Origin of the sequence: Salmonella sp. SSDFZ69, from assembly GCF_004010755.1 — a bacterium.
In the GTDB taxonomy this organism is placed as follows: Bacteria; Pseudomonadota; Gammaproteobacteria; order Enterobacterales; family Enterobacteriaceae; genus Salmonella; species Salmonella enterica.
The window spans coordinates 57,012-172,354 of sequence record NZ_CP034832.1 but is presented as its reverse complement, the minus strand read 5'-3'; the positions used below and the strand labels follow the sequence as shown (position 1 = coordinate 172,354).

109 protein-coding genes and 17 pseudogenes (3 of these 126 running past the window's edge) are annotated in these 115,343 nt (G+C 49.0%); 65 read left to right on the top strand and 61 right to left on the bottom strand.

The features are described from left to right. From rsp to trhU (EOS98_RS24130), 4 genes and pseudogenes are all read left to right on the top strand, one after another. Positions 1-3,074 (top strand): annotated as a pseudogene (rsp, locus tag EOS98_RS24145) (IncHI-type conjugal transfer protein RSP); it begins 1,225 nt to the left of the window's first position. Between the two features lie 277 nt (positions 3,075-3,351). Next, positions 3,352-3,864, top strand: coding sequence for an IncHI-type conjugal transfer protein TrhF (trhF, locus tag EOS98_RS24140; RefSeq protein ID WP_001286759.1), 513 nt, complete (start codon positions 3,352-3,354; stop codon positions 3,862-3,864). Then, a complete protein-coding gene (locus EOS98_RS24135) occupies positions 3,851-5,362 on the top strand; it encodes a TrbC family F-type conjugative pilus assembly protein (RefSeq protein WP_001256133.1) in 1,512 nt (503 codons plus the stop codon). Before trhF ends, EOS98_RS24135 begins: the two co-directional genes overlap by 14 nt. Positions 5,363-5,506: 144 nt before the next feature. Then, positions 5,507-6,292: pseudogene (gene trhU / locus EOS98_RS24130) on the top strand (IncHI-type conjugal transfer protein TrhU); the annotation flags it as partial. 42 nt (positions 6,293-6,334) lie between these two features. On the opposite strand, the gene EOS98_RS24125 reads toward trhU (EOS98_RS24130), so the two are convergent. Then, entirely contained in the window at positions 6,335-7,039 is a 705-nt protein-coding gene (locus tag EOS98_RS24125; RefSeq protein ID WP_001067858.1) for an IS6-like element IS26 family transposase, read from the bottom strand. Positions 7,040-7,104: 65 nt separating this feature from the next. Here EOS98_RS24125 and EOS98_RS24120 point away from each other — a divergent pair. The 10 genes and pseudogenes from EOS98_RS24120 to EOS98_RS24075 form a co-directional block, all read left to right on the top strand. Next, a pseudogene (locus EOS98_RS24120) lies at positions 7,105-7,797 on the top strand (VWA domain-containing protein); the annotation flags it as partial. A gap of 71 nt (positions 7,798-7,868) precedes the next feature. Further along, positions 7,869-8,090, top strand: coding sequence for a hypothetical protein (locus EOS98_RS24115; RefSeq protein ID WP_042634307.1), 222 nt, complete (start codon positions 7,869-7,871; stop codon positions 8,088-8,090). A 113-nt stretch (positions 8,091-8,203) separates the two neighbouring features. Beyond that, positions 8,204-9,436, top strand: a complete 1,233-nt coding sequence (locus tag EOS98_RS24110; protein ID WP_000220381.1) for a toprim domain-containing protein — start codon at positions 8,204-8,206, stop codon at positions 9,434-9,436. A gap of 269 nt (positions 9,437-9,705) precedes the next feature. Beyond that, entirely contained in the window at positions 9,706-10,227 is a 522-nt protein-coding gene (locus EOS98_RS24105) for a hypothetical protein (RefSeq protein ID WP_001010933.1), read from the top strand. A gap of 78 nt (positions 10,228-10,305) precedes the next feature. Next, positions 10,306-11,184, top strand: coding sequence for a hypothetical protein (locus EOS98_RS24100; RefSeq protein ID WP_000762004.1), 879 nt, complete (start codon positions 10,306-10,308; stop codon positions 11,182-11,184). A gap of 70 nt (positions 11,185-11,254) precedes the next feature. Further along, on the top strand, positions 11,255-12,190 hold the full coding sequence (locus tag EOS98_RS24095) for a hypothetical protein (RefSeq protein ID WP_000691118.1): 936 nt from the start codon (positions 11,255-11,257) through the stop codon (positions 12,188-12,190). A 68-nt stretch (positions 12,191-12,258) separates the two neighbouring features. Further along, a complete protein-coding gene (locus EOS98_RS24090; protein WP_000991699.1) occupies positions 12,259-13,179 on the top strand; it encodes a hypothetical protein in 921 nt (306 codons plus the stop codon). A 66-nt stretch (positions 13,180-13,245) separates the two neighbouring features. After that, the gene (locus EOS98_RS24995) at positions 13,246-14,781 is read left to right on the top strand and encodes a DNA replication terminus site-binding protein (RefSeq protein WP_225872856.1); all 1,536 of its coding nucleotides are present in this window, start codon (positions 13,246-13,248) and stop codon (positions 14,779-14,781) included. Between the two features lie 9 nt (positions 14,782-14,790). Beyond that, entirely contained in the window at positions 14,791-15,696 is a 906-nt protein-coding gene (locus EOS98_RS24080; protein ID WP_001198594.1) for a hypothetical protein, read from the top strand. After that, positions 15,632-15,976, top strand: a complete 345-nt coding sequence (locus EOS98_RS24075; protein WP_001805195.1) for a hypothetical protein — start codon at positions 15,632-15,634, stop codon at positions 15,974-15,976. The genes EOS98_RS24080 and EOS98_RS24075 overlap by 65 nt, the downstream gene beginning before the upstream one ends. Positions 15,977-15,997: 21 nt before the next feature. Here EOS98_RS24075 and EOS98_RS24070 read toward each other — a convergent pair whose 3' ends face one another. Then, complete coding sequence (locus EOS98_RS24070) at positions 15,998-17,173, bottom strand: tyrosine-type recombinase/integrase (RefSeq protein WP_000795947.1); 1,176 nt, start codon at positions 17,171-17,173, stop codon at positions 15,998-16,000. A gap of 170 nt (positions 17,174-17,343) precedes the next feature. On the opposite strand from EOS98_RS24070, the gene EOS98_RS24065 reads away from it, so the two are divergent. Further along, positions 17,344-17,556: an Hha/YmoA family nucleoid-associated regulatory protein gene (locus EOS98_RS24065; RefSeq protein WP_001285422.1), complete on the top strand. Its 213-nt coding sequence runs from the start codon at positions 17,344-17,346 to the stop codon at positions 17,554-17,556. A gap of 360 nt (positions 17,557-17,916) precedes the next feature. Beyond that, positions 17,917-18,999 carry a hypothetical protein gene (locus tag EOS98_RS24060; protein ID WP_001232449.1) on the top strand — a complete coding sequence of 361 codons (1,083 nt, stop codon included), beginning with the start codon at positions 17,917-17,919 and terminating at the stop codon, positions 18,997-18,999. 166 nt (positions 19,000-19,165) lie between these two features. On the opposite strand, the gene EOS98_RS24055 is transcribed toward EOS98_RS24060, so the two are convergent. From EOS98_RS24055 to EOS98_RS23995, 13 genes are all read right to left on the bottom strand, one after another. Further along, a complete protein-coding gene (locus tag EOS98_RS24055; RefSeq protein ID WP_001284313.1) occupies positions 19,166-20,665 on the bottom strand; it encodes a helix-hairpin-helix domain-containing protein in 1,500 nt (499 codons plus the stop codon). A 25-nt stretch (positions 20,666-20,690) separates the two neighbouring features. After that, positions 20,691-22,328: a PP2C family serine/threonine-protein phosphatase gene (locus EOS98_RS24050; RefSeq protein WP_000081622.1), complete on the bottom strand. Its 1,638-nt coding sequence runs from the start codon at positions 22,326-22,328 to the stop codon at positions 20,691-20,693. Next, on the bottom strand, positions 22,328-23,368 hold the full coding sequence (locus EOS98_RS24045) for a TerY-C metal binding domain-containing protein (RefSeq protein ID WP_001253653.1): 1,041 nt from the start codon (positions 23,366-23,368) through the stop codon (positions 22,328-22,330). The genes EOS98_RS24050 and EOS98_RS24045 overlap by 1 nt, the downstream gene beginning before the upstream one ends. Before the next feature lie 85 nt (positions 23,369-23,453). Then, complete coding sequence (locus EOS98_RS24040; RefSeq protein ID WP_001253658.1) at positions 23,454-24,092, bottom strand: vWA domain-containing protein; 639 nt, start codon at positions 24,090-24,092, stop codon at positions 23,454-23,456. Then, positions 24,092-24,733: a TerD family protein gene (locus EOS98_RS24035; protein ID WP_000116681.1), complete on the bottom strand. Its 642-nt coding sequence runs from the start codon at positions 24,731-24,733 to the stop codon at positions 24,092-24,094. The genes EOS98_RS24040 and EOS98_RS24035 overlap by 1 nt, the downstream gene beginning before the upstream one ends. Before the next feature lie 22 nt (positions 24,734-24,755). Continuing rightward, a complete protein-coding gene (locus tag EOS98_RS24030) occupies positions 24,756-25,394 on the bottom strand; it encodes a vWA domain-containing protein (protein ID WP_001388628.1) in 639 nt (212 codons plus the stop codon). Between the two features lie 462 nt (positions 25,395-25,856). After that, positions 25,857-26,324, bottom strand: coding sequence for a tellurium resistance protein TerW (gene terW / locus EOS98_RS24025; protein WP_001176767.1), 468 nt, complete (start codon positions 26,322-26,324; stop codon positions 25,857-25,859). Between the two features lie 17 nt (positions 26,325-26,341). Next, positions 26,342-27,550 (bottom strand): DUF4236 domain-containing protein, encoded by a 1,209-nt coding sequence (locus EOS98_RS24020; RefSeq protein WP_000506887.1) that lies wholly within the window; start codon positions 27,548-27,550, stop codon positions 26,342-26,344. A 10-nt stretch (positions 27,551-27,560) separates the two neighbouring features. Beyond that, positions 27,561-28,517, bottom strand: a complete 957-nt coding sequence (locus EOS98_RS24015; RefSeq protein ID WP_000797366.1) for an HpcH/HpaI aldolase/citrate lyase family protein — start codon at positions 28,515-28,517, stop codon at positions 27,561-27,563. Beyond that, complete coding sequence (locus EOS98_RS24010) at positions 28,517-29,596, bottom strand: cysteine protease StiP family protein (protein WP_042634304.1); 1,080 nt, start codon at positions 29,594-29,596, stop codon at positions 28,517-28,519. The genes EOS98_RS24015 and EOS98_RS24010 overlap by 1 nt, the downstream gene beginning before the upstream one ends. A gap of 1 nt (position 29,597) precedes the next feature. Next, a complete protein-coding gene (locus EOS98_RS24005) occupies positions 29,598-30,371 on the bottom strand; it encodes a hypothetical protein (protein WP_001040059.1) in 774 nt (257 codons plus the stop codon). Beyond that, positions 30,364-31,506 carry a phosphoribosyltransferase domain-containing protein gene (locus EOS98_RS24000; RefSeq protein WP_001285478.1) on the bottom strand — a complete coding sequence of 381 codons (1,143 nt, stop codon included), beginning with the start codon at positions 31,504-31,506 and terminating at the stop codon, positions 30,364-30,366. The genes EOS98_RS24005 and EOS98_RS24000 overlap by 8 nt, the downstream gene beginning before the upstream one ends. A gap of 9 nt (positions 31,507-31,515) precedes the next feature. Next, complete coding sequence (locus EOS98_RS23995; protein WP_001035162.1) at positions 31,516-32,574, bottom strand: ATP-grasp domain-containing protein; 1,059 nt, start codon at positions 32,572-32,574, stop codon at positions 31,516-31,518. A 323-nt stretch (positions 32,575-32,897) separates the two neighbouring features. Between EOS98_RS23995 and EOS98_RS23990 the strand changes: the two genes are divergently transcribed. From EOS98_RS23990 to EOS98_RS25030, 8 genes are all read left to right on the top strand, one after another. After that, entirely contained in the window at positions 32,898-33,479 is a 582-nt protein-coding gene (locus EOS98_RS23990) for a TerD family protein (RefSeq protein WP_042634303.1), read from the top strand. Further along, complete coding sequence (locus tag EOS98_RS23985) at positions 33,479-34,636, top strand: TerD family protein (protein ID WP_001054787.1); 1,158 nt, start codon at positions 33,479-33,481, stop codon at positions 34,634-34,636. The genes EOS98_RS23990 and EOS98_RS23985 overlap by 1 nt, the downstream gene beginning before the upstream one ends. 22 nt (positions 34,637-34,658) lie before the next feature. Continuing rightward, positions 34,659-35,114 carry a tellurite resistance TerB family protein gene (locus EOS98_RS23980; RefSeq protein WP_000007448.1) on the top strand — a complete coding sequence of 152 codons (456 nt, stop codon included), beginning with the start codon at positions 34,659-34,661 and terminating at the stop codon, positions 35,112-35,114. 22 nt (positions 35,115-35,136) lie between these two features. Beyond that, positions 35,137-36,177: a tellurium resistance membrane protein TerC gene (terC, locus tag EOS98_RS23975; protein ID WP_000255079.1), complete on the top strand. Its 1,041-nt coding sequence runs from the start codon at positions 35,137-35,139 to the stop codon at positions 36,175-36,177. Positions 36,178-36,225: 48 nt separating this feature from the next. Then, complete coding sequence (terD, locus tag EOS98_RS23970) at positions 36,226-36,804, top strand: tellurium resistance membrane protein TerD (RefSeq protein WP_000116677.1); 579 nt, start codon at positions 36,226-36,228, stop codon at positions 36,802-36,804. 67 nt (positions 36,805-36,871) lie between these two features. Further along, positions 36,872-37,447: a TerD family protein gene (locus EOS98_RS23965; protein WP_000301242.1), complete on the top strand. Its 576-nt coding sequence runs from the start codon at positions 36,872-36,874 to the stop codon at positions 37,445-37,447. A gap of 428 nt (positions 37,448-37,875) precedes the next feature. Further along, complete coding sequence (locus EOS98_RS23955) at positions 37,876-39,117, top strand: vWA domain-containing protein (RefSeq protein ID WP_001053338.1); 1,242 nt, start codon at positions 37,876-37,878, stop codon at positions 39,115-39,117. A 90-nt stretch (positions 39,118-39,207) separates the two neighbouring features. Beyond that, on the top strand, positions 39,208-39,339 hold the full coding sequence (locus tag EOS98_RS25030; RefSeq protein WP_000374059.1) for a hypothetical protein: 132 nt from the start codon (positions 39,208-39,210) through the stop codon (positions 39,337-39,339). 340 nt (positions 39,340-39,679) lie between these two features. On the opposite strand, the gene EOS98_RS23950 is transcribed toward EOS98_RS25030, so the two are convergent. From EOS98_RS23950 to EOS98_RS23940, 3 genes are all read right to left on the bottom strand, one after another. Next, complete coding sequence (locus EOS98_RS23950) at positions 39,680-39,961, bottom strand: hypothetical protein (RefSeq protein WP_000077926.1); 282 nt, start codon at positions 39,959-39,961, stop codon at positions 39,680-39,682. 49 nt (positions 39,962-40,010) lie between these two features. Next, positions 40,011-40,202, bottom strand: a complete 192-nt coding sequence (locus EOS98_RS23945; RefSeq protein ID WP_000398480.1) for a hypothetical protein — start codon at positions 40,200-40,202, stop codon at positions 40,011-40,013. Positions 40,203-40,293: 91 nt separating this feature from the next. After that, the gene (locus EOS98_RS23940; RefSeq protein WP_001151575.1) at positions 40,294-40,635 is read right to left on the bottom strand and encodes a hypothetical protein; all 342 of its coding nucleotides are present in this window, start codon (positions 40,633-40,635) and stop codon (positions 40,294-40,296) included. A gap of 372 nt (positions 40,636-41,007) precedes the next feature. On the opposite strand from EOS98_RS23940, the gene EOS98_RS23935 reads away from it, so the two are divergent. From EOS98_RS23935 to EOS98_RS23880, 10 genes and pseudogenes are all read left to right on the top strand, one after another. Next, complete coding sequence (locus EOS98_RS23935; protein ID WP_000341066.1) at positions 41,008-41,400, top strand: hypothetical protein; 393 nt, start codon at positions 41,008-41,010, stop codon at positions 41,398-41,400. Positions 41,401-42,003: 603 nt separating this feature from the next. Further along, the gene (locus EOS98_RS23925; RefSeq protein WP_024136327.1) at positions 42,004-42,297 is read left to right on the top strand and encodes a helix-turn-helix transcriptional regulator; all 294 of its coding nucleotides are present in this window, start codon (positions 42,004-42,006) and stop codon (positions 42,295-42,297) included. 4 nt (positions 42,298-42,301) lie between these two features. Beyond that, the gene (locus EOS98_RS23920) at positions 42,302-43,627 is read left to right on the top strand and encodes a type II toxin-antitoxin system HipA family toxin (protein ID WP_000088046.1); all 1,326 of its coding nucleotides are present in this window, start codon (positions 42,302-42,304) and stop codon (positions 43,625-43,627) included. Positions 43,628-43,687: 60 nt separating this feature from the next. Continuing rightward, the gene (locus tag EOS98_RS23915) at positions 43,688-43,894 is read left to right on the top strand and encodes a hypothetical protein (RefSeq protein WP_000134171.1); all 207 of its coding nucleotides are present in this window, start codon (positions 43,688-43,690) and stop codon (positions 43,892-43,894) included. A gap of 101 nt (positions 43,895-43,995) precedes the next feature. After that, on the top strand, positions 43,996-44,406 hold the full coding sequence (locus tag EOS98_RS23910; RefSeq protein ID WP_000985911.1) for a hypothetical protein: 411 nt from the start codon (positions 43,996-43,998) through the stop codon (positions 44,404-44,406). Between the two features lie 12 nt (positions 44,407-44,418). Further along, positions 44,419-45,234 (top strand): HNH endonuclease signature motif containing protein, encoded by an 816-nt coding sequence (locus EOS98_RS23905; RefSeq protein WP_053276223.1) that lies wholly within the window; start codon positions 44,419-44,421, stop codon positions 45,232-45,234. A 253-nt stretch (positions 45,235-45,487) separates the two neighbouring features. Further along, the gene (locus EOS98_RS24675) at positions 45,488-45,664 is read left to right on the top strand and encodes a hypothetical protein (RefSeq protein ID WP_164848126.1); all 177 of its coding nucleotides are present in this window, start codon (positions 45,488-45,490) and stop codon (positions 45,662-45,664) included. Positions 45,665-45,700: 36 nt separating this feature from the next. After that, positions 45,701-46,405 (top strand): IS6-like element IS26 family transposase, encoded by a 705-nt coding sequence (locus tag EOS98_RS23900; protein ID WP_001067855.1) that lies wholly within the window; start codon positions 45,701-45,703, stop codon positions 46,403-46,405. Positions 46,406-46,458: 53 nt separating this feature from the next. Continuing rightward, positions 46,459-46,686: pseudogene (locus EOS98_RS23890) on the top strand (IS1 family transposase); the annotation flags it as partial. A 145-nt stretch (positions 46,687-46,831) separates the two neighbouring features. Next, positions 46,832-47,089 carry a hypothetical protein gene (locus tag EOS98_RS23880; protein ID WP_105278499.1) on the top strand — a complete coding sequence of 86 codons (258 nt, stop codon included), beginning with the start codon at positions 46,832-46,834 and terminating at the stop codon, positions 47,087-47,089. Positions 47,090-47,125: 36 nt separating this feature from the next. Here the strand turns inward: EOS98_RS23880 and EOS98_RS23875 are convergent, their stop codons facing one another. After that, positions 47,126-48,094 (bottom strand): IS5 family transposase, encoded by a 969-nt coding sequence (locus tag EOS98_RS23875; RefSeq protein ID WP_077783444.1) that lies wholly within the window; start codon positions 48,092-48,094, stop codon positions 47,126-47,128. A gap of 16 nt (positions 48,095-48,110) precedes the next feature. Between EOS98_RS23875 and EOS98_RS23865 the strand changes: the two are divergent. Next, positions 48,111-48,404 (top strand): annotated as a pseudogene (locus EOS98_RS23865) (peptidoglycan DD-metalloendopeptidase family protein); the annotation flags it as partial. Positions 48,405-48,437: 33 nt separating this feature from the next. Here the strand turns inward: EOS98_RS23865 and EOS98_RS23860 are convergent. The 3 genes and pseudogenes from EOS98_RS23860 to EOS98_RS23850 all read right to left on the bottom strand — a co-directional run bounded on the left by EOS98_RS23860 (position 48,438) and on the right by EOS98_RS23850 (position 52,012). Beyond that, positions 48,438-48,635, bottom strand: a complete 198-nt coding sequence (locus tag EOS98_RS23860; protein WP_000843497.1) for a DUF2933 domain-containing protein — start codon at positions 48,633-48,635, stop codon at positions 48,438-48,440. 40 nt (positions 48,636-48,675) lie between these two features. After that, positions 48,676-51,140: pseudogene (gene silP, locus EOS98_RS23855) on the bottom strand (Ag(+)-translocating P-type ATPase SilP). 167 nt (positions 51,141-51,307) lie between these two features. Beyond that, positions 51,308-52,012, bottom strand: coding sequence for an IS6-like element IS26 family transposase (locus EOS98_RS23850; RefSeq protein WP_001067855.1), 705 nt, complete (start codon positions 52,010-52,012; stop codon positions 51,308-51,310). Positions 52,013-52,084: 72 nt separating this feature from the next. On the opposite strand from EOS98_RS23850, the pseudogene EOS98_RS23845 reads away from it, so the two are divergent. Next, positions 52,085-52,303 (top strand): annotated as a pseudogene (locus EOS98_RS23845) (IS1 family transposase); the annotation flags it as partial. 209 nt (positions 52,304-52,512) lie between these two features. Here the strand turns inward: EOS98_RS23845 and EOS98_RS23840 are convergent. Beyond that, positions 52,513-52,887 (bottom strand): annotated as a pseudogene (locus EOS98_RS23840) (recombinase family protein); the annotation flags it as partial. 63 nt (positions 52,888-52,950) lie between these two features. Here EOS98_RS23840 and EOS98_RS23835 point away from each other — a divergent pair. After that, on the top strand, positions 52,951-53,655 hold the full coding sequence (locus EOS98_RS23835) for an IS6-like element IS26 family transposase (RefSeq protein ID WP_001067858.1): 705 nt from the start codon (positions 52,951-52,953) through the stop codon (positions 53,653-53,655). Here the strand turns inward: EOS98_RS23835 and EOS98_RS23830 are convergent. From EOS98_RS23830 to trhI, 8 genes are all read right to left on the bottom strand, one after another. Continuing rightward, positions 53,546-55,033 (bottom strand): hypothetical protein, encoded by a 1,488-nt coding sequence (locus EOS98_RS23830; protein WP_225872855.1) that lies wholly within the window; start codon positions 55,031-55,033, stop codon positions 53,546-53,548. The genes EOS98_RS23835 and EOS98_RS23830 overlap by 110 nt on opposite strands. Positions 55,034-55,110: 77 nt before the next feature. Then, positions 55,111-56,238 (bottom strand): DUF3150 domain-containing protein, encoded by a 1,128-nt coding sequence (locus EOS98_RS23825; protein WP_000174395.1) that lies wholly within the window; start codon positions 56,236-56,238, stop codon positions 55,111-55,113. Positions 56,239-56,301: 63 nt separating this feature from the next. Then, the gene (locus EOS98_RS24670) at positions 56,302-56,475 is read right to left on the bottom strand and encodes a hypothetical protein (RefSeq protein ID WP_001176647.1); all 174 of its coding nucleotides are present in this window, start codon (positions 56,473-56,475) and stop codon (positions 56,302-56,304) included. A gap of 131 nt (positions 56,476-56,606) precedes the next feature. Then, a complete protein-coding gene (locus tag EOS98_RS23820; protein WP_000063335.1) occupies positions 56,607-57,665 on the bottom strand; it encodes an ATP-binding protein in 1,059 nt (352 codons plus the stop codon). A gap of 57 nt (positions 57,666-57,722) precedes the next feature. Continuing rightward, positions 57,723-58,700 (bottom strand): hypothetical protein, encoded by a 978-nt coding sequence (locus tag EOS98_RS23815; protein WP_042634278.1) that lies wholly within the window; start codon positions 58,698-58,700, stop codon positions 57,723-57,725. 60 nt (positions 58,701-58,760) lie between these two features. Then, positions 58,761-59,138 carry a hypothetical protein gene (locus tag EOS98_RS23810; protein ID WP_000120822.1) on the bottom strand — a complete coding sequence of 126 codons (378 nt, stop codon included), beginning with the start codon at positions 59,136-59,138 and terminating at the stop codon, positions 58,761-58,763. Positions 59,139-59,195: 57 nt separating this feature from the next. Continuing rightward, positions 59,196-60,068 (bottom strand): hypothetical protein, encoded by an 873-nt coding sequence (locus EOS98_RS23805; RefSeq protein ID WP_000041927.1) that lies wholly within the window; start codon positions 60,066-60,068, stop codon positions 59,196-59,198. A 394-nt stretch (positions 60,069-60,462) separates the two neighbouring features. Next, a complete protein-coding gene (trhI, locus tag EOS98_RS23800; RefSeq protein ID WP_042634277.1) occupies positions 60,463-62,247 on the bottom strand; it encodes an IncHI-type conjugal transfer helicase TrhI in 1,785 nt (594 codons plus the stop codon). 179 nt (positions 62,248-62,426) lie between these two features. Between trhI and EOS98_RS23795 the strand changes: the two genes are divergently transcribed. After that, a complete protein-coding gene (locus EOS98_RS23795) occupies positions 62,427-63,299 on the top strand; it encodes a hypothetical protein (protein ID WP_000771832.1) in 873 nt (290 codons plus the stop codon). A 28-nt stretch (positions 63,300-63,327) separates the two neighbouring features. On the opposite strand, the gene trhN is transcribed toward EOS98_RS23795, so the two are convergent. Then, positions 63,328-66,516 carry an IncHI-type conjugal transfer protein TrhN gene (gene trhN, locus EOS98_RS23790; protein WP_000776705.1) on the bottom strand — a complete coding sequence of 1,063 codons (3,189 nt, stop codon included), beginning with the start codon at positions 66,514-66,516 and terminating at the stop codon, positions 63,328-63,330. 18 nt (positions 66,517-66,534) lie between these two features. Then, positions 66,535-66,822 (bottom strand): annotated as a pseudogene (trhU, locus tag EOS98_RS23785) (IncHI-type conjugal transfer protein TrhU); the annotation flags it as partial. 63 nt (positions 66,823-66,885) lie between these two features. Between trhU (EOS98_RS23785) and EOS98_RS23780 the strand changes: the two are divergent. From EOS98_RS23780 to EOS98_RS23765, 3 genes are all read left to right on the top strand, one after another. Next, positions 66,886-67,590 carry an IS6-like element IS26 family transposase gene (locus EOS98_RS23780; protein ID WP_001067858.1) on the top strand — a complete coding sequence of 235 codons (705 nt, stop codon included), beginning with the start codon at positions 66,886-66,888 and terminating at the stop codon, positions 67,588-67,590. 616 nt (positions 67,591-68,206) lie between these two features. Further along, positions 68,207-69,025: a DUF4942 domain-containing protein gene (locus EOS98_RS23770; RefSeq protein ID WP_000193209.1), complete on the top strand. Its 819-nt coding sequence runs from the start codon at positions 68,207-68,209 to the stop codon at positions 69,023-69,025. Beyond that, positions 69,022-70,227, top strand: a complete 1,206-nt coding sequence (locus EOS98_RS23765) for a hypothetical protein (protein ID WP_001572381.1) — start codon at positions 69,022-69,024, stop codon at positions 70,225-70,227. The genes EOS98_RS23770 and EOS98_RS23765 overlap by 4 nt, the downstream gene beginning before the upstream one ends. A 279-nt stretch (positions 70,228-70,506) precedes the next feature. Here EOS98_RS23765 and EOS98_RS23755 read toward each other — a convergent pair whose 3' ends face one another. The 3 genes from EOS98_RS23755 to EOS98_RS23750 are packed head-to-tail and all read right to left on the bottom strand — an operon-like array spanning position 70,507 to position 73,504. Continuing rightward, on the bottom strand, positions 70,507-71,826 hold the full coding sequence (locus EOS98_RS23755; RefSeq protein WP_000078514.1) for a DUF1173 family protein: 1,320 nt from the start codon (positions 71,824-71,826) through the stop codon (positions 70,507-70,509). Positions 71,827-71,848: 22 nt separating this feature from the next. Then, positions 71,849-72,016: a hypothetical protein gene (locus EOS98_RS24665; RefSeq protein WP_000220758.1), complete on the bottom strand. Its 168-nt coding sequence runs from the start codon at positions 72,014-72,016 to the stop codon at positions 71,849-71,851. 60 nt (positions 72,017-72,076) lie between these two features. Continuing rightward, the gene (locus EOS98_RS23750) at positions 72,077-73,504 is read right to left on the bottom strand and encodes a DNA cytosine methyltransferase (RefSeq protein ID WP_000833382.1); all 1,428 of its coding nucleotides are present in this window, start codon (positions 73,502-73,504) and stop codon (positions 72,077-72,079) included. 214 nt (positions 73,505-73,718) lie between these two features. Between EOS98_RS23750 and EOS98_RS23745 the strand changes: the two genes are divergently transcribed. From EOS98_RS23745 to EOS98_RS23710, 6 genes are all read left to right on the top strand, one after another. After that, a complete protein-coding gene (locus EOS98_RS23745; protein WP_001572389.1) occupies positions 73,719-74,234 on the top strand; it encodes a thermonuclease family protein in 516 nt (171 codons plus the stop codon). A 2-nt stretch (positions 74,235-74,236) separates the two neighbouring features. Beyond that, on the top strand, positions 74,237-75,133 hold the full coding sequence (locus EOS98_RS23740; RefSeq protein ID WP_000975182.1) for a hypothetical protein: 897 nt from the start codon (positions 74,237-74,239) through the stop codon (positions 75,131-75,133). A gap of 47 nt (positions 75,134-75,180) precedes the next feature. Then, a complete protein-coding gene (locus EOS98_RS24990; RefSeq protein WP_001572392.1) occupies positions 75,181-75,588 on the top strand; it encodes a hypothetical protein in 408 nt (135 codons plus the stop codon). Between the two features lie 694 nt (positions 75,589-76,282). Then, positions 76,283-76,480 (top strand): hypothetical protein, encoded by a 198-nt coding sequence (locus EOS98_RS23720; protein ID WP_000710701.1) that lies wholly within the window; start codon positions 76,283-76,285, stop codon positions 76,478-76,480. A gap of 336 nt (positions 76,481-76,816) precedes the next feature. After that, a complete protein-coding gene (locus tag EOS98_RS23715) occupies positions 76,817-77,278 on the top strand; it encodes a hypothetical protein (protein ID WP_000185304.1) in 462 nt (153 codons plus the stop codon). Positions 77,279-77,307: 29 nt separating this feature from the next. Next, positions 77,308-77,715 (top strand): hypothetical protein, encoded by a 408-nt coding sequence (locus tag EOS98_RS23710; RefSeq protein WP_000074418.1) that lies wholly within the window; start codon positions 77,308-77,310, stop codon positions 77,713-77,715. A gap of 50 nt (positions 77,716-77,765) precedes the next feature. Here EOS98_RS23710 and EOS98_RS24985 read toward each other — a convergent pair whose 3' ends face one another. From EOS98_RS24985 to EOS98_RS23695, 3 genes and pseudogenes are all read right to left on the bottom strand, one after another. Next, positions 77,766-78,293 (bottom strand): hypothetical protein, encoded by a 528-nt coding sequence (locus EOS98_RS24985; protein WP_001027750.1) that lies wholly within the window; start codon positions 78,291-78,293, stop codon positions 77,766-77,768. 166 nt (positions 78,294-78,459) lie between these two features. Next, positions 78,460-78,846, bottom strand: a complete 387-nt coding sequence (locus EOS98_RS23700) for a hypothetical protein (protein WP_181728339.1) — start codon at positions 78,844-78,846, stop codon at positions 78,460-78,462. A gap of 73 nt (positions 78,847-78,919) precedes the next feature. Continuing rightward, positions 78,920-80,671 (bottom strand): annotated as a pseudogene (locus tag EOS98_RS23695) (Tn3-like element TnAs1 family transposase); the annotation flags it as partial. A gap of 3 nt (positions 80,672-80,674) precedes the next feature. Between EOS98_RS23695 and EOS98_RS23690 the strand changes: the two are divergent. Then, positions 80,675-81,067 carry a cysteine hydrolase family protein gene (locus tag EOS98_RS23690; protein WP_001351729.1) on the top strand — a complete coding sequence of 131 codons (393 nt, stop codon included), beginning with the start codon at positions 80,675-80,677 and terminating at the stop codon, positions 81,065-81,067. 137 nt (positions 81,068-81,204) lie between these two features. Then, complete coding sequence (locus tag EOS98_RS23685; protein WP_000058717.1) at positions 81,205-82,089, top strand: DMT family transporter; 885 nt, start codon at positions 81,205-81,207, stop codon at positions 82,087-82,089. 31 nt (positions 82,090-82,120) lie between these two features. Here EOS98_RS23685 and tet(A) read toward each other — a convergent pair whose 3' ends face one another. Continuing rightward, positions 82,121-83,320 (bottom strand): tetracycline efflux MFS transporter Tet(A), encoded by a 1,200-nt coding sequence (tet(A), locus tag EOS98_RS23680; protein WP_000804064.1) that lies wholly within the window; start codon positions 83,318-83,320, stop codon positions 82,121-82,123. Between the two features lie 105 nt (positions 83,321-83,425). Here tet(A) and tetR(A) point away from each other — a divergent pair, with 105 nt between their 5' ends. Then, positions 83,426-84,061 (top strand): tetracycline resistance transcriptional repressor TetR(A), encoded by a 636-nt coding sequence (tetR(A), locus tag EOS98_RS23675; RefSeq protein ID WP_039045916.1) that lies wholly within the window; start codon positions 83,426-83,428, stop codon positions 84,059-84,061. A gap of 31 nt (positions 84,062-84,092) precedes the next feature. Here tetR(A) and EOS98_RS23670 read toward each other — a convergent pair whose 3' ends face one another. Next, a complete protein-coding gene (locus EOS98_RS23670; protein ID WP_000844627.1) occupies positions 84,093-84,335 on the bottom strand; it encodes a transposase in 243 nt (80 codons plus the stop codon). A gap of 86 nt (positions 84,336-84,421) precedes the next feature. On the opposite strand from EOS98_RS23670, the gene EOS98_RS23665 reads away from it, so the two are divergent. The 5 genes and pseudogenes from EOS98_RS23665 to EOS98_RS23645 all read left to right on the top strand — a co-directional run. Continuing rightward, positions 84,422-85,126 carry an IS6-like element IS26 family transposase gene (locus EOS98_RS23665; RefSeq protein ID WP_001067855.1) on the top strand — a complete coding sequence of 235 codons (705 nt, stop codon included), beginning with the start codon at positions 84,422-84,424 and terminating at the stop codon, positions 85,124-85,126. A gap of 106 nt (positions 85,127-85,232) precedes the next feature. Next, positions 85,233-85,823: a plasmid pRiA4b ORF-3 family protein gene (locus tag EOS98_RS23660; RefSeq protein ID WP_012477564.1), complete on the top strand. Its 591-nt coding sequence runs from the start codon at positions 85,233-85,235 to the stop codon at positions 85,821-85,823. A 136-nt stretch (positions 85,824-85,959) separates the two neighbouring features. Then, positions 85,960-86,532 (top strand): recombinase family protein, encoded by a 573-nt coding sequence (locus EOS98_RS23655; protein ID WP_001493762.1) that lies wholly within the window; start codon positions 85,960-85,962, stop codon positions 86,530-86,532. 36 nt (positions 86,533-86,568) lie between these two features. Further along, positions 86,569-87,960 (top strand): ISKra4-like element ISKpn19 family transposase, encoded by a 1,392-nt coding sequence (locus EOS98_RS23650; protein WP_001493761.1) that lies wholly within the window; start codon positions 86,569-86,571, stop codon positions 87,958-87,960. Between the two features lie 32 nt (positions 87,961-87,992). After that, positions 87,993-88,421: pseudogene (locus EOS98_RS23645) on the top strand (recombinase family protein); the annotation flags it as partial. A 318-nt stretch (positions 88,422-88,739) separates the two neighbouring features. Here the strand turns inward: EOS98_RS23645 and EOS98_RS23640 are convergent. Further along, on the bottom strand, positions 88,740-89,396 hold the full coding sequence (locus EOS98_RS23640) for a quinolone resistance pentapeptide repeat protein QnrS1 (RefSeq protein ID WP_001516695.1): 657 nt from the start codon (positions 89,394-89,396) through the stop codon (positions 88,740-88,742). Positions 89,397-89,790: 394 nt separating this feature from the next. On the opposite strand from EOS98_RS23640, the pseudogene EOS98_RS23635 reads away from it, so the two are divergent. Then, a pseudogene (locus tag EOS98_RS23635) lies at positions 89,791-90,806 on the top strand (IS3 family transposase); the annotation flags it as partial. Between the two features lie 75 nt (positions 90,807-90,881). On the opposite strand, the pseudogene EOS98_RS23630 reads toward EOS98_RS23635, so the two are convergent. Continuing rightward, positions 90,882-92,132: pseudogene (locus tag EOS98_RS23630) on the bottom strand (Tn3-like element Tn3 family transposase); the annotation flags it as partial. Positions 92,133-92,214: 82 nt separating this feature from the next. Here EOS98_RS23630 and EOS98_RS23625 point away from each other — a divergent pair. Further along, positions 92,215-92,918: pseudogene (locus EOS98_RS23625) on the top strand (IS6-like element IS26 family transposase). A gap of 193 nt (positions 92,919-93,111) precedes the next feature. Next, the gene (gene bleO, locus EOS98_RS23615) at positions 93,112-93,498 is read left to right on the top strand and encodes a bleomycin binding protein (RefSeq protein WP_063102497.1); all 387 of its coding nucleotides are present in this window, start codon (positions 93,112-93,114) and stop codon (positions 93,496-93,498) included. A 319-nt stretch (positions 93,499-93,817) separates the two neighbouring features. On the opposite strand, the gene EOS98_RS23610 is transcribed toward bleO, so the two are convergent. Then, positions 93,818-94,210, bottom strand: coding sequence for a pyridoxamine 5'-phosphate oxidase family protein (locus tag EOS98_RS23610; RefSeq protein ID WP_064055682.1), 393 nt, complete (start codon positions 94,208-94,210; stop codon positions 93,818-93,820). 334 nt (positions 94,211-94,544) lie between these two features. Continuing rightward, on the bottom strand, positions 94,545-95,249 hold the full coding sequence (locus tag EOS98_RS23605; protein ID WP_001067858.1) for an IS6-like element IS26 family transposase: 705 nt from the start codon (positions 95,247-95,249) through the stop codon (positions 94,545-94,547). A gap of 319 nt (positions 95,250-95,568) precedes the next feature. On the opposite strand from EOS98_RS23605, the gene oqxA reads away from it, so the two are divergent. Together oqxA and oqxB are read left to right on the top strand one after the other, a co-directional pair. Next, entirely contained in the window at positions 95,569-96,744 is a 1,176-nt protein-coding gene (oqxA, locus tag EOS98_RS23600; protein ID WP_002914189.1) for a multidrug efflux RND transporter periplasmic adaptor subunit OqxA, read from the top strand. Positions 96,745-96,767: 23 nt separating this feature from the next. Further along, on the top strand, positions 96,768-99,920 hold the full coding sequence (gene oqxB / locus EOS98_RS23595; RefSeq protein ID WP_000347934.1) for a multidrug efflux RND transporter permease subunit OqxB: 3,153 nt from the start codon (positions 96,768-96,770) through the stop codon (positions 99,918-99,920). 69 nt (positions 99,921-99,989) lie between these two features. On the opposite strand, the gene EOS98_RS23590 is transcribed toward oqxB, so the two are convergent. The 4 genes and pseudogenes from EOS98_RS23590 to aac(3)-IIe all read right to left on the bottom strand — a co-directional run bounded on the left by EOS98_RS23590 (position 99,990) and on the right by aac(3)-IIe (position 102,423). Next, positions 99,990-100,469 (bottom strand): RrF2 family transcriptional regulator, encoded by a 480-nt coding sequence (locus tag EOS98_RS23590; RefSeq protein ID WP_000888203.1) that lies wholly within the window; start codon positions 100,467-100,469, stop codon positions 99,990-99,992. A 101-nt stretch (positions 100,470-100,570) separates the two neighbouring features. After that, positions 100,571-101,275: an IS6-like element IS26 family transposase gene (locus EOS98_RS23580; protein WP_001067858.1), complete on the bottom strand. Its 705-nt coding sequence runs from the start codon at positions 101,273-101,275 to the stop codon at positions 100,571-100,573. Positions 101,276-101,295: 20 nt separating this feature from the next. Then, positions 101,296-101,550: pseudogene (locus EOS98_RS23575) on the bottom strand (hypothetical protein); the annotation flags it as partial. A gap of 12 nt (positions 101,551-101,562) precedes the next feature. Then, positions 101,563-102,423 (bottom strand): aminoglycoside N-acetyltransferase AAC(3)-IIe, encoded by an 861-nt coding sequence (aac(3)-IIe, locus tag EOS98_RS23570; RefSeq protein ID WP_000557452.1) that lies wholly within the window; start codon positions 102,421-102,423, stop codon positions 101,563-101,565. Positions 102,424-102,529: 106 nt separating this feature from the next. On the opposite strand from aac(3)-IIe, the gene EOS98_RS23565 reads away from it, so the two are divergent. The 4 genes from EOS98_RS23565 (at position 102,530) to mphR(A) (ending at position 106,080) form a co-directional block, all read left to right on the top strand. Beyond that, entirely contained in the window at positions 102,530-103,234 is a 705-nt protein-coding gene (locus tag EOS98_RS23565) for an IS6-like element IS26 family transposase (protein ID WP_001067855.1), read from the top strand. 121 nt (positions 103,235-103,355) lie between these two features. Beyond that, positions 103,356-104,261 carry an Mph(A) family macrolide 2'-phosphotransferase gene (locus EOS98_RS23555; protein ID WP_000219391.1) on the top strand — a complete coding sequence of 302 codons (906 nt, stop codon included), beginning with the start codon at positions 103,356-103,358 and terminating at the stop codon, positions 104,259-104,261. Then, on the top strand, positions 104,258-105,496 hold the full coding sequence (gene mrx(A) / locus EOS98_RS23550) for a macrolide resistance MFS transporter Mrx(A) (protein ID WP_064986949.1): 1,239 nt from the start codon (positions 104,258-104,260) through the stop codon (positions 105,494-105,496). Before EOS98_RS23555 ends, mrx(A) begins: the two co-directional genes overlap by 4 nt. Continuing rightward, on the top strand, positions 105,496-106,080 hold the full coding sequence (gene mphR(A) / locus EOS98_RS23545) for a macrolide-binding transcriptional repressor MphR(A) (RefSeq protein ID WP_001137892.1): 585 nt from the start codon (positions 105,496-105,498) through the stop codon (positions 106,078-106,080). Before mrx(A) ends, mphR(A) begins: the two co-directional genes overlap by 1 nt. Before the next feature lie 492 nt (positions 106,081-106,572). On the opposite strand, the gene EOS98_RS23530 is transcribed toward mphR(A), so the two are convergent. From EOS98_RS23530 to dfrA17, 9 genes and pseudogenes are all read right to left on the bottom strand, one after another. Beyond that, positions 106,573-107,337 (bottom strand): IS6-like element IS6100 family transposase, encoded by a 765-nt coding sequence (locus EOS98_RS23530; protein ID WP_001389365.1) that lies wholly within the window; start codon positions 107,335-107,337, stop codon positions 106,573-106,575. 117 nt (positions 107,338-107,454) lie between these two features. Further along, positions 107,455-107,520 (bottom strand): annotated as a pseudogene (locus EOS98_RS24660) (EAL domain-containing protein); the annotation flags it as partial. Positions 107,521-107,563: 43 nt separating this feature from the next. Continuing rightward, positions 107,564-107,869, bottom strand: a complete 306-nt coding sequence (locus tag EOS98_RS23520) for a PadR family transcriptional regulator (protein WP_000130000.1) — start codon at positions 107,867-107,869, stop codon at positions 107,564-107,566. 10 nt (positions 107,870-107,879) lie between these two features. Next, positions 107,880-109,085: a chromate efflux transporter gene (gene chrA, locus EOS98_RS23515; RefSeq protein WP_000184001.1), complete on the bottom strand. Its 1,206-nt coding sequence runs from the start codon at positions 109,083-109,085 to the stop codon at positions 107,880-107,882. Between the two features lie 155 nt (positions 109,086-109,240). Continuing rightward, a complete protein-coding gene (locus EOS98_RS23510; protein WP_000376616.1) occupies positions 109,241-109,444 on the bottom strand; it encodes a hypothetical protein in 204 nt (67 codons plus the stop codon). A 127-nt stretch (positions 109,445-109,571) separates the two neighbouring features. Next, positions 109,572-110,411 carry a sulfonamide-resistant dihydropteroate synthase Sul1 gene (sul1, locus tag EOS98_RS23500; RefSeq protein WP_000259031.1) on the bottom strand — a complete coding sequence of 280 codons (840 nt, stop codon included), beginning with the start codon at positions 110,409-110,411 and terminating at the stop codon, positions 109,572-109,574. Next, positions 110,405-110,752 carry a quaternary ammonium compound efflux SMR transporter QacE delta 1 gene (locus EOS98_RS23495; RefSeq protein WP_000679427.1) on the bottom strand — a complete coding sequence of 116 codons (348 nt, stop codon included), beginning with the start codon at positions 110,750-110,752 and terminating at the stop codon, positions 110,405-110,407. The genes sul1 and EOS98_RS23495 overlap by 7 nt, the downstream gene beginning before the upstream one ends. A gap of 205 nt (positions 110,753-110,957) precedes the next feature. After that, positions 110,958-111,746, bottom strand: coding sequence for an ANT(3'')-Ia family aminoglycoside nucleotidyltransferase AadA5 (locus EOS98_RS23490; protein WP_000503573.1), 789 nt, complete (start codon positions 111,744-111,746; stop codon positions 110,958-110,960). Between the two features lie 130 nt (positions 111,747-111,876). Continuing rightward, positions 111,877-112,350: a trimethoprim-resistant dihydrofolate reductase DfrA17 gene (gene dfrA17 / locus EOS98_RS23485; RefSeq protein ID WP_001389366.1), complete on the bottom strand. Its 474-nt coding sequence runs from the start codon at positions 112,348-112,350 to the stop codon at positions 111,877-111,879. A gap of 157 nt (positions 112,351-112,507) precedes the next feature. On the opposite strand from dfrA17, the gene intI1 reads away from it, so the two are divergent. Further along, on the top strand, positions 112,508-113,521 hold the full coding sequence (gene intI1, locus EOS98_RS23480; protein ID WP_000845048.1) for a class 1 integron integrase IntI1: 1,014 nt from the start codon (positions 112,508-112,510) through the stop codon (positions 113,519-113,521). Between the two features lie 258 nt (positions 113,522-113,779). On the opposite strand, the gene EOS98_RS23470 is transcribed toward intI1, so the two are convergent. After that, the gene (locus EOS98_RS23470; RefSeq protein WP_001067858.1) at positions 113,780-114,484 is read right to left on the bottom strand and encodes an IS6-like element IS26 family transposase; all 705 of its coding nucleotides are present in this window, start codon (positions 114,482-114,484) and stop codon (positions 113,780-113,782) included. Positions 114,485-114,546: 62 nt separating this feature from the next. Beyond that, a pseudogene (gene trhH / locus EOS98_RS23465) lies at positions 114,547-115,343 on the bottom strand (IncHI-type conjugal transfer protein TrhH); its annotated part runs 4 nt beyond the window's last position; the annotation flags it as partial. Continuing rightward, positions 115,337-115,343: the final stretch of a thioredoxin family protein gene (locus EOS98_RS23460; protein ID WP_000196728.1), read on the bottom strand. The gene runs 1,040 nt beyond the window's last position; the window shows 7 of its 1,047 coding nt (coding positions 1,041-1,047); the start codon falls outside the window, past its right edge; it ends in the stop codon at positions 115,337-115,339. The gene EOS98_RS23460 and the pseudogene trhH, both read right to left, overlap by 11 nt.

The window sequence follows — 115,343 nt, the reverse complement described above, 5'->3', positions numbered from 1 at the left end:
TAACTAAACGAGCACCCGTATACTTCCTGAACGAGATTATCGTTGCAGCTTTCCAGGGGCAGGCTGGGGTTGCTGACATAAAATCAGTAACAATAGACAACAAAGTAGTTTCGTTAACACCTACAAATTATAGAGGTATTTACTACCTGCCGGTTGGAGACGATTTAGCAGTTAATTCGGATCACGAGATTACTGTGGTGGCTGAAAACCTTTATGGAAAAAACGTTAATTTCAGTACCGTTTTCACTTATCAACCTACTGGATTCACTCTCAAGAATCTGGAAAAAAACGTAACTCTTTACTCGCGTGTACGTCAGTATACGGACCTGCTTAGTCAAACAGCTGGTGATAAATGCACTCTGTTTACCACAGAGGAAAATGCGAATGCTTACCTCGCCTGGTATGGGGAAAAATCAGATGTTACAGCATGCTACCCTCAGTGGAACAATGTCCCTGATGGGTTGGAGTTCTATTTTAAAGGACGTACCCCGGGTCTAACTGGATTCTTTAATAAAACAGGTGAGAATCTGCTCGACTATCAAGTCTATATGATTAACGGGAAGGGCTCTAAAGCGGTATCCGCAAGGAATCGCCGTACTCTGACCACACAATTACCATACAACCCGATCATCTCTTACAAAAAGAATAAAGTCATAGCTGGCATCAATCCGAACACTGCTCTGGCTTATACGACCGGGGGGGAGGCCGCTCGAATATTAGCGAAGGTGGTACCAGCTGACGTTACGATGATCGTCTCTCAAAACGGCTCTGAGGCTGTCAAAACGTCATTTAAAAATCGTTCCTCAAACAACGATGCAACGACCTTTGTACAAAGGGTTAAGGTTGCTGCTGCACCATTGTGGACAAAGAACGTCTTTGACATAGCTGTAGAATACTCAAAGGATCCAGAATTAAGAACTACAGACACACTCAACGTATATACGGTGCCTGATTTCAATATTCGAGCATCGATGGAAGTGGATGACAGAAAAACAGCCACATCTCTTGAAGTGCCCTTAAAGGTAACAGTGGGGCGTTATAACAACTCCACACGTAAAAGTGCATTTGACCGTAAAACAATGGGAGAATGGGACGTCACGATATACTCGCAAAAAAGTGTATACGGCAAAGATCCAGAAACAGGCCGTTATAAAACTACATACGAAAGAACTGCGCTGACTGAAGCATTGCCGGTCAATGATGCGGGCATTGTCGAAACCAAGATTAAAATTGAAAATATGGATCTGGGTAATATGCGTCTGGTTGGTGTGGCTAAGGTCAGATCGCCATTCTCTGATTTTGAAATGAAACGTGAGACCAGTGCTGTAGGCATTCGAATCTATAAAGGTGAGGAACTGGAGGGTAACCTGTCGAAAAGCCTTATTATCGGAAGGATCCCACTTAGTACTCTGGTAAGCTTCAAATCTGCCAGTACTGCTAACTCTGACGCACTTGCCCCCACCGAATGGCAGCAGTCCTCTGATAATGGTCAAACCTGGAATATGCTTTCCGACATGACCGGAAAGAGAAGTGTAAGTATCAAAAAGACAGAAGTAGGAAAGTGGCTTTATAGGGCAAAAATGACCAATAAATTCACATCTAAGGTTTCCTACACAGATGCCTTAACGGTAGTTACCTACAAGCAGCCTAAGCTCAGTATAGATGTGACAGACATTCTTCAGGGCTCAGATGTACCTGTAACCCTGCTTGATAACGATGAGCCTATACCAGCAGGCACCGCTGAGGTTCTCTGGTCAGAGGATAAAGTCAACTGGGTGCAGGGAGATACAACTTACACTGTGGCTTCAGCTGATACCCTACCGTCTACGATTTATGCCCGGATGCGTTACCTTGATTCCGATGAACTGGCAGAGGAGTCTTCATGGAAGGAAACGTCTGCTCGGTTGGCAGCCGCAAAACCCAAGCGCCTTTCTGTCTCGGTAACGGGGGTTTCTAAGGTAGAGGTTGGTCAAAAAGTTACTTTGGAAGGTAAGTTCACGAACCCTAACAGTAAGTACCAGAATGGTAATAACGTAGTTGAAGAATGGAAAACACCGGATGGCCAGACATTTAAAGGCTCTACACTGTCTGTTACCCTTACTGAGCAAATGTTGGATAAACAGGGATATGCTGCTTTTGAATACAGTGCATGGTTAGCGGACAATAAGGAGAATACGGTTTCTACCCGTAGAGTTTCTGTCAAATCGTGGGTTTATAAATTCCCCGAAATGAAAATAAGCTCCAAACTTAAATACGACATGGCACCGACCACCCTACGCGTTGCGTTGAGCGGTATTAAGGATGGAGACTATCCTGGTGTTACTTATTCCCGAGAATGGATTTACGACAAAGAGAATCTGGTAATCACTAAAGATGAAGGTGACACCAAAGAATTTACAATTGAAAATCCTGGCAAATATACATTGATGGTTGTTTTCAAAGATAACCGCAACAATGAACAGCGTATCGAAAATACCTTTGTTGTCGATGAACAAACGCCAATGAACGTTGAGATGACACCCAAGTTCTCTAACAAATATATGAGAGCTCCACTCGATGTAACCTTAAGGTCAAACATCAAGCTATCTCATTCGGCGGACTCGATAGATACGGTCACATACAAGGTGAACGGTGAGGTAATACCCAGCGGCAAAAATTATTGGGCTCAACTGATTTCGGGTTTAAAAGAAAAGAAATACGAGATCACAATTGATGTTGTTAGTAAACTTGGACAGAGAGGTTCAGCATCTGTTGAGTTTGATGTCGTTAAAAACGCAGTGCCTAATTGTACATTGAGCTACACGGAAACCAACCTAAGCTGGAGCTTTACCAATAAATGTGATGATACTGATGGAAAAATGGTTAGATATGAATGGTTCATCAACGGCGAATTAAGGAACGTTTTCGGTAGTACGGCTACACTTTCTAAAAACCTTAACCGTGGTAAGCAGGACATAAAAGTAATTGCTTATGATGATAGTGGAGACTTTGCAACGCAGCACGTGACAGTTTTCGGACCGGCTGAAGAGGCAAGTAAGTCTGAAAACACTGTATCAATACCAAGCAGTGAGTAATAAATTTTTAAATATAAAGCCGGGACATTTTGTCCCGGCTTTTTTATGCCCAACAATTGGACCTTTGAAAAATTAATACCGGAAAGTAACTTTGCTACAAAGGTATCTTTCATGGCCGCTAACAAGGCTGCGTCTACATGCTGAGAAATTAACATCCTTATAGGTTAATATTAGGTTAGTTTGCAGACTTCCGAGCGTTGAAAAACATGGATAATAGTTACTTGGATAGAGGTGTATCTACTTAGTAAAAATATTCTTCAGTGCTAGTGAGAAAAATATGAGCGACTACATACCTAAAAAGAGAGGGCTGCTTATACTGGATTGGTATGTCCCCATTAATATTTTATTGCTGATTCTCGTTATGTGTGTCTTTTTCACCCGTTATACATTTGGATACGGTTTATTGAATGGGTGCCTGCCTGCTGATTTTTATATGATTGATCATTCGGATAAAACTATTAAAACTGGTGAACTCATAGCTTTCAACATGCCGAAATCGGTTCGTTTTATCCCAGAAAATGAACGAGTCATAAAAATTGTTGCCGGTGTGGGCGGTGACAAACTCAAAGTAACAATGGATGGGGTTTATAACGGGGACAAATTTTTTGAAGCTAATGCACGTCGTATTTCAAAGAAATACAGTATTCCGTCCATTTTGATTGAAAAAGAATTGATAATTCCTGAAGGCGAAGTTTTCCTAATTGGGCAAACCGATCACTCATGGGATTCCCGTTTTTGGGGAACAGTAAAGCTGAATTCAGTAATTGGGAAAACATATGCGATCTTTTAATGTAAATAAAAAATATTTACCAATACTTCCTGGACTTGCGTTATGTGCAGTTTTAAGTAATACAAATGCAAGCACTGAGTATCAACATGATGCTGACCTAATCGCTCAGCAAGCAAAAGGGCTTGGCGCTCAGGCTAAAGGTGCACAGCAGCCAGATGGGGCTCTTAGCCTTGATGCTACGCTAAATTCACCAGATGTGCAGAAGTACATTGCGCAAGCTGAAGCACTCAAAAAAAACCAGGACCTGAGCAGGCAAACAAACCGTGGTTACGTGCCCGGTATGAATGCGGATAGTGTTCAAGCAGTTATAGACCATACCCAGGCTATAAGGGCCCAAAGTAATAACTCTGATGCTGTCAACGATATAATTAGAAGACGTGATGAAATTCAGGAAAACGCCAGCCTTAATGAAGCGGCTCTGAAAGCTGTGGAAAATAAGCCGGAAGTCATGCGAGGACAATCTAAAAATATCGAAAAATTGTTTGGTTCCTCGGGCATCACAGCTGCTGACTTCGAAAGAAAAATGGATAGCACACGTGAAGAAGCACTATCAACTGAAAATGGTATAACGATCTTTGCTTCATTTAGCTTACCGGATTATGTACTGGAAGACCTTTTACGTACGGCCTCAGAGCATAAAGCTCGTGTAGTTTTCAATGGTCTAAAGAAAGGAACTACTCGGCTACCAGAGACACAGGCAGCAATAAACCAAATGATTGTCAAAGGAAAATTTGAATCTCCTTTGATTACAATTGATCCTGATAGCTTCAGTCAGTATCAAGTAACTCAAGTACCGACAATTATTTCTCGGGAGCAAGCTCGTTTTGCAAAAATGGTAGGGTCCTTCAACGTTGAGTTTTTTCAGCGAGAACTTGCTAAAAAACCCGATCAGGACATTTTTCCTGTTGCTGGTACGATTTATCCCGTTGAAGAAAAGAGCATCATTAAAGAACTGGAAGAACGCGCACAAAAATATGACTGGGAAGGTGCAAAAAAAAGGGCCGTTGCGGACACCTGGAAAAATCAATGGATGGTCGATCTCCCTCCTGCCCAGGAACACAAAGAATTTTTAATTGACCCTACAGTGAGGGTCACTCAGGACGTAAAAGATAAGCAGGGCCGTGTAATAGCTTCCGCCGGTGAGTTGATTAATCCACTTTCGAGATTTCCTCAAAACCTGACGATGATAATTTTCGATCCACTCAATCCGGGCCAGCTGGTATGGGCTGAGCAGCAGTATCGACAACGTCTGGGTAGTGGAAAAGTAATGCCAATGTTTACCCGTATCCAAAAAGATAATGGATGGGATCACCTAAATGATTTACGTGAAAAATTTAACGGTAAGGTGTTTAAAGTAAACGAACAGATTATCTCACGCTTTCAGATTAAAAATACACCTGCGCTTATAACTACTGACCAAGATAAATTCCGGATCACCCTGTTTAGCGAGGCAGAAGTCCGTGGAATCGGAGCCCCAAATCTTTCAGAGGAAAAATAATATGAAACTCGGATTTATTATAGGCGCTCTCTTTGCAACATGGCTGACGCTAAATTATCCGGACCAGATGAGAAGTTATTTTACCAAAGCCGTCGACTATATCGAAAGTGTTGCAACATTTATTACATCCAAGTGAGCATGATGGTGAAAAAATTCAAAAAGTTACTTTTAGAGTTCATTGTAGCAGTTATGCTTTCGCTTTCTATACCTGGTATGGCTATGGCAGCAGATGCTGGAGTCCCTGGGGCTATGTGTCAGTCAGCTGGAGTGTGGCAGGGCTTGATTAAGAATATCTGTTGGAGCTGCATTTTTCCCATGAGGATAATGGGCATAGGGGCTGCTCCAGAAGGCGCTGCACCTTCACGTCCGGGTTGCTACTGCACAGATCAGAACGGCGTACCGGAAATAGGTTGGCAATTGAGCTTCTTTCAGCCGGTGAAGATTGTAGAAGTTGTAAAGAGCCCCTGGTGCAGCCCCTTTCTTGAAGGCACGATGCTTCAAAAATCGCAGTTTGATATTGGTAAAAGCAACACTAATCAGCCAATGACAGCAACTGAAGCCGGATTTTACGATGTTCATCTTTGGGAGTTCCCAATCATGACAATGCTCAAATTACTGATTATTGGCGAGTGCACTGCTGAACCCTATATAGATGCCAGCCTGACCTATATAAGCGAAGTGGACCCTATGTGGGAAAGTGATCTGCTTACACTCGTCCTGAATCCCGAGGCAGTAGTTTTTGCAAACCCAATTGCCTCAATGGTGTGCGCTGCTGACTGTGTAGCAGTAACAGCAGGAAAGGATAATCTCGCTGCATACTTTTGTGCCGGATGCGATGGCAACCTTTACCCATTAACCGGCCACATTTACGCAAATGATGACGCTGTAAGGACGAGTTCACTGATTACCCAGCGTCTTCTGGCACTGTTGCAAAGTTAGCGATGAGGCAGCCTTTTGTCTTATTCAAAGGCCTTACATTTCAAAAACTCTGCTTACCAGGCGCATTTCGCCCAGGGGATCACCATAATAAAATGCTGAGGCCTGGCCTTTGCGTAGTGCACGCATCACCTCAATACCTTTGATGGTGGCGTAAGCCGTCTTCATGGATTTAAATCCCAGCGTGGCGTTGATTATCCGTTTCAGTTTGCCATGATCGCATTCAATCACGTTGTTCCGGTACTTAATCTGTCGGTGTTCAACGTCAGACGGGCACCGGCCTTCGCGTTTGAGCAGAGCAAGCGCGCGACCATAGGCGGGCGCTTTATCCGTGTTGATGAATCGTGGGATCTGCCACTTCTTCACGTTGTTGAGGATTTTACCCAGAAACCGGTATGCAGCTTTGCTGTTACGACGGGAGGAGAGATAAAAATCGACAGTGCGGCCCCGGCTGTCGACGGCCCGGTACAGATACGCCCAGCGGCCATTGACCTTCACGTAGGTTTCATCCATGTGCCACGGGCAAAGATCGGAAGGGTTACGCCAGTACCAGCGCAGCCGTTTTTCCATTTCAGGCGCATAACGCTGAACCCAGCGGTAAATCGTGGAGTGATCGACATTCACTCCGCGTTCAGCCAGCATCTCCTGCAGCTCACGGTAACTGATGCCGTATTTGCAGTACCAGCGTACGGCCCACAGAATGATGTCACGCTGAAAATGCCGGCCTTTGAATGGGTTCATGTGCAGCTCCATCAGCAAAAGGGGATGATAAGTTTATCACCACCGACTATTTGCAACAGTGCCCTTTGTCTCTGAGTCATTCAATCGGTAGCGACTTGTCTGTTTTACAGCAGGTTAAAATGCGTGGCCGAAACAAAACTCATGAGCGTGGAATTACCTTCGATGGAAATCGATTAATTCTGTCACCAATGGGAGTTCGTGATGTCTTCAGAGCTCAAAGCGAATCTAAAAATAGAGGGCATGTTGGCCTCGTATTAGTTCGTGATATTTCAGCGTCAATGGCTAATGATGAAAGATATATTCATGCCATTAAGTCAGATCTTGCTTTATCGATGGCCGCTGAAAGTTTGTCAAAAATGCATGTCTCCAATATAGTCTTTCCCTTCAAGGAAAGTGAATTTGAGATTATCAAAACGTTTGATCAAAGCGTTGAGGAATCTCTATCGAAATTCACTCTTGGATGTAAGGGTTATTATACCCCTACGGGATCGGCTTTAATGGCAGCTGTTGATCTGTTACTTGACAGCCAATTCGATAGGAAAATAATTTTTCTTATAACTGATGGTTATCCGAATAAATCGGAATTTACTATCGGCGAAGTTATGGAAAAGGCTAAATGTAATGGAATAGAAATCGTTGGTGTTGGTATTAAGACTGATGAAATAATTGGTTTTGAAACGGACACTTTCGTAACAGTTGATGATACTTCTTTATTGTCTATTGAAGTCAGTAAGCTAGTTCATCAAATACTTTCTTAATAAACTCTACCCAATCGGGGCAAAAGGCCCCGGTGGGTCTTTTTGCTCCATGAAGGAATAAGGAGCAAAATATGACTCAGATAAAAACTTACCGTGTAGAACATGAAAAAGTCGGTGCGATGCATAAAGTCCGTATTTTCGGACGTGTTGGTGAAGTTATAAGCAATGATAGCCCTCAGGAAAGAATCTTCCGCGAAGTCACTATAGCGGAGGGTAATAGCCAGCAGGCTGCGTTACTTGTAGATAACTACATACAGTGTCTTGAGAATAATGGCTTCACGACTGAAGCATAAATGTTGAGGGCCCCCGGGCCCTCTTTCTTAAATTCTGCGTTGTGGGTTTCTCCCTGTCTTCTGCACCGCAGAAGGCATTGAGAAACTCACAATGCCAGATAAGAGAGATCATCATGACTTATGCATCCCCGGCTCTTCGTCGTAATCCACAGGAAGTATCTGAACACTTTATTAAACTCGTTCATGCTCGAATTGCTGAAGTGTCTGGCTGGAAGTATATATTCGAAAGAATACCTGCTTTCAAAGACGCTTGTGCAAAAGCCCCGAGCCAGGTTCCTTGCCCGTTTACTGGCGCAGGGAAATCGAAGTTTCGTTTCCGACAAAAAGACCTTTATACCGGATGTGCGATCCATAATGACTTTCCGGTAAATGAGTTTTGCGACGGAATTGATGTTCTGGCGAAATATTATGAATTAAGTAAAACGCAGACTTGCAAAAAGATTCTCTCAGATTTTTTCGGGATGGATCTGCATGCTCCGTTAACTGACGCCGACATTGAAAATGAACGACGCTATAAATCAGCAGTTCGTGCCACAGAAACTCTTGACCGAGAGGAAGTGGCAAAGCGAATGCGAAAACTTGATGTGATGTATCACTATACCGGTGAAATCAAGCCTAATACTCCTGTTGCTTTGTACCTCCGTAATCGTGGGATCTCCCGCTTACTGAGTCACTTACCAAAGGATTTAGGCTTTAATAACCGGATCTACTATTGGGATAAAGATAAGCAGAAATCGATTATCTATCCGGGAATGATTGCGATCTATCGTGACACCCGAGGTCGGCCTCTGACTATTCATAGAACATACGTAGACAAAAATGGTGATAAGGCACCTGTAGAAAATCCAAAGCTGATGATGAAGCCTCCTGCCGATATGACAGGTGGCTCAATTCAGTTGTTTGACCCTCACTATGATTCAGGTAGTTCGACCTGGACACTGGGAGTGGCTGAAGGGATCGAGAACGCGCTTTCTGTTGTAGAAGCGACTTCAACACCATGCTGGGCAGCCAGCTCCGCATGGTGCCTTGAAAACGTTACTGTTCCTGATTTTTTACTGCCTCCGCCGGATGTAAAATCTATAAACTTTTATATCTGGGCGGATAAGGATATTGCTAACTCACAAGGCACTCGTGCCGGTATTGAAGCTGCTCAGCGACTTCAAAGCCGCATGGTTGAGTTTTTGGCTAAACGATATCCCGCATCAAAGCTGACAATTGAAGTCTTCGAACCAGCACAAGATATTCCTGATGGGAAAAAGGGTATCGACTGGAACGATGTTCTCCAGTTAACAGGGCAGGATGGATTCCCGATTCACTGGGCTCCTGAATGTCTTAATCAGCTGTAACAACGATAACTCCCCCGCTTTTTGCGGGGGGGTTATCTTATCAATATTATATTTTAAAATTGTATTGATAAGATAACCGCTTTCCTTCGTGATAATTACCTGCCTTTAAGGTCTTTTCACGGCTGAGATGCTTGCTCAGTTAAATAAATGTGCGGTACTACTGGCTATGGTCGGTTGTATGACATGGTTATTCCATAAACTATTAAAACCCATAACGGGAGTATTACCGTTATGGTGATGCTCGTCGTTTTACATCGGAGAGCATTTTAATGAATTTTCAAATTAACGAAGTTTTTAATAAATTTGCTGCTGTTATAAAATCGCGCATCGTCAATGAACCATCGTCATGCTATTTGCTGCATGATAATGAGATAGATATAACGATTTTGAAACATAGCATATTAGAAAATGACAGAAACCTGTTGTACGTAGTTCGTCCTTCAGGAACGTGTTTGTTGCGTTGTGACAAATATTTCTATCCGAAATATTATCTTCGTTGCCGTGGAGATTATAAGTCATTCATATATGTCCATCTTGATCTACATAGTGGTGAAGCTAAAGAAATCACATGGGAGCAAGCAGACGATATGCTGTCTAGTCCAGGAAAACCCCCATTAAAAGGGAATCTTGGACGATTTGAGTATATAAAAGTTGTGGTTGAGGACCTTCGTATTCGAGGTTACGCTGATTATCTTCCTGCGTATAATCTTGATGACCTTCGCCGTTTTGCCTTACAGGACGACCGCCCATCCCTTGTCAGATACATTGACAATGTCATGGCAACGGTCTGATTGATTGCTAATTGATTTACATATTTTCCCTGATGGCCAACCTGCATCAGGGAGGCCTCAATAACGAATGGAGGCTGTATGAAGTTAGCTACGGACCTGGTAAAAGCTATTTTGATTAGAAATGGCGTTGAACCAGTAAATATAAGCGAATCATCTAAGTTATCTTTGAAACAACCACTGACAGAACTTAAATTCAGTTTATATTTGCGAACTGAGCATTTATCTCACTTCCTACCCGGTTATGTTTATTCTATAAAAGAATGTCCACTGTCATATGACATCGGGATCGAAATTCAGAAAATCTTCGAAAGTTTACATTTGTTAAACGAAGAATTTGAATCCCTCGGTTTTGTTTCTGTATGGATAGAAATGCATCAAAGCATTTTTGAACAAAGTCGGTTTAAGAAAAGTAACTTTACTTTTCGGGAGGAAGAGGTCGAGCTTGCTAAAGGGCTTGTTTGTTCTCACAATTCACAAATAAGTAATGCGGCTTATTTCTGGCTTCAGCACTTTGAGGAGTTTATGATTTATGTTCGTAATAAGCTTATCGACCTCTTTCGAGAGGCCTATGACCTGATCCTTGGAATGCAGCAAGTATTTTTCATTCGGGAAAAGGAAGAGCTGTTGAAAACTATAAGTTATGGCGATGAGCTGTATGAGGTGAAATTCATGGCGGCTGAGCTTTACTCTATCGAACAGAACTTAAAGTGTTCTGAATCGATAAGTACAAAATCTCAAGCTTCGGCATATATTAACCGCATCCGTGAGTTTGTGCGTTCGGGGTGGAGGCAGGGCTATATAGTCTGCCATCATAAGCGAAGTAATCAAATTTCATCATTGTCATTACCGATGTACTTGAAAGATACGTCAGGCCGAAGTGCTCGAAAGCGAGTAAAACGTCTTATATCTTCTACAGTTTGTGGTAGAAATAAAGATTTAGGTCTTACAGATTTTTAATTAAATTATACCCATGTGGGGATCACACCCCATATGGGAGTGATCCCTTTTTTTATTGAGAGAGGATCACATGAAAATTATCGAAAAAATCATTAATGCCTTTTTGGTTGTTCAACATAAAAAAATACAGGTTAAAAACATTACATTTTTAGACAATGGGCAGGGCATGTTCTCTGGTATGTCTTTTGATGCTGATGTTTCACTGGAGTTTATGTATGAATCAGCAAAAGCATATAGTTCTTGTTTCTGTGATATTCCCTTTCCAGGTTTTGAAGATGCAAATCTGGAGGAAATTACGAAATTTCAATTAGATGCTTTGAAGCAAAGAAAGAATCATTCTTTCTTTGTTAACCATTTGAGGTTTCCTATAGTTTTAAGGGAAGGGTGCAAAATCGAAAGAGGAGAAGTCTATTCAATTTCGAATTGCACTTATAATAAAGAAAGATTGCAGTATCTTTTTTCTCAGGATATTTACGGTAAGTTGTATAATTCCTTAGAGAAAGAATTAAGCTCGTTTTTCTCATTTATCAATGTTGAGGTGCACGAGTTGTTAAAAGATGCTGTATGCTTTGCATTAAAAATCCTGAATAAGATATCTTTGGATACACCTGAAAGACTTATTAAAGCTTTTAATTATCGTGACTGGTATTGTAGTTACGATGTTGAGCTTTTTAGGAAAGGCTTACCTGGTCATATTCTGGAAGAGCTCATTGCTCCAGATATCTTACTTTCAGACCTTAACGGTTGTAGAAAAATACTTAGAAATGCAAAACGATTTCTAAATGGACATACACAAACCAATTGTGTTTATATTAAATATGAATGGTGGTTGGGGCCTGTTGATACCTCACACTCAGCTAAGTTGATGTCTGACAAAGAAATTAATAACCGAAGTGACTTGAAGAATTTTTCAAAGGTCTTTTTCAAAGAGTGTTTAAGTTCTGGTAAGTCGGAATATGAAAACCATCTTAGTGAAAAAGAACATGCGCTTCGCTATAATTATTAATTAAAATTATTTTCTCCCATAGGGATTTCTCCCTATGGGAGAAATCCCTCTATTAAGAGGGTATTGAAATGAATGCTATACAAAAGTTAGTTGAATCTATTCTTGTTAAAATGGGTTTTGTTGGCGCTGTAGTGGAAAATATATATTTGGATTCAAAACCATTTCGGCATATTCGATTTGTGGCTGATATTCCAGTAATATCTTTTCTACCTCATTTGGTGAAATATCTTAAGGGTGCAGACCATCTTTACAGTGGTAACGATGATTTGCATCCTCTTTTCATTTATTTTTCCGAAGCGGCTACATTAAAAGCAGGTCCTGTAAATCTCGCGAACTTTCGTTTTGAAGTTTCTATAGCTTCAACTCATTTACGACTGGTCTCAGAGCAGCCTGATTTGCTTTTCAAAGGATTTAACCGGGATAATCTAGAATACGTTTATTACCGCTCAGATTTGGCCTCTAAGGATCTTATACTAGGCCTTGTTGAACACGGTTCTCCTTTCATAAAACATCTACATGGACTTATACAAAAGCGAATTTTAAACGAGTTCTCTCTGATTTTTTCTGTTCTTGAAAAGATTTTAGAAAGCGCGAAGCCACAAATTCTTGCTTGCTTCCATAGTGTTGATTATGAAATGAACGTAAAAATAATAGCCGAAGCTATACCTGAAACTGTATCTAATCAGATAGTCACATCTGATTATATAGTTAATTCTATATCAGATGCGGACAAGTTTATAAATCATGTTCGTCGCTATTTAGCAGGCAGGGTAATGAAGAGGCGGATATACGCTGAATTAGATGTTTGTGAAGAAACATCAAGTATTTCACTAGTGAACTTAGGATGCTTTACGTCTCCTCTGCTCGTTACGGAATATCAAATGTTTAAGCCACACTCTTCAGGGTTATATCGAAAAGCTATAAACAACTCCTTAAAACAGTTCAAACCAGAAATGCATGTACCTTCTGAAGAACTCTTTTATAATTAATCTAACCCATCCGGGAACCTGCTTCCCGGTGGGAAGCACTTCCTTTTTAGTCATGAGGTAGTGTAAATGTTTAAAGAATCTGACCACGTGGAATTTGTTAGTGCCTTTCTTTATCAAAATTTAGGCCTTAATGTTTCCGCTGACGATATAACCGTTCAATTATCTGATACTTCGTTCGACAAAGTAACCTTTGATTACGATGTAGATATCGATAATTTAAATTGTATGTTGGATCTCTACATATCTGAGCTAATAAAGCACAACGCATCTTACTCCGATTCTATTCTTTTGAAACAAAAAATAATTTATTTTCTTGGAGTATTTAAGAATTTCGGATTTTTTACGTTTGATATTCGCGGATATAGTAATACTTTAAGCCCAGTTAAAGTTATTGATATTGTTTCAATGATTATTAATGACTGTGAAGAGTTATCTAAAGCTAATTCTTCTACTGATGCTATAAGAAATCTTTATCTCGATAAAATGAAGGTGGATGGGAAAGTGTTAGTTGCGAAATTTGCACTTAAACAGTTTTTTCATTCCGACTTTGGTGACTTTATCTCATTTGTCGAGAAAAGAATTACAGATTGTCTTAATGAAACTTTAAGGATTATCAAAGCTATGAGCCTGGAGAAACGTATGAGTTATGACGATTTGCCCTATTTTCGTGACCAGATTCTGGAACGTATCGACTCGCTTAAGTGTTTTCTTTCGAACACCCCCCCGCTGATGGCAAACCTGATGACTGTCTCCACCGTATCTCGAACAGAAGAGCGACTGAAGCAGGTTAAACCCATCAGGGTTAGTGTTAAAGACGATGCTTCGGTTGAGGAAATTATTCAGGCACTTACTGACATCTGTGTGGATGACATAGAGTCATTAAGTCATGATTCCACCAAAGTGACCACTAAATACCCGGGTCTTATCATTGTCCCAGAAAGAGCAGATCTTCTCGAAAGCTTGATCACATCTATAAATGAAGCAAAAAATGATTTTGCTGCGGCAATGAGGCGTATCGATAATAAAAAGAATGTCCGTTTTGATAAAGTGCACAAGAAGCTCCCGGGCCTTGTCGCTATGCACTCAACAAGAAATGTCCTTTTCATCAAGTCCCAGCTTAAAAAAGTTACTTTTTCATGGCGGCTAAACCGAAACCAGGAAGTTAAAACAGCAGAGCAACTTGTGAGTTTGTTGGAGCGCAGGAGAGCCTCAGAAGTAAAAAATGTAGCAACTACCAATTTGAATGTCGTGTCTAATATCGATAAGGCTTTACACCGTCTTGAATTTCACCCACTGAAGCAGGGCGAATCTTATCGCCTTTGTCGAACTAACTCTTTCCCTGTTCCGATTGCTCACATTTTTGCATTTAGGCCTGAAGGGCAGGAACGAAACGGGAATAAATATGCTGAGACTGATTATTCAGTAGTAAAAGCATCCTTGCCCATTTTCGCAGCAGGCAACATACCTCAATTAAAAACGCTCTCTGACTGGGCTCCTGAAAACAGCCAGGGCCCGTCCAACCAACGGAAGCTGAGCCTGAAATATACAGAACTCGTGCCGGGGGCTGAGCTGGGCATTTTCATTGTCAGCCCCGAAAATTAAGGAACAACAATGCAATGGATTTCCACAGCCAGCCAGAAAATCGATGAGCGTCTCTATCGTGTCTGCGTCTGGGTAAAAAAATATCACGCTGATGCGATTAACCGCGTTGTGCTTACCGTTGATCTAAGTAAAGCCCGACATGACCCTGACGAGGACCAGGTAAGAGCAGAGCTGCTGTGCGGCCATTATTTTTTGCTTCGTAAGGAAAACGCTTCGAACTCTGCGCCTGACGATCAAAAGTTTGCTTTCCTGCCTGACGGGCGCAATCTGTGTTGGCAGACCGCAACCCCGGTGCTTCAGCATCTCCTGCTCAATAAAAACGTTCCTGAGTCGCTGAGGTTGCTTACGGACTACATACATATGCGTCTGGCCAGGCTGACAATGGTACCAATGTCCGGAACCATCATGAACGAGGCTCTGCTGGACAGCATCAGCTGGGTTAAGGTGGATTTGACCTACTTCTGGCAGTACGAACAGCTCAGCTCTCATCTGGGACCCATCCAGATAACCCACAAGGCACTAGTACGCTTCGGGCATCTGGCAAAGAATGATGAAAACTCCAGTGCCATAAGAATCCTGCGTCAGCGTCTGTCTTCAGAATTCTTACAAGAATTTCAGATGGCTGAGGATGAGCTAAAGCGCAAACAGTCGTTGATGGGCACCATGGACGTGAAAATGCTGTTTCATGCTCATTACCCCAGCCAGAAGATGCTGGTGGCTCGATATAAAAATGGTTGGGTAATGGTGGATTGTTTTCTGTTTCATCATACCAAACCTAAGAAAAAAGCAAAAAACAAAACTACTGTGGCTAAGCCTCAACTTAAAGAGACTAAAAGAGAAGGGAGTGAAAATGGAACTGGGCATTATGGTGTGCATCGTGTTGTTACTCTCCGTGGCGGCGGCGTGGATCAGTAATAAGACAGTTGATTTGCTCGAAAGATTCTATTTCAAGCGTCCGCTGAGCATGGAGTACGCGGCATGGCTACGTGTAATGTGTGCGGGCTTGTTATTGGTTTTTATTCAGGTTGCTCCACAATTTACACTTCTGTATACCCTTAAACTTGTCACGCTTATTAATCTTGGAATCCAGACAATGAAATTAAATGGCGTGTACAAATATAAAAGAACGGGAATTTTGCCTCCGGGAGGGGCACTCTCTAATCTCACCAGACTTAACCCGTTCAAGAAAAAATAAAGTTATGCGCCCGTGAGGGCGCTATTCATCAAAGGCATTTCGCATAAGCTTGATCATTGCTTTTTTACCAGCTTCAATATTACGAATGTAGCGCATAACCATTTCTTCATTCGACCAGTTCCCCATTTCCATAATCTGTGGTAGCGAGTAACCTTCAATATTTAGCTGTATCGCTCCGCCTACACGAACGCTGTGCCCTGTCCAGTAACGAGTTTTAGTCTCATTTGGATAAAGCTCATTCCACATCTCTTTAAATGCTCGTAAAAGGGAATTTTTGCTGAGCATACCGGCATCGTCCACAGTGTCTTCTTCATCTTCATCGTTCAGAAGACTTTGCTTAGCACGATAGGGTAGGTTATGCCTTTTAAGAAGTTCAGATAGCTCATTCCCCTTACTCCGAAGCTTCCAGCCGGGTGGCATATAGCCTGTATCATGGAAATTTACGGCCTGGAAAAGGAATTCATCCGGATGACTGTGCTGATCCATTTTCACGAGGTTCATCAATCTCAAGAGGCAGTTAGTTAACTGACGTGTCAGCCGGTAGGTAAGAAGTGTACTAATGTTCGTTTTTGTACGGTATACCGTCAGGTTAAATTCACCGGTCATACTATCCAGAGACAGATCTTTCAGACGTATACGTCGAATTTCGGATGAACGGAGCAGTGTTTCAAAGCCTGTCCAGATCAGGCACAGGTCACGAAGTTTACGAACTGAGTTTGTAGTACTGCGTAACTTTATCAGAGCCTTGAGATCGCCAATAAGAAAGGGAGTTGCCTGTTTAGTCGTCTTTCGCTTCCGGGCTTCCGATTGTTTTAAGGCTTCCAGCATGTACCATGCTTCAGACGTAATAATCCCGGGCAGGTTAAGCCCTTTTTTATGGATACTATTTAAGGCCTGAAGACAGCTGTTTATGCTGCTTCGTGACAATTTGCCTTCAAGATGCCCCATAAACGCAAGCAGAGCGTCCTCAGACACGGGGAGCGAACTTACTGGCCAGTCTGTATGCAACCGGGCATTCGCCAGATACCATTCGTTCCATACTCGTAGCCAGTGCAGATAGGTTTTAGCAGTGTTGTATCTCAGATGGGAAAAGTAACGGATCAAGCGTGAAAGCTGTTTATCATGGTTGCCGAACGTTTCCAGCTGCTGATGCAATTCGCTTTCCGAAAACTGTCTGATCACTGATTGATTCTTCATCCTGCTCACCGGGATACACTGGTTTTAATTACAGGTCATTTTAGCACTCATGTACCTGGTTATGAACAGGGTGGAAACAACGAAAAAGGTTGTGAAATCGTTAGGCTTAAGTGAAAAATGATATTAAGATTATCCCTGGCCAGTTGAGGCCTGTCTAAAGAAGGTTGATTATGTCTGACACAAAGCAGTCTTATTTAATGAAATTCCGTAAGTGTAGTTCGTTCGAAACGCTCGAAAAAGTATTTGAAAGGTTATGTGAAAAAAACTCGGGTGTCGCCTCTCTTGAAATTTCTGGTGCTTATGATCATCGTAAAGCCGAACTGACAATGAAAAAGTTATATGACAAAGTTCCTGCGAGTGTGTGGACCTTTGTTCGCGAGTAATTATTAATATTGGCACAACAAAAAGACTGTGCCTAGATTTGAAAATAGTTTATGCCCCTTTCGGGGCTAAAGGCATTGTAATAGCCTGTCTTTTAAAGTTGTTTATTAAGTTCGGAGAAAAACTTTAATCATAAGCCAAGCCCACTGCTAAATACATCCGATATTCTCCTTCATTTTATTAGAAGTGATAAAAGTTACTTTACCTAAACTTCTCTCTCAATATTTGTAAGGCTCTCATTTGATTTTTGTCAAACATTAATCTGGAAGACGGAAAAATCATTTCTTTTAATACGTTTTACAGAAATCCTCCTCCGTTATTTCGGATATAGTTTGAATCATTATCAAAAACGGGGTGCAGCCATGCGTAAGAGTTATACATTTGGTATTCCATTTGGACTCCAGCGAGAATCAGGACTCTTTTTAGATATTACAGAGGTCAGCCGGGGTATTGACTGTAACTGCATCTGCCCCGCTTGCAAAACTGATCTGTTAGCAAAGCAGGGGGAGGTCAAGCTTTGGCATTTCTCACACAGTACAGCTGTAGCCGGTGACTGTGATGGTCTGATGGAAGCCATCCGGGGAAAGATTATTGAAGTCATCAACGAGCACCAGGTTCTTGGTTTCCCAAATCTTCTCGCTGGCGACGATGGTGGGCCGGTTTCACTGAATGAGGTTAGTGGAAGCGGCAGTATGTTCGGAGGCACAGCTGATCTGTTCGTAAAGGTTAATGATTTATGTGTGGCCGTCTTTCTGGACAGGGATCGCAGCATTTCAGAGAAGTTAACCTTTGACCATCTTCATCCTTCCGAAAGAGTTGCCGCATTGCGTATCGATCTTCCTGATATTGAATATGAAATCAGTCAGGTGCAGCTCGGGCGACGTAAAACAACATACAGTGAGTGCATTGAAAGCCTGATCATTGATGAGACCAGTTCCCGGGAATGGCTATATCATCCATTAATGCATGAACTTGAATCTGAACCTCTTCAGGAGTATCGGGGACGGGAGCCTTCAGAGGAAGGGCCTCTTCTTCAGCGCCTTGCTGACTGTAAGATGAAATTGCCTGATATCCTTCCGGGCAGTCATAACGCGCTAGTCAGGTTACAGCAGGATACGATTGTATGTCTGTGTCGGTTAACGGTTCGGGCTTATGACATCGCTCAGACCGATGAATTTCCTTTGTTCCTTCGCTATTTCAGGTTGCACTGCCTGGAAAACAGCGAACATGTCAGTTACGAAAGACTGATCTGCTGGCAGGAAATGATTTCAAAAACCCAGGAAGGCCAGTCCTTGACACAAAACGAACTTGAATATCTTCATGAGATTGTCCGCATCGCCTTTTACAATCACCGGCTTAACAATGTCAGTATTTCAGATGTTAAAAACCATGACACTGGAAAGAAGAGCGGCAGGGTAGAGTCACAAAATTATTCACTTTTATAAATAACTTGGGCTTTGCGCATTAAACCCTTGCCGCAGGCGGTGTACCGCATATCCGGCACAGACAGTCAGTTTTTTCTGGCAGCTTAAATTTGACACTGCTTAATATAGTGATTCATTAAACAGGTTCAGTATGCTGCCAGAACGTTTTAGTCGTAATGGGCGTCCGTTAGTTTTCAACTAACTGAACGACGACCAGCCTGCCGCCTTCCTCCTTTGACAGAACAAACTGAGCGTTATTCGTCAGTTCAATTTTTTCCCCAATGGCAATCTGTCGTTTATCCGGTAATGACATAAGCCCATTTATGCCTTCATTTACTAACCACCACTGATCGTTATGGAAAACAAAATACCCAACTCGTTTCCTTTGTGCATCGGTTGTGCGCTCATTTGGCGCAATGAGGCGATTCACATGCCACGCATAGATTGACTGCCCGCTCCACACCATCAACCGGTGGTCGTCAGGACGATAACTGCCTTCCTTTCGGGATGAATATAAATTTAGAACCGGTAATTTACCCTTGTATGGCGTACCGCAGTAGGGACAAACCGGCTTTGTCTTACCTGAGAAAACGTACCATTTCTGTTCACACGCCTTGTTCTGGCAGGGCTGTATCAGATCGACTGTTTTAACCAGGGCACTTTCCCACTCATCGGCGGTCGGGCGTTTATTGGCATCGTGTAAGCCATCAATAAAGGCGCGTTCAAACAAAGGCGTCAAATAAGGGCCCATGATGGTGTAAGGAATTTTCTCCGGGTCAGCCCAGGGCAGTGAAAAGGAGGATAGCTGACTGACTTTGACTGCATTGCTTTTGTCTGTCGGATGTTCAATGAAGAGTGCCTTCTCACCCATAGATAAGGTCTCATCACGTACTTCATCCGACATGTCATGTATTTTTCCGCCACGTAGCGGATGACGGAAGAACAGATACATGTAGATAAGCACCGACAGCGCATGACGGTCAGTAGAAATGCTTGGCAATACGCGGTTCGGATCCTCTTTGGAAAGATGGCTGGTTTTCACCACTTCCGGAGCGATAAAATCCGGGGTGCCCACGACGTCGGGAGGATACTTTCCAGGGACAACCAGGCCGTCTACGTCAATGATGCAGGCATGTCCCATTTCTGGATCGATAAGCACGTTTTTATAGCTTAGATCGCTGTGACAGAGACCTGCCGCATGCATCCTTCTGACGGCTCTTGTTAGCAGCAGACAGACCTTGAGATAGGTAAGCGTATTGCCTCGTTCACGTGGGTCGAGAAATTTATTCTGGTTGCTGGCGCTGGCAAACCATTTGCCTTCCTTTTCACGGCCTTTTATGCCAAGAAAATCATCGTTTTTAGAGCCGTATTTAAAGAAAAAGTAGCTTTTGTAGGTTGGAACCACGATGCCGATTTTATCCCCATGCTCAACAACGTGGGTCGGCCAGCAAAACAGGTCCTTCCAGTATTCACCTCCGGACTGGCCAAAAATGTTTTGCCTGTAGCGTCCGGTGATCATATCAATCCGATCCCGGGCCTGCTCGTTCTGCGGTTTATGATAAAAAGCGACGACGTATGATTTATCAGGCGAGAAGTAAACATCCTTCATCGAGCCCGAACCAATTACCTCGTCAACATACTGGACTGTTTCGCCGTCCTTTGTTTTGCACGTAACAATATTTGCCATATTGATCACCGAAGAAGCGTATCCCTTACCACAACACCGCAATAGTGCGGTCATCGTGGTTCCCTGTGGAGAAAAAGTTAAGCCAGTCGCCTAACCTCTCAGGCGCAATACTGGCGTCTGTAAGGACAGGGATGAGCTCATCAAGGAGACGGGTCCATTTTTCGTCACTGCGAAGCCCGTTATCTGTCTCAAACAGAGGGTCTGATACGCCATCTGTCATGAGGATCAAGTGAGATACATCATTCCATTTACCCACGCTGATGCGGCCGCTAAACGAGGGGTCTGCGATAATGCTCTGGTCAAGAAAGCGGGTTTGTCCTGCGTATTCTCCGCTATCGGGATTTCCCAGTATCCTGACTTTACCGGAAGGGCTGTATGCACCTATCGCACCATCACCAAGCCAGAATGCAGCCGCAAACAGCTCGTTATCAGTTCGTAGCGCTACAGTTGCCAGTAGGGTTGTTGAATAGGATTTCACAGGTTGTTCTGCACAAATGGCTTCGTTCTGGATACTGTTGACCGCGAGCGTAGCTGCCTGTTTAAAATGATGAAGCATGGCGTTTATGGTTGCCTGCTGATCGCTCCCTTCCCACGCCGTGATGTGCTGCTTTAGATGGACGCCTTTCAAACCACTGAGCTGATTGAAAAGGTAATCGCCAGCCGTTTGGACTGCAATCCGGGAGCCTTCCCGGGAATTTACCGCACTACCGGCCCCGTCTGCGACCAGCATGACAGACCATCCTGTTTCCTGGCAGTGGTTGATATAGAAGTCGTCATCTCTGAAGCTCCCGGCATGCTCATGAGATCGTCCCCGGCGACTGGCGGCAGCAATACGTATGTCACCCCTGACCAGGCCAGCAGCGTCCAGATGGGACTTAGGGTAGGAAGCGTCTGCTGGTGGCTCTACCACCTTCCACAGGCTTCTCGGATCGGGATTGACTATAAAAAGCTGTTTTGTTTCGCATTCGTCGTGCGAAGCGCATGACCAGAGTACTGAAAGCTCTATATCGCCGCTTTCGGTGGGTGTACCTGTCAGCAACTTATGCTCTTTGTCAAAGGTCAGGCCAATGTTCCTGGGAAAGACAACGTCCCTGACAGTAGCCTGCTGGCCCTCATCCAGAACTATAGCAACCGGCGAAGAGAAACGTTCGCCTGCGCGGGCGTTGGGAATAACTATTTTAGCTCTCGGGGGAACGGCAGGTGGCACAGCTAATCCGGCCCGCTGCTGGCCTGTCGGTATCTGCCCGGGTTTTAATACCAGGGAAGACAGGTTTTCGTCTTCCCTCTGTGCTGGTTTATCAAATTCGTAATAAGGCATCAGCTTCCAGAACGGAGGATGAGGTTCATTTTCTGGCAGGGGTTGCAGTAATGGTGTATCGGTAGCGTCAATGCCCGGGTTATCAGCATCACTTACGACCGTTTGTTGCTGATCGGAAAGGCTGGATGCTGACGAGGGGGCGATCTCTGCGTCGTTATAACCTTCGCTAACCCGCGCAGATAAACCCTGTGCAAGGCTCTCAATCCGCTCTTTAAGCCGCATAATCTCTTCAGTAAGGGAAGGGTCGTGCGATAGAAGAAAAAGCCGCTCACCTTCTACAGGGTGGCCCAGCTCAGACAGCACTAAGCGGATAATCTTCTCTTCAAGTAAAACATTTTGCGACATCAACCTCTCCCTCTGTTTACGTCGAAGTTAGTGTTTCCGCCATCATTGCTGAATGACAGACCTGTTTCACACCACGGGCAGATCACGTCATCCGGGCCGTCAATGCACAGCAATTTTCCGCATGAGCACAGGGCAAACGCACTGGCATTACCGCAGTGAGGGCAACCCGGTACGCCATGCAGTTCGCTGGTGTTTACCTGCAAACCGGTAGCGGTGGCATCTGACCATGCAAAATAGTCTTCATCGATGGGATAGCATCCGGCAATATTAAAGCTGTTCAGGTTCAGGCTGAAATCGAGCCCGGAAATCCTTGCTGGTGGCCGTTCATACTTCATCAGATACGGACGACGGGTCTTGCTGCAACGGCCGGTAAGCGTAACGCAGTTTTCGTCGTACGCTTTTACTGGCTCGTCCTTGGCCAGCCGGACTATGTATTCAGTCTGGCTGAGCTCAGGTTGTTTGTCGTCTCCGACGCTGCGGCTGTGCGCCGTAACCGAGGCTGTGATCCATTTGATGAAGCGGGTAAAGTCCCCTTCCTGAGACTCGGTGAACAGCATGACATTCTCTGTCAGTTGCCGCAGGGTATTCAGGTCCGCTGACGGCCCCAGGCCAACGGCAATGAGATTCACTTTACTCGCGTAGTGATCCTTCCAGCGCTTCACTTCTGCGGTTGTGTCGTCAGTCGGACGTCCGTCGGTAAGGAGATACACGACGGGTTTCCAGTCGCCTTTAGCCTCATGAGTGGTTTTTCTGACCTGGGTATCAATTTGTACGGTCAGCTCACGCAATGCGGCCCCAAGGCTCGTACCGCCGCCAACGGGAAGGCGGGGAGGGTAGAACGAGGCAATTTCGTGAAGAGGTACAATCGTACGGGCTACACCGGCAAATGCGATTACCGAAACCCAGGCTGTTTCAAGTGCGTGTGGATCCTTTCTTAAATCTCCGATGATCATTTGCAGACCATCAGTCATTTTTTTCAGGTTTTCACCAATCATGGACTCTGAACAGTCCAGGACAAAAAACACGGGAAGGCGTCTCATAATTTTCCTCGTACGGCTGGTACGGCCAGCAGAAAACGTTGCTGTACAGAAAGGTGCTGCCCGGAAAGCAGCACCTTTCTGTCTGTCAGAGCACCAGCTGGATTTCTGGTGGAGGAGGGGGAAGGGTATCAGTTCCGTTATTGATCCCCGCGCTTGTGCTGCCGGAAGACACGCTGGCCGATACCCATTTAAAGAAACCTGCAAACGCGGTTGAATCTAGCGTCTCCAAAGACACAACCTTATCGGTGAGCTGTTTTAAGTGCTCATGGCCTGCTTTAGGACCAACGGCGCAGGCAATGATGGATCCGAATCCCCGGCCGCGAATCGCTTTTACCGCTTCACCGTACGCCAGGGCATCAGAAGGGGTTCCATCAGTCATCAGGAATACCAGAGGACGCCAGTCTCCTTTTGTATCACCATCTGAGCGACGTACATCCCGTTCAACACACTGCATCAGACATTCAAGGGCAGCACCGGTGAACGTCCCGCCTGCGCTTGGCACAACGATGTCAGAAAACTGGAAGTCTTCCAGCGGCGTGAGAGGAATGAACTCACGCGCCTCATTGTCATAGGTGATAATGGAGATATGAACGCTTTCGAGGGCGTAGGGATCCTGGCGAAGAGCGCTAAGCATCGCCTGAATTCCAACGTTAACGGAATGGATGGACTCACCGCGCATCGAGCCGGATGTGTCGATAACAAGGTAAACAGGCAGGCGGCGCATCACATGTAATTCCTCAGGTGCGAGACAAACGAATCTGATTCTGAAGGCTCACCAATTGCCCTGAGTTTCCAGCCTGTAGCCTCGCGTATCAGCTCGGCAAAAACCATGGAGCGCTGGCTGGCGAAGGCGGGTCCGCCAGAAAGATCGAATCGTGCCATTTCAATATTACGGGCATCTACTGCCCGGATGAAGGCATTCTGAACTTTACCAAAGTGCTGCTGGAGCTTTTCACCATTGTAGATCTGAACGATGAACACAATTTTCTCGTACTGAGCGTCAAGGGAATTCAGGCGCACAATAATTTGCTCATCGTCACCATCACCGGCTCCGGTTCGGTTATCGCCCGTCAGCCAGATATTTCCTGACTTATGGCGAAGGCTGTTGAAAAAGATGATATCGCCATTCACAAGCGTTGGTTTACCATTTTCCACATTGCCGAGATCGGTCACCTTTCCGGCTGAATTACACAGGAAAGCGATCACATCAAGGTCGTATTCTTCTTCTTTTTTACCAAAGATCCCGCCGAGGAAACCTTTCTTTTCCTCATTAATATCCCAACCCAGGCCGATAGTAACGGACGAGAGATCGTATTCATTTTTTTTCAGGCTTACGCCCTGGCCTTTGCTCAGACTGACAGACATGACATCCCCTTAATTAATAAAATTATAAGACCACGTTTACTTCTGGCGGCGGCGGTGGCAGGTCTTCAAGACCGATCACTTCTTTTTTGCTGGACTCCACTTTCTGACTGCCTACCGAAATGCTCGCACTGACCCATTTAAAGAAAGCTTTAATCGTCGAACTGTCAGCTGTATCGAGCTGAACCACGATTTCAGTGATTTCTTTGAGGACGCTGGTATCGGCATCATGCCCGGCTGCACATGCCACAACAACGCCGGTTCTGGCCGCTTTAAAGTCATTCAGGCCTTTACGCCAGTCATCATTCGGACTTCCATCCGTCATCAGGAATACAAGGGGACGCCAGTCACCTTTAGTGTCAGCCGTCGTTTTCTGTACTTCTTTGGCAATGGAGCTGGCCGTCAGGGTAAGCGCTTCGCCAAGAGAGGTGGTGCCGCTGGCTGTTAGTGCTGGCATCTGGAAACTCAGGAGGTCTGTCAGGGGGACTGCCTGTCGGGCTGAAGAATCAAAGGTGATCACTGACACGTAAGCCGTTTCGAGTGCATACGGATCCTGTTTCAGCGTGGTAAGCAGCGTCTGAACGCCATTCTTAACCGCTTCGATAGGCTCTCCGTGCATAGAGCCGGACGTGTCGAGTAGCAGATATACGGGTAAGCGTCTCAAATGTAATTCCTTCTTAAGAGATCGGAAGAGGAGAGTAGTTTCAGGAAGAGGCCAGAGTTTGTAGATTTGATAAAACGGCACGACATCTGTCGGGTGGAGATTAAATACTCAGAAGCGGCATTAAAGAAATAAGTTAACCACCATTGAATTACCGACATGTGAATGGCCTCTTATCAGAGAAAAAAATTCAGACCGTACTGGAATATAAATTTCTGAAAAAAACTCCGGCAAAAATAAACTTTCTTATGTATGAAAATCATCATACATCACAGATCTGCATGAATGGAGTGTAAATCGCCCAAAGATTGATGTGTAGCACAAGAGGATGTCAAGACACCAGGTTTTGTAGGCAGAAAGGCGCTGCTGACATTGCGGGAGGAGAATAGATCAAAACTCCGTCACGCAGATACAGAGGTGAAATATGACAAAACCGGGGTTTTCACCCCGGTCTGAGATTTAGCGTCAGGACTTTTTAGCGCTGTATTCTTTTATCAGTTCATCAACGGAGTGCAGAGCCAGCTTCTCTACCGCTTCACTTCGGGTCGAGCCACTCAGCGCAGCCAGACGGTCAATTTTTCTTAAAATCCGCATGCGTAGCGATAATGACACGGCTGTTTTTTTATCCTTATCGAGTACGACCTTCCCTGTGGACTCACCGGTTTTCAGTTCAGCATTCTGTGCGAGCGCTTCATTCATCCGGCGAAGGGTCTTTTTATCCAGCTGGCCCGGATTAACGAGATGGTAGGAATGACCTGCCTTGCTGTATTTGATCTCCGCAGAATATGACTCGCGTAGCTCTTTGAGTGCCCGGGTTAATGTCGGCTCTGAGCATTCCAGACTGGTTATAATGTCGGCAGCGGAAACGGGCTTGCCGGTGCCCAGTAAGTTGGCAAGCTTAAAAATCCGGGCCTGTCTGGTATTTAATTGCATCGTAAGATTTAGCCTGCTTAAAGGGTTAGTGGTTCAATAGGCTGAAAAATGAAGGTACTGCTCATCTTTCGAATAACCGGGTGATCGCCTAACGCTTCAACCGGATCAATGTGTTCTAAGCCTGCAAAATTTACTGACGACATCTGGCTGCGACTGCATTTGCAGGACAGGATATACTCATCCTCCAGATAGCCGGTCCGCTTACTGACCCGTTGCGTAAAGCCTGACACAATCACGTTGTCGAACGGTAGCGTATGTAAAACGATACCGACCAGGCGGAACAAGCAGCCATGGACGTGGCGGGCATAGTTTTCGCGTACGGCTTTTTGCGTCATGGCTTTTTCCGTCAGCTCCGTGCCCCGGGCATTAACGCCGTAAATCTTATCAGGGAAATCTTCAATCTCAGCTAAATCAACATCCAGCAGGACTGCTGATAGCTCCGGCTTTACTTCAAATGCAACAAGCGTTTCACGCGGCCATTCAGTTTCTGCCAGCACACCCGCCAGGTATGATTCGAAAAACGCGGCGTCTGTCCGGAACTGCTGCCGGGCATCTGCCTGAGCCGTGGCGAGCCGTTTTTCATGTTCTTCAGCCTCAAACTTCCAGTTTGCATACTGTTCGGCCCAGGCCGTCCGTTGTTGCTGGTACCGGTGCTGTCGAAGGGTATTCTCACGCTCCACATCAATCAGCTCCTGCTGCCACCGGCGAAGATTTTCGGCGTGGCGCTCAGCTTTAGCTGATTCCGATTCAAACCATTTACCCAGAAAACTAATGCCTTCGCTCTCGGCAGGCTTTTCCGGCAATGCAAGATAGTCTGGCTTTTCTGGACGCACCGGTGCCGGAACCTGAAAAGGCGACGTTCTGTTATGCAGGTATACTGCTTCCAGCTCTGCCCAGCTGATGCCTGTTTTAGGATCCGGCGTCAGCTCGTGAATATTACGGATTGCGGTCACCGCTGACATGAGATCAGCGGCTTCCTCCTCAAGCGCCTGTCTGAGCCCCGGGTCGGTAGCCGTCCGGTTCCCACCTCCGGAACGCGCGGCCCGATCAAGCCGGGTACGGTAACTCAGCCCGGTACCGGGCAAGCCCAGATTGGCATAGGTCCCCCGGCTTCCAAAAGAAACGGAAGCACCTCTCGGCCCGACACTCAGGCTCGGTGCACCGTTACTCAGGTTGAGGCGAACACCAGGAATAATGTTGATCGACTTTCTGAATCTGAACCCCATTATGATTTCCTTAATGATGCTGGGTCACGGTAAGTAATCTGATTCCATCAGCGCTTTGCTCGTTCTGTAACCCATAAAAACGAGCTCTGTCCAGAATGCCAGCCGCCCAGCGGCGATGTGTGGCGGGTTCACACATTGCTCCCTGCGACTTAAACACGGCCTGGGTAGAGTTCAGGATCCGCAGAGCGTCAGAATGCTCACCCTGAGTGACCATCAGCGCGTTTTGAATGACCTCTATCTGACCCGGGTGAATGGCCGTTTTCCCAACAAGCCCATGTGCCATATCAAGAGCCAGCTCTCTGGCCATTACGGCATGATCGTCAATATGCTCACATACGGGCGCGGTCAGGGCAAAATCACGCGGGCCGAAGACCGAAACGAGCATTTTGATGACGTAGCCCATCGGGCTGTCATACAGCGTCAGGTCCCGGGGACGGCGAAGCGACACAACGTTCATAAGATCGTTGCCGCCGATTCGAAGCGCAATAATGCGGTCGTGGCAGGGATGTTCCACCAGACGGGTGGCCAGCTCCCGCATCTGAACCACGTCAAAGACGTCTTCTGTTTCCAGCGTTGGCATCATGCACAGGTGAGTCCCGCCCATGATATCCCACCATTCAGCTAACGAACTGAGGGTAAATTTCGGCAACACAAACCCGTCGACAGCGGAAAGATCATAATGCGCTTTTAACCATCTGCCCATTTCGGCATGCCGGGGGCGAATGAACACCAGAGGCCAGTCATTTTTACCCAGGCTATGCATGCTGTTACTGAGCTCGTGCAGCAGGTGCTCCAGATTTTTGAGGGCGACGGGGATGTCTGCTTCACTGACAGCATCCTCCAGGCAAATCACCAGAGAGCGCAAACCCGGGATTTTCCCGTGCAGGACGGCATCAGCAATATCTTCCCGTGTTGCAGGCATGTATAGCGTGGCTCCCAGATTCCAGGGAGAAAGACGATTTTTCATCAAAGTACCTTCTTGATAATGGTTACAGCCCGATACTGGCCGAGGGTTCCCCCCATTTCTGTAACAACTATTCCCTTTTCACGAGCAAGCCCTACAAGCAAGGCAACGTCCGAGTCGTCAATAGAACGCACAAATACATGGTCCGGTACCCGACGTAATACAGCCCGGGTTGCTTCAGCAATACCGGGTTTTATACGATTGACGCTGTCCACTTTAAATTCATCGGCCAGGAACGCGATAACGTCGCGACTTGTCTGCCATAAGACCCGGGCTGACTCCGTATTCCAGCTCAGGGGAGCGAGGGATGACGGGGTTAACTTCTTACGGAAATGAGCGACGGTATCGACAAGCATCCGGCTGCATTCGAATTCACTGAGATGCTCGCAAACCATGCACCCGTGTAATCCTTCAGAGGACCACACTGACCGGGAGATCAGGCCTGACACCGGCGCACCCATGATGCCAAAAGGAATGAGCCAGTCATCATCACTGGCTGCAAGCCAGGAGCAGCCACAGGGATCGGCCAGGACAACCAGTCGCGGCTGCTCAGGATAGCCCGGGCGATCTTTCAGTGCGCGTACAAGCTCTCCGGTAATTGCGCCTTTACCTGTCCATCCGTCAACAAAGACAATACCGCTGGTACCATGCCGCTCTTCAATGACGTCGAGGGCTGCACCGTCAATTCCACGATCCCGGATAATGCTGATACCGTAATGCCATGAGGTTTTCCCCATGTCACGCAGGGCCTGGTGCAGCATAACGCCGAGCGGCACGCCAGCCCTGACAAGACTGGCCAGTACAATGGGCTCATCACCAAAGCGTTTGGCCAGAGCAATAGCGAGCTGTGTGACTTCTTTTGCAAGTCTCTCTGCGCCCCGATCCAGCGCCCGGTGAAACAAATCAAGATGCCATTGTGTTGGCGCTGGCTCCTGACTGAGCATGTCCGAATAATGTTTCTTCCCTGACTGAATCAGCTCTTCTTTTTGCTCAACCGGCGTCATCTCAATGACAACCGGCTTTAGCAGAAATTCCACGTCACCGGGCTGGTATGAGCCGGTAAATGTGTCATGTGGCTGCATTTTAATTTTCTCCAAAAATTCGCTGTGAAATGGCATCTGCAAACTGACTCTGACGCGGGATGCCAAACCAGCTGCACAGTTTCATAAAACGATGATCGCTCAGGCTGTCGCCCAGGCCAATTACGGGGAAGACTCCGCGTTCAGCCCGAAGTTTTTCAAGCAGCCATCTGACTGCCAGCCCTTTCTCAACCGGGGTGGGAAGCCAGGCCACGTTATTACTGTTGCGGTGGATGTAGAAGCCCTCGGTCGGAAACACCGTTTCTATCTCATCTGCAATGGCATTAAGCTCGTCAAGGCGGGTGCTGTCGCGGTGCTTCATCACCATATAAACCGCCGTTTCACCGTATTCGAAGTTCAGCCTTGCCCAGGCATTGATCCCTTTTGCGTCCATCATTTCAGTGATCAGACGCTGCATCGATGTCAGCTTTTCCTGGTAGGGAGCCAGCTGGCCAAGCATATGGGCCTTCCACTCCTCGTCGGGTTTGCCTTCAGGCGTGAGAATGACGGCCCCGTGCGTGGTGATTGCCCAGGAGTGGAAAGGGATCCGGACGCGGCTGATTTCTTCAGTTCCCCGGGCGGTAACAGGTATGAGTTCAGCCTGCTCCAGGAGCCAGTCCACCAACATGGACTGTTCTTCCGTCATAAAGCTTCGTGGATTCAGGGTGCGATCAACGGCACCGGTACGGAATGGCTCCAGGGCCAGCTCGTCCACCATTTTACGACGGGTCTGAAAGAGCGTGTCGTCAAGGTCGCTCAGAACAACGGGTTTATTCATAGGTAACAATCTCCACGACGGGCGCAACCTCAGCCAGGGCTTTAAGAAGCTGCGTGTCAATACTTTCTGCGGGTGTCTCAGTACACACAAGAATACGGTCAAACTGCTGGTGGGCGACGTTATAGACAAAATTGGGGATGCCCAGCCCGTAGTTATCCGTAAAGGAAATGGCGGACTCAATGGCATAACCAACGGCGATAGGGGAGCGGGTGGTCGAACCATAAAGTGCCTGTGCTCCGGCAGCTTCGAGCCGTTCAGCAAGCAGGAACGGCTCCCAGACGAATTCCCCGGTCCCGAGAACCAGAATACGTTCCCCCTTGCGGACGGAGACCTCATGGCCGAGATCGGCCGCAGGTGCGAGCATCCCCAGTCGACCCCAGGACTGTTTTCCCAGGATGTCCCATTCTCCGCGTGAAGTTACGTTGACTTTCGGCATGTCCGGGACAGGTGCATCAGGTAATGGGGTCCATCCCCACTGACCGCTTACAAGCGAAACCGAAGTGACGGGCAAGGATGTGCGCTCCGACAGGGCGTTGCTACTCCAGTCGGTAAGCGTAACGGCGATAACCTGTTCAATATGTTGAAGCTTGCCGGTATTACGCAGGGCAGAAAGCAGGTTAATAAAGGTATTACCGGTGGTTGCCTCGTCATCAATCAAAACCAGCGTTCGTGCGTTGGTAACACGACGTCTTTTCTCTTCATCATCTGGCAGATAGATCAGATGATCGGTGGCGTGGCTGTGTTCTTCCTTGAACTCGCAAAGTAACGTGCCATCAACCGGGTGACGGGTAGAGGTCAGATAGACAGATTCACGATGCTGGTGGCGCACTTCATCAAACACACCGGCCCCTAGCCCAACGGCGGTTTCAGCCATACCGATAAAAAGTACGGGCCCTGTCAGCGTTGCGGGGAACTGGCTGGCAAGCTGTCTGTAGGCCTGCCGCATGACTGAGGGTGGCACGGGAATGTGCCTGCCGAGTACTTTGCTGACAAACAGAAAGGCGCGTTTCGGGTTACGTCTTTCAGCGATATCAAACAGGTCATCGAGCGAAACATCACCCTGGTCGCGGGTTACCTGTATCGTACCGCATGAGAGGGTACGGCGATAAATCATATCTTCGAGGGTATCAGACATAAACACGCCTTAATTCAGATGGTTAGAGAGTGATTCCGGGTAAACGATGACATCTGTGATGGATCTCACTGCAACCGGAGAAAAGGTATTTCTGGCGCTCTGGATCACCGCATCTTCAGACATCAGACCGAGCTTAAAGGCAGCAAACAACCCGGGAAGGTTCACCCCGCTGTGAAGGGTATAACCCACCCCGCCTGACGGACGCATGTTGGTTTCAAGCAGCACCGGGTTGCCATTCACATCGTTTCGCGTCTGAACATTCACCAGCCCGTCGGCCTTCATAACCCGGGCGCAGTCACAAGCCAGTTCCCAGGCGCTTCCTTCGTTTACCAGATACTGGATAGCCCCTTCCTTACGGCGTCCCACGGCTGCGAGTATTTCGCCCTTATCCGCGAGGATATCGACGGAAAATTCCGGGCCTGGCAGGTACGGCATCAAAACAAGGGGTTTAAACGACTCAGAAGCCGATGCTGCTGCAATATACTGTTGCGGACTGACCAGACGATGTTCGGGATGATTAAAGACGGCCATGGGCGAAGCACTGTCATCAAAGCGCCAGAATCCCATGCCATAGATACCCGTCACCGGCTTCACGCATACCGGGCTGTCCGAGAACGGCGGGGCCGCGAGGTGCGTCTTTAATTCTGCCAGCGTATTCACCCGCCAGGACGGTACGACCGGGAGCCCGTTTTGCTCCATAAACTGAGCAAAAGTAACTTTTTCGTCAGCCAGAGTTAACCAGTCGACGCCTGTTGCACCGGTAGTAAGGGTGGCTCCGGTCGATTCAATGGCTGAACGGTGTTCTTCAAACCACTGGCTGTTACGGCCAGTATGAATATGGTGGATGCCGTAGGTCTGAATGGTTTCCTGAATAAACTGAAGACGTTTTTGAGGATCTTCAGGTTCAGTCAAAGAATAATCGGCAACGGAAAGAATTTCATGTCTTTCGTTACGGTGGGAGGCAAATACGGTAATAGCAAAATTATTTTTTTGTGCAAATGATTTTACCCCCTGAATAATATCTCGCTGGGAGGACAAACCTTCCATAAACCAAATTTTCTTGTTCATTTTTTTTAATTATCCGGAACGCCATGCAAATTTATGATTGAGAAGTGAGTCTATGAGTGTCTACGCTACATGTCAATCATAATATGATTAATAACTTCAGTGGTTATGGAGTGCGTCAGTGTTTTTTTTAGTGCCTTATAACGTATTGATATTTAAATTAAAAATAGAAAAATGAACACCATGAAAAGGATTTATTTTTGTGTTTTTGAAGAAAACTACCAAAATTTCCCTTGTCAGAGAACTTCATCATGATATGATTTTCTTCGTCAGTTACTAAATATACCTTTGATTGTCTCGGTCATTACCATTTTAAGGAATAAAACATGGTTTCATTAAGTAAGAACCAGACGGTATCACTCAGCAAAGAATCTTCAGCATTAAGCCAGCTTCAATTCGGTCTCGGTTGGGATCCGGTTAAGAAAAAAGGTCTTCTTGGAGGATTGTTTGGAGGCAACGACTCAATCGATCTCGATGCTGGCTGCGTATTAATGGACAGCACCGGTAAAACAATTGACACCATCTGGTTCCGCAAACTGGAATCCACCTGCGGCGCTGTTGTGCACAGTGGCGATAACCTGACCGGTGAGGGTGACGGTGACGATGAGGTGATTAAGGTCAACCTCTCCCGACTGCCTGCAAACGTTGAATACCTGGCGTTTACGGTAAACAGCTTCCGTGGTCAGTCGTTCAATGACGTCGAAAACGCGTTCTGCCGCGTTGTCGATCAAACCGGCAAAGAGCTGGCTCGCTACAAGCTGACTGAGCAGGGCTCACATACCGGGATCGTTATTTCTTCGCTGCGCCGTAATAACGGCAACTGGGACTTTACCGCCCTTGGCCATGCCTGTCGCGGCCGCACAATTGACGATATGCACTCCGATATCGTTTCAGCGGTTATTCGCTAATGAACCTGACGCCGGGGGGCAATGCCCCCGTTCCAGCCCAGGAGTTGCGGGTCCGGATCACCTCGGGCGGCCAGGTGGATGCTTCGGCGTTTCGCCTGTATGCCGACGGGAAGGTGCAGGGTGATGCGGACATGGTGTTTTATGGTCAGCCACGTAACGATGATGGTACCGTCAGCCTGGTCAGTGAAGGCCAGTACTCAACCTTTACTGTCGCGCTCAACCGGCTGAAACCTGATGTCCAGAAAATTGCGTTCACCGTGACCTGTGACGGTGGGCAGACGGTGTCCGGTCTTCGTAATCTTTCCATCGACGTGGAGCAAGGGGCTACCGGCCTGGTTAGCGGCAGTGTCGAACTGAGCGGCCGTCAGGAAGCAGCCTTAATTCTGGGTGAATTTTACCGTCGTAATAATGACTGGAAATTCCGCTTCGTTGCGCAGGGGTTCAACGGTGGACTTAAACCGCTGGCAGAGCATTTCGGCGTAAATATTGCCGACGAACCGGCTCCCGCAGCCCCGACTCCTCCGGTTGTAACCCCTCCGCCAGTTGAGACAAAAATCAGCCTGAGCAAGGTATCGCTGACAAAAGAGAAGCCTGCAATCAGCCTGACCAAACGGGATAACTTCGGTGAAATCCGGATCAACCTGAACTGGCACCGGGGCAGCGGCAAATCAGGCTTTGCAGGCATGTTCGGCTCCAAAGGAATCGACCTGGATCTGGGGGCCTTTGTTGAGCTTCAGGACGGGTATAAATCGGTCATTCAGGCGCTCGGTAATGCATTCGGTAATTATCGCGATGAACCGTATGTTCAGCTCAAGGGCGATGACCGGACGGGTGATGTATCAGACGGCGAGTGGCTGCATATCAATGGACGTGAATGGAAGCATATCCGCGAAGTGCTGATTTACGCCTTTATTTATGAAGGTGTTCCCAGCTGGGACAAGACTGATGGTGTGGTCACCATTCATGTGCCGGATCAACCGCCCATTGAGACCCGCCTGACCGAAGGTGAAAACCGTCGCACATTGTGCGCCATTGCCAGACTCGTAAACGAAAACGGCGCAATTAAAGTCGAGCGAATTAACCAGTACTTCAAAGGCCAGGACGAAATGGACCGGGCATTTGGCTGGGGATTTCGCTGGAGCGCCGGTTCTAAATAACACAGCAACAAAGGAAACAGGTATGAGCTTTTTCGACAAGGTAAAAGGTGCCATTAACTCTGGCCGGGACGAACTGACCCGCCAGGTTGGTCGTTTCAAAAACAAAAAATTTATGCACGGCACCGTTGCTGTATGTGCCCGTATTGCCGTATCGAGTGACGGCGTGAGTTCGGAAGAAAAGCAGAAAATGATGGGCTTTCTTCGCTCTTCAGAAGAGCTGAAGGTCTTCGATACCAATGAGGTGATCGAGTTCTTCAATAAACTGGTTTCAAGCTTCGATTTCGATGTTGAAATCGGCAAGGGCGAAACCATGAAATACATCCTGGCGCTGAAAGATCAGCCTGAGGCCGCTCAGCTGGCCTTACGTGTTGGTATTGCCGTTGCGAAAAGTGACGGTAACTTCGATCAGGACGAGAAACTGGCCTCCCGCGAGATCGCTATCGCGTTGGGCTTCGACCCGGCTGAATTTGGCCTCTGATCCACATCCCTAAGGGTAAAATATGGTTTCCACACACATCGGCTTCCCGACTGAAACGGTCATTGTTTTCATTGCGCTTTCAGTCGGTGCCATCTTTATTGACCTGTTTATGCACCGTGATGACAAGCCCATTTCCCTGAAGAGTGCGGCGCTCTGGTCCGTATTCTGGGTTGTGGTTGCGATGGCATTTGCCGGTTTCCTCTACATCCACCACGGTGCTGAGGTTGCCAGCCTGTTTGTAACGGGTTATGCGCTGGAGAAAGTGCTGTCGGTCGACAACCTGTTTGTCATGATGGCCATCTTCTCCTGGTTCGCCGTTCCTGATCGTTACCGCCACCGTGTTCTCTACTGGGGGATCATTGGTGCCATCGTCTTCAGGGGCATCTTTGTCGCCATCGGTACGAGCCTGCTGAGTCTGGGGCCGTATGTTGAAGTTGTCTTCGCTATCATCGTCGCCTGGACGGCGGTCATGATGCTTAAAAGCGGTGATGACGATGATGAAATTGAGGATTATTCCCAGCATCTGGCTTACCGCATGGTTAAACGCTTCTTCCCTATCTGGCCGAAGCTCAGAGGTCATGCTTTCCTGCTTAACCAGAAGGAAGTGGATGCCGAACTGGCGAAACCAGAAAACAGCGATGTCACCATTGGCCGTGGTAAAAAGGCGGCGCTGTATGCGACCCCTCTGTTCCTGTGTGTGGCCGTGGTTGAACTCTCGGATGTTATGTTTGCGTTTGACTCGGTACCGGCAATCATTGCCGTCAGTCGTGAACCGCTTATCGTCTATAGTGCCATGATGTTTGCTATCCTGGGCCTGCGTACTCTGTACTTTGTCCTTGAAGCACTGAAACAGTACCTGGTTCATCTGGAGAAGGCCGTTATCGTGCTGCTGTTCTTCATCGCGGCAAAACTGGGCCTGAATGCGACCGATCACATTTGGCATCATGGTTACAGCATCGCGGCGACAACCAGCCTGTATGTTGTACTGGGTGTTTTGGCGCTGGGCATTCTCGCAAGCGTCATGTTCCCGGGCAAACCTGAATCTGAGGAAAAGGGGAGCTGATCCCCTGAAGTGTTAACCTGAACAATTACTAATCGAAGAGGTTATTTTATGAGTGTTTCTCTTTCCAAAGGCGGGAACGTCTCCCTGAGTAAAGCAGCTCCGTCAATGAAAAACGTCCTGGTGGGCCTTGGCTGGGATGCGCGTTCAACAGACGGTCAGGACTTTGACCTGGATGCTTCAGCATTCCTGCTGGCCGCAAATGGCAAAGTGCGCGGCGATTCAGATTTCATCTTCTATAACAACCTGACGTCATCTGACGGTTCCGTAACCCATACCGGTGATAACCGTACCGGTGAAGGTGATGGTGATGATGAATCGCTGAAAATTAAACTGGACGCCGTCCCGTCTGATGTTGACAAGATCATCTTCGTTGTCACTATCCATGATGCTCAGGCTCGTCGCCAGAGCTTTGGTCAGGTATCCGGTGCGTTTATTCGCCTGGTCAATGACGATAACCAGACTGAAGTCGCTCGCTACGATCTGACCGAAGATGCGTCCACTGAGACTGCCATGCTGTTCGGCGAGCTGTATCGCCACAATGGTGAGTGGAAATTCCGCGCAGTGGGCCAGGGTTATGCTGGTGGTCTGGCATCTGTATGTGCTCAGTACGGCATTAACGCGTCCTGATCGAAAAGTAACTTTTCACCCGGGGCTGTTAATGCAGCCCTCATTCAACTGTTTGCAGGAGCTAAAAATGGCAGTTTCTCTCGTAAAAGGCGGCAACGTATCTCTGACCAAAGAAGCACCAACCATGAATATCGCTATGGTTGGCCTCGGCTGGGATGCCCGTGTAACTGACGGTCAGGCTTTTGACCTGGACGCTTCCGTGTTCGCAGTAGGCGAAGACGGTAAAGTGCTGTCAGATGCGCATTTCATTTTCTTCAATAACAAAACCAGCCCTGATGGCGCGGTAGAGCACCAGGGCGACAACCGTACCGGTGAAGGCGACGGTGACGATGAGCAGGTCAAAATCGATCTGACCAAAGTCTCAGCAGATATCAAAAAACTGGTGTTTGCCGTTACCATCTATGATGCAGAAGCGCGTAAACAAAACTTCGGCATGGTGAGCAACAGCTTCATGCGCGTTTACAACAACGACAACGGCACGGAAATTGCCCGTTTCGATCTGTCTGAAGATGCCTCAACCGAAACCGCTATGGTCTTCGGTGAACTGTATCGTCATGGCGCTGAGTGGAAGTTTAAAGCTGTCGGTCAGGGCTTTGCCGGTGGCCTGGCGGCTCTTGCCTCCCAGCACGGCGTTAACATCTAAAACAACGCTGAATCATACCCCGGCAATGCCGGGGTTTTTTTTGGTTGCGATCCGCTTTCAGGAGGGAGTAGTAGAAAGGGGACTGGAAATTTCAGAAAGCAGGTCATGTTAATTCAGACCTGAGCCTTTTAAAGGCAGGAAACGGATTTATCTCTGGTTGCTGGTTAAAGCCGGTATTCCGTGCCTTTTATCAACAGAATGCCCCTCTGATATATGTTACTTTTGCGGTTTATGAAGGAACGGGATCTGGAACATAAGATACCCGGTCAATCAAAATTCCAGTTCAACAGGTATAGAAACTTCAGCGTGATGAAATATGGTGTCACACCATATATACGCCTCACCAGAAATCCAGCGTCCTGAACTAAGCCTGGGGAACATATATAAGCGCTGCGCTTTAAAAATAATCAAAAATCAGGAGAGTTAATGTGAATCTACAATCCGGACAAAACATACCGCTTCAGCAATCTGCGATCAGGCTGAATCTTCAGTACCCTGCCAAATCCGGCTTTAAAGGCGAACCCGATACCTGCCTCTTCCTGCTTAATGCTCAGGGAAAGGTAACCGGCGATTCTGACTTTATCTTTTATAATAATCTGTCTTCTCCTGAAGGGGCAGTAAAGCTCGTTACCGGTTCTCAGCAGTCCAGCATTGAGATAGCACTGGATCGTGTTCCGGCGAACGTCAGTAAGATTGCGATCACCGTTGTCATTGATGGTGAAGATACTATCAGTGGGCTCAGTTTATTGAGCATTCAGGCTCCTGGTATCGCTGATTTTCAGGCTGAGACTCAGGGCCGCAGTGAGAAAGCAATCATCCTGGGTGAAGTATATCGGCACAATGGCGCCTGGAAGCTTCGTGCGCTCGGGCAGGGTTTCAACGGTGGTCTTGAGCCTCTGGCCATTAGCTTTGGCGTTGATGTCGCACAGCCAGCTCCGCAGCCAGCAAAGCCTGCTCGTATCAGTCTGGAAAAGAAACTTGAAACCAGATCTCCGCGCCTCGTAAGCCTCGCTAAAAAAGCCTCGGTCAGTCTCACTAAAAATAAACTGGACACCCTTGAGGCAGCGGTTGCATTTGTACTTGACGCATCCGGCTCAATGAGTGGCCAGTTCAGTAAGGGCAACGTTCAGTCTGTGCTGGACCGCATCGCCGTTCTTGCCGCCCAGTTCGACGACGACGGTGAAATGGATGTCTGGGGATTTGGAGAGAAGCACAAGAAGTATCCAAACGTCACACTGGACAACCTGGACACATATATTCAGTCCATTCGCGGGTCTGGAAAGCGTTCAGCCTGGGAGAACCTGCCGGGACTTGGTGGGACAAACAATGAGCCCCCTGTGATGGAAGAAATTGTCGACTACTTTAAGGACTCGAAAATCCCGGTATATGTTGTATTTATTACCGATGGCGGGATCAGCAAGACCCGGGCGATTAAAGATGCAATCCGGCGTTCTGCCAACTACCCCATCTTCTGGAAGTTTGTCGGCCTGGGTGGTTCAAGCTACGGTATCCTCAAAAATCTGGATGACTTTACTGACCGCCGGGTTGATAACACCCACTTCTTTGCCATGGATGATTTCGGTTCGATCAGCGATGAAAAGTTATATGATAATTTACTGGAAGAATTCAGACCGTGGATCGATGAAACAAAAAGGTTAGGCATCCTGTAATACGCACAGTTTTCGCATGGTTAAAGGAGCTCTACAGCAGCTTAATACTGTAGAGCCTTTGTTCACTGGAAATCGTACAGGGAGGAGCATATGGACCGCATCAAGTACCTGAAATGGATAGCTGAAGAATCACCAACTGATGATGAAATCGACAACTACGATAGTATCATTAGTCGGGGCGCAGAAAGGGCCGAGAAGGTTCAGTTGTCTTTAAGACGTTAATATACGGGAGTTTAAATGTTCGCAGAAATCAAAGATAATTATTCGTTAGGTGGATAAAGAAAGGTTGCCATTACCAGCTTTCGACGAGTCGAAAATAAAAACCTTATTTATAGTGACAGGGAGTATGAGCTGACGCTTGCCAATGGAACAATAATTAAAAATGTACTTAGAAAAGAAGAGTGGGAACTGTTAGAAAGCAATTCAATTAAGGTTATATTATAACGAAAATATATTTACAGTTTTGGATAGGTTTCAAACGAGTCCGGACATTTGTACCTGAAGTATCTGACATTACAGTTAAGTGACGATTATGCCAGCACGTCTGTTGCTGGCAGCTTAGCTATCGGTCTAAAAGCTGATCCATTAATAATTCTTCGTAAAGCCCAGAGGTATCGGGCTTTATTACAATATCCGTTATTTCGAAGCGTTCAAGTACAAATTGCAGATATTCCGGAGTAACGTAGTAGGGATCAGGTTCAGCCAGATTAGTATAGAGTGGGTCTTCTGCTGCATTAATGTCATAATCAATGCACATATGAAACCACTGCAAAGGTGGATCCCAGCCTAACATCACCTGAACAATTCCCTGATTGCTTTTCACCTCATACCAGTGCTGGCTCATACTTAGTCCTTAAGAAAATTTGTCATCGGAAAATAACACGAAGCCTGCATCATCGAGGCGCATAACCTTCTTCCCTTAACGCCTGTTGTAATTTATCAACTGCGCTTTTCATTACCCAGGCTTCTTCGTCACTCACAGCACAACCACGTAGATCGCTCCAGCTCAGACGTTTAACAAATTGAGCAAGGGCCATAGTTTCGTTCTCATCAAGCCGCAAACTCAGTGTCTCAATACCTTCCACAATCTAACCTCCCTTATAATGAAAAATGGCGCTTTACTTCTGACCAGATGCCGAAGCCTTGAATGCAGCCGGAACTGTCGTTGTTTCTACTTTACAGAAATGGAATTAAAAAGTGGTGATGCTGGGCACGTTTCTTTTCCAGCCGGGGTTTAAGCCAGAGCTGAAACTCATTCAACTTCTCAGCAGCCAAAACCGCTTCAACGGGGAAAACTTTATATTTACCCTGTTGCTGAGGTTCACCCAGCCATCGCCTGATGGCTCCGTCAGTCCATAAACGAGTCTCTTTTAGCCTAGTTACAGTGACCCATTTTCTGGACCATTCATCAAATTGTCGCTGGCGATCCCGATAACGTTGTTCTTCCTGCTGCCGAAGCCACTCGCGATCAACAGCAAATTTTCGGTATCCAACAAAGAGCCCTTGTACTTTGGCCATGTCATATTCCGGTTGCTTAGAGTTACTCATTCAACCAAAACCTAAACGTCGATACAAACTCTGTTTCATAACCAGGGTTTTATCCTTACCGCGACAGTAAGTAACAGGGGCTGCATAAACCGGTCATTTAGTCCGTTATGCAAAAATTATTGAGGATCCGGGCTGTTAAACTGTTCTTCCTCTTTCGCTTCCGGTGAAAAGGGGAGGTGTCACCCTGCGAGCCCGTGTAGTGAAAGGGATTCGTCGTAATACAGGCCAAAGGCTAACATGACCGCAAAGGACGCCCGGGCGACCGGATACCTGCCGGGTTGTGCGATGTAAAATCCGGAAGCAGTGATAACACAAACAGGCCCCTACAGCGTAAGGATTGTGATGGACGATAAAGAGCAGTTTACGAATCTTGTGGCAAAGCATGCCTCCGGACTCACCGAAGAGCAGCTGGCCGGGTACGATGCCTGTTCCCTGGATGGTGAATGCGTCACGCCTTCATACGAGGTTTTCCGGGGGTATCGTACCCGCCACACACTGGATGAATTTCTGGAGATGGCCATATCGCTGAATGCCATCCACCCGGATGAATATTTAACGGATATGCTGCTGAAGCCTCATGAGGTGATCGGCGCTCTGGCCGATGAAGGCGACCAGCTGAACAACGCCACCCCGGTTTATTTCTTTCCGGATACCGGCGTCTATGCAGCGGCCGTTAGTGAAACCCGGGTGCTCGATGCCTGGCTTTGCTGGCCATGCTACCCGGCGAACTGGTAACGCGGCCGTTGGAATTGCACCGGCCGGATACGAATTTAACCGATCCCGTGGCGGGAAGGCTATCAGAGTTGCATGTCCTCATCCCTCAAGCCCCCTGCCAGGCCCCAACGTGCTGTCAGGCTTCGCCTGATTCCCGATCTGCGCCGATACTTCAGCCGATAACTTTTTGTTTTCTTTTTATTTTCTTCCCATTTCCTCAAAAATCGCGGGCGGCGTGGACAGGGCACCATTGCCGCATGTGGGGTCTTAATAAGGGCAGGGTGGTCAGTTTTGCTCGATGCCATGGGTAGGCCCTCCCCTTCATGGGATGAGGACATGCAAGTAAGCTAACTATCTGAAATGACGAAGGTTCATTTGGTGAATGTCGCTTCATATTAATGTTGTGTCACTTATGATCGTATGTAGCTGGTTGCAAAGAGGAGCGATGAGACAATAAAGTTGTATCGCTAACAAGATTTATGCTGCCACATAGTAACAGCCTAAAAGTTGTACGCCCTATTTAACAGCTTTTAGGCTGTTAATTTGATATTACAGCTTTTAGGGTGTATGTTTAGGAAACAGCCTGCAAGGTGTATCAGAGGAAACTACTGAGGCCAGCTTATGATCAATAATGATTACCCGTTAAACACGCTCAACCAGCTGCGTCCCTTGCTCATTGGTTTTCGCAAGGCGAATGGCCTGACGCAAAAAGACCTGTCCGAAAGGTTAGGCGTCACTCAACAGACATACTCACGTCTGGAAGCCAACCCTGCCAGTGCGAGCATTGAACGGCTATTCAAGGTGTTTTCCATCCTGGGCGTAAAAATCAGCTTCTCCTCGGCAACCACCTCTTCAGAGAGGAAGCAGACGGAAGAAATGCTTAAATCAAACTCACCTGCACGACAGGAGGATTGGTAACGATATGAGCCGGAAACAGCAACGTCTGGTAATTTGGATGAACGGCATCAAAGTCGGGTACTGGGAAAAAAGCAAAGGGGTAGACAGCTTAGAATACCTTCCTGAATGGGTTGCTGACGAACAGGGAAGGCCGCTGTCATTGTCCCTTCCTTTTACTCCCGGGAACCAGGTCTGGCGTGGAAATGTGGTACGTGACTATTTTGATAATTTACTGCCGGACAGCGAAGGCATACGCAGACGTCTGGCAATGCGTTACAAGGCCGATAGCCTGGAGCCTTTTGATCTGCTGACGGAGCTGGGAAAAGACTGCGTGGGCGCGATACAGCTGCTTCATGACGGAGATGAACCCACTGATTTATATTCCGTGAAGTATCACCCGCTTACTGAATCAGAAATTGCGGCAACTTTGCGTAATACCACGGAGACATTGCTACCGGGCAGGCCAGAAGATAACGACGACTTACGTTTATCTATTGCCGGTGCTCAGGAGAAAACAGCCCTACTGTGGCATGAAGATCGGTGGTGTATGCCGGAGGGTAATACACCAACGACGCATATATTCAAGCTACCGCTCGGACTTGTGGGGAACATGAAAGCCGACATGAGCTCGTCGGTTGAAAATGAATGGCTCTGCTCGGTACTTCTCGGCCAGTACGGGCTCCCCGTGGCAAGAACGCAGATTGCTCACTTTGAAGATCAGAAAGCGCTGGTGGTAGAACGTTTTGACCGAAAATGGTCAGGAGACGGACAATGGATCATTCGTTTACCCCAGGAGGATATGTGTCAGGCCCTGGGCGTTTCGCCATTACGAAAATATCAGGCGGACGGCGGGCCAGGTATATCGGAAATTATGGAGGTTCTGAGTAATTCAGACCGTGCTGAGCGTGACAAAGCGCAGTTTTTTATGACGCAGATAATTTTCTGGATGATGGCCGCAACAGATGGCCACGCTAAAAATTTCAGTATTTCTATTGGGCCACAGGGACGTTATCACCTTACACCAAACTATGATGTGTTGTCGGCATGGCCGGTGATCGGTCATGGGAACAATCAGATATCCTGGCAGAAGTGCAAACTGGCGATGGCCGTACGTGGCAGTAGCAACTATTACCAGATATATCGAATACAACGACGCCACTGGATCAGGCATGGTGAGATAACCGGCCTGAGTAAACAGCAGACAGAGGCGATGATAGAGGAAATCATCGCCAGAACCCCGGGTGTCATTGAACGTGTTAGCGGGCTTCTTCCGGACCAGTTCCCCCAGCAGCTTGCGGAAAGTATTTTTGATGGAATGAGGCAGCAATGCAGGCGCCTGGCTGAGAAATGACAGCCGCAATTTATAGTGTGCATGTTTTCAGAATAGCTGATGTAAGCGTGAGGATTCAGTATGACTGAAGAACAAAAAAGAATAGAGCGGGCTATTGAGTTGGCTTGTCGTTACGGCGGAACCGATGAAATGCATCATCTGCAATGGGTCGTGGATCAGATGGTAAGAGAACTTGCTGGAGAACGTTATGCACAGATTGTAGCTGATGCCACCAGCGGAGAAGATGGGCCTGATACTTACAAATGGAGTGTTGGGATCGCGCCTTAACAGCTGTCGGTCTGGGGGTGAAAACGTATTCTTCATTCAGCGAATTCCCAGGCTTCACATTAAGACTAAAGCGGCGGCCGCAGTAACGTAAGAGAAAATAAATGGCTATTTTAGCAATCATTGCAGTTATCGCCCTGGGTGGGTACGCCTACGGATTTATTAAAACCCGTGAGCTGAGCGCTTTGCGTAAAGAAATGAAACTATACGTGGATCGCATGGAAGCGGCGGAGCTGGACTTACACGCAATCAGAAGTGTAGCGGAGCACCGGTTGCACGGTGCAGGTAAACAGTTTGCCGACCTTTACAGCCGTATCGACGGTGCAACTGTGACGCTGACACCCGAAGATCAGCTGTTACTGGCAACGATGCCATTTAATATTCAGGATGTAGAAGACATCGTAAACGAGCGCGGTCCAAAGACAATTAGCGGCCGTCCATTCTGGGAAGTTGAGCCAGGCCCGCATGATTATGAATATGGCCCGCAATATCCGTATTTCCCAGACCAGCGCTAGGAAGAGATCAAGATGAGAGAGCCAAGACCACGCCATACCTTGCAGGTCATTCGTGTACCTTCTCTGGAGGTTCAGGACCTGGGGCTGACCAGCTTTGATAGCTGGCTTGACGAGCACGGGTATGACAAAACGAATGCCAGAAATAACCGTACCATCTGGGCGAGAGAAGGCGGATGGCATCTGAAACGTTGCAGAAATCTTGAAACTGGCACGGACGATTTCTGGTTTATCGCTTTCGATGGTAAAGGCGGGAAGATTTACCCGCTGAAAACCCAAAGAGACTACCGGGCTGCATATCGTAAGCTGGAAGCAGAAGGTTATGCGCCTGCGGTCATCGAGCAAATGACCACAGGCGCAGCATATAACCTGGCCTATCCACGTTCCATCCTAAAACAAGCTGAGACGGCCACCAGCGAGCCAATTCGGAAACCTGACGTAGATATCCAGGGTGAGCACTGCGAGCGCGTAGTGACGCAACGTAGTGGCGTGGCACAGGGTAAATTCAAAGCTCTGCTCATCGAGAATTTCGCAGGCCGTTGTGCGGTAACCGGTTGGGTTAATGGAGGTGTCCTGGATGCGGCACACATTGAACATGGAACCCGGTACAATCCGTCTAATGGCATCCTGATGACTCCAACAATGCATGCGCTGTTTGATGCCGATCTTATGGGCATAGATCCGGCCACCCTGACCGTTCATTTTAAGCCAGGCATTGAGGTGGGCGAGCTGTTTGAAGGCCGTAAAATCACACCGCTGGTGTACGATCTGGACTTAGAGCGGCTGGCCGTACGCTGGGCAGAATACCAGGGCCTTGCTCAGGACCAATGAAGGGTGACAGCCAGGTTGTGCCTAAACCTGGCAGTAAAACCTGCATGCCACAAACCTTTAAATTCTGACTCAAGAGCCTGGCACAAGATAAAAGCGAAATGAAAAGGTTAAAACCGGTGCACCAGACCTCTTAGGTTTAATACCTGAGCCAGTATACTGGCAGTCTCAGGTAAGTGGGTATCATACACTTCAGAAATATCCACACCGAGATAACCGCAACAGTTAAAGAGCTAAAAAGGACGGTTTTAATTTTATGAATAAAACAGCTTTAATTATGATTCTGGGAATCCTCGGATGTGGTAAAGCATTTGCAGCCACTGAATTACAGCTCCAGCAAAAACGCGTTATGCATTTCTGTGCCAATGCCAGCCTTCCGTTGTTGATTGCCGGTACAACTTATGCGGGCACTGTTGCAAATAGTCGGTGGTGATAAACTTATCATCCCCTTTTGCTGATGGAGCTGCACATGAACCCATTCAAAGGCCGGCATTTTCAGCGTGACATCATTCTGTGGGCCGTACGCTGGTACTGCAAATACGGCATCAGTTACCGTGAGCTGCAGGAGATGCTGGCTGAACGCGGAGTGAATGTCGATCACTCCACGATTTACCGCTGGGTTCAGCGTTATGCGCCTGAAATGGAAAAACGGCTGCGCTGGTACTGGCGTAACCCTTCCGATCTTTGCCCGTGGCACATGGATGAAACCTACGTGAAGGTCAATGGCCGCTGGGCGTATCTGTACCGGGCCGTCGACAGCCGGGGCCGCACTGTCGATTTTTATCTCTCCTCCCGTCGTAACAGCAAAGCTGCATACCGGTTTCTGGGTAAAATCCTCAACAACGTGAAGAAGTGGCAGATCCCGCGATTCATCAACACGGATAAAGCGCCCGCCTATGGTCGCGCGCTTGCTCTGCTCAAACGCGAAGGCCGGTGCCCGTCTGACGTTGAACACCGACAGATTAAGTACCGGAACAACGTGATTGAATGCGATCATGGCAAACTGAAACGGATAATCGGCGCCACGCTGGGATTTAAATCCATGAAGACGGCTTACGCCACCATCAAAGGTATTGAGGTGATGCGTGCACTACGCAAAGGCCAGGCCTCAGCATTTTATTATGGTGATCCCCTGGGCGAAATGCGCCTGGTAAGCAGAGTTTTTGAAATGTAAGGCCTTTGAATAAGACAAAAGGCTGCCTCATCGCTAACTTTGCAACAGTGCCCTTTGACGTGGTGATATGGATGACGGATGGCTGGCCGCTGTATGAATCCCGCCTGAAGGGAAAGCTGCACGTAATCAGCAAGCGATATACGCAGCGAATTGAGCGGCATAACCTGAATCTGAGGCAGCACCTGGCACGGCTGGGACGGAAGTCGCTGTCGTTCTCAAAATCGGTGGAGCTGCATGACAAAGTCATCGGGCATTATCTGAACATAAAACACTATCAATAAGTTGGAGTCATTACCTTGAGCGTCTATACAAAGTTTTAAATATTTTAGGAGTGGAGATTTCGCTTAGTTCTGCGCCACTTTCTACTTATACAAAGCCTGCAAATTTTGTAGAAAAGGAGTTTGATTCACCGGCAAGGCGTGAAGAATGGTGATAGAAGCCTGGCTATTTGATAAGCCTGTACATCAGGCACAGTCCCTAAATGGTGTTTATCATGCCGTCAGGTTAACAACTTTATCAATTGGAAGATCAATGCAGTCTGACGGGAAAGCGCTTTCAGAAAAGAGTTTAAAAACAGGGCCAGTAAGCTTCGCTCTTTCCACATTGCCCATTTGCTCCGGCGCTTGCAGTAATGTAAAAATCTCCTTCGAAAACAATCATCCTAAGGCTTTGTTGAATAAATAAGATTTCGTGCGAACGACCCTGTAGCTGGCTGGATTTTCAGGCAATACGCACGCTTTCTGGCATCCCAGCCTTTGTCATCCTGTTCAACGCACGCACCATGGCCATAGCTTCCGCTACCTGACCATCGTAGTCACGCTGCGTCAGTGAATCTCCCAACAACTGCTTCATTCTGTACATTGCCGTTTCCGCTATCGAGCGACGGTTATATTCCGTTGTCCATTTCCACCGTGCATTGCTTCCGCTCAGCCGCTGATTAGCAACGGCACGGTTGCGGTCTGCGTACTCACCGGGCCAGTAACCTGCTCCTTTTCGGGGAGGAATAAGCGCGCTGATTTTTTTGCGGCGCAGTTCATCGTGACAGAGCCGGGTATCGTAAGCCCCGTCTGCCGCGGCTGCCCTGATTTTTCTGTGAGTCTGCCGGATAAGGCCCGGGAAGGCTTCTGAGTCCGTGACGTTATTCAGCGACAGGTCTGCACAGACAACTTCATGTGTGTTGCTGTCAACAGCAAGATGCAACTTTCGCCAGATACGACGGCGCTCTTTGCCGTGCTTTCTGACTTTCCATTCGCCTTCACCAAAGACCTTCAGCCCGGTGGAATCAATCACCAGGTGTGCGATTTCACCCCGGGTGGACGTTTTGAAACTGACATTAACCGACTTTGCCCGCTTACTGACACTGGTGTAATCCGGGCAGCGCAACGGAACGTTCATCAGGGCAAAAATGGAATCAATAAAACCCTGCGCAGCCCGCAGGGTCAGCCGGAATACGCGTTTAATCACCAGAACGGTGGTGATGGCGAGATCAGAATAGCGCTGGGGCCTTCCTCGTGATGAAGGCGTTGCCGACTCATACCAGGCCTGAATCGCTTCATCATCCAGCCAGAAAGTGAGGGAGCCACGGTTGATGAGAGCTTTGTTGTAGGTGGACCAGTTGGTGATTCTGAACTTTTGCTTTGCCACGGAATGGTCTGTGTTGTCGGGAGGATGCGTGATCTGATCCTTCAACTCAGCAAAAGTTCGATTTATTCAACAAAGCCGATATTTTGTTGAAGTAACAGGAAAAGCCGGTGTTAAAACTCGCTATCTCCACCTCAATAAAATACTCGTTACTAAAGGGGCCAGGGTTACCCGGGGAGGCGCTATTGCGTTATCCGGTAACAGCGGACGTTCATCCGGTCCTCATCTGCATTACGAGCTGGTCATCAATAACAATCCTGTTAACTCACTGGCGTTCCGGGCAGCGGCACCCGCTGATAACAAACTTGAACAGCATGCCTTTGCGCATGCCAGAGACTACGAACGATACCTGGACTGATAACGGGGCCGCGACGCGGCCCCGTCTGCCGGATTAATTTTTTTTATCGTTTTCACTTCCTTGATGTTGATGATCTCCATGCCCTCCGTGGCCGTGGAAAAGATGCATGAGCGGGCAGACCAGCAATAACAGATATGGCCAGTAACCTGCCACATGTGACCAGTGTTCGCGCAGGAGGGCAAATGCCGCGATCGCGGCGACAGCAATAAGCGCATAGGTGGTACTTTTCATACTGGACTCCTTCTGTTCGTAACAGCCCCTTCACTCAGTGTTATTTCCCGAGCCTGACACTTTTCAGACGCAACGCATTCACAATGACGCTGACGGAGGAAAGAGCCATGGCCGCCGCCGCAATAACTGGCGACAGCAGTATTCCATACACAGGATAAAGCAGGCCTGCAGCCACAGGCACGCCAAGTGCGTTGTAGATAAATGCAAAAAACAGATTCTGTCGGATATTTTTCATGGTGATTTCTGACAGATGACGGGCCCTGTTCAGTATCATCAAGTCGCCTTTGAGAAGGGTGACTCCGGCACTTTCAATTGCCACATCTGTACCCGTTCCCATGGCTATTCCCACGTCAGCCGCTGCCAGCGCCGGGGCATCATTCACACCGTCTCCGGCCATCGCAACCACATGGCCAGACGCTTTCAGTCGGGTTATCACTGCTTTTTTGCCATCCGGCAGAATCCCGGCTTCAACCTCATCTATTCCCAGTTTCCGTGCGACTGCTTCAGCAGTAAGCTGGTTATCCCCGGTGAGCATAACAATGCGGATCCCCGCCTGACGCAAAGCTTTAAGCGCATCCGGCGTGGTTGCTTTCACGGGATCCGAGATAGCTATCAGGCCTGCAAGGTACCCATCTGTGGCCACATAGATAACGGTAGCGCCTTCCATCCGCAACTTATCCGCAACGGCCTTTTGATTATCAATAACGATACTGTTTTCCTGCATAGCCAGTTCATTACCAATAACAACCCGTTGACCTTCAACATCGCCTGAAACACCTTTCCCCGACGGAGCATTGAAATCACTGACTGCGGGTATCATGATCCCCCTGTGCTGGGCTGCCCGGACTACAGCCATACCCAGCGGATGCTGCGAGCCTTTTTCCACTGCGGCCGCTACACGTAAAAGAGATGCTTCCCCACCCGGATTGAGACTGATAATCCCTGTCACCGTAGGCGAACCTTCCGTGAGCGTGCCTGTTTTGTCGACAACCAGCGTGTCCACTTTTTCAAGACGCTCAAGGGCTTCGGCATTCCTGATTAACACCCCGGCCTGGGCTCCTTTGCCTACCCCCACCATTATCGACATCGGTGTGGCCAGCCCCAGTGCGCAGGGGCAGGCAATAATCAGGACCGACACAGCCGCAATCAGACCGTGCGCCATCCTGGGCTCGGGCCCCCAGACAGACCAGATCACGAAAGCAACAACCGCGATAAGTATCACCAGAGGAACAAACCAGCCTGAAACGCTGTCAGCCATTCTCTGGATGGGGGCACGCGAACGCTGTGCATCAGCGACCATCTGAACAATTCGTGAGAGCATCGTTTCATCACCGACTTTCTCTGCACGGATGATAAGACTACCTGTCTGATTAATCGTCCCCCCAATGACAGGGTCATCCTTCGTTTTGGTAACCGGCATAGACTCCCCGGTCACCATCGATTCATCAACGGTTGTTTTGCCTTCGATCACGATACCGTCGACCGGAATACTCTCTCCAGGTCTGATGCGGAGCTTATCGCCAGGCAGGACATCTTCCGCATTAATATCCGTTTCATGACCGTCATGATCCAGCCGTCTGGCGGTTTTGGGGGCGCAGTAATGGCGCCTGAGGTTTGTTCCCGTGCCCGCAGCTCAAGAACCTGTCCCAGCAGAACAAGCACCGTAATAACTGCTGCGGCTTCAAAATAAACGGCCACCAGGCCATCCATGTTTCTGAACGATGCAGGAAACCAGGAGGGGAAGACGGTTGCAATGACGCTGTAAACCCAGGCTACGCCGGTCCCCATTGCAACAAGGGTAAACATATTCAGGGAGCGGTTACGTAACGACATTCCGGCCCGGGCGAAGAATGGCCAGCCACACCACAACACGACAGGGGAGGCCAGAAGCAACTGCAGCCATGTGTTGTACTGTGGCGGTACTGTATTCCTCAAGTCGGGAAACAGATGAGATCCCATTTCGAGTACCAGAACCGGAAACGCCAGCAACAACCCCAGCCAGAAGCGTCTTGTCATGTCGTGAAGTTCATCACTCGGCCCCGTGGATGCCGTAGCTACGAGCGGCTCCAGTGCCATTCCACAGACAGGACAGCTTCCGGGACCACTGCGGCGTATCTCCGGGTGCATCGGACATGTCCACACACCTTCAGAATTCTCTTTTTCCGCCTGGTGGTGAGGCTGTTTTATCTGATCAGGGCTGACTTCGTGATGATCGTGGTGATGGTGATGGGAATGTTCACTGGCATCTTCGGTAAGATAACGATCGGGATGGGCTTTAAATTTACTCTCACAGCTGGCGGAGCAGAAATAAAGTTGATGGTCCTGGTATCGAATGCTGCTGTGCGCCCTGTCGGGCAGGATGGCCATCCCGCACACGGGATCTCTCACCTTATGCAATACGTGGCCCTCGTCCGGGGATAATGTCTGCTCAGAAGCAGTCTGGTTGTTGTGTTGCACTGCATTGTTATTTTTCACTGTAACTCTCCTTATGCATATCTGAAGCATTTTCTGTCTTCAGGGTATGTCATGGATGCGATTACCACGAATATCGCCGGCACAGGAGTGCCTGCTACCGGCGTCCCGTTATCAGCCGTTCCGCTGACTATTCGATTCGCTGGAAGGCACTGTTGCAAAGTTAGCGATGAGGCAGCCTTTTGTCTTATTCAAAGGCCTTACATTTCAAAAACTCTGCTTACCAGGCGCATTTCGCCCAGGGGATCACCATAATAAAATGCTGAGGCCTGGCCTTTGCGTAGTGCACGCATCACCTCAATACCTTTGATGGTGGCGTAAGCCGTCTTCATGGATTTAAATCCCAGCGTGGCGCCGATTATCCGTTTCAGTTTGCCATGATCGCATTCAATCACGTTGTTCCGGTACTTAATCTGTCGGTGTTCAACGTCAGACGGGCACCGGCCTTCGCGTTTGAGCAGAGCAAGCGCGCGACCATAGGCGGGCGCTTTATCCGTGTTGATGAATCGCGGGATCTGCCACTTCTTCACGTTGTTGAGGATTTTACCCAGAAACCGGTATGCAGCTTTGCTGTTACGACGGGAGGAGAGATAAAAATCGACAGTGCGGCCCCGGCTGTCGACGGCCCGGTACAGATACGCCCAGCGGCCATTGACCTTCACGTAGGTTTCATCCATGTGCCACGGGCAAAGATCGGAAGGGTTACGCCAGTACCAGCGCAGCCGTTTTTCCATTTCAGGCGCATAACGCTGAACCCAGCGGTAAATCGTGGAGTGATCGACATTCACTCCGCGTTCAGCCAGCATCTCCTGCAGCTCACGGTAACTGATGCCGTATTTGCAGTACCAGCGTACGGCCCACAGAATGATGTCACGCTGAAAATGCCGGCCTTTGAATGGGTTCATGTGCAGCTCCATCAGCAAAAGGGGATGATAAGTTTATCACCACCGACTATTTGCAACAGTGCCCGTCAAAGGGTGATATGGATGACGGATGGCTGGCCGCTGTATGAATCCCGCCTGAAGGGAAAGCTGCACGTAATCAGCAAGCGATATACGCAGCGAATTGAGCGGCATAACCTGAATCTGAGGCAGCACCTGGCACGGCTGGGACGGAAGTCGCTGTCGTTCTCAAAATCGGTGGAGCTGCATGACAAAGTCATCGGGCATTATCTGAACATAAAACACTATCAATAAGTTGGAGTCATTACCCGCATGATTCAGCAGATAAATCCTTGAAAGCAGGTACTCAGCCCTCAGTGAACAGAATAAGTCAGCGTAATGTACTTTAGTGCTGACCACGTGCTCTGTATGATACAGAATCTATCTACTATAAACGAAAATACAGCACGATCAATGCTCACACTCTATATGGGACGTTCGTACCTGGACATGATTATCTGTGTTCAATGTCCCCGCATGACCGTCTTAACATCCAGAATATTACGTTTCCAAAAAAACCAGAAATGATAAAAAATGAGCTTAACGTACAATAATTTTCGATATCCAAACTGACCCCCACCAGTGCCCTTCTGATGAAGCGTCAGCACGACGTTCCTGTCCACGGTACGCCTGCGGCCAAATTTGATTCCTTTCAGCTTTGCTTCCTGTCGGCCCTCATTCGTGCGTTCTAGGATCCTCCGGCGTTCAGCCTGTGCCACAGCCGACAGGATGGTGACCACCATTTGCCCCATATCACCGTCGGTACTGATCCCGTCATCAATGAACCGGACTGCCACGCCCTGAGCGTCAAATTCCTTTATCAGTTGGATCATATCGGCGGCACTGTTGCAAATAGTCGGTGGTGATAAACTTATCATCCCCTTTTGCTGATGGAGCTGCACATGAACCCATTCAAAGGCCGGCATTTTCAGCGTGACATCATTCTGTGGGCCGTACGCTGGTACTGCAAATACGGCATCAGTTACCGTGAGCTGCAGGAGATGCTGGCTGAACGCGGAGTGAATGTCGATCACTCCACGATTTACCGCTGGGTTCAGCGTTATGCGCCTGAAATGGAAAAACGGCTGCGCTGGTACTGGCGTAACCCTTCCGATCTTTGCCCGTGGCACATGGATGAAACCTACGTGAAGGTCAATGGCCGCTGGGCGTATCTGTACCGGGCCGTCGACAGCCGGGGCCGCACTGTCGATTTTTATCTCTCCTCCCGTCGTAACAGCAAAGCTGCATACCGGTTTCTGGGTAAAATCCTCAACAACGTGAAGAAGTGGCAGATCCCACGATTCATCAACACGGATAAAGCGCCCGCCTATGGTCGCGCGCTTGCTCTGCTCAAACGCGAAGGCCGGTGCCCGTCTGACGTTGAACACCGACAGATTAAGTACCGGAACAACGTGATTGAATGCGATCATGGCAAACTGAAACGGATAATCAACGCCACGCTGGGATTTAAATCCATGAAGACGGCTTACGCCACCATCAAAGGTATTGAGGTGATGCGTGCACTACGCAAAGGCCAGGCCTCAGCATTTTATTATGGTGATCCCCTGGGCGAAATGCGCCTGGTAAGCAGAGTTTTTGAAATGTAAGGCCTTTGAATAAGACAAAAGGCTGCCTCATCGCTAACTTTGCAACAGTGCCAGACAAAGCCTCATTGTAAACATTCAAATCGATAAGGAGATCAGGGATATCCCATTCAGAAGCACCGAATTCGGCTTTCACGTCATCGGATACTTTTGATGCAATACCTTCAATCTCTTTAGCCAAAGCATCGTGATAATCTTCGCTATCCTCATCACTGCCAAGAAAGGCATCCAACAAATCTGCCAGTATCTCCCATTGAGCCGATGAAAAGTTACTTTCATCTTCAACGTTAGTCGAACTGGCTTCATCTGATTCACTCTCGGAAGGGTTAATCGCATCAGTATCGTCTTCAATAATGTTATCACCTGTGGGATTGCCACCGGTGGGTTCATTATTTCCCTCGTTATCTTCAGCAAGTTCTGAAGGCTCAGAACATCCCTCTTGAGCAAGATCAGAGTTATCGGAAGTATCTGCCTGACCTTCACTATCGTCCTCAGAATCATCCTCACGACTATCAGTCGACTCAAGCGATTTATCTTCTGATTCGGTATCGGTATCGGTATCGGTCTCGGATTCATCATATGCCTCCTGCTCCTCCTGCTCTGTCTGCTGCTGTTGTTCCCTTGCCTCATCCCGCAGTCTCTCTAAAAGAGCCAGGGTCTTACGAGCAAGGGATTCACAGCCCTGAGTATTTTCACAACCAAGAGCATCATGAAAAATTTCCTCAACATCAGAAATTACTGGAGAAAGTATCTTTTGGGCATAGTCAAAAAACGGATCGAGTGTTTCTTTGTGACCTGCCTGCTGAAGGACTTTTACTCGCAATGAGTTAAGCAGATACCACTCAATAAATAGGACAGGATTTTCCGGACGAGAAGATATATCAGGAGTCATCCTTCCGGCTTTAACCATCAGTGCGTAAGTGGCTGCAAGCCGCCGCTTTGCATCCGGATAATCGTTACCAACCTTCTCTTCCATCTGTACATCATCGAACAGATTTATAAGCCCGGTAAGACGTTTTGCCCTGCTATAAGCTTTACGTTTCTCAGCGAGGCTCTCAAACTCTGCATTCATTCCGTCATCGAAGCGTGTAAACCCTTCAGATGACTTGAGAACACTATTAAAGGCGTCACTGTAAACCTCGCTGTCGGTATAGCGACCATGACCAGCTTCATGACAGGTAAAACCTTCAATCAGACTGACAAAGTCATCATCGCTATAATCGCCGTTTGGTAAAACACAAACTTTATTTACAGGATCAAAATACGGTCCTTTGGTATTGTCGTCTATTACAACTCTTACATCGCCTAAGCCGCTAATGACTTTTGCTATATTCTGTAAACGCTTAATATGGCGCGGTGATGATTTAAGATCTAATTTCATAGAATACCTCTTTATAAAAAAGGGGTACTCACCCAGATGGTGAAGTACCCATCTGGGGTTTTTAATAAAGCAAACAGTTACCAGCCTTTGAGCTCGATATCAAAACCATTTTCAACATTGTCTTCCTGTTGCGAAACTGATTTCTCAGGTTCAGCTACAGGATCAGTGTTTGAAAACGTGCTGTTATTTATATCGTTCTCTACGACAGGTTCAACCTGGAACACATTTGTTGAATCTAAAATAGCTTCAATACCTGTGTTCTGTAGCGCGTTCGGTTCTGTTTGTGAGCTTTGATTAAATGATCTGGTAATAGATTCCAACCAGTCAGTAACCTTTTGCTCTCCTGAAATAATACGCTTTAACATTGAAGCATCACTCATGAAATAAAACCACTGCTGTAACACCGCAACGTCGCGAGGTTCAGAAATGGCACCTTTAGGTAAATTATTCATTATGTGTTTTATAGCTTCTGCAAGTACTGCCGCCTCTTTATGTATAAACATGAAGCTAATGATCTTATTTTGCATTTGCTTCAGTCGGTCAATAGTACTTGAGCGCAAATTGTTATTTTTGCTAATTTTTTCATAAACCTTCATTGCTTCTTCTGCCAGATCTGTTATCAATTGTTCCTGATAGTAGTCCTGGGTTTCATCACCTTCAACGCTAATAGGCGTAAAAGGAATAAAGTGAGCAATATTAAATCTAAAGGATTTTATGAAATCATCTTTAGTTAATTTCAACTGATCAATCAAAGAAGACATTCTTGGGCTTCTATTTTTTTCAGCCTCAATATGCATCTCATAATTGTCTACAACGTTTTGAATACCTGCCTGAAACTCTCGTTCAATCTCTTGGGCCCCTTCCAGAAACTCTTCCATACTGGATACTGGTAAAATCCACATATTGCTATAGCGGATGCACAAGCGTGAGCAAAGAGTTGATATTCTGCTGGTAATCGTACTTTTGAAGCTAAGGGCTTTTATGTCAATCCAGCGTACTTCGCTTTTAGATACGCTTTTTTGATCCGTAATATCATCTCCATCATAAGACAAATCGATTTTATCGGTTCGACGCGATCCTTGACAGCCACTTATTTCAATTTTTGTTATAACTGCACCTTCCAGTAAATCTGGATATGATTTTGCAAAATTCTCAGAGATTTGTTTTGCAGATACTTTGTTAAGCATTGAAGTATTTAAAGTCATGGGTTTCTCCAAAAAAAAGGGGAAACCCTCCCCAACGGGAAAGATTTCCCGATAGGGTTGATATTAAAGCTTCTCTGGTGAAATTAAAAGAATACCGGGAAACTCAGCAACAACATCATCATTGCCCATTGCTCCCTGATACATATAACCTTTTAATTCCATTTGTTTAATCAGACCTTCCATATTTATTTTACCATCATGATAAAACAATAAAGAATAGTCGTTATTCAGTTGCATAAGTCCAGTAAAATTAGTTCCGTTTTTTGCTATAGCAATGGTAGCAGCACCATCCGTACTTAAAAACGCACTAAATTCAAGATGGGATAACTCTGAGATACAAATATCAGAGGTTTCATAACAAATCCCATCTAACTCGACTTTTTTGCTGTGAAATACTCCAGCGATTTATCCTTGTCTTCGCCAAGAGAAAGATCTATAGCTTGAAGAACAAGATCGACCACATGTAAAGGTAAAGCAGAAGCAAAAGCTATTTTGAAAGTGTCAAGAAGACTAAAGGTTTTTAACGTCATCGACGTGCCAACCCAAGCTACTAATTGACGAATATCCATCACACTGTCTTCTGTACCAGAGTCATTTACTGCAATCGCTACTCTTACGAACTTCTCAATGACCTGAAAAGGCAAAGAGCTATATCGTTTAGTAAGCACATTGGTTAAAGCAACTTTGTCGGGCTTCTCCATTTCAACTATCAAGAACCGCTTTATAAAAGCTGCATCTTGACGTTGAGAAGAAACGAACCGGCGAGCGCCTCCACTCATGTTTGTGTTTGCAGTACCAATAAATCGCGTGTAGCCATTAGCAGTTATAACCTCACCACCATTAGCACTGAGTGACCAGGGCTTACGTTCAATGGGCATGTGAAGTTTTGCTGCCGTATCAGGATCGATTTTGTCCACTTCATCCAGAAGAATGAGGTGACCATTACGAAATCCCGTTACCAAATCGCTGTGTACAAAACCTGTATTACCACCATTAAGACTGCGCTCACCTTCAAGCTCATCAACTCGAATATTGCTGTTGATCTGCTTAATTGTCAGCGGCCAATTCATCATGTGGCTAATGTACATTACCATTTCAGTCTTGCCAGAACCGGACTCACCTTTAAGACACACACTTAAATCTATATCCGGACTGATAAGCAGTTTAACCACTTGTTCAAGTATTCGGGGATTTGGTATGTAGTCTTTGTTCAGCGGAGCTCGATACGAGGTTTTAGTTTTGAAAACAGGCACAGCCATCTTTGGATCCATTTCTGGAATACCAAAAAGGTCCTTTGCTAGAACTAAAAGATACTCACCTTTATCCACATAATGTTTTAACTTTATAACATCCGGGGAAAGAAGAGCTTCTAATTTTTCATAAGCATCAGAAGATGTTTCATTTAACTTCATAGCGGCATTAGACATTTTTAACTCCGGTAAAATGCAAACACCGCCCTCTGGCAGATGTTTGCCAGTGGCATTTTATTTGAGATTCATTTGGCAAATAGTTGCCATCAGTTTCCTGATTTGAGGCACATTATAACCAAGATGATTTCCCACTATTTCAAAAGCTTCAGACATGATCCATTCAAAATGATTTTCGAATATTGGATTGATTTCTAACTTGCCAAAAGCGTTTCGTTTAGTTAACAGATCACATGAAACAAGCTCGTCAAACAACTCTAATGTGGATTTAAAAGCTTTTATGTAAACATCCATAATTTCCCTGTCAGTCCATTTAACAGCCAGTTTTTTTTCTGACATTAAATAATCCTGATCAAAGAAGATGTCCCAGCCCATATCGTCATTGCAATCATGCAAAATGATTTCATCATCATTCCTGCATTCAGCTAATTTCGTGTTTTCACTAATCGAACGATGCGAATGATAATAGAGCCATGATTTTAATTCCGCTCTAAATTCACATGCATCAAGTCCATGACATAAACAAGTGTATTCAAATGATTTTGACATATACCACCGTGTTTCAGCTTCTAAAAGTGGATTCACTGTGATATTACCATTGTCATCTTTGAAGAATAACTTTCTCCTCAACACTAGTTCTTTAATGATTTCCAAAGACTCTTCCATAGCGGATAGAAAAACAACATACACATCCTCAGGGGTCCATTCTATTACCAGACCACCCAAATCTGGGTTATATTCTTCAACCGTATATAGATAATCTGTTTCTGCTGCAAAATTAATTGTATGCAAAATCTGATTTTTAAGTAATTTGGATTTTTCATAAAGGTGATTTTCACGCCTTTCAGAATCATAATTTATCTCAGAAATGTTACTTTCTTCTGATTTAAAGTTTAATCCGGACGTGTAAGCATCATTTAAATGCTCTTTGGGTGAATCAACTATTTGCGTTATTTCATCTTCATCTATATCGAGTATAGAAAAAAAACTAAGTTGATTACTACTTATTGCAGTAGCCCTAAATTTTTGTTTCATGGGGACTCCAAAAGGAGAAATCCCATGAAGGGATTTCTCCCCTTTAGGGTGGGTTTAATGTCAGATCTGATTAAAGCTACTTTGTCCAAAACCTTTTAGAGGTTTAGGTATGTGAGCCAACTTACTTGTTGCTACCACTCTCATGTAGTCAAGAGGATGTTCTCTCCCTTCAATCATAATAGTATCGACAACAATATAACCGGAGACCATCAACTCATCACCCTGATTTATACCAGTGAAACAGGTTGAATACATTTCAGGCGACACCTTGATTTGAACTGAAAATTCTCTCTCAGTGATTTCACCATCAACTTCTGTCTTCATCCTATTTTTGAGCTTTATTAACAAACCTATACTCTGGTCAGTCATTTTTTTCTCCACAGCACTGATAACTATCCCGGACACTTTTACTTCATTGATATATTCAAGATATGACATTTTCCGCTCCTCGATTTGTTCAAAGAGAAGCCCCGTTAGGGTTCCCCCTTAACAGGATTAAATAAATTTATTAGTTACATACATGAACGTGCAGACTACCAAACAGGCAATTCCGGCAATATGTAACCAATTTCTTGTTGGTTTAGTTGGTGCAATCGCTAAAGAGTTCTCCAACTTCTCTGTTACAAGACGTCGATTCTCTGCTTTAGCCGCATCATCTAAATATTGAGTTTCACGCTTAGCGAGAGTCTCAATTTTCGATTTTATTGCATGGTCCCATCCTTTAGTTTCAAAAACGCTTAACTCACTAAAGGTGTGCGTCATGAGATCTTCTGGGAAACCCAGTTTTTTCATTAACGGACGAATGGTATCATACATTTTTTCTACATTTTCGTAGTGGGCCTTTACTGCGACATCAAAACGCTTACGTAAAGTTAATTTTTCACGTTTGCAAATGATGTCCGAAACCCAATTTATTAACTGCTCATTTTTGAGTTCACTGGCTTTTTCAAGTGAGTAATCCAGATTATCCACGTCAAGAAATGAATTTAATCCGTATTTTTCAAACTCCTCAACAAGATATTTATCCAGTTCAGTTAAGCTTTTAAAAAGTGGTACATCTGGGGAAGCTTTAAGAAGCTTATAAGCTCCTTCGAAATCAATTTTCTTGACCACGAGCTCCACAACATCCACATGATAATAGCTTGAATAAGCAGAAAGCTTTTCGGCCAACAAAGACACAGGCTTAAGAGACTTAAGTTCAATGATATTTGGGCCGTCCTCATTCAAAATAACAATCAGTTCATTATCACGTTCTGTATATTTCATCAGAACTTCTAAGAGCTGTTTGTTTAGCGCCTTATCCATCTCTGGAATAATTTCACTAAAGGTTTGATGAAGGGCTTTACTGCGAGCTTTATTTTTAGACATTTGGGGTCACCTATATATAGTAAGAAGGAAGAAACAATTTTTTGTTTCAACACGAAGGCAAAGCCTGTCATTCATCTCCCGTAAGCTATGAACCGCCTGATTTATACTATCTGGCATTAGAAGTACGCAACAAAAATAGCTCCAGGAGGAGCTAAATTAGTTACGGTTTGGTAAATTCAGATTGCCTTTTTCAGGCATGGGAAGTGCACCAGCGACAAAGGTGACATTTTGCCGGTGGTGTCTTACAGCTTGTTTAAGCTGGCCGCTTTTCACGGCTAAATCAACGCTTAACGCGAAAGTAACTTTAAGCAAAGTTACTCAAATTTGGGAGCTGATATTTAAGCTCATTGTTTTTATACTATAGCTTTAAGCATAAGTAAATGCCCATATCGAATTATTCTGTATAAACTGGAGAAATTCGAATATTAGCTGCTTCTTTTATCTTTTCTTCACTGCATTCTCTTAAAAAGAAAGAAGGGTCACCATACCACATTACAAAAAGTTGCTTTTCTGCACGCGTAAATCCAACATAAAGCAAACGTCTTTCTTCTTCTATTGCCTCCTCCCCAACTGATCTTTTACTTGGTATCTGATCCGCATTACAACTCATTATTATTACTTTATTCCACTCAAGACCCTTTGAACCATGCAAGGTTGATAGGACTACTTTCTCTGGGCTGTATTCCTCGTCCTTCTTCCTAGGGCCTAATGACATTGCAGCAGCACGATTGATCATATTCATCCAACCAGTCTTTTCTGCCCACTGTTTACAAGTGTCTAAAGCAATTTTTGTTAAGGTTGCTGTACCTTTATTACTCCTCATCTTGATTGACGACGATTCCATCCATTTCGTAAGGTTGGCGAAACGTTTTGCTATCTCAACTTTATCAGTACTTTCCTGGGTAAAGCGCACGAAGTTTGAATGTAATGTTTTTGTTTCGAGAGAACTGTCCTCCGGGATGGCAAGGTCGCCAAAAGTAACTTTTCTTCCTCTCATACTCAATGCCACATCATCCAAAACTGATTCCTGTTCTCCAAACAATGCCAATACTCTCTTCATTAAGCGAGGATCATTTGATTGTCGGAAAAAGGCCATAAGGCTTAACACATCGCTTGTTTCTTTTTCATCCCAGAATGATTTACCTCCGTAACGAATTACTGGCTGTTCGATCAAACTTTCTAGCTCATCCAAGTGAGCATTATTGCGGCTTAGAATTGCCCATCCATGTGGATCCTGATTTATAAGGCTTAAAATACCCTGTATCTGTTCCTCCATATCTACATATGAACGAAAAGTGACCTTTCCTCCTCCCTTTTTTGCCGAGCGTAACTCTTTGGCATAACGGTAAACATTCTTTCCTATCAGTGCTCCGGCCACCTCTAAAATTTCAGGTTCACACCTAAAGCATGTGTTTAAGTAAAATATGTTAGGTCTGAAGTGTTTTTCAAACTGTTGAAATATTTTTACTCCTCCTGAGGATCTGAAGGAGTAGATGGCCTGATCATCGTCTCCAACTATACTCGTATAGACTCCAGCTCTTGTATGCAATGCTATCCATGAGAATTGTATAGAGTCAGTATCCTGAACTTCGTCTACTATCAAATGTGTCAAATCTAACGTGCGCATTTTTCCCGAATGCATTTGACCGACAACAAATTTTGAAAGAGCATTGAGGTCCGCCACATGGTCTTTCTGGCATAACGCCTGATAGGTATTAAATAAATGGATCTGTTGTCTGTTATGCCGAACTGAAATCACATCCGTATCCATTTCTCTGCCGATAGCATCAATAACGAATTCAGCTTCAGCAAACTTCATCGTTACACCGGATTCTTTCAAAGCCCGGTGAATGACAGATCTCTGTGCTGGCCCTATCAACATCTTTCCCGGCCAGCGAATCATGTCCAGTTGCTTCTTAACGAGTCCGTGAAAAGTATCCACCAGCACCCGGTCAAGATCCTTCTTGCTCAATCGCTTTTGTAACTTTGCTGCAAGTGCGTTTGTTGCAGCGCGAGTAAAGGTCACCATCCCGATTCTTGCATATGGATACTTTTTGAGAATCGATATAACCGCTTCTATCATGGTGAATGATTTGCCTGATCCAGGCGCTGCTATCACCATATTGTTTGCGCTAGCATTCTCGATAACAGGTCTTTGCTCTTCTGTTGGCTTACCCATTTCAACCTCATTACTTCGTTTTAATAATTATACATTTTTATAAAAGCGCTTTTCTTGTGTACTGCTGGTTCTACTGGAAATCACTTTTTTTCCTTTTTTATGCAATCAGGTTGTTTGTGAAACGCGTGACTATGGAATAATGGTTCCATCTCCAAAAGACATTACAAAAAGGGCTTTAAATGAAACTTTTACGTTTAGTATCTCTGGTCTCTTCTGTCGTCATTGGTTTTTCCCTATCGGGTTGTGCCGGTGACACCGGCACTACGCCAGGCACCGCTCTGAATGCGTACAGTCACGGCCAGTACTGGCATGCTAAAGCAAATGATTCTGTCGCCAAGAATGCCTATTCGTTTGCTGGTTTCGACGTTAATTTTAAGGAGCAAGAGGTTACTCCTGGAGGGGATGCCGACAACTTTCTTTCTAAGTATCTCATCAATAGTTCGATGGGCTACGTAACAGGCGGTCTAAAAGGTTTTGGGATCATGAGCCTCGGCTCTTTGTACAGTTCTTCTGACGCCGAATACATCCAGGTCAATCAATACCTAGTGTTCGTCCCCAATCCAAAAAAATTGCCTTACAATGATGAAAGTTTGGTACGTGAAGGAGCTAAGTATGTTTTTGAGCATACAAAAGCAACTCAGGCCTCATTTGGATACAACCCTGAAAAACAGAAAGCAGCTCTGGCCACATGTAAAATTGATATGGCAGTCGTCAATAAATGGAGTACCTGTGATCTGCCCTCTAAGCCTGATGCTGATGTTTTCCCTACAGATTCAATGTACAGCTTTCAGGCGATTCGCCCCGCAACAGGAACCGAAATTCCTCAGCTAAACCTTCCCGCTGGTGATTACGCTGTAATTCGTTATGTGTTCATCCCATTTAAAGGAAACGAAACAAGCGCTGATTTTTCGGGTATCATTTTCCGTTCTGATAGCCCAAATACAACAACTCCAGGGGGTGTTGCAGCCTCCATCAACGGAAAAGATTATTACCTCTTTACCGGTGAATACGGTAAAAAAGGCTTCCCAGAAAAAACATTGAAAGCCAAGTAATTAAAAAAGGGGCCTAACGGCCCCTTCTTCAATATTTCGGCAACTGCTTGCCCGTAACCGGATCCAGCGTAGTTGAACCTACCTCACATATGGCCGGTCGAGGTAAATAGCTACAATCTACATTTTCCTCTTTTATAGCCTGAGCATTTTCTTGTCTGGCCTTTATCATATTTTCTTCACCGCCCATTGCTTCCTTGGTACGTTCTGATGGAAGTTGATAGTTCTCATTCTGGAATGGTAAGTTTTCCACAATTGATTCTTCGGAGAATTTTGAATATTGATCAGGAACTTCTCCTACCTGAACTGCATCATTAATCCACTCCGTCAGATCAATTTTATCGAAATCCAGTTGCTGTATTTGCTTTATTGATAGCCCCACGCAATTAGAGGCGACAGGGTCTATTCCTAATTGCGGATAAGCTTGTTGCATAATAACGCGTGACAACATGGAATTATAACAGCACATGTCTGTTGCTTTTTTAACGCATTTCTTTGTGAAACCAACATTCAGATATTTGACGCATCGTTCCGTATCTAATGTAAAACAGGATTTTTGATTCTTATGAATAGAAGCTTCCATCTCTTTCTGGTCGCATGCTACCAACATTTCTAAAAGCATTTTAGTGACCTGATAGGCTGTATAAATCCAACCGATCACGTTTAATGCAAGCATAAAGTTTTGAACCGCAGCCGAGAAGACAACCTCTCCTCCGGTAGTAGCAACGTTCTTAAAGACAAAGTCTCGAACTGTATCTGGTAGCAATTCGTAGGCTTTCTTCATTGCCATCTGCTTAAGCTGACCTATACCGAAGCTGGACATTGTTTCCTGTGCCAACTGGCCAGCACCTCCTGCCCCTCCAGAAGTTGCGGAAGACCCAACTGCCCTGCTTAGATTACCAGCGACGTTTTCATATACGCTCGTTAAGGAGCTCGTGACATTGTTCCACATTTGCCCTACTGTTTTACCAGCTGATGCAGTCCACTCACCGACCGCATTGGACATAGAAGCCCATGTACCTGTATCACCGCCGGTCCATTTTATTAGCTGAGCATTAACTCTGGTCCAGTTAGTGTTTCTGATCATAGATCCGGCAAGCATGATACCTTCAAGTGCTCCTGCGGTTCCCTGCGGTGCTTCGCAGCAGTCCGTCTTTGCCAGGCCATTTACAAAGCCTACTGAACGACCACACCATTCAGGTTTTCCTTCAAAGACAGAACAGGAATTGGCATCGTTAGGGTCTTCGCATTTGGCTTCGCCCTGCATGTACTGAACCATGTTTGAATAAGCCGCAACTTTTCCAAAATCGTTGTTCTCTTCCTTTGGCCCAGTTTCGCATGTTCCTCCAGAACATGGGATCATGCCAACACAGGCATTTGTAGAAGATTCAACCTCACGAACTACATCCTTACCTCTGTCACAGGTGTATTTCTGTTCATACATGTAGCAGCTGTTAGTGCCCTCATCGAACCAACCCTCTGCACATGTTTGTTTATCGAGTACACATGCTGCATCATTTTTATAAGAACTACATGCATCAGGCATACTCTTAATTTCTTCGTAGTTGTAACAGAGGTCCTTTCCATTAGCGTCTTTCATAATTTTCCCACTGGCGTCATAAGAGCAAATCTTGTCTTTAGCCAATGGATCACAAAAATAGCCTTCAAGGTTAGTCTTCCAGGTAAGAAAGCCTTTATCGCCTTCATACAGCGGCTTTGCCATAGAAAGCACGCTTTCCGGAAGCCGCTTCGTGCCAACATCCATATCTTTAAACCGATCGAAACGGCAGAATGTATTTGGTGTTTGTACAGCATCGTAACAACCAGCTGGTTCCTGGACGTGCTTATCTTCGAGCTTCATATTTTCAAACGTCAGCTCAACCTCAAAGTACCCTTCACCTCCCCCACCAACCCAGACTCTGGATGCCATTGTCACTTCACGATCAGGTTCTTCATAAACTGATTTTCTGACCTTTTCAGTTACATCGTATACTTTGTCGAGTTTCCACGATTTTTTTAACTCCCAAGATCCCTTTGGAGCCGGATAGTCACTTTCTCGATATGCACCATCTATGTGAGCAAAAATCTGCGTGCCATCAAGTGTTACCCGCATGTGGTCATCCCACTCCGCGTTAACAATCTTTGCTGAGGCCAATTTTGCATCCGGATGGAATTTTAATGTCAGTTCGTTATCAAATACCCCGTCACTCCAGTAGTTGTCATCACGGCGACCAAACCATATACGCACACAATTATCGCCGCACATCGACATGTCTCCGTTTCCGCCTGAAATGTATACAGGAACAGAGAAGTCACGAGTTATCGTGCAGCTGCTGAAGTTATCTTGCTTAGGCGAGTTACAGTAGAACTCTTTGTAATCAGGATAGTGTGTGGTTACTGTTTTTTTGGAGGTCTCAACATTACAGTTCTGAAGCCAGTTTCCAGTACCAGCAACAGCATTGGTTATCTCATTTCTCCCCGCAGTAAACATGGGATCGTTAGGCTTTACAGACGATGCCGGGTTGTCCTTGTTAGCATTTACGAGGGTGCGGTAGGCAACGCCATCATAACTTTGAGCATCAAATAACTGGCTTTTCCGATTCTTTATATCGTTAACAAAGCCATCCTCATCCCCATAACGATCTGCGGCGTTGAACTTTATATCGCTGTGCTTTTGCTCTGAGCTGAAAATCTCTCCCGTATTTGTTTTGGTTCCAGGAGTAGTATTGGGATTACTGCTTATACCAATGTTGCCATTAGCATCACGAGAGAGCAGCTTTGCCCCTTCCTTGGTGTAGTTTGAATTGATTGTCCCTCCAGACATACTCGGCAGTTGTACGGCGCTACCAATAGACTTTCCATCGGATGCGGCATTTTTCATGACACTTTCATTAGAGTTCCCTGCCCCATACTTCCCGAGATTAAGATTAGCGGATTCGGCTTTACCCACGTATTTCTCGGTGATCTTCCCACTGACATTCTCGCCTGAATCCGCGTTCTTGTATTTCTCCACAATGTCCTGAGCACTGGTGGTTGCATTGCGATTTGCGTTAGGATTTGCAAGGTTAAAATTATTTTCGAGCTGGTCAAATATAGCGTCAGCAGCGTAAACACGTGGTGTCATTACCATGTTTATGAGTGTGACATAAAAAGCCCAACTCATAGTATTGGCAACCATTGATGCAATAATCGCTGAGGTGATTGTTTTTCTAAGTTTCACTTATTTTCTCCTTAGAAATCAAACGCCTGGAACGTAGCGAACACAACAGTCATTGTAACGCCACAACATATAGACATAATTATCGTTGCCTATTTTTTTGCGCCCACCTTTAAGGGTTGACCAGTCGTGTACCGAATCACCAAGACGATGACAGCAATCCGGTCCCTTCGCCTCAGGAGTAGGGAAAAGCATTGAAAGCCGATACTGGGAACGTGGTGTAAAGTATTCCCACGTTTTCTCACACATTGCGTCTGCTCCCATCGTTCGCATCAGCATGCCTTGGCGATGTAGTTTTGTCAGAAGACGGGCACTGTTGCAAATAGTCGGTGGTGATAAACTTATCATCCCCTTTTGCTGATGGAGCTGCACATGAACCCATTCAAAGGCCGGCATTTTCAGCGTGACATCATTCTGTGGGCCGTACGCTGGTACTGCAAATACGGCATCAGTTACCGTGAGCTGCAGGAGATGCTGGCTGAACGCGGAGTGAATGTCGATCACTCCACGATTTACCGCTGGGTTCAGCGTTATGCGCCTGAAATGGAAAAACGGCTGCGCTGGTACTGGCGTAACCCTTCCGATCTTTGCCCGTGGCACATGGATGAAACCTACGTGAAGGTCAATGGCCGCTGGGCGTATCTGTACCGGGCCGTCGACAGCCGGGGCCGCACTGTCGATTTTTATCTCTCCTCCCGTCGTAACAGCAAAGCTGCATACCGGTTTCTGGGTAAAATCCTCAACAACGTGAAGAAGTGGCAGATCCCACGATTCATCAACACGGATAAAGCGCCCGCCTATGGTCGCGCGCTTGCTCTGCTCAAACGCGAAGGCCGGTGCCCGTCTGACGTTGAACACCGACAGATTAAGTACCGGAACAACGTGATTGAATGCGATCATGGCAAACTGAAACGGATAATCAACGCCACGCTGGGATTTAAATCCATGAAGACGGCTTACGCCACCATCAAAGGTATTGAGGTGATGCGTGCACTACGCAAAGGCCAGGCCTCAGCATTTTATTATGGTGATCCCCTGGGCGAAATGCGCCTGGTAAGCAGAGTTTTTGAAATGTAAGGCCTTTGAATAAGACAAAAGGCTGCCTCATCGCTAACTTTGCAACAGTGCCATTGTATCTTACTCATAGTGCCCTACCTATAGGTTAAAAAGGGGCATTTTCGCTTTATAGCGTGTTCAGCAGCATCAATCCTCCCAAGAAAGGCTGGCTTATTAAGCCGGTCCATCATTTTCTGTATATCTCTCATCAATTTTTATATCCGCCCTGGAGTGCACCGTTCAAGCACACCGATTAGGCAGATAGTCACTAGTTAACTCTTTACTAGTGACTAAATTCCATTGATATACGTGACAACGTCACGTCATGAAAGCTTATAAATGCCTATTTTTCATACAATGGGATTTAATTAGGAGTAAATCCCATAGGCTTACATAAGGATGACAATTAAAAGCGTTAAATATCAACCAGATAGAATGATTACCCCCAATTAATGGGCTCATCACATTATTTCACTGGCTGGGGTTATTGCTGGCATATCTGAAAGTGCTAATATGTTAGTCATTAGTAATTAGTAAAGCCTTTACTAAACGCGTTTCTACGTAAATTCTATAGGTTTTATAGTGTCCTACCTTTGCTCAAATCAAAATGTTCTGACATACCAAAATGGAGTGTAAAATGACTCAAAACCAGGGTTCTGAGCCAGTACCGGCGAGCCGGACAGGGCAGCTCATCAGCGCCCGGGATATGGCCATGCAGAAATTCGAAGAAGGGATGCGGTTAATCTCGGAAGCGTCGGAACTGTGCGGTCTCTCTCTCTTCACCAGCAGAATTATGCAGCCCAACGCATTTGGTCTTCCGTCGTCACTGGATCGCACCATCGAGGAGGGGCGTAAGGAAATTGACCGTAAAACGTGGAAAAGGCTCTTTGAAGAAACAGGTATGGACCGGTACTGGAACCATAAGCAAAAAGAAGCCTTTAACGAATCCCTTCGTACGGATCCGCCCGTCGCTTCCCTGGAGATTGTTAAGGGAACATTACAGCATGCACTGGCTAACAGACGAGACACCCTTGCAGAAGGTTTCGTTGATGTTCTCAACAAGCTTGACCGAAGTTTCAAAAGCAATGCCAGGCAATATACAATGCCAAAAAAGCTTGTTCTTCGGGGGATTTTTCCTGGTGTGAACGTGCTGAGGTACAACGGTTTCTCGCAGGACAATCACTTTTGTTTACGCGACTTTGAGAATATTGTATGCATCTGTTCTGATACTCCAACACCTGCAACCGGCGGTGGGCTGAGTATGGTCGACAGGCTGACGGCCATGAGAAATACAGAATTCACAGGCGAGGTCAGTGATGAGAATGGCTGGCGGTGTCGCCTGTTTGAGAATGGAAACGTTCATATTTGCATCGACAGTATCTCGCTTCTGAATGCTCTGAACGATCTTATCAGCATATATTTTGCAAACCAGCTTCCGGCCGCAGGAAAAAAATGATGATTGAAAATGATAAAGAAAAAAGCCTGAACGATGCTACCCCGCCAGAGGTGCAGAATGACATCCGCAGCGAATCCACTGAAAAATCAAAGGAAATGGGTCGTTCAAGGTACTCATCTATCGCGATGATCGATTACTTCAATGCAATCGAACGTCTGTGCAAAGAGAAAGAAATTAACCCGGAAAATATCGATCTGAGCTTCAAAGTTCACTGGCTCAGAAACGCTGTTGGCGGCTCGTTTGCAAGGTCACAGGAGATGTTCGCGGAGTACCAGAAGTATGTTAAAGAGGTTCCTGAAGAGGCCCGTTACCTGGATATACCCGATGAGGTAAAGGTTGCACTCGGCGATATTATCTCGTACATCACCTGGCACTACCGTAGAAGCTATACCGCAATACAGAATGATAGTGTTAAAAAAGCTGAAGCACGTAGCATGCAGCTGGAGGAGGAGGTAACGCAGCTGTTACAGCGGCTTGAGCAAAGCGCTACCGATATGGATGAGCTGAAACTTGAGAATCAGGCACTACAGGGTCGATTAGAGATCCGGGACAGTACCGTCAAGGAGTTAGAAACAAGGCTGAATGTTGCCGAAGCAGAACTCGAAACCTGCCATCACCAGTTAGATAGCACACGGCATGAATTGAGCCTCGCACAGCAGTCAAATGACTCACTCTCCCAGCAACTGGCTGAACGTAAAACAGAGATCGCTGGTCACCTTGAATATCAAAAAAAGCTGAACGAAGAGATCAACACGCAGCGTTCTGATAACGCCGGTCTTTCCAGACAATGCGACCAGTTAAGTCAGACTGTGTCAGATACAAAGGCAGAGAGGGACAGGTTTGAACAGGAATTGATTGCTGCACAGAACCTTTGTACTGAGCTGAAAAGTGCACTGTCCGGGAAAGAGGGTGACCTGGTGGCGGTGAATGCCGAGCTTACTGAACTCCATAAACTAAACGAGTCGCTGAGCGCCGACCTGAATAAAGTAACTTTGGTCAGCCAGGGCTATGAAGCGGAAGTGGCTGAACAAAGCAATGAACTCAAAACGCTCCAGGCCAAAGTAATGAAGCTGGAAGCTACCCTGGAGGCGGAGAAAACAATCTCAGAATCCCTAAAAGGCACCATTGATACATTAACTGGTGCAATGGCAGGGGGAGGTACTGGAAAGTCAAAACAGCCGCGTAGCAGAAAAACATCATGATAAATGAAGCCAGGTTGATACACTTCTCTGCATCCCCTGGCACATAAGAACTTCTGCGGACATTCAGCCCGTCCGCAGGAGTTTTCGTCCTTCAGTCAACAAATGCACTACCTTTTTTGAGTCTCCACTTTCCAGAGCAGAAAACACGTTACCGATTCTACCAACAGCTTGTATCTGAGTGATAACCCCAGTCTTGTAATCATCTAGGATCCCTGACAGGAAAGCGTTCAGTTTTGTCTGTTCGCTTAGCGAAAGCATGTAGGACATTTTTTCTCCATTTTAAGCAGGTGTGTCAGTTGAAAGAGGTTTGCGTGATTCTGGAAAATGAGGCAGCACCATAGTTTCAGATGCTGTGGTCGCATCCCAGTGCCACCATCCATAAGGCCCATATTCACGGTTGTAATAATCTTTTTTGAGTTGCTTTCGGGCCAGATAAGCAGGAGTGGCCATACCAAATACTTCCATCGGGAACGGCTTATCGCTTTTTGTGTCGAGCAGGTAGAAGTCAGGGAACACCTCACTAATACTCGCATCATAACGCATGGGCTTAACGTACTGCCGGTGCTCTGCATCCAGCTTTTCTGCAACAACCGCCTCATAGGAGGAGTCCAGAGGTATCCAGTTCTCGCTAACGTGCATCAGCACAATTTGATGAGCTCTTACAGAAGGGCCTCTGCCGGTTACCGCAGCTGGTGACGTCAACGCAAAGACAACTATTTTCGCCCCGGATTTCCATGCTGCGTACTCCGATGAAAATCGTTTCTTTACGCTATCCCAATGGACTTCTGAATTGAAAAAAATCAGCGGTAGCCCCCCAAAATTCCGCAGGGGTAAAAATTTAAGTGGCTTCTCATGCTTTTCAGCATCGTAGCGAGGTAAAACTGACAGGAGCATGAGACGTTTATCACTCATCGCCTGTGATGAAAGACGCTGAATTTGCGACTGAGCGACAGGTTGTTTCGGGTCAGGTACACCAATGAATAAATGGTCACCTATGCAGGCTCTGCCGGTACGAATTTGTTTAGCGGTTTCAAGCAGACGATACCGTACCAGTGAATCGTTACGTTTCCCTGCCATTTTCGGGTACCAGACATTCAGACCAGACTCTGTCCACAAAAGACTAAGCAAGCCCAGGAGGGTCATTGAGGCCTGACCTCCTTCTGGTCGCTGAACATGGGGCAGGGGAGGCACTTCTGATTTTTCAGGAGGATCTTTCTCTGTCATACCGATACCGAGCCTTACAGCCATATCACCTTCGGTTGTAATCCGGACCACACCACTCGCATATCCTTTCAGGCCGGTATGCCGGGCATCAAGGGAGAAGAATACACAGGAAGGATCATGCTCAATGCCCGTGTTAGCGGCTTTGACGAGAATAAAGGCATCACCGTTCGGTAAAGCACGAACATAAAGTCGCTTTTCTCCTTTTCCACGACATCCGCAGGTGATGACTGATTTTTGACCTGAGGTGTGGTGTGCCTTTTTAAGAGCCGACTGCCACCCTTTAGCAAACTCATCCTGCGTTTGAAAGTCAGGTGAATACCTTTTGACGTTTGGATCGTCGTCGTAAGCAATCATCACTGCGAATTTTTGGCTCATAGTAGTCTCCTAAACAGGAAGTTTAATATCCCAACCAGAGCAACACTTCCTGAGCGTCATACTGTTCCTTTACGCCCATGTCGCTAAAGAATTCTTCGAAATCTGTTTCGGGAACGCAATGCCTGGACAGTTCTTGTAATGCTCGTTCTTTAGATACCGTCTCACCTTCAGCTGATTCGAAATACGTCATGGTTGACCTCTGACATTATTACAACAATCTTAAGCATTTAAATTGATGAAGGAGCTCAGGTCAGCTGACTTCGTCGTAAAACTGCCGCAAGCGCTGGGAGGCTGCAAATTCAATTCGTGACTTCAGCAGTTTGGCGACGGCCGCAAAGACATCAACGACCACGGAGTTCCCAAACTGTCTGTAAGCCTGTGTATTGGACACAGGGATACGGAAAACACTTTCCCCGGGTTTATCGAAGCCCATTAGCCTGCTGCATTCACGTGGCGTTAGCATGCGTGGCCGACGGTCCATGTTGTATGTGTTATGGAAATCAGTTTCTCCCAGTTCATGAGACCAGCCCCGATCAATAAGAATTTCAGATCCGTCTTTCATATAGCGGCTTGAGAGGGTTCTGGTGACACTATTAACATTGGAAGGATCTACTAGTCCAAAACCAAAACCATTGCCTTTTGCCGCATGTTTCTTTGCATAGTTGTATAAGTACTCCCAGAGTTTAGGGGAGAGGATGTATTTACTATCTACGCTCGGATCCAGTAAATCTGAGAGAGAAGGGCGCTTGTCCGGATAAAAGTCTTTAATGTCTCTCAGAGTAAAACCGTCTTTCAGACGTAGGTCGCGGCGAAAACCAATAAGGACGATACGTTCACGGTGCTGGGGTCGGAAATGACGGCCATCGATGACTTTAGGATCATCCGCGCCCGTGCTTTCGCTGTTTGCGACGTCGTAGCCAAGCTCATCGAGCGTTTTCATGATGATGTTAAAGGTATTACCCTTATCGTGACTCTTCAGATTTTTTACGTTTTCCAGAACAAAAATTGCAGGTTGTTTTGCCCGGATGATCCTGGCCACATCAAAGAAGAGCGTACCCTGAGTGTCGCACTCGAAACCGTGTTTGCGACCCATAGAGTTCTTTTTACTGACACCGGCGATGCTGAATGGCTGGCATGGAAATCCCGCAAGAAGAACATCATGATCCGGGATAGAGGCATCGATAAATTTGTATGCCTCGTCATCAGTAACCTCGGGCCGGTTGCTAAGAGTGATGTCACGGATGTCTGAATTGAAGCGGTGCTCGTTCTCATCGCAATACCAGTTCGCCCGGTAAGTACGGCTGGAATAAGTATTCCATTCGCTCGTGAAAAGACATTTACCACCGATGGCATCAAATCCGCTTCGCAGTCCACCTATCCCTGCAAACAGATCGATAAAGCTAAAGTGCCTGTCCTCATAATCAGCAGGTCGTGAAGGTATTAAAGTCTGTAGATAGCGTCCATCTGCGATACTCAGCTCACAATGCTCAGGTATGCATGTAACCTGACGTTTAAGGGATGCACGGGACCAATTACTGCCATTTTCATCATTTAATACCTGAGCCAGATATTTCAGGTCATAAATGGTCGAAGCTGTTAACAAAGTTTTGTGGATCAGAGATGGTGTTTTATCCACATCATTCAGGTCTGTCTCAAGATCATGAGTGTAACGTTTCATCCAAACTCTCTCAGGAATAATATCTTTGAGATAGATTAACACGCTTAATTTGGATTATTTTTTGGTTCAGGTTCTAAATTTATTGTGATTATTCTGCCTTTAAGTTGCAAAAAGATTGGTTTTAAGCCCGCCCATGAAATAATGACTTGTTAAAATACTGCCTGTAAATAGGCTTGTGGATACATGTCTGTACTCAACAAATCAAGGTGAAATGATGTTTTTTTTAACAAAGTTACTTTTGCCCATCATGATTGTTGTATTCCCAGTGGCGTCCTGGGGGAACTCAACAACTTTTGAGGCAAAGGTGGTTAAGATTGTTGACGGTGACACCATAACTGCGTTGGATGCTCAAAACACAACCATCAAAATACGGATGTATGGTATAGACGCTCCTGAATCTAAACAGGCTTTTGGCCAAAAAGCAAAACAGGCCTTAACCACAGCTATAGCAACTAAAATCGTTACCGTGATAGACCATGGTACGGATATCTATGGCCGTATGTTAGGTACCATCTGGTTAGATGGATATGATATCAATGCCTCTATGGTGGACAGTGGATATGCGTGGGTTTATCGGTTCGAAGATAACGCCATTGTCCCTGGCTATATCAAATATGAATCCGCAGCACAAAAGGAGGCAAAAGGGTTATGGGCAGACACCAACCCTGTCCCACCATGGCAGTGGAGACAGGCAAACGAAAAGCCCAGAAAGGTGAAAGAGAAGAAATAACCATGATGAAAGAGCCTCATCCGTTACTTCAGTTGGTACTAAACGATTCCGGTCGTCTAACCATGCCTGTTTATTATAGAGATCAACAGTATTGCCCGACTTGCCTTACAAAGGTGTTGAAGAGTGAGGATGGAAGTTTGGCGCACCTCGGGGAAATAAATCAAAATACATGTAGACCTTCTATTTCAGTAGTTGTGACAAAAGCAATTATTGAAATGTTATGTGACGGGGAAAAAATATATGTAAATCCAATACGACACCGAGGCCGGGTGCTGGCACCCTCAGTAATTTTTTCTCCCGACACTCACACTTTCAAACCGTTTATAAATACAGACTATCAGCCTGTGGGAGCAAACTGGAAAAGTGAAAAGGGATATAAACTCGGTCTGTTTTATCTCAAAGATCGAGCCAACTCTATCAATAAAGAGGAATTTGATTTCATTGCCGTTATAGACCCTGAGGCAATGCAGAAAGAATTTATTTCGGCCTGGTCTGAGGTTGATGAAAAAAATCCATTGGAAACGCTGAAGCAGATCTTACGATCTAAAAACAACTCTTCTTTATGGGTAAAATGGCCTGGCAAAATTGAGCATGCGCAAAAAGGAAATTACAACGAAAATTACTGGTTCGATTATCAATCTGATAATCAGGAAGTGAACTGTACGGTCTCTGTTGTAGGTATCGAAGGTAACAGTTCCGGTGAGACAATTTATAGATTGCAAACTTTGCTAAAGCGTAAGCTCAATGAATATCAACTGGTTCGGTCTTTAGGGACTATTATGCTTCTTGATAATACCGGGAATATGATTCCATCAAACCATCCTTATTTTGAAGTCATCTCAAAAGCATGTATAAATGGAGTGCGTGACTTTGTTCGTCAAAACCCGTGGGTAGTCTGACGGTCAACTATAAAGCATAATATAATTAGTAATAACAAGGAACAGACATGAATGAAAACTCAGTAATCTTAATAAGTTTATTTTGGTTTTTTTTGGGATCGAGTGTTGTAGCTGGTTTTATGGATGCATCATTATATTGCTGGATTTTTGCAGCCATAAGCGCATTGTTTCTTCTTTCGGTGATACAAACACCAAAGGAGTTAACGGTATCTATTAGTCATATGACAAGCAAAACGCTGATCTCAAAGACAGATGATGGATACACATTTAGCATTTCACCTTACGGAGACGGGTACCGCTTATCAGTCTCGCCTGAAAATCGTCACAATGGTACCCAAAGCTTTGACGGCTGGTTCCCACGTTTTTTTTCCGAACCACAGTATGCCAAATCATCTTTAACTAAATTTCTCGGTGAGTCCTTAGTATGGGAAGAAGATTCAAGTAATGCTCTATGAGATTACTTATTATAAATTTTTCTATTAATCTCCATGGAGTGATATATGAATTTGGCCTATTTTTTATTTTTGTCTATAACTGTTATGCTTACGAGCTTTATTATTAAATCACTTGTCGTATTGGTAAAGTTCAAATTACTTCGTGATGAACGTCTCGAATATACCAGCAATAAAAATATTGATGAGATGTACGATTTAATGAATGCGAAGGAAGAAATCCTCATAAGGCATCATAAGCAGATGTTGGCATTGCATCTTTCACTATTAATATTCGTTCTATTTATTGCTTACATTTACTAAAAATAATTTTATTCAACATTTCAACAAAGGGTTTTCAATGGAAAGCTTCGAAACTGAACAAATGATTCAATATGCTTTCTACATAAATATCGTAATAACGACTGGTTTGGCATGGTTTTGCTTGCGGTCAGGATTGCATTACAATTTTTTCAGAAAAGCAGAGAGTGCCAGAACAAAAGGGCTGAGTAGTACCTCTACTGAACACGGTCCAGCAATAGTGAGACTAAAGAAGCTACAAGCATTAGTAGATTTTATTAGTAACTGTGCTTTTCTAATCCTTTCAATTGGCACAGCTTATATTTTGTATGTTTGGAGCCACAGTTAACTCATACGAGGTAACTTCGGCAGGTAACAACTTCTAATGCAGGACTTTAATAACTCTAAGGGATTCTACATGAAAAAAGACGATCTAATTACGCGTTGTAAATTACTTAAAGGCGAACGCGATGAGTCTATCTTTACCATATTAATTGGGATAGTAGTAAAGCTGGGGCTGGTAGGCCTGGCATTCTATCTGTTGCTTGGTTCCACGATTGATTGGTCAAGCTGGAAAACTTATGCCGCCATGTTGATCTTGGGAGCATTTCTCTAAAATCTTGAACCTTTTTTCACTCATTACAAGCCATGACCTAGTGCGTAGATCATACGATCTTTAAACCTTATGTCATTGATTTATAAGTACATATAACAAAGATTATGTTAAATACTGTATGTATGTACAGCATCAACAGTTGCCCCCCTCATATTGAGGTAATTGCTACATTCATACCACTATTCTTCTTATAGTATCGACATCCTGAATTATTGCACCCTACTGCTTTGTCTTTAGCTGTTCCGAATTAAAATTCATTGCTCAATTTGGATCACATGACGATCAGCGTATTCCTTTGCTTTATCAAAGTTAAGTTTTTAAAACATAAGATATGTAATGACAAATTCTCAATCTGATTTTCCTTTGAACGATCAAAATTTTCAGGCAGATTTGCTGAAAATCAAAAAGGTTTTCGCCGACCTTATAACGCAGGCATCAGATGGTAAGATACCCATAAGGTCTTCTCATGTACACGGCTTACACCATTTCGAGGAGCTCTACATCCGGGCAAGAGCAGGCATGTGTTCGGTCCTGGGATATCCGGTCATGGTTGTTTCAACTATCTCAGTTAAAGAGCCCGGCACAGGCATTTTTAGAGCGCTTCTTGCAGAATTGAAATGTATTGCAGATGAACAAAATTACATTTTGAAAATTGAAAATGTACTGCCTCCCCTATTCCGCAAATACCTTATTCAAGAAGGTTTTGTTTTCCCAGGTGAACCTTGGATGTGTGGTTCCGGCTATTGGTTTAAGAACCCACAAGTACTTCATGAAAATATTGAGTTATTATCTGTTTAAGTCGATCTAACAATTTCACTGGAGCTAACATGTCCCCGGAATTGGTATCAGACATTGCAAGAGTGGCGCATGAAAAGCTACTTTCAATTTTAACGGAGTGCGGCATAGAGAAGACGGCAGGCACTTGCCTTTTTGCAAGCTATCTTGTGTGTTATTTAGCAAAAACTAAAGGTCTAGATGCTGTTGTCCGTGGGGGTAACGGTGCAGATGATGGCGGTATATTTATAGAGTGTGGTGGCTTTGGCCATTATTGGTGTGAGTTGAATTTCGAAGAAGTGCAATATTATATTGACATCACTTCCGAACAGTTTGGGTTTCATCCATACATAGTGAAACTCGCCAACGATATAACAGGATGGCCTCGATATATTCCTGGTGATCAGGAAACGGTCGATAGTCATTTAGAACAATTATTACGCGACGGCTATACAGAATAGGCTGCGTATACCCTATCGCAGCCTTTCAGGCTCTTAACCCTTGTGACCTGTTAACGGAACCACTCAGGATGACGCTGCCGATCAACTTTGATAACCTGCGAATTAAATTCAACGACATCCGCTGGAGTAAGCATTAATTCATCAGGATTTACAATAAATGGTCTTAAAACCACTTCGCCACCGTCTTCTTTTGCACCGTAGATATTAATAAGAAAGTGCAGTCGTTGATTTCCTTCAGCATTGCGTTGCCATTCTCTAAAAGTCAAAGTTTGTTTAATATAGTTTGTTAAAAGAAATGCGAATTCAGATTCTTCCGTTTGTGAGATACCGATTTTGTTAGACATTTTTTTTAGTATCTTTCCGAGCATGGACACACAGGCATCTAGACTTAACGATGTTGAAATTTTGGTCGTATTAAAATCCTCCTGCGAAAGTGAAATCATCCATGTATTATCTTTATGATAGTCGGTAATATAAATAAAATGAGATGTAAAAGGCGTTGAGTGATTGAACTCTCCTAAGTTCCATCCATACTGACTCACTGTATTTGAGCTAAGTTCTTTGTCGGTAATGTTCATAATTCATACCTTTCGATAAAGTCTGTAATGATAATTAGCTATCTCAAAGGACCAGAACAACTCTTGAAATAACCACACTCGAAGAATTTATCATATTGAACACCCCTACCTAATAACCTTGCCGACTTAATAAATCACAATAGCCCTCCCCTGACATTTTAAAATGCTACTTGAATTTTTGATAGCTTATGGTTGTTTTATGTTCTTTGTGATACGCATATGTCATCTTCTCTTTCCAGTACCAATCTTGTAGATCCTGCAAGTCTAGCCCATTTTTCTCACGTATGCTTTCGTGTAATTCGCTAAGCGCGAGTTTATCATTAGGTTTATAAATGGCTAATTTTTCTTCAAATAAATCCAGCCAACGTTTCCCCATCTTACGACGCAAAACAAACACCATCGTGATAAATGTAATGAAATGCACAGCAATTAGTTCCAACTTATGCGATTGCTGACCAGATAAAATTACTATTGTAACAACAGGGATGGCCGTATATAAAGCAATCAAAGCGACCATAAGTTGGTATGGTTTTTCCCGTATTACCATGTTCATGGGTAAACCAGAGGACGCTACTGCTTGCCAAAATCTTAAAGGGGAGCCCGCAGAATTCGGAAAAAATCGTACGCTAAGGTTTTCCGGGCATCCGTAAGGGCCGAAACTTCCCGTCTTCCAGTCTGCGGCTCTGCCGCCAGACGTAATCGCCGGTTAGGTTGATGTGCTCCCAGCCCAGCGGCGACAGGAATTGCAGCAGCTCGCCGTCCACCGGCTTGCCGGCCTCGACCAACCCCTGGGTGGCGCGTTCCAGGTACACCGTGTTCCACAGCACGATAGCCGCCGTCACCAGGTTGAGGCCGCTGGCCCGGTAGCGCTGCTGCTCGAAGCTCCGATCCCTGATTTCCCCAAGGCGGTTGAAGAACACCGCCCTGGCCAGCGAGTTGCGCGCCTCACCTTTGTTCAGGCCGGCATGCACGCGGCGGCGCAGTTCAACACTTTGCAGCCAGTCCAGGATGAACAGCGTGCGCTCGATCCGGCCCAGCTCGCGCAGGGCCACGGCCAGTCCGTTCTGGCGCGGGTAGCTGCCGAGCTTGCGCAGCATCAGCGAGGCGGTGACGGTGCCCTGCTTGATCGAGCTGGCCAGGCGCAGGATGTCGTCCCAGTGGGCACGCACGTGCTTGATGTTCAGGGTGCCGCCGATCAGCGGGCGCAACGTCGGGTAGGCTTGCACGCCCTGCGGCACGTACAGCTTGGTTTCGCCGAGGTCGCGGATGCGCGGCGCGAAGCGGAAGCCTAGCAGGTGCATCAGGGCAAAGACGTGATCGGTGAAGCCGGCCGTGTCGGTGTAGTGCTCCTCGATCCGCAGGTCGGACTCGTGGTACAGCAGGCCGTCGAGCACATAGGTGGAATCGCGGACGCCGACATTCACCACGCGGGTGCTGAACGGCGCGTACTGGTCGGAGATATGGGTATAGAACAGCCGTCCCGGCTCGCTACCGTACTTCGGGTTGACGTGCCCGGTGCTCTCGCCCCGGCCACCCGCGCGGAAGCGCTGGCCATCGGAGGATGAGGTCGTGCCGTCGCCCCAGTGGGCGGCAAAGGCGTGGCGATACTGGTGGTTGACCAGCTCGGCCAAGGCCGCCGAATAGGTTTCGTCGCGGATGTGCCAGGCTTGCAGCCAGGACAGCTTGGCGTAGGTCAGGCCGGGGCTCGACTCGGCCATCTTGGTCAGCCCGAGGTTGATCGCATCACCGAGGATTGCGGACAGCAGCAACGTCCTGTCTTTGGCCTCGGCCCCGTCCTTCAAGTGGGTGAAGTGGCGGCTGAAGCCCGTCCAGTCGTCCACGTCCATCAGCAGTTCGGTGATCTTGATGCGCGGCAGTAACTGGCTGGTTTGGTCGATCAGCGCCTGCGCCCGATCCGGCACCGCCGCATCCAGCGGGGTGATTTTCAGCCCTGACTCGGTGAGGATGGCATCGGGCAGCTCGTTGTCCTTGGCCAGGCGGGTGACGGTGGCCAACTGCTCGTCCAGCAGCTGCAAACGCTCTTCCAGGTACTGGTCGCTGTTCGGGTTGATCGCCAGGGGCAGGGCCTGCTCGCGCTTGAGTGCGGCGAACTTCTCGGCCGGCAGCAGGTAGTCGTCGAAGTCGCGGAACTGCCACGAGCCCTTGACCCAGATGTCGCCGGAGCGCAGGGCGTTCTTCAGCTCGGACAGGGCGCAGATTTCGTAGAATTTCCGGTCGAGGCCTTCCGGGGTGATCACCAGCGGCTTCCAGCGCGGCTTGATGAAGGCCGTGGGTGCATCGGCCGGCACCTTGCGCAGGTTGTCGGCGTTCATCTCACGCAGGGTCTGCACGGCTGCCAGCACGCCTTGCGCGGCCGGCCCGTGCTGTTCCCCAACTTTTCGCTCGGCGAAGAGTATGAACATGCGCCGCCGGCGACGAATCGCCAAATCTCACCGTATCTCCCGAGCGGACGATTTCGCACCGGTCTGCCCGTCGAAGGGCTTGCGATCGAACGGGGCGACCTTTTCTATGCATGTCCGCGAGCCAGCGTCTTTTATGGCACGGCGCTCGACGCCGACCTTCGGACGCGCGGCGTAAGCACGCTTGTCATGGCCGGGATAAGCACCACCGGCGTTGTTCTTTCAAGCGTCGCCTGGGCTAGTGATGCGGACTACGACGTGCGTTTGGTCCAGGACTGCTGCTACGACCCGGATCGGGATGCCCACGAAGCTCTGTTGCGTTCCGGGTTCGGCGGACGTGTACAGGTCGTGTAATTTTCGGGCCTCGCATGATCGCGGCCATAGCCGCAGGTGGATTGGTGCGAGGCAGGGCCAGTCCAAGTCAGGGTGCGGTCATCGCGGCGCCTGCAACTCTCAAAAACCCATCGCCGTAGCGGAGGTCTTGTAATCGCATGTCATTACGCACGCCCGATTTATTGTTCACAGCGATAGCACCTGCCATTTGGGGCAGCACCTACATTGTCACCACCCAATACCTGCCGAACTTCTCACCGATGACGGTCGCGATGCTGCGGGCGTTGCCGGCGGGTTTATTGCTCGTGATGATCGTCCGACAGATTCCAACGGGAATCTGGTGGATGCGCATCTTCATCCTCGGCGCACTTAATATTTCGCTATTCTGGAGCTTGTTGTTTATTTCGGTCTACCGCCTGCCGGGCGGGGTCGCGGCGACGGTAGGCGCTGTGCAGCCGCTGATGGTCGTGTTCATCTCTGCCGCTCTGCTAGGTAGCCCGATACGATTGATGGCGGTCCTGGGGGCTATTTGCGGAACTGCGGGCGTGGCGCTGTTGGTGTTGACACCAAACGCAGCGCTAGATCCTGTCGGCGTCGCAGCGGGCCTGGCGGGGGCGGTTTCCATGGCGTTCGGAACCGTGCTGACCCGCAAGTGGCAACCTCCCGTGCCTCTGCTCACCTTTACCGCCTGGCAACTGGCGGCCGGAGGACTTCTGCTCGTTCCAGTAGCTTTAGTGTTTGATCCGCCAATCCCGATGCCTACAGGAACCAATGTTCTCGGCCTGGCGTGGCTCGGCCTGATCGGAGCGGGTTTAACCTACTTCCTTTGGTTCCGGGGGATCTCGCGACTCGAACCTACAGTTGTTTCCTTACTGGGCTTTCTCAGCCCGGGGACCGCCGTGTTGCTAGGATGGTTGTTCTTGGATCAGACGCTGAGTGCGCTTCAAATCATCGGCGTCCTGCTCGTGATCGGGAGTATCTGGCTGGGCCAACGTTCCAACCGCACTCCTAGGGCGCGTATAGCTTGCCGGAAGTCGCCTTGACCCGCATGGCATAGGCCTATCGTTTCCACGATCAGCGATCGGCTCGTTGCCCTGCGCCGCTCCAAAGCCCGCGACGCAGCGCCGGCAGGCAGAGCAAGTAGAGGGCAGCGCCTGCAATCCATGCCCACCCGTTCCACGTTGTTATAGAAGCCGCATAGATCGCCGTGAAGAGGAGGGGTCCGACGATCGAGGTCAGGCTGGTGAGCGCCGCCAGTGAGCCTTGCAGCTGCCCCTGACGTTCCTCATCCACCTGCCTGGACAACATTGCTTGCAGCGCCGGCATTCCGATGCCACCCGAAGCAAGCAGGACCATGATCGGGAACGCCATCCATCCCCGTGTCGCGAAGGCAAGCAGGATGTAGCCTGTGCCGTCGGCAATCATTCCGAGCATGAGTGCCCGCCTTTCGCCGAGCCGGGCGGCTACAGGGCCGGTGATCATTGCCTGGGCGAGTGAATGCAGAATGCCAAATGCGGCAAGCGAAATGCCGATCGTGGTCGCGTCCCAGTGAAAGCGATCCTCGCCGAAAATGACCCAAAGCGCGGCCGGCACCTGTCCGACAAGTTGCATGATGAAGAAGACCGCCATCAGGGCGGCGACGACGGTCATGCCCCGGGCCCACCGGAACGAAGCGAGCGGGTTGAGAGCCTCCCGGCGTAACGGCCGGCGTTCGCCTTTGTGCGACTCCGGCAAAAGGAAACAGCCCGTCAGGAAATTGAGGCCGTTCAAGGCTGCCGCGGCGAAGAACGGAGCGTGGGGGGAGAAACCGCCCATCAGCCCACCGAGCACAGGTCCCGCGACCATCCCGAACCCGAAACAGGCGCTCATGAAGCCGAAGTGCCGCGCGCGCTCATCGCCATCAGTGATATCGGCAATATAAGCGCCGGCTACCGCCCCAGTCGCCCCGGTGATGCCGGCCACGATCCGCCCGATATAGAGAACCCAAAGGAAAGGCGCCGTCGCCATGATGGCGTAGTCGACAGCAGCGCCGGCCAGCGAGACGAGCAAGACCGGCCGCCGCCCGAAACGATCCGACAGCGCGCCCAGCACAGGTGCGCAGGCAAATTGCATCAACGCATACAGCGCCAGCAGAATGCCATAGTGGGCGGTGACGTCGTTCGAGTGAACCAGATCGCGCAGGAGGCCCGGCAGCACCGGCATAATCAGGCCGATGCCGACAGCGTCGAGCGCGACAGTGCTTAGAATTACGATCAGGGGTCTGTTGGGTTTCACGTCTGGCCTCCGGACCAGCCTCCGCTGGTCCGATTGAACGCGCGGATTCTTTATCACTGATAAGTTGGTGGACATATTATGTTTATCAGTGATAAAGTGTCAAGCATGACAAAGTTGCAGCCGAATACAGTGATCCGTGCCGCCCTGGACCTGTTGAACGAGGTCGGCGTAGACGGTCTGACGACACGCAAACTGGCGGAACGGTTGGGGGTTCAGCAGCCGGCGCTTTACTGGCACTTCAGGAACAAGCGGGCGCTGCTCGACGCACTGGCCGAAGCCATGCTGGCGGAGAATCATACGCATTCGGTGCCGAGAGCCGACGACGACTGGCGCTCATTTCTGATCGGGAATGCCCGCAGCTTCAGGCAGGCGCTGCTCGCCTACCGCGATGGCGCGCGCATCCATGCCGGCACGCGACCGGGCGCACCGCAGATGGAAACGGCCGACGCGCAGCTTCGCTTCCTCTGCGAGGCGGGTTTTTCGGCCGGGGACGCCGTCAATGCGCTGATGACAATCAGCTACTTCACTGTTGGGGCCGTGCTTGAGGAGCAGGCCGGCGAGCGCGGCGGCACCGTTGAACAGGCTCCGCTCTCGCCGCTGTTGCGGGCCGCGATAGACGCCTTCGACGAAGCCGGTCCGGACGCAGCGTTCGAGCAGGGACTCGCGGTGATTGTCGATGGATTGGCGAAAAGGAGGCTCGTTGTCAGGAACGTTGAAGGACCGAGAAAGGGTGACGATTGATCAGGACCGCTGCCGGAGCGCAACCCACTCACTACAGCAGAGCCATGTAGACAACATCCCCTCCCCCTTTCCACCGCGTCAGACGCCCGTAGCAGCCCGCTACGGGCTTTTTCATGCCCTGCCCTAGCGTCCAAGCCTCACGGCCGCGCTCGGCCTCTCTGGCGGCCTTCTGGCGCTCCTGCTGCGGCGTCCGCTCGTGGGCCGTGGCGCGGGTCCGCGCGCCGGCCTCGTGCGCCTGGCGCTCGCGGGCGAGGTCCAGGGCGGCCGTCTTCACGTTCTGCCTTGCGCAGATGAGATGGCACTGTTGCAAATAGTCGGTGGTGATAAACTTATCATCCCCTTTTGCTGATGGAGCTGCACATGAACCCATTCAAAGGCCGGCATTTTCAGCGTGACATCATTCTGTGGGCCGTACGCTGGTACTGCAAATACGGCATCAGTTACCGTGAGCTGCAGGAGATGCTGGCTGAACGCGGAGTGAATGTCGATCACTCCACGATTTACCGCTGGGTTCAGCGTTATGCGCCTGAAATGGAAAAACGGCTGCGCTGGTACTGGCGTAACCCTTCCGATCTTTGCCCGTGGCACATGGATGAAACCTACGTGAAGGTCAATGGCCGCTGGGCGTATCTGTACCGGGCCGTCGACAGCCGGGGCCGCACTGTCGATTTTTATCTCTCCTCCCGTCGTAACAGCAAAGCTGCATACCGGTTTCTGGGTAAAATCCTCAACAACGTGAAGAAGTGGCAGATCCCGCGATTCATCAACACGGATAAAGCGCCCGCCTATGGTCGCGCGCTTGCTCTGCTCAAACGCGAAGGCCGGTGCCCGTCTGACGTTGAACACCGACAGATTAAGTACCGGAACAACGTGATTGAATGCGATCATGGCAAACTGAAACGGATAATCGGCGCCACGCTGGGATTTAAATCCATGAAGACGGCTTACGCCACCATCAAAGGTATTGAGGTGATGCGTGCACTACGCAAAGGCCAGGCCTCAGCATTTTATTATGGTGATCCCCTGGGCGAAATGCGCCTGGTAAGCAGAGTTTTTGAAATGTAAGGCCTTTGAATAAGGAGAGCATGAAAAACCTCGGGGCAGCCATCGAATGATGCCATCTACAGGGGTTAAAATAACCACCATCATTTCATAACAATACCTGCTGACTATGAAGATCTACGTCATCAAAATAGCAGTTCATGGAGTCAGTCCGATGGTCTGGCGTCGGCTGAGAATTGCTGCCGACACGTCACTGGCCGCGCTTCACTTCATTTTCCAGATAGTGCAGGGCTGGGGGGACGACCATCTCCATCAATTTCACATTTATGGCAAAGATTACGGTATCTCCTACGAAGGAGGCATCGGTTTTGTCGATAATCCGTTCCGGGTCGTGATTGATGATTTTGCTTTTGATGCTGGCGATCGCTTTACCTATGAATACAATTTCTTTGAGCACTGGCTTCATGACATTCGTGTTGAGGCCATTTATGAAAACTCTACGCTGAAAGCGCCGTTTTGTATAAGCGGCCATGGTATGCCCGGAGCCACAGCTGCGGATGAGTTCGATAAAACCCTGGCGTTTCTTGAAGCTATCGTTAATGCGGATGATGAAACAACGGTCGGCGAGATCCGCCCTTTTGCTGACGACCTGGATGCTGTCAGGTTCAACCGCCACAAAATCAACCGGCAACTGAGCAGGCTCGACCTTGCATCTCCGGTACTGGAGCCTGAAGTTATCTGGCTGGGCCGTCGTCGCTGACTGATGTCTATAAAGGTATACGTTTTCAGCATGCCTCTCAGATCCCCGAAAAAATGTCTATAAACCTCCCTAAATCAGTGTTTATGGATTATTCTTTAAATCTCTATGATGTTTAAAGACCTTCCGGAGGTTTTGCGTGCAATATGCCTACATCAGGGTAAGCTCGGCCGATCAGAATACGGCCCGTCAGGAAGAGGCATTGTCAAAGGCGGGTTTTCAGCCTGATAAAATTTGTGTTGAGCATGCCAGCGCGAAGGACACAAACCGCCCGGGGTTACAGGAACTCCTGGGGCAATTACGCCCTGGTGATACGCTTCTGGTTCATTCCATCGATCGCCTTTGCCGGAATATGTCGGATATGTGCGCTGTCACCACCCGGCTTCGTGACCAGGGCGTTACCCTTATTTTTCTGAAAGAGCAGCTGACGTTCAGCGCCGGCACAAACAATCCGATGCAGGAACTGCAGCTGCACATGATGTCGGCATTCAGCCAGTTTGAACGAGCCTTACTGAAGGAAAGGCAGGCCGACGGCATCGCCGCGAAAAAAGCACGGGGTGAAAAAACAGGGCGCCCCGGCGCCGATATCAAAAAGATCCAGGAAATTGACGCACTCAGAAGCAGAGGGGTCAGGCTCAGGATCGCCTGCGACCATGCGGGCCTTGGCGTTTCCACATATTATAAGCTTCGTCACCAGATGAACAACCAGTAGCCGGGAGATAGTCATCCACCACAGCAGGAGGCAATGATGCAACTGACGCTCCAGATAGTCATCACCGATGAATCAGGCTCCAGTCGAACGGAGGAACTGATGACAATCCAGAAATCAGGGGAGACCCGGAACGACATCGGATTATCGGTGTCAGAATCCAAGCTGTTGCTGAATACGGTCCAGCAGTCGGTGGTCCAGCTGCAGGCAGACGAATATACTCAACACCATATCCGGTGCCCTCACTGCCTTGCTGCGCGCAGAATCAAAGGCAAACAGAAAATACGGTACCGGACGCTGTTTGGCGTTATTCCGGTATCCGGGCTTCGGGTGTACCGGTGCCGTTGTGAAGAGAGTGATACAAAGACAGTCAGTTTGCTCAGCGACTGGGCCGGCGATTATTCTCACCCGGCACTGAAATATATTGAAACCCGCTGGGCCTCGATGATCTCCTATGAAATGACGACTCGTCTGCTGAAAGATATTCTGCCGGTGGGCCACAGCCTGAATGCCTCAACGGTGAGGAATCATTTATGCCAGGTGGCGCAGCGTCTTGACGCTGAGGCTGAAGCTCATTCAGGTTTTCTTTCCGGCTGCCCCCGCGACTGGGGGAACCTGCCCAGGCCAGGAAAACCGCTTGTGGTGGGTATAGATGGTGGTTATGTTCGCGATCGGGATGACAAAAAGCGTAATTTTGAAATTATTGCCGGGAAGTCTTTTTCCGTTGGTGCGCCTGCTGACACCCGCCGCTTCGGTTTTGTTCAGAAGGATGACTGTCATCCGGAACGCAGGCTCATGACCCACCTTTCAGCGCAGGGAATGCAGGCCAACCAGCAGATATTTTTTCTGTCCGACGGCGCGGATAATCTCAGGGACCTCCAGTTCGGTATGTACCCTGAGTCAACGCATGTGCTGGACTGGTTTCATATCACCATGAGGCTGAAGGTGCTCATGCAATATGCCCGGGGACTGCTGGTATCAGATCCAGAGGCGGGGAGTAAAGTTCTGGCACTGCTGGAAAGCATTAAACGATATCTCTGGCATGGCAATGTTGTCGCTGCGCTGGAACATATTGATAATTGCGTTATGTATTGCGATGACCCTGAACTCAGCTATCCTAGCCTGAAATCCCTGCAAAAACATCTGGATGAAATGTATACCTACATCCGGAATAATAAGATGATGATCCCAAACTACGGCGAAATGCGTCGGTACGGAGAGCCGGTATCAACCGCGTTTGTGGAATCCACGATCAATGAAGTGATCGCCAGACGAATGGCCAAAAAGCAGCAGATGCAGTGGAGCAGAAAAGGGGCTCATTATTTGTTACAGACCCGGACCGCCGTTTTGAATAACGAACTGCAGGATAAATTTGTCTGCTGGTATCCGGGTTTTCAAAGTGACGGGAAGGGACCAGCGATGGCAGCATAGCTCACGCTGCCCCAATATTTTTTATGCTCTCGGTCGTATGGAAGCTGGACCGCCTCGGTCGTGATCTTCGTCATCTCATTAATACAGTGCACGACCTGACCGCGAGGGGGACCGGTCTGAAAGTGCTGACCGGTCACGGGGCGACTATCGACACAACAACGGCCGCTGGCAAGCTTGTCTTCGGTATCTTTGCCGCACTGGCGGAGTTTGAGCGCGAACTGATTGCTGAAAGAACGACTGCAGGTCTGGCATCAGCAAGAGCCCGTGGGCGGAACGGCGGCCGACCTTATAAAATGACGCCAGTCAAACTGCGACTGGCAATGGCATCAATGGGACAATCAGAAACAAAGGTCAGTACGCTATGCCAGGAACTTGGGATAACCCGGCAAACTTTGTACAGGCATATTTCCCCTGTTGGTCAACTGCGGGCGGACGGGATCAAGCTGCTCAACCGTGGATAATTTGAACGGACGGAAAAATCTGGGGTTCCGGCGTAGTACCCCTATCACCTCCACATTTTTGCAACAGTGCCTTATAAATGGCAGCCTTATGTTTACTTGCCAAGATGGGCTACCATATGATGTTTTATACTGAGCAATATTAATATTATCTTTAATGGAAAAATTAAGCCCACTAAGTGACCCACTGCTATATGGCTCTATTGTGAAGACGCCTGAGGGTAAAAATTTATACATGGTTGTCCCTATGTCTATTATTGCAAGGTTGACAATATTATTCGTTTTATAAATTTGAGCGTTTAAAATCACACATCAAAGCAATTAGTCAGGATAAACAACAATACCCAGTGCTTCGAGAATCAGTTCTTGCTGCCAGGCTGCAATTTTGATACCTGATGTATCGACTTTGCGGGGATCTAAACCGTCGAGTTCGGCGTGGCATAAATTGGCACCCTGTAGGCTAAATTGCCCCCAGACATCTTCGGAAAAAACACCTCGACTTAAGTCTGACTCTTTCAGTGATGCACCCGCTAGGTTCGTTCCTATCCAGCGATTTTCAAACAACTCACATTTTTCTAAACAAACCCTCTCCATATTGGCATAGGAAAGATTACATCCAGAAATAAATGCTGAGCAAAAGTACATACGATTACTCACTTGATGGGCAAAGTTTGTTCGGGAAAAGTTGGCACCTTTTAAATCACACGCACGGAACTCTATACCGTAGCAATTGGCATTACTGAAGTTTGCCATCGCAAGTTGGCATTGTTGGAAACTTGCATCACGAAGATCTGCGACATCAAAGTGGCAGCCTTCGATATCACCCTGTTCAATGAACTTGCAGTTGACGAATGTCGTATCACGCAAGTTAGCACGTCGAAAGTCGCTGCGAATGAATGTGCAAGCGGTGAAGGTGAGATCACTTAAGTCTTTATGTGAAAAGTTGTGGTGCCGATATGTATGATTGTAGGTTTCCATGAGTACTCCTTGTTGAAAGGAGGGCTAGACTACCATTATACATATGCCAAGACATTAAAATAAAAGCCTGTTACATCAACACATTACAACCCCTCAATTTACCTGTTTTAAGTGGTCAAATTGGCGCGTAGAGCGCCTATCGCTCTTGCATTGGCACGCGGCCCTGTTGAAAAAAGTTATTCGCTTTAGATAGGGTTAGGAGAGCCGTGCTTCGCCGGTAAAAAATCGGACTATCCGACGCAGGGCGGACTCATCGGCGGAGAAGCAAACTTTGACTATATCTCCCTACACTTGGAAGAGGGCTAGACTGGCCCCATAGATCACCAGACACTTCGACTCTCTTAAAATAAGAGGTAGTCTTGGAACTATGTTTAATACCAGTCAGAACGATAAGATGGTTGAAGTGTTATCAGGACCTGAGCGGCGTCGGCGTCGTACACCGCAGGAAAAAATTGCCATTATTCAGCAGACTATGGAGCCCGGTATGACCGTGTCTCATGTCGCGCGCCTGCATGGCATCAATGCAAACCAGATATTCAAATGGCGCAAGCAATATTAAGACGGTTCACTGACGGCTGTTGCATCGGGCGAGGAAGTGGTGCCGGCCTCCGAACTCGCTGCCGCCAATAAGCAAATTCGCGAACTCCAGCGCCTTCTGGGCAAAAAGACGATGGAAGCCGAGATACTCAAAGAGGCCGTGGAGTTCGGCCGGGCAAAAAAATGGATTGCGCATGCGCCCTCGTTGCCTGGGAACGACGAATAAGCGACGTTTGCAGAAGTCTTGGCGTGTCGCGTGCGCAGTTGAGCATTCGGGTTCACCGGCCATCTGACTGACAGGATCGCAGACGGCAGCCCCGTTCTGACGATACCACCGTATTGTCCCGGATAAACATGGCGGTGGCTGACCTGCCGACGTATGGTTATCGCCGTGTGTGGGCGCTGCTGCGACGGGAGTCGGAGCGGGACGGCCTGCCTGTGGTTAATGCAAAGCGGGTGTATCGCATTATGAGAACGCATAATCTGCTTCTTGAACGTAAACCCGCTGATCCTTGCCGTAAGCGGGCCCATAAGGGGCGCGTAGCAGTAGCGGAAAGTAACCGGCGCTGGTGCTCAGATGGCTTTGAGTTCCGCTGTGATAATGGCGAAAAGCTGCGGGTGACCTTCGCGCAGGACTGCTGCGACAGGGAGATCATTGACTGGGCAGCGAGCACCGGAGGCTATGACAAAGAAACGGTGCAGGATGTCATGCTGGGTGCGGTGGAAAAACGCTTCGGAAGGCAGTTGCCAACAGTGCCGGCGTTCGCCCGGTTGCTGGGACTGGAGCCTTGTACGACAGCAGTGCGAAGCCCGGAAAGCAATGGCATAGCAGAAAGCTTCGTGATGACGATAAAACGGGACTACATCAGCATCAGGATTTTAGGGGTCTGACGCTCAGTGGAACGAAAACTCACGTTAAGCAACGTTTTCTGCCTCTGACGCCTCTTTTAATGGTCTCAGATGTCCTTTGGTCACCAGTTCTGCCAGCGTGAAGGAATAATGGCCGAGCATATTGATATGTCCGTGGCAAAGCGGGGAGAGGCGTGCGATATCTTCATCATTCAGTGTTTCACCCTGCGCCCGGAGATGATCCAGGGCTGCCTGCATATAAATAGTGTTCCATAACACGACGGCGTTAGTGACCAGCCCCAGTGTGCCCAGTTGATCTTCCTGACCGTCGGTATATCGTTTTCTTATCTCACCTTTTTGACCGTGACAGATGGCTCTGGCAACGGCATGGCGACTTTCTCCCCGATTAAGCTGGGTCAGAATGCGCCGGCGGTAATCTTCATCATCAATATAATTAAGCAGATACAGCGTTTTGTTGATGCGCCCCACTTCAATGATTGCCTGAGTCAGTCCGGAAGGACGTTCACTTTTCAGCAATGAACGGACCAGCACTGAAACCTGTACTTTGCCCAGCTTCAGGGAGCCAGCGGTCCGGATCATTTCGTCCCACTGAAGGACTATTTTTCGGGGATCTGATTGCCCTCTGGCAATATCATTCAGCACGCCATAGTCGGCATCATGGTCCATTCGCCAGAAAACCGAAGCACCGGCATCAGCCAGGCGTGGAGAAAACTGGTATCCCAGCAGCCAGAAAAGGCCAAAGACAAGTTCGCTGGCACCTGCTGTATCGGTCATAATTTCGGTTGGATTCAGCCCGGTCTCCTGTTCCAGAAGACCTTCCAGCACAAAGATAGAGTCCCTCAGCGTCCCCGGTATAACGATGCCATGAAAGCCGGAATACTGATCGGACACAAAGTTGTACCAGGTGATCCCTCTGTTATTACCAAAGTATTTGCGGTTCGGTCCGGCATTGATTGTTCTGACTGGCGTAACAAAGCGCATTCCATCTGCAGATGCCACTTCTCCTCCACCCCATATCTGTGCCAGTGGCAGCGTTGCCTGAAAATCAACCAGTCTGGCATTAGCGCTGGTGATAGTTTCAGCCCGCAGATAGTTCTCTTTTGTCCAGTTCAGCCGGTGTCGGGTCAGTGCAGGAACATTTGATCTGATCAGTGGTTCCAGACCGATATTGCAGGCTTCAGCCATCAGCACGGCGCTGATGCTGACGGGCAGATCATCAACTCTGGCACTGGCTTCACTAGCATGGAAAAACTCATCAGCAAATCCGGTATGGGCGTTAATTTCGAGCAGCAACTCCGTTAAATCCACCGGAGGGAGTAGATCACTGATCATTTTGCTCAGTCGTTTCGGCACTGTTGCAAATAGTCGGTGGTGATAAACTTATCATCCCCTTTTGCTGATGGAGCTGCACATGAACCCATTCAAAGGCCGGCATTTTCAGCGTGACATCATTCTGTGGGCCGTACGCTGGTACTGCAAATACGGCATCAGTTACCGTGAGCTGCAGGAGATGCTGGCTGAACGCGGAGTGAATGTCGATCACTCCACGATTTACCGCTGGGTTCAGCGTTATGCGCCTGAAATGGAAAAACGGCTGCGCTGGTACTGGCGTAACCCTTCCGATCTTTGCCCGTGGCACATGGATGAAACCTACGTGAAGGTCAATGGCCGCTGGGCGTATCTGTACCGGGCCGTCGACAGCCGGGGCCGCACTGTCGATTTTTATCTCTCCTCCCGTCGTAACAGCAAAGCTGCATACCGGTTTCTGGGTAAAATCCTCAACAACGTGAAGAAGTGGCAGATCCCACGATCCTCAACACGGATAAAGCGCCCGCCTATGGTCGCGCGCTTGCTCTGCTCAAACGCGAAGGCCGGTGCCCGTCTGACGTTGAACACCGACAGATTAAGTACCGGAACAACGTGATTGAATGCGATCATGGCAAACTGAAACGGATAATCAACGCCACGCTGGGATTTAAATCCATGAAGACGGCTTACGCCACCATCAAAGGTATTGAGGTGATGCGTGCACTACGCAAAGGCCAGGCCTCAGCATTTTATTATGGTGATCCCCTGGGCGAAATGCGCCTGGTAAGCAGAGTTTTTGAAATGTAAGGCCTTTGAATAAGACAAAAGGCTGCCTCATCGCTAACTTTGCAACAGTGCCGCCCCAGCAGCATCTCCAGCTGTGAACGCTGTTCGGCTGACGGTATCAGTGCCAGTTTGTTCCACAGGCGCAACGTCGCCTTTTCCCTTACCTCTGAAATCAACCGGGTCAGCGTAGTGGCTCCGGGGAGAATAATAGTCTATCCCGGCATTGCCAGTCGGGGATATTAAAAAGAGTATAGGTTTTTATTGCGATAAACTAGGTTTCACTTTGGTTCACCATGAAGATGGATTCGCAGTTCTAATGTGTAATGAGGTTCGGATTCATCTATGGGAGGCAAGTGATGAAGGCTGGCGCTCTCGTAGTAATGATTCACCGGTTTGTACAGGTGCGGAGTCGTTTATTGCTGGTACTGCTAGTTGCCGCATTGAAGTAGAGGGAATTGATGAATTATATCAACATATTAAGCCTTTGGGCATTTTGCACCCCAATACATCATTAAAAGATCAGTGGTGGGATGAACGAGACTTTGCAGTAATTGATCCCGACAACAATTTGATTAGCTTTTTTCAACAAATAAAAAGCTAAAATCTATTATTAATCTGTTCAGCAATCGGGCGCGATTGCTGAATAAAAGATACGAGAGACCTCTCTTGTATCTTTTTTATTTTGAGTGGTTTTGTCCGTTACACTAGAAAACCGAAAGACAATAAAAATTTTATTCTTGCTGAGTCTGGCTTTCGGTAAGCTAGACAAAACGGACAAAATAAAAATCTAAATATGCTTGAACAACTTGTAACTTAAATTCATAACTGTATTTTGCCATAAAAAATGACCTCCCATAAGTTAGATTTTTGGTCTAACTTATGGGGGTCAGTTCATTCTACACTTGGGCTGCATGTTTTGATTAATTATCTAATATCTCCGGATCTCCTGTAAAGGAATATAAAACTGCCTGCATGTTTTTCAAATAAAATACGGTGAATTTCCCATCATCAGCGCTATACCAATCTCTCAAATGCGGATTTGCTTCAAGCATTGCTTCCCTTGCTTCCACGGTATCATCAATTACGGCTTCGCCGGTGAGCCGAATCCATTTTCCTTTTGCCATACCTGAGACTTCCACCTTTGAATTTGCCAATAACTGCTGATAAACTTTTTTCTGATTGGTTGTACCAAGATAGACCTTGCCATTCCTCTCCATGGCTGCATTAAACGGTCTGACCCTTGGCTGGTCTCCTTCAACGGTTGCAAAATAAAAAGTTTTTGCTTCATTTAAAAAATCAACAACTTGACTCATCCTTTTTTACCTCCATAAATAAATTTTTCTTTACTTTTCTTTGACCTAAATTCCACGTGCATTTTTTATTAGCTTAAAAGAACACTATTTCACGAAGAATTTAAACTGATACTCCCACATTGTAACATTATTTACCACCACCTTTCAATCTTTTTCAATAAATTATTGATTGCAACTTTTGAGTAAAGATACTTATTAAACCCTGCAAGTTATCCACAGAGCAACACTCGATTTTCAAGATGATATCTTTATTATACCAGACATTTTTCATACACTTCCTTGGGCACTGTTGCAAAGTTAGCGATGAGGCAGCCTTTTGTCTTATTCAAAGGCCTTACATTTCAAAAACTCTGCTTACCAGGCGCATTTCGCCCAGGGGATCACCATAATAAAATGCTGAGGCCTGGCCTTTGCGTAGTGCACGCATCACCTCAATACCTTTGATGGTGGCGTAAGCCGTCTTCATGGATTTAAATCCCAGCGTGGCGTTGATTATCCGTTTCAGTTTGCCATGATCGCATTCAATCACGTTGTTCCGGTACTTAATCTGTCGGTGTTCAACGTCAGACGGGCACCGGCCTTCGCGTTTGAGCAGAGCAAGCGCGCGACCATAGGCGGGCGCTTTATCCGTGTTGATGAATCGTGGGATCTGCCACTTCTTCACGTTGTTGAGGATTTTACCCAGAAACCGGTATGCAGCTTTGCTGTTACGACGGGAGGAGAGATAAAAATCGACAGTGCGGCCCCGGCTGTCGACGGCCCGGTACAGATACGCCCAGCGGCCATTGACCTTCACGTAGGTTTCATCCATGTGCCACGGGCAAAGATCGGAAGGGTTACGCCAGTACCAGCGCAGCCGTTTTTCCATTTCAGGCGCATAACGCTGAACCCAGCGGTAAATCGTGGAGTGATCGACATTCACTCCGCGTTCAGCCAGCATCTCCTGCAGCTCACGGTAACTGATGCCGTATTTGCAGTACCAGCGTACGGCCCACAGAATGATGTCACGCTGAAAATGCCGGCCTTTGAATGGGTTCATGTGCAGCTCCATCAGCAAAAGGGGATGATAAGTTTATCACCACCGACTATTTGCAACAGTGCCAGTTTTATTGTTACATTTAAATCCACGCCGGGATCGCGGTTTTTTATCCCCCCCCTGGACCGCACATAAAGTGCAACAATTATTCTTGCACTTAGTTAAGCGCCTTCCTACAATCGCCGCGATAGTGTATTCGAAATTGTTACAGTTTTGTGGCGATGATCGACACAAATGGCCTTAAGCCAGCCCGGACAAAGGAAGTGGCGCGGCTTCTCACGCTGCGTCTTGCCCGGCGGCTACATTTACCGGAATAAAAATAATGAGCCTGCAAAAAACCTGGGGAAACATTCACCTGACCGCGCTCGGCGCGATGATGCTCTCCTTTCTGCTCGTCGGCTGCGACGACAGCGTCGCACAGAATGCTGCGCCTCCCGCCCCGACGGTCAGCGCCGCTAAGGTGCTGGTGAAGTCGATCAGTCAGTGGGATAGTTTTAACGGTCGCATTGAAGCGGTGGAGAGCGTTCAGCTTCGCCCTCGCGTCTCGGGATACATTGATAAAGTGAATTACACTGACGGCCAGGAGGTGAAAAAGGGCCAGGTGCTGTTCACGATAGATGACAGAACCTATCGCGCCGCGCTGGAGCAGGCGCAGGCGGCGTTGGCAAGAGCCAAAACGCAGGCCAGCCTCGCGCAAAGCGAGGCGAACCGCACCGATAAATTAGTCCATACCAACCTCGTCTCCCGTGAAGAGTGGGAGCAGCGCCGGTCAGCCGCGGTTCAGGCGCAGGCCGACATTCGCGCCGCGCAGGCGGCGGTGGATGCCGCGCAGCTTAACCTCGACTTCACCAAAGTGACCGCCCCTATTGACGGCCGCGCCAGCCGGGCGCTGATCACCAGCGGTAACCTGGTCACCGCGGGCGACACCGCCAGCGTGCTCACCACCCTGGTCTCGCAAAAGACGGTGTACGTCTACTTTGACGTCGACGAGTCAACCTACCTCCACTATCAAAACCTCGCCCGCCGCGGGCAAGGCGCGTCCAGCGATAATCAGGCGCTCCCGGTGGAGATTGGCCTGGTGGGCGAGGAGGGTTACCCCCACCAGGGCAAAGTGGATTTTCTCGATAATCAGTTAACGCCGAGTACCGGCACCATCCGCATGCGTGCGCTGCTGGATAACTCGCAGCGTCTGTTCACGCCGGGGCTGTTTGCCCGCGTGCGTCTGCCGGGCAGCGCAGAGTTCAAAGCCACGCTGATCGACGACAAAGCGGTACTGACCGATCAGGATCGTAAATACGTCTATATCGTTGATAAAGATGGTAAAGCACAGCGCCGCGACATTACCCCAGGGCGGCTGGCAGACGGTTTACGCATCGTTCAGAAGGGGTTGAATCCTGGGGATAGCGTCATCGTCGACGGCTTACAAAAAGTGTTTATGCCGGGTATGCCGGTTAACGCCAAAACCGTTGCCATGACCTCCAGCGCCACCCTTAACTGATCCCTAATCAGAGAATCCAAGACATGGACTTTTCCCGCTTTTTTATCGACAGGCCGATTTTCGCCGCGGTGCTGTCGATTTTAATTTTTATCACCGGGTTAATCGCTATCCCACTGCTGCCGGTGAGCGAATATCCGGATGTCGTCCCGCCGAGCGTCCAGGTGCGCGCGGAGTATCCCGGCGCCAACCCGAAAGTGATTGCCGAGACCGTGGCGACGCCGCTGGAGGAAGCGATCAACGGCGTTGAAAACATGATGTACATGAAATCGGTCGCCGGCTCCGACGGCGTGCTGGTCACCACCGTCACCTTCCGCCCGGGTACCGACCCGGATCAGGCGCAGGTTCAGGTGCAGAACCGCGTCGCGCAGGCCGAAGCGCGTCTGCCGGAGGATGTACGCCGTCTGGGGATCACCACCCAGAAGCAGTCTCCGACGCTGACCCTGGTGGTGCATCTGTTCTCCCCCGGCGGGAAGTACGACTCGCTGTATATGCGCAACTACGCCACGCTGAAAGTGAAGGATGAGCTGGCGCGCCTGCCCGGCGTCGGCCAGATCCAGATTTTTGGCTCCGGTGAATATGCGATGCGCGTCTGGCTGGATCCCAATAAGGTCGCTGCCCGCGGTCTGACGGCCTCGGATGTGGTGACGGCGATGCAGGAGCAAAACGTCCAGGTGTCTGCCGGACAGCTTGGCGCCGAGCCGCTGCCGCAGGAGAGCGATTTCCTGATCTCCATTAACGCCCAGGGCCGTCTGCATACCGAAGAAGAGTTTGGCAATATCATTCTGAAAACGGCGCAGGATGGCTCGCTGGTCCGCCTGCGCGACGTGGCGCGCATCGAGATGGGTTCCGGTAGCTATGCGCTGCGCTCCCAGCTCAACAATAAGGATGCGGTCGGGATCGGTATCTTCCAGTCACCCGGCGCTAACGCCATCGATCTGTCGAACGCGGTACGCGCCAAAATGGCCGAGCTGGCCACCCGCTTCCCGGAAGATATGCAATGGGCGGCGCCGTACGACCCGACGGTTTTCGTCCGCGACTCCATCCGCGCGGTGGTGCAGACGCTGCTGGAGGCGGTAGTGCTGGTGGTGCTGGTAGTGATCCTGTTCCTGCAGACCTGGCGCGCGTCGATTATCCCGTTGATCGCTGTGCCGGTATCGGTGGTGGGTACCTTCAGCATTCTCTATCTGCTGGGCTTCTCGCTGAATACCCTGAGCCTGTTCGGGCTGGTACTGGCTATCGGTATCGTGGTGGACGACGCCATCGTGGTGGTGGAGAACGTCGAGCGTAATATCGAAGAGGGGCTTGCGCCGCTTGCCGCGGCGCATCAGGCGATGCGTGAGGTCTCCGGGCCGATTATCGCCATTGCGCTGGTGCTGTGTGCGGTGTTCGTGCCGATGGCGTTTCTCTCCGGGGTCACCGGCCAGTTCTACAAACAGTTCGCGGTGACCATCGCCATCTCGACGGTGATCTCGGCCATCAACTCGCTGACGCTCTCCCCGGCGCTGGCGGCCCTGCTGTTAAAGCCGCACGGCGCGAAGAAAGACCTCCCTACCCGGCTGATCGATCGCCTGTTTGGCTGGATTTTCCGTCCGTTTAACCGCTTTTTCCTGCGCAGCTCGAACGGCTATCAGGGACTGGTAGGCAAAACGCTTGGACGCCGTGGCGCAGTGTTTGCGGTGTACCTGCTGCTGCTCTGCGCCGCTGGGGTGATGTTTAAAGTCGTCCCCGGCGGGTTTATTCCCACCCAGGATAAGCTGTATCTCATTGGCGGCGTGAAGATGCCGGAAGGGTCGTCGCTGGCGCGCACCGACGCGGTGATCCGCAAAATGAGCGAGATCGGGATGAATACCGAAGGGGTCGACTATGCGGTCGCTTTCCCGGGGCTTAACGCGCTGCAGTTCACCAACACGCCGAATACCGGGACGGTCTTTTTTGGCCTGAAACCGTTCGACCAGCGCAAACACACGGCGGCGGAAATTAACGCGGAGATCAACGCCAAAATCGCGCAAATCCAGCAGGGCTTTGGCTTTTCCATCCTGCCGCCGCCGATTTTAGGTCTGGGTCAGGGTTCCGGCTACTCCCTGTACATCCAGGATCGCGGAGGGCTGGGCTATGGCGCGCTGCAAAGCGCGGTGAATGCGATGTCCGGGGCGATTATGCAGACGCCGGGGATGCACTTCCCGATCTCGACTTACCAGGCTAACGTGCCGCAGCTGGACGTGCAGGTCGATCGCGATAAGGCGAAAGCGCAGGGGGTATCGCTAACCGATCTGTTCGGTACGCTGCAGACCTATCTCGGCTCGTCTTATGTCAATGACTTTAACCAGTTCGGGCGTACCTGGCGCGTGATGGCCCAGGCTGACGGACCATACCGCGAGAGCGTGGAAGATATCGCCAATCTGCGCACCCGCAATAATCAGGGCGAAATGGTACCGATCGGCAGTATGGTGAATATCAGTACCACCTACGGGCCGGATCCGGTGATCCGCTACAACGGTTATCCGGCGGCGGACCTGATTGGCGATGCCGATCCGCGGGTCCTCTCTTCTTCGCAGGCGATGACGCATCTGGAAGAGCTGTCGAAGCAGATCCTGCCGAATGGGATGAATATTGAGTGGACGGATCTCAGCTTCCAGCAGGCCACCCAGGGCAACACGGCGCTGATCGTCTTCCCGGTGGCGGTGCTGCTGGCATTCCTCGTACTGGCCGCGCTGTATGAAAGCTGGACCCTGCCGCTGGCGGTGATCCTTATCGTACCGATGACGATGCTCTCCGCGCTGTTTGGCGTCTGGCTGACCGGGGGCGATAACAACGTCTTCGTGCAGGTGGGTCTGGTGGTCCTGATGGGCCTGGCCTGTAAAAACGCCATTCTGATCGTCGAGTTTGCCCGCGAGCTGGAGATCCAGGGGAAAGGCATCATGGAAGCGGCGCTGGAGGCATGCCGCCTGCGTCTGCGCCCGATCGTGATGACCTCCATCGCCTTTATCGCCGGGACCATTCCGCTGATCCTCGGCCACGGCGCGGGGGCGGAAGTCCGCGGCGTCACCGGGATCACGGTGTTCTCCGGGATGCTGGGCGTGACGCTCTTCGGTCTGTTCCTGACGCCGGTGTTTTACGTGACGCTACGGAAACTGGTGACCCGCAGGAAGCCGGTCCAGGAGGATCTGCCCGCCTAGCCTGCAGCAGATAACAAAAAAACCGCCTTCACAATTTGAAGGCGGTTTTTTTTCGTCACCAGAAAATGATTAATGCGCTTTTTTAAAGCGGGCGATCATTTCCGGCACCGGGTCGCAGCCGCTGGTATCGGCGTTTTTGACCGCCTCCAGCGCGCTGGCCACGGTATGGCGAGCGAGGACGTTTAACGAAGCCTGCTCTGCTTCATCGGCAACCGATTTGAAGTACCAGCAGGCGTTGGCGCTGACCACGCAGCGGGCCGGGACGTCAGGACGCGACGCCCACAGTTTTTTATCTTCGATAACCGAAAGATAGATATCACGCAGGGTGATCTTGTCCGCCGGACGGCCAAGATGAATTGAGCCGTTGCGACCAAGCGTGGAGACGATAATGCCGTCACGAGTTAGCGGAACCATTAGTTTACGGATAAAGCTCGGGTTCGCTTCCAGGCCGTAGGCCAGAATCGCACTCGTCGAACGTTCACCCATCTGCTCCGCCATTGCTACGCTGAGAACCATCTGCAAAGCTGTCGGGAAGCGGTAATCTAACATGGCAGTGTCCTGGGTTGCGGTGAATCTTGTTCTTTTTAGCACCGCAGAGGGCACTGTTGCAAAGTTAGCGATGAGGCAGCCTTTTGTCTTATTCAAAGGCCTTACATTTCAAAAACTCTGCTTACCAGGCGCATTTCGCCCAGGGGATCACCATAATAAAATGCTGAGGCCTGGCCTTTGCGTAGTGCACGCATCACCTCAATACCTTTGATGGTGGCGTAAGCCGTCTTCATGGATTTAAATCCCAGCGTGGCGTTGATTATCCGTTTCAGTTTGCCATGATCGCATTCAATCACGTTGTTCCGGTACTTAATCTGTCGGTGTTCAACGTCAGACGGGCACCGGCCTTCGCGTTTGAGCAGAGCAAGCGCGCGACCATAGGCGGGCGCTTTATCCGTGTTGATGAATCGTGGGATCTGCCACTTCTTCACGTTGTTGAGGATTTTACCCAGAAACCGGTATGCAGCTTTGCTGTTACGACGGGAGGAGAGATAAAAATCGACAGTGCGGCCCCGGCTGTCGACGGCCCGGTACAGATACGCCCAGCGGCCATTGACCTTCACGTAGGTTTCATCCATGTGCCACGGGCAAAGATCGGAAGGGTTACGCCAGTACCAGCGCAGCCGTTTTTCCATTTCAGGCGCATAACGCTGAACCCAGCGGTAAATCGTGGAGTGATCGACATTCACTCCGCGTTCAGCCAGCATCTCCTGCAGCTCACGGTAACTGATGCCGTATTTGCAGTACCAGCGTACGGCCCACAGAATGATGTCACGCTGAAAATGCCGGCCTTTGAATGGGTTCATGTGCAGCTCCATCAGCAAAAGGGGATGATAAGTTTATCACCACCGACTATTTGCAACAGTGCCTTCCTGCGAATCTCGCTGACCGCAGCGATCGTAAGTCCCCTCCACAAGGGGAGATCCTGATAGTCTCCGCTCGCTGGTATGGGGACCGTTTCTTTCACCACGAACCCGATTTCCTCAGGGTCAAAGATCAGCGATTTCGGACGCCGATCGCGCAGCCGCTCAGCGAGAGTCGTCTTTCCGGCGCCGAAAGGTCCGTTGATCCAGATTATCATTGTCGACGGCCTCTAACCGGAAGGCTCGCAAGAGCGCTGGGCGGCTTCGTGTGCTGGCACGATCGGAGTGGCTCCGAAGTGCTTCTCAAGATAGGTGACGCCGAACGTCACGATGTCCTGCGCGTCGAACAGGTAGCACTGAGCAAAGCCCACGACACCTTCTCGATGGCGACCGAGCTTCACGTAAGCATTTGCTATAGTTTCGACCGCATCCGGCTTTCCTTCGATAGCAAAGCAATCGAGAATGCCGTTTGAATCGTATTCTGATGCCGTTTTCCAGGCGACTTCACCGTTTCTTCCAAGCATCGGCATCTCATACGTCACCCATCGTTTGTTGGGGATATCCGCAACCGCCTCGGCGTAGTGCAATGCGGTAACGGAGTTTAGCGGCGCACCCAACAGCAGGGCCTTCCCGCCAAGGCGGACGAACCGCTCGACGGGCGACCCTTCCCCCAAGGCGTGACCGAGTTCGTGAGGCTCCGTCAGCGTTTCAGCTAGCGGACCAACCGCGACCATCGATGCATCGGGGTGCGCGCTGCGCCGCGCGCCGGGGGCTTGAACCAGAAATTGATTCAGCAGGCCGAACCCACGGTAAGTCCCGGCCGTTGCGGGATCGAACGGCGGCCAGGTACGGCGGGCTTTGTCATCCAACCGAGCGCCATTCAGAGTCTCCTCGTAGGGTGATCGGTCCCACGACGCGTATCCCATCACAGTGCCAGTCGGCCCAACCGCGGAGCGTAACGCGGCAACGACCGTCTCCGCTCCTCCTTCGACCGGACCAATCGCTTTAAGTGAGGCATGCACCATCAACAGGTCACCGGTTTGGACTCCTAATTTTCGAATTGCCTCCGTTATTGCCTTCCGCGTATGCATCGCGATATCTCCTCTAAACTGCAAAACACTATACCTATCGAGAGGCACTGTTGCAAATAGTCGGTGGTGATAAACTTATCATCCCCTTTTGCTGATGGAGCTGCACATGAACCCATTCAAAGGCCGGCATTTTCAGCGTGACATCATTCTGTGGGCCGTACGCTGGTACTGCAAATACGGCATCAGTTACCGTGAGCTGCAGGAGATGCTGGCTGAACGCGGAGTGAATGTCGATCACTCCACGATTTACCGCTGGGTTCAGCGTTATGCGCCTGAAATGGAAAAACGGCTGCGCTGGTACTGGCGTAACCCTTCCGATCTTTGCCCGTGGCACATGGATGAAACCTACGTGAAGGTCAATGGCCGCTGGGCGTATCTGTACCGGGCCGTCGACAGCCGGGGCCGCACTGTCGATTTTTATCTCTCCTCCCGTCGTAACAGCAAAGCTGCATACCGGTTTCTGGGTAAAATCCTCAACAACGTGAAGAAGTGGCAGATCCCGCGATTCATCAACACGGATAAAGCGCCCGCCTATGGTCGCGCGCTTGCTCTGCTCAAACGCGAAGGCCGGTGCCCGTCTGACGTTGAACACCGACAGATTAAGTACCGGAACAACGTGATTGAATGCGATCATGGCAAACTGAAACGGATAATCGGCGCCACGCTGGGATTTAAATCCATGAAGACGGCTTACGCCACCATCAAAGGTATTGAGGTGATGCGTGCACTACGCAAAGGCCAGGCCTCAGCATTTTATTATGGTGATCCCCTGGGCGAAATGCGCCTGGTAAGCAGAGTTTTTGAAATGTAAGGCCTTTGAATAAGACAAAAGGCTGCCTCATCGCTAACTTTGCAACAGTGCCGGATTGAATATAACCGACGTGACTGTTACATTTAGGTGGCTAAACCCGTCAAGCCCTCAGGAGTGAATCATGACCGTAGTCACGACCGCCGATACCTCCCAACTGTACGCACTTGCAGCCCGACATGGGCTCAAGCTCCATGGCCCGCTGACTGTCAATGAGCTTGGGCTCGACTATAGGATCGTGATCGCCACCGTCGACGATGGACGTCGGTGGGTGCTGCGCATCCCGCGCCGAGCCGAGGTAAGCGCGAAGGTCGAACCAGAGGCGCGGGTGCTGGCAATGCTCAAGAATCGCCTGCCGTTCGCGGTGCCGGACTGGCGCGTGGCCAACGCCGAGCTCGTTGCCTATCCCATGCTCGAAGACTCGACTGCGATGGTCATCCAGCCTGGTTCGTCCACGCCCGACTGGGTCGTGCCGCAGGACTCGGAGGTCTTCGCGGAGAGCTTCGCGACCGCGCTCGCCGCCCTGCATGCCGTCCCCATTTCCGCCGCCGTGGATGCGGGGATGCTCATCCGTACACCGACGCAGGCCCGTCAGAAGGTGGCCGACGACGTTGACCGCGTCCGACGCGAGTTCGTGGTGAACGACAAGCGCCTCCACCGGTGGCAGCGCTGGCTCGACGACGATTCGTCGTGGCCAGATTTCTCCGTGGTGGTGCATGGCGATCTCTACGTGGGCCATGTGCTCATCGACAACACGGAGCGCGTCAGCGGGATGATCGACTGGAGCGAGGCCCGCGTTGATGACCCTGCCATCGACATGGCCGCGCACCTTATGGTCTTTGGTGAAGAGGGGCTCGCGAAGCTCCTCCTCACGTATGAAGCGGCCGGTGGCCGGGTGTGGCCGCGGCTCGCCCACCACATCGCGGAGCGCCTTGCGTTCGGGGCGGTCACCTACGCACTCTTCGCCCTCGACTCGGGTAACGAAGAGTACCTCGCTGCGGCGAAGGCGCAGCTCGCCGCAGCGGAATGAGCGAACGTCGATATAGCCCGCTCGCGACGCTGTTCGCGGCGACCTTTCTCTTCCGGATCGGCAACGCGGTGGCGGCCCTCGCGCTTCCATGGTTCGTCCTGTCTCATACAAAGAGCGCGGCCTGGGCGGGCGCCACGGCCGCTAGCAGCGTCATCGCGACCATCATCGGCGCGTGGGTTGGTGGTGGCCTCGTCGATCGGTTCGGGCGCGCGCCCGTCGCATTGATCTCGGGTGTGGTGGGCGGCGTGGCCATGGCGAGCATCCCACTGCTCGATGCCGTTGGCGCCCTCTCGAACACTGGGCTGATCGCTTGCGTGGTGCTCGGTGCCGCGTTCGACGCACCCGGTATGGCCGCGCAGGACAGTGAGCTGCCCAAACTCGGCCACGTCGCCGGGCTCTCCGTTGAGCGCGTCTCGTCACTGAAAGCGGTGATCGGGAACGTCGCGATTCTAGGTGGCCCGGCCCTTGGGGGGGCCGCAATCGGCCTGCTTGGCGCTGCGCCAACGCTCGGGCTGACGGCGTTCTGCTCCGTCCTTGCAGGTCTGCTCGGCGCGTGGGTGCTTCCCGCGCGTGCCGCTCGGACGATGACCACGACGGCGACTCTCTCCATGCGCGCCGGCGTCGCTTTTCTCTGGAGCGAACCCCTGCTGCGCCCTCTCTTTGGTATAGTGATGATCTTCGTGGGCATCGTTGGCGCCAACGGCAGCGTCATCATGCCTGCGCTGTTTGTAGATGCAGGACGCCAAGTAGCAGAGCTCGGGCTGTTCTCCTCAATGATGGGGGCTGGTGGTCTCCTTGGCATTGCCATTCATGCGTCGGTCGGCGCCCGGATATCAGCGCAGAACTGGCTGGCGGTGGCATTTTGTGGCTCTGCGGTGGGCTCGCTTCTGCTTTCACAGTTGCCAGGCGTGCCGGTGCTGATGTTGTTGGGCGCGCTCGTGGGACTGCTGACCGGCTCAGTCTCTCCCATTCTCAACGCTGCCATCTACAACCGCACGCCGCCAGAACTTCTCGGCCGGGTACTCGGCACGGTCTCGGCGGTGATGCTGTCAGCCTCGTCCATGGTTATGCTTGCGGCCGGCGCGTTTGTCGACCTTGCTGGTCCGCTCCCTGGCCTCGTTGTATCGGCCGTGTTTGCGGGGCTCGTGGCTCTACTCTCGCTCCGTCTTCAATTTGCTACAATGGCGGCGGCAGCCACAGCCTCCGCCCCAACCCATACAGAAGGTGAACACTGATGCCCCGCCCCAAGCTCAAGTCCGATGACGAGGTACTCGAGGCCGCCACCGTAGTGCTGAAGCGTTGCGGTCCCATAGAGTTCACGCTCAGCGGAGTAGCAAAGGAGGTGGGGCTCTCCCGCGCAGCGTTAATCCAGCGCTTCACCAACCGCGATACGCTGCTGGTGAGGATGATGGAGCGCGGCGTCGAGCAGGTGCGGCATTACCTGAATGCGATACCGATAGGCGCAGGGCCGCAAGGGCTCTGGGAATTTTTGCAGGTGCTCGTTCGGAGCATGAACACTCGCAACGACTTCTCGGTGAACTATCTCATCTCCTGGTACGAGCTCCAGGTGCCGGAGCTACGCACGCTTGCGATCCAGCGGAACCGCGCGGTGGTGGAGGGGATCCGCAAGCGACTGCCCCCAGGTGCTCCTGCGGCAGCTGAGTTGCTCCTGCACTCGGTCATCGCTGGCGCGACGATGCAGTGGGCCGTCGATCCGGATGGTGAGCTAGCTGATCATGTGCTGGCTCAGATCGCTGCCATCCTGTGTTTAATGTTTCCCGAACACGACGATTTCCAACTCCTCCAGGCACATGCGTAAACGGAGGTGTGCAGAGTCCCTGCGGCAGGCGACGAACACGACCGTCGTCGATTAGTACCGGTACGGTCGGTGGTATCGAAGTCTTGATCACCACTCAGGTCTACGGCTTACAAATGGTGACCATCCCGATACTTGCGTCAGAGCACCGGGCCGATTCTTTGACAGTGAATCACTCCCGTAAGGTTGTGCCGGTGTGGGTGTCCCGGGTCGAGACGATACTCCGCCAATGCGCCCAGCAAACAACCTGGCCATCGCAGGTGGTGGGGAGCGGTGTGGCGGATGAGTTGGACAAGTTGGTGTAGCAGCACGAGCACGGCGAGATAACATCGCAGGAGTTCGACATGCTCAAGAGACAGCTGATTGCGAATCGCGATGCAGATTCATAACCCGATTGCGGGTTGGCTTCACTCCACCATCACCGAGCAGACTAGCACGGCGGGCTCTGTTGCAAAGATTGGCGGCAGTCAGAGGTAGGCTGTCGCTCTGCGCCGATCAGGCGGCTGCTGCGAAATGGTGGTTGAGCATGCCCATGGCCTCCGTCAGCGCCGAGGGCCCAATGCCAAAAGCTCTCTCCACAAGGCGCACCTCGCCCCTGATGCCGGGCTGCAGGCACCAGGGGCGAGCCTGTCCTTTGCGCAGGGCTCGCATGACTTCGAATCCCTTGATCGTGGCATAGGCCGTGGGGATCGATTTGAAACCGCGCACCGGCTTGATCAGTATCTTGAGCTTTCCGTGATCGGCCTCGATCACGTTATTGAGATACTTCACCTGCCGGTGGGCCGTCTCCCGGTCCAGCTTTCCTTCGCGCTTCAATTCGGTGATCGCTGCACCATAGCTCGGCGCTTTGTCGGTATTGAGCGTGGCAGGCTTTTCCCAGTGCTTCAGGCCTCGCAGGGCCTTGCCCAGGAACCGCTTCGCTGCCTTGGCGCTGCGGGTCGGCGACAGGTAGAAATCGATCGTGTCGCCCCGCTTGTCGACTGCCCGGTACAGGTAGGTCCACTTGCCCCGCACCTTGACGTAGGTTTCATCCAGGCGCCAGCTCGGATCAAAGCCACGCCGCCAGAACCAGCGCAGCCGCTTCTCCATCTCCGGGGCGTAGCACTGGACCCAGCGATAGATCGTCGTATGGTCGACCGAAATGCCGCGTTCCGCCAGCATTTCCTCAAGGTCGCGATAGCTGATCGGATAGCGACAATACCAGCGCACCGCCCACAGGATCACATCACCCTGGAAATGGCGCCACTTGAAATCCGTCATCGTTCCGTCCGTCCAATCTCCGCCAAGCATGCTCAAGCTTCACGATTTTTGCAACAGAGCCCACACGAGTATTGAGCATAGTCGAGATTGGTGCAGATCACTTCTGATATTGAACTGTCAGGAGCTGGCTGCACAACAGCCATTACGCCCAATCAACTGGTGCAGTCGTCTTCTGAAAATGACAATCCAGTTAGGGTATAGCTCAACCTGACATAGAAGCAAAAACTCAACCACCTTCTACCAACTCTCCGAACAGCTCCTTGACCTTTGTTTTCGCATCAGCAAGTGCAGTTCTGCCTTGTTCAGTGATGTCATAAACACGCCGTTCACGTCGCCCGGTGCGTTCGTGGCGTGAGGTCAGATAGCCTTTTTTTTCCAGGCCGTGCAGCATCGGGTACACGGTGCCAGCGCTCATCTCGTAGCCGTGTCGGCGTAGCTCTTCGATGATCCCCAGCCCAAAGACAGGTTCCTCGGCTGCATGGTGAAGGATGTGCAGGCGGATCAAACCGCCGTAGAGGTCTTTGTCAGTCATTTTTTGTGCCTCACAGAGCGACGCTCAACAGCCACCCAGCTGCACCGCTACCGAGGACAACCAGCCACGGCGGGAGCTTCCAGAACATAAGTGCGACAAGGGCAACTAATGCCAAGCCGAAGTCTTGCGGCTGAAAGATGGCGCTAGTCCATACAGGCTGATACAGCGCGGCCAGCAGCAAGCCGACTACAGCGGCATTGATCCCGGCCAGCGCAGCTTGGATGCCTGTATTGCGGCGCAAACGCTCCCAAAATGGCATTGATCCGACGACCAGCAAGAACGAGGGCGCGAAGATAGCCAGCAGACACACAATGCCGCCGATCCAGCCCGACGGGGCGGTGTTCATCGAGGCACCAAGAAACGCGGCGAACGTGAACAAAGGGCCGGGCACCGCTTGAGCTGCCCCGTACCCCGCGAGAAAGGATTCATTGTTGACCCAGCCGGAGGGCACCACTTCGGCTTGCAGTAATGGCAGCACAACGTGACCACCGCCGAACACCAGTGATCCGACACGATAGAAGGAATCCACCATTGCCATGGTTTGACTTGGCATCAGTTCGGCCAACACCGGCAGGCCAATCAGCAAGACAAAGAACAGCGAGAGCCAAAGCACGCCGGCCCGGTGACTGACCGTGATAGGTAGGGGGTCATGCTCAACAACTTTCGCTGGCTTGAACAATAACCGGCCTGCGATGCCTGCGATAGCAATCACGCCAACCTGTCCCCACGCGGACGGCACAAGTAAAACGACGCAGGTAGCAATTGCCATGATGGTGACTCGCAGCCCATCCGTGCATAGGTTACGCGCCATGCCCCATACTGCTTGAGCGACCACGGCCACAGCCACCACTTTTAAGCCATGCAACGCGCCCTGCGAGACGTAATCGCCATAGCTGGAGATGCCGAGCGCAAAAAGGATCAAGGCTATGGCAGACGGCAGCGTGAAGCCAGCCCAAGCAGCCAGCGCCCCGCTGTATCCAGCCCGAGACAGTCCTACCGCTATGCCGACCTGGCTGCTTGCAGGCCCTGGCAAGAACTGACAAAGCGCGACCAAGTCAGCATAGCTCCGTTCGGAGAGCCAGCGCCGCCGTGTGACAAATTCGGCGCGGAAGTAGCCCAAGTGCGCAATGGGGCCGCCAAAAGATGTCAATCCAAGCCGCAGAAAAATAAGAAAGACCGACCATGGTCTGCTGTCATCGGTAGGGTTATTCGTCATACTTTCGCCTTCATGATCTGCAACGAGTTGATCAATAATAAGCGAAATTCGATAACGAAATTCGATATAAATCTAGAAAAAAATACCTCTATGTGTACTACGCAGTTTTAGCTGTGGCTTTCACAGGAGCACGCTTACTTACGGCTTAGCGTGCTTTATTTTCCGTTTTCTGAGGCGATCCCTAGGAGCTCGGATCTCAGGACGAAGGTCTCCGCGAATGTCCGGTCGATCCGCGCGACGTCCCAGGCGGGCGTTCCCTTGGCGGACATCCACGCCGCAGCGTCGTGCATCAGCCGCACAACCTCGTCGATATCACCCGAGCAGGCGACCCGAACGTTCGGAGGCTCCTCGCTGTCCATTCGCTCCCCTGGCGCGGTATGAACCGCCGCCTCATAGTGCAGTTTGATCCTGACGAGCCCAGCATGTCTGCGCCCACCTTCGCGGAACCTGACCAGGGTCCGCTAGCGGGCGGCCGGAAGGTGAATGCTAGGCATGATCTAACCCTCGGTCTCTGGCGTCGCGACTGCGAAATTTCGCGAGGGTTTCCGAGAAGGTGATTGCGCTTCGCAGATCTCCAGGCGCGTGGGTGCGGACGTAGTCAGCGCCATTGCCGATCGCGTGAAGTTCCGCCGCAAGGCTCGCTGGACCCAGATCCTTTACAGGAAGGCCAACGGTGGCGCCCAAGAAGGATTTCCGCGACACCGAGACCAATAGCGGAAGCCCCAACGCCGACTTCAGCTTTTGAAGGTTCGACAGCACGTGCAGCGATGTTTCCGGTGCGGGGCTCAAGAAAAATCCCATCCCCGGATCGAGGATGAGCCGGTCGGCAGCGACCCCGCTCCGTCGCAAGGCGGAAACCCGCGCCTCGAAGAACCGCACAATCTCGTCGAGCGCGTCTTCGGGTCGAAGGTGACCGGTGCGGGTGGCGATGCCATCCCGCTGCGCTGAGTGCATAACCACCAGCCTGCAGTCCGCCTCAGCAATATCGGGATAGAGCGCAGGGTCAGGAAATCCTTGGATATCGTTCAGGTAGCCCACGCCGCGCTTGAGCGCATAGCGCTGGGTTTCCGGTTGGAAGCTGTCGATTGAAACACGGTGCATCTGATCGGACAGGGCGTCTAAGAGCGGCGCAATACGTCTGATCTCATCGGCCGGCGATACAGGCCTCGCGTCCGGATGGCTGGCGGCCGGTCCGACATCCACGACGTCTGATCCGACTCGCAGCATTTCGATCGCCGCGGTGACAGCGCCGGCGGGGTCTAGCCGCCGGCTCTCATCGAAGAAGGAGTCCTCGGTGAGATTCAGAATGCCGAACACCGTCACCATGGCGTCGGCCTCCGCAGCGACTTCCACGATGGGGATCGGGCGAGCAAAAAGGCAGCAATTATGAGCCCCATACCTACAAAGCCCCACGCATCAAGCTTTTGCCCATGAAGCAACCAGGCAATGGCTGTAATTATGACGACGCCGAGTCCCGACCAGACTGCATAAGCAACACCGACAGGGATGGATTTCAGAACCAGAGAAAGAAAATAAAATGCGATGCCATAACCGATTATGACAACGGCGGAAGGGGCAAGCTTAGTAAAGCCCTCGCTAGATTTTAATGCGGATGTTGCGATTACTTCGCCAACTATTGCGATAACAAGAAAAAGCCAGCCTTTCATGATATATCTCCCAATTTGTGTAGGGCTTATTATGCACGCTTAAAAATAATAAAAGCAGACTTGACCTGATAGTTTGGCTGTGAGCAATTATGTGCTTAGTGCATCTAACGCATAGTTGAGCGGCGGGCGCAGCCCGTCCGCTTGAACGCCGAGTTAGGCATCAGATGCCCTCGGCGCGGGTCGATGCACTTTTCGCACATGCCGCTCAACGCAAGATTCTCTCAATCGTTGCTTTGGCATATCGAACGAACGCGGCCGTCTCTTCGACGCGCATTGCTAGGTCGTCGTCCTCGCTACCCAGGTACGCCGCGCGTGCCTTGCAGATGAGGGGCCGATGCTCGGCAGGCAAACGCTCCGATACCCATGCGGCAGCAACGTCCTTAGGAGCAATGAGACCAGTTGAAGCGCTGTACCAAATGCGAGCAAGAGCAAGAACGACGTTCCGCTCGTCACCCTTCCAATCCGACTCTGCATTCCACTGGGCAATAGTGTCGAAAAGCGCCTTGGAGAAATGCTCCTTCGGCACCGGCTCGAAAAACGTGGCTGCGGATGGGCCTAGAAGCGCAAGGCTGTGTTGCCTCGCCTTGGTCAGCAAAATCGCAAGATCGTGATCCAGAACGGCAGGCTCGAACGTTCCGGAAAGGATGTCGTGGCGGAGCCACTCACCGAACTGAAGCTCACGCCGCGCCGGATAGCGCCAAGGCACTACTTCGCTTCGAGCGACAACAGTTAGCTCCAGCGGTCGCCATGTTCCGCCATCGCCTGGCGGTGATGAGACTTTCAGCAAATCGAGCATTAGCGCCTGCCGGAGCGAATCGTTAGGTGCGGCGCTGACGGTCACGAGCAAGTCTATGTCGCTGTCCGGCTTCAGCCCTCCATCGATCGCAGATCCGAACAGGTGGATTGTGTCCAGTGTCGCAGCCAGATGGCGCTCGATCACCGCGCGAGCGTGGGACAGCTGCTTGAAAACTTGTGCAGGGAAAAATTCACCCATGATGCCTAACGTTAAGTTCAGCGGCAGCTTTTAAGTTGCGGCTTTGTGGAATACTTTTGCGCAGCAAAACCACAAAGACGCGACTTAAAAGCTGTCCAAGGAGCGAAGCGACTGGTGCTGCAACGCATTGTTAGCCTTTTTTCCAAATCTGGTATGTATAATTTATATTAGACATAAAAAACTGTTCAAAAACCAAATTGAAATTCTCAGGCATTATAGGGAATTTGATATCACCTTCGACTTCAACGTGAACAGTAGACAAATGAATTATATCTGCTTTTTCAATAAGGCTATTATAGATTTGACCCCCGCCAGAGACATATACATGATCTGTAACTTTTGATAGCTCTTTCAAAGCATTTTCTATTGAAGGAAAAACTAGGACGTTTTCATTTGAGCTTGAAATTCCGTTCTTTGACACTACTGCATATTTGCGATTTGGAAGAACACCCATAGAGTCAAATGTTTTTCTTCCGACAAGGAGCCATTGATTATATGTGAGCGCTTTAAAGAGTAGTTGCTCACCTTTTACTGACCACGGGATATCAGGACCACTACCGATTACGCCATTTTCTGACACTGCAGAAATCAATGATATTTTCAATTTAACTCCCTTAATGGCTAACTTTGTTTTAGGGCGACTGCCCTGCTGCGTAACATCGTTGCTGCTCCATAACATCAAACATCGACCCACGGCGTAACGCGCTTGCTGCTTGGATGCCCGAGGCATAGACTGTACAAAAAAACAGTCATAACAAGCCATGAAAACCGCCACTGCGCCGTTACCACCGCTGCGTTCGGTCAAGGTTCTGGACCAGTTGCGTGAGCGCATACGCTACTTGCATTACAGTTTACGAACCGAACAGGCTTATGTCCACTGGGTTCGTGCCTTCATCCGTTTCCACGGTGTGCGTCACCCGGCAACCTTGGGCAGCAGCGAAGTCGAGGCATTTCTGTCCTGGCTGGCGAACGAGCGCAAGGTTTCGGTCTCCACGCATCGTCAGGCATTGGCGGCCTTGCTGTTCTTCTACGGCAAGGTGCTGTGCACGGATCTGCCCTGGCTTCAGGAGATCGGAAGACCTCGGCCGTCGCGGCGCTTGCCGGTGGTGCTGACCCCGGATGAAGTGGTTCGCATCCTCGGTTTTCTGGAAGGCGAGCATCGTTTGTTCGCCCAGCTTCTGTATGGAACGGGCATGCGGATCAGTGAGGGTTTGCAACTGCGGGTCAAGGATCTGGATTTCGATCACGGCACGATCATCGTGCGGGAGGGCAAGGGCTCCAAGGATCGGGCCTTGATGTTACCCGAGAGCTTGGCACCCAGCCTGCGCGAGCAGCTGTCGCGTGCACGGGCATGGTGGCTGAAGGACCAGGCCGAGGGCCGCAGCGGCGTTGCGCTTCCCGACGCCCTTGAGCGGAAGTATCCGCGCGCCGGGCATTCCTGGCCGTGGTTCTGGGTTTTTGCGCAGCACACGCATTCGACCGATCCACGGAGCGGTGTCGTGCGTCGCCATCACATGTATGACCAGACCTTTCAGCGCGCCTTCAAACGTGCCGTAGAACAAGCAGGCATCACGAAGCCCGCCACACCGCACACCCTCCGCCACTCGTTCGCGACGGCCTTGCTCCGCAGCGGTTACGACATTCGAACCGTGCAGGATCTGCTCGGCCATTCCGACGTCTCTACGACGATGATTTACACGCATGTGCTGAAAGTTGGCGGTGCCGGAGTGCGCTCACCGCTTGATGCGCTGCCGCCCCTCACTAGTGAGAGGTAGGGCAGCGCAAGTCAATCCTGGCGGATTCACTACCCCTGCGCGAAGGCCATCGGTGCCGCATCGAACGGCCGGTTGCGGAAAGTCCTCCCTGCGTCCGCTGATGGCCGGCAGCAGCCCGTCGTTGCCTGATGGATCCAACCCCTCCGCTGCTATAGTGCAGTCGGCTTCTGACGTTCAGTGCAGCCGTCTTCTGAAAACGACAATGGGGCACTGTTGCAAAGTTAGCGATGAGGCAGCCTTTTGTCTTATTCAAAGGCCTTACATTTCAAAAACTCTGCTTACCAGGCGCATTTCGCCCAGGGGATCACCATAATAAAATGCTGAGGCCTGGCCTTTGCGTAGTGCACGCATCACCTCAATACCTTTGATGGTGGCGTAAGCCGTCTTCATGGATTTAAATCCCAGCGTGGCGTTGATTATCCGTTTCAGTTTGCCATGATCGCATTCAATCACGTTGTTCCGGTACTTAATCTGTCGGTGTTCAACGTCAGACGGGCACCGGCCTTCGCGTTTGAGCAGAGCAAGCGCGCGACCATAGGCGGGCGCTTTATCCGTGTTGATGAATCGTGGGATCTGCCACTTCTTCACGTTGTTGAGGATTTTACCCAGAAACCGGTATGCAGCTTTGCTGTTACGACGGGAGGAGAGATAAAAATCGACAGTGCGGCCCCGGCTGTCGACGGCCCGGTACAGATACGCCCAGCGGCCATTGACCTTCACGTAGGTTTCATCCATGTGCCACGGGCAAAGATCGGAAGGGTTACGCCAGTACCAGCGCAGCCGTTTTTCCATTTCAGGCGCATAACGCTGAACCCAGCGGTAAATCGTGGAGTGATCGACATTCACTCCGCGTTCAGCCAGCATCTCCTGCAGCTCACGGTAACTGATGCCGTATTTGCAGTACCAGCGTACGGCCCACAGAATGATGTCACGCTGAAAATGCCGGCCTTTGAATGGGTTCATGTGCAGCTCCATCAGCAAAAGGGGATGATAAGTTTATCACCACCGACTATTTGCAACAGTGCCCCTTTGCTATCCCAGTTGATAATGACAGTACCCACGAGAGACATAAGTTGTTCTGCCAATTTATAACCGGATAACTCCGTTACCCCTCCGATGTTCATTGTTCCCTTATCAATATCCATGAACGACATATAGAAGAGGTTACCACTGAATTTTTCAGCGAACTCTTCGGGATCCTTTGCTTTAACCTGAGAAGTGACAGCTTCAGGTGACTTTGTCATCGATGAGCCAAAATCAGGAATGAGACCATTAATCGATCCCAGAATTGAGGCTGGTCCAGAGCTAACTGAGTTAGCGAACTGGCTTGGCGTACCCACGTTTTCAGAAAGGAAAGAGTAAGTTGCATTGCATGAATCTTTCGCAAATTTATTTAGCGCTTGCAGTTTGTTTTGGATGTCATTAATCGTTGCAGCACAGTCAGCACAAATAGCTGAAACAGCAACGTTAAAAGCATAGATAGCCGCACCCTGGGCAATACCACGGGCCACCTGCACAAGCTGGTCCCCGTTGATCATGCTGAAGGACCCAAGAAAAACGTCAATACCATTACAACCGACAGAAGCTTTTGGAAACGACATGGAAACAAGGTTGGTATTAACGTTTGTTGTTCGGTAAGACATTGACCCGCCAACTATGCCTGTACGGGTTGCTGTGGAAAAGGTGGCCGGGCTGGTAGACGTCATCATGCCATTGAAAATGTTACGCATTGCGTTGTCTGCATTTGCAGTCGGGGCTAAAATTGCAGCACAAACAGAAAGAGACAAAAGTAACTTTTTGAAGTTGAAAACGGCATTACTGC

Bases quoted from the DNA above. Each gene is read 5' to 3' on its own strand.
- trhF (WP_001286759.1), top strand. From the start codon at position 3,352: ATGAGCGACTACATACCTAAAAAGAGAGGGCTGCTTATACTGGATTGG.
- EOS98_RS24135 (WP_001256133.1), top strand. From the start codon at position 3,851: ATGCGATCTTTTAATGTAAATAAAAAATATTTACCAATACTTCCTGGA.
- EOS98_RS24125 (WP_001067858.1), bottom strand. From the start codon at position 7,039: ATGAACCCATTCAAAGGCCGGCATTTTCAGCGTGACATCATTCTGTGG.
- EOS98_RS24115 (WP_042634307.1), top strand. From the start codon at position 7,869: ATGACTCAGATAAAAACTTACCGTGTAGAACATGAAAAAGTCGGTGCG.
- EOS98_RS24110 (WP_000220381.1), top strand. From the start codon at position 8,204: ATGACTTATGCATCCCCGGCTCTTCGTCGTAATCCACAGGAAGTATCT.
- EOS98_RS24105 (WP_001010933.1), top strand. From the start codon at position 9,706: ATGAATTTTCAAATTAACGAAGTTTTTAATAAATTTGCTGCTGTTATA.
- EOS98_RS24100 (WP_000762004.1), top strand. From the start codon at position 10,306: ATGAAGTTAGCTACGGACCTGGTAAAAGCTATTTTGATTAGAAATGGC.
- EOS98_RS24095 (WP_000691118.1), top strand. From the start codon at position 11,255: ATGAAAATTATCGAAAAAATCATTAATGCCTTTTTGGTTGTTCAACAT.
- EOS98_RS24090 (WP_000991699.1), top strand. From the start codon at position 12,259: ATGAATGCTATACAAAAGTTAGTTGAATCTATTCTTGTTAAAATGGGT.
- EOS98_RS24995 (WP_225872856.1), top strand. From the start codon at position 13,246: ATGTTTAAAGAATCTGACCACGTGGAATTTGTTAGTGCCTTTCTTTAT.
- EOS98_RS24080 (WP_001198594.1), top strand. From the start codon at position 14,791: ATGCAATGGATTTCCACAGCCAGCCAGAAAATCGATGAGCGTCTCTAT.
- EOS98_RS24075 (WP_001805195.1), top strand. From the start codon at position 15,632: ATGGAACTGGGCATTATGGTGTGCATCGTGTTGTTACTCTCCGTGGCG.
- EOS98_RS24070 (WP_000795947.1), bottom strand. From the start codon at position 17,173: ATGAAGAATCAATCAGTGATCAGACAGTTTTCGGAAAGCGAATTGCAT.
- EOS98_RS24065 (WP_001285422.1), top strand. From the start codon at position 17,344: ATGTCTGACACAAAGCAGTCTTATTTAATGAAATTCCGTAAGTGTAGT.
- EOS98_RS24060 (WP_001232449.1), top strand. From the start codon at position 17,917: ATGCGTAAGAGTTATACATTTGGTATTCCATTTGGACTCCAGCGAGAA.
- EOS98_RS24055 (WP_001284313.1), bottom strand. From the start codon at position 20,665: ATGGCAAATATTGTTACGTGCAAAACAAAGGACGGCGAAACAGTCCAG.
- EOS98_RS24050 (WP_000081622.1), bottom strand. From the start codon at position 22,328: ATGTCGCAAAATGTTTTACTTGAAGAGAAGATTATCCGCTTAGTGCTG.
- EOS98_RS24045 (WP_001253653.1), bottom strand. From the start codon at position 23,368: ATGAGACGCCTTCCCGTGTTTTTTGTCCTGGACTGTTCAGAGTCCATG.
- EOS98_RS24040 (WP_001253658.1), bottom strand. From the start codon at position 24,092: ATGCGCCGCCTGCCTGTTTACCTTGTTATCGACACATCCGGCTCGATG.
- EOS98_RS24035 (WP_000116681.1), bottom strand. From the start codon at position 24,733: ATGTCTGTCAGTCTGAGCAAAGGCCAGGGCGTAAGCCTGAAAAAAAAT.
- terW (WP_001176767.1), bottom strand. From the start codon at position 26,324: ATGCAATTAAATACCAGACAGGCCCGGATTTTTAAGCTTGCCAACTTA.
- EOS98_RS24020 (WP_000506887.1), bottom strand. From the start codon at position 27,550: ATGGGGTTCAGATTCAGAAAGTCGATCAACATTATTCCTGGTGTTCGC.
- EOS98_RS24015 (WP_000797366.1), bottom strand. From the start codon at position 28,517: ATGAAAAATCGTCTTTCTCCCTGGAATCTGGGAGCCACGCTATACATG.
- EOS98_RS24010 (WP_042634304.1), bottom strand. From the start codon at position 29,596: ATGCAGCCACATGACACATTTACCGGCTCATACCAGCCCGGTGACGTG.
- EOS98_RS24005 (WP_001040059.1), bottom strand. From the start codon at position 30,371: ATGAATAAACCCGTTGTTCTGAGCGACCTTGACGACACGCTCTTTCAG.
- EOS98_RS24000 (WP_001285478.1), bottom strand. From the start codon at position 31,506: ATGTCTGATACCCTCGAAGATATGATTTATCGCCGTACCCTCTCATGC.
- EOS98_RS23995 (WP_001035162.1), bottom strand. From the start codon at position 32,574: ATGAACAAGAAAATTTGGTTTATGGAAGGTTTGTCCTCCCAGCGAGAT.
- EOS98_RS23990 (WP_042634303.1), top strand. From the start codon at position 32,898: ATGGTTTCATTAAGTAAGAACCAGACGGTATCACTCAGCAAAGAATCT.
- EOS98_RS23985 (WP_001054787.1), top strand. From the start codon at position 33,479: ATGAACCTGACGCCGGGGGGCAATGCCCCCGTTCCAGCCCAGGAGTTG.
- EOS98_RS23980 (WP_000007448.1), top strand. From the start codon at position 34,659: ATGAGCTTTTTCGACAAGGTAAAAGGTGCCATTAACTCTGGCCGGGAC.
- terC (WP_000255079.1), top strand. From the start codon at position 35,137: ATGGTTTCCACACACATCGGCTTCCCGACTGAAACGGTCATTGTTTTC.
- terD (WP_000116677.1), top strand. From the start codon at position 36,226: ATGAGTGTTTCTCTTTCCAAAGGCGGGAACGTCTCCCTGAGTAAAGCA.
- EOS98_RS23965 (WP_000301242.1), top strand. From the start codon at position 36,872: ATGGCAGTTTCTCTCGTAAAAGGCGGCAACGTATCTCTGACCAAAGAA.
- EOS98_RS25030 (WP_000374059.1), top strand. From the start codon at position 39,208: ATGGACCGCATCAAGTACCTGAAATGGATAGCTGAAGAATCACCAACT.
- EOS98_RS23950 (WP_000077926.1), bottom strand. From the start codon at position 39,961: ATGAGCCAGCACTGGTATGAGGTGAAAAGCAATCAGGGAATTGTTCAG.
- EOS98_RS23940 (WP_001151575.1), bottom strand. From the start codon at position 40,635: ATGGCCAAAGTACAAGGGCTCTTTGTTGGATACCGAAAATTTGCTGTT.
- EOS98_RS23935 (WP_000341066.1), top strand. From the start codon at position 41,008: ATGGACGATAAAGAGCAGTTTACGAATCTTGTGGCAAAGCATGCCTCC.
- EOS98_RS23920 (WP_000088046.1), top strand. From the start codon at position 42,302: ATGAGCCGGAAACAGCAACGTCTGGTAATTTGGATGAACGGCATCAAA.
- EOS98_RS23915 (WP_000134171.1), top strand. From the start codon at position 43,688: ATGACTGAAGAACAAAAAAGAATAGAGCGGGCTATTGAGTTGGCTTGT.
- EOS98_RS23910 (WP_000985911.1), top strand. From the start codon at position 43,996: ATGGCTATTTTAGCAATCATTGCAGTTATCGCCCTGGGTGGGTACGCC.
- EOS98_RS23905 (WP_053276223.1), top strand. From the start codon at position 44,419: ATGAGAGAGCCAAGACCACGCCATACCTTGCAGGTCATTCGTGTACCT.
- EOS98_RS24675 (WP_164848126.1), top strand. From the start codon at position 45,488: ATGAATAAAACAGCTTTAATTATGATTCTGGGAATCCTCGGATGTGGT.
- EOS98_RS23900 (WP_001067855.1), top strand. From the start codon at position 45,701: ATGAACCCATTCAAAGGCCGGCATTTTCAGCGTGACATCATTCTGTGG.
- EOS98_RS23880 (WP_105278499.1), top strand. From the start codon at position 46,832: ATGGTGATAGAAGCCTGGCTATTTGATAAGCCTGTACATCAGGCACAG.
- EOS98_RS23860 (WP_000843497.1), bottom strand. From the start codon at position 48,635: ATGAAAAGTACCACCTATGCGCTTATTGCTGTCGCCGCGATCGCGGCA.
- EOS98_RS23850 (WP_001067855.1), bottom strand. From the start codon at position 52,012: ATGAACCCATTCAAAGGCCGGCATTTTCAGCGTGACATCATTCTGTGG.
- EOS98_RS23835 (WP_001067858.1), top strand. From the start codon at position 52,951: ATGAACCCATTCAAAGGCCGGCATTTTCAGCGTGACATCATTCTGTGG.
- EOS98_RS23830 (WP_225872855.1), bottom strand. From the start codon at position 55,033: ATGAAATTAGATCTTAAATCATCACCGCGCCATATTAAGCGTTTACAG.
- EOS98_RS23825 (WP_000174395.1), bottom strand. From the start codon at position 56,238: ATGACTTTAAATACTTCAATGCTTAACAAAGTATCTGCAAAACAAATC.
- EOS98_RS24670 (WP_001176647.1), bottom strand. From the start codon at position 56,475: ATGCAACTGAATAACGACTATTCTTTATTGTTTTATCATGATGGTAAA.
- EOS98_RS23820 (WP_000063335.1), bottom strand. From the start codon at position 57,665: ATGTCTAATGCCGCTATGAAGTTAAATGAAACATCTTCTGATGCTTAT.
- EOS98_RS23815 (WP_042634278.1), bottom strand. From the start codon at position 58,700: ATGAAACAAAAATTTAGGGCTACTGCAATAAGTAGTAATCAACTTAGT.
- EOS98_RS23810 (WP_000120822.1), bottom strand. From the start codon at position 59,138: ATGTCATATCTTGAATATATCAATGAAGTAAAAGTGTCCGGGATAGTT.
- EOS98_RS23805 (WP_000041927.1), bottom strand. From the start codon at position 60,068: ATGTCTAAAAATAAAGCTCGCAGTAAAGCCCTTCATCAAACCTTTAGT.
- trhI (WP_042634277.1), bottom strand. From the start codon at position 62,247: ATGGGTAAGCCAACAGAAGAGCAAAGACCTGTTATCGAGAATGCTAGC.
- EOS98_RS23795 (WP_000771832.1), top strand. From the start codon at position 62,427: ATGAAACTTTTACGTTTAGTATCTCTGGTCTCTTCTGTCGTCATTGGT.
- EOS98_RS23780 (WP_001067858.1), top strand. From the start codon at position 66,886: ATGAACCCATTCAAAGGCCGGCATTTTCAGCGTGACATCATTCTGTGG.
- EOS98_RS23770 (WP_000193209.1), top strand. From the start codon at position 68,207: ATGACTCAAAACCAGGGTTCTGAGCCAGTACCGGCGAGCCGGACAGGG.
- EOS98_RS23765 (WP_001572381.1), top strand. From the start codon at position 69,022: ATGATGATTGAAAATGATAAAGAAAAAAGCCTGAACGATGCTACCCCG.
- EOS98_RS23755 (WP_000078514.1), bottom strand. From the start codon at position 71,826: ATGAGCCAAAAATTCGCAGTGATGATTGCTTACGACGACGATCCAAAC.
- EOS98_RS24665 (WP_000220758.1), bottom strand. From the start codon at position 72,016: ATGACGTATTTCGAATCAGCTGAAGGTGAGACGGTATCTAAAGAACGA.
- EOS98_RS23750 (WP_000833382.1), bottom strand. From the start codon at position 73,504: ATGAAACGTTACACTCATGATCTTGAGACAGACCTGAATGATGTGGAT.
- EOS98_RS23745 (WP_001572389.1), top strand. From the start codon at position 73,719: ATGTTTTTTTTAACAAAGTTACTTTTGCCCATCATGATTGTTGTATTC.
- EOS98_RS23740 (WP_000975182.1), top strand. From the start codon at position 74,237: ATGATGAAAGAGCCTCATCCGTTACTTCAGTTGGTACTAAACGATTCC.
- EOS98_RS24990 (WP_001572392.1), top strand. From the start codon at position 75,181: ATGAATGAAAACTCAGTAATCTTAATAAGTTTATTTTGGTTTTTTTTG.
- EOS98_RS23720 (WP_000710701.1), top strand. From the start codon at position 76,283: ATGAAAAAAGACGATCTAATTACGCGTTGTAAATTACTTAAAGGCGAA.
- EOS98_RS23715 (WP_000185304.1), top strand. From the start codon at position 76,817: ATGACAAATTCTCAATCTGATTTTCCTTTGAACGATCAAAATTTTCAG.
- EOS98_RS23710 (WP_000074418.1), top strand. From the start codon at position 77,308: ATGTCCCCGGAATTGGTATCAGACATTGCAAGAGTGGCGCATGAAAAG.
- EOS98_RS24985 (WP_001027750.1), bottom strand. From the start codon at position 78,293: ATGAACATTACCGACAAAGAACTTAGCTCAAATACAGTGAGTCAGTAT.
- EOS98_RS23700 (WP_181728339.1), bottom strand. From the start codon at position 78,846: ATGAACATGGTAATACGGGAAAAACCATACCAACTTATGGTCGCTTTG.
- EOS98_RS23685 (WP_000058717.1), top strand. From the start codon at position 81,205: ATGTCATTACGCACGCCCGATTTATTGTTCACAGCGATAGCACCTGCC.
- EOS98_RS23665 (WP_001067855.1), top strand. From the start codon at position 84,422: ATGAACCCATTCAAAGGCCGGCATTTTCAGCGTGACATCATTCTGTGG.
- EOS98_RS23660 (WP_012477564.1), top strand. From the start codon at position 85,233: ATGAAGATCTACGTCATCAAAATAGCAGTTCATGGAGTCAGTCCGATG.
- EOS98_RS23650 (WP_001493761.1), top strand. From the start codon at position 86,569: ATGCAACTGACGCTCCAGATAGTCATCACCGATGAATCAGGCTCCAGT.
- EOS98_RS23640 (WP_001516695.1), bottom strand. From the start codon at position 89,396: ATGGAAACCTACAATCATACATATCGGCACCACAACTTTTCACATAAA.
- EOS98_RS23610 (WP_064055682.1), bottom strand. From the start codon at position 94,210: ATGAGTCAAGTTGTTGATTTTTTAAATGAAGCAAAAACTTTTTATTTT.
- EOS98_RS23605 (WP_001067858.1), bottom strand. From the start codon at position 95,249: ATGAACCCATTCAAAGGCCGGCATTTTCAGCGTGACATCATTCTGTGG.
- oqxA (WP_002914189.1), top strand. From the start codon at position 95,569: ATGAGCCTGCAAAAAACCTGGGGAAACATTCACCTGACCGCGCTCGGC.
- oqxB (WP_000347934.1), top strand. From the start codon at position 96,768: ATGGACTTTTCCCGCTTTTTTATCGACAGGCCGATTTTCGCCGCGGTG.
- EOS98_RS23590 (WP_000888203.1), bottom strand. From the start codon at position 100,469: ATGTTAGATTACCGCTTCCCGACAGCTTTGCAGATGGTTCTCAGCGTA.
- EOS98_RS23580 (WP_001067858.1), bottom strand. From the start codon at position 101,275: ATGAACCCATTCAAAGGCCGGCATTTTCAGCGTGACATCATTCTGTGG.
- EOS98_RS23565 (WP_001067855.1), top strand. From the start codon at position 102,530: ATGAACCCATTCAAAGGCCGGCATTTTCAGCGTGACATCATTCTGTGG.
- EOS98_RS23555 (WP_000219391.1), top strand. From the start codon at position 103,356: ATGACCGTAGTCACGACCGCCGATACCTCCCAACTGTACGCACTTGCA.
- EOS98_RS23530 (WP_001389365.1), bottom strand. From the start codon at position 107,337: ATGACGGATTTCAAGTGGCGCCATTTCCAGGGTGATGTGATCCTGTGG.
- EOS98_RS23520 (WP_000130000.1), bottom strand. From the start codon at position 107,869: ATGACTGACAAAGACCTCTACGGCGGTTTGATCCGCCTGCACATCCTT.
- chrA (WP_000184001.1), bottom strand. From the start codon at position 109,085: ATGACGAATAACCCTACCGATGACAGCAGACCATGGTCGGTCTTTCTT.
- EOS98_RS23510 (WP_000376616.1), bottom strand. From the start codon at position 109,444: ATGGACAGCGAGGAGCCTCCGAACGTTCGGGTCGCCTGCTCGGGTGAT.
- sul1 (WP_000259031.1), bottom strand. From the start codon at position 110,411: ATGGTGACGGTGTTCGGCATTCTGAATCTCACCGAGGACTCCTTCTTC.
- EOS98_RS23495 (WP_000679427.1), bottom strand. From the start codon at position 110,752: ATGAAAGGCTGGCTTTTTCTTGTTATCGCAATAGTTGGCGAAGTAATC.
- EOS98_RS23490 (WP_000503573.1), bottom strand. From the start codon at position 111,746: ATGGGTGAATTTTTCCCTGCACAAGTTTTCAAGCAGCTGTCCCACGCT.
- intI1 (WP_000845048.1), top strand. From the start codon at position 112,508: ATGAAAACCGCCACTGCGCCGTTACCACCGCTGCGTTCGGTCAAGGTT.
- EOS98_RS23470 (WP_001067858.1), bottom strand. From the start codon at position 114,484: ATGAACCCATTCAAAGGCCGGCATTTTCAGCGTGACATCATTCTGTGG.